The sequence below is a fragment of the Cellulomonas sp. HD19AZ1 genome, assembly GCF_004535805.1.
Lineage (GTDB): Bacteria > Actinomycetota > Actinomycetes > Actinomycetales > Cellulomonadaceae > Cellulomonas > Cellulomonas iranensis.
This window is the reverse complement of sequence record NZ_SPHX01000001.1, coordinates 573701-687982: the sequence shown is the minus strand read 5'-3', so window position 1 is coordinate 687982 and position 114282 is coordinate 573701. Positions and strand designations below refer to the sequence as shown.

At 74.7% G+C, this 114282-nt stretch carries 105 protein-coding genes, 1 tRNA gene and 1 other RNA gene (2 of these 107 only partly in view); 44 read left to right on the top strand and 63 right to left on the bottom strand.

Annotated features, from left to right (window positions below):
* On the top strand, window positions 1-2158 hold the 3' portion of the coding sequence (locus tag E4A51_RS03120; protein WP_134850829.1) for a lanthionine synthetase LanC family protein. Its footprint begins 599 nt before the window's first position; only the last 2158 of its 2757 coding nucleotides appear in the window; its start codon lies off the left edge, out of view; its stop codon occupies window positions 2156-2158.
* A 57-nt stretch (window positions 2159-2215) separates the two neighbouring features.
* Here the strand turns inward: E4A51_RS03120 and E4A51_RS03115 are convergent, their stop codons facing one another.
* The 5 genes from E4A51_RS03115 to E4A51_RS03095 all read right to left on the bottom strand — a co-directional run bounded on the left by E4A51_RS03115 (window position 2216) and on the right by E4A51_RS03095 (window position 9563).
* The gene (locus E4A51_RS03115; protein ID WP_255430524.1) at window positions 2216-2434 is read right to left on the bottom strand and encodes a DUF86 domain-containing protein; all 219 of its coding nucleotides are present in this window, start codon (window positions 2432-2434) and stop codon (window positions 2216-2218) included.
* Between the two features lie 109 nt (window positions 2435-2543).
* On the bottom strand, window positions 2544-2840 hold the full coding sequence (locus E4A51_RS03110) for a nucleotidyltransferase family protein (RefSeq protein ID WP_134850827.1): 297 nt from the start codon (window positions 2838-2840) through the stop codon (window positions 2544-2546).
* A 261-nt stretch (window positions 2841-3101) separates the two neighbouring features.
* Window positions 3102-6668 carry an error-prone DNA polymerase gene (locus tag E4A51_RS03105; RefSeq protein ID WP_240696351.1) on the bottom strand — a complete coding sequence of 1189 codons (3567 nt, stop codon included), beginning with the start codon at window positions 6666-6668 and terminating at the stop codon, window positions 3102-3104.
* A complete protein-coding gene (locus tag E4A51_RS03100) occupies window positions 6661-8481 on the bottom strand; it encodes a DNA polymerase Y family protein (RefSeq protein WP_134850826.1) in 1821 nt (606 codons plus the stop codon). Before E4A51_RS03100 ends, E4A51_RS03105 begins: the two co-directional genes overlap by 8 nt.
* Window positions 8478-9563, bottom strand: a complete 1086-nt coding sequence (locus E4A51_RS03095) for a hypothetical protein (RefSeq protein ID WP_134850825.1) — start codon at window positions 9561-9563, stop codon at window positions 8478-8480. Before E4A51_RS03095 ends, E4A51_RS03100 begins: the two co-directional genes overlap by 4 nt.
* 274 nt (window positions 9564-9837) lie before the next feature.
* Between E4A51_RS03095 and E4A51_RS03090 the strand changes: the two genes are divergently transcribed.
* From E4A51_RS03090 to E4A51_RS03080, 3 genes are all read left to right on the top strand, one after another.
* Window positions 9838-10254: a metalloregulator ArsR/SmtB family transcription factor gene (locus E4A51_RS03090; protein WP_134850824.1), complete on the top strand. Its 417-nt coding sequence runs from the start codon at window positions 9838-9840 to the stop codon at window positions 10252-10254.
* A gap of 3 nt (window positions 10255-10257) precedes the next feature.
* Window positions 10258-11985, top strand: coding sequence for a SulP family inorganic anion transporter (locus tag E4A51_RS03085; RefSeq protein ID WP_370297442.1), 1728 nt, complete (start codon window positions 10258-10260; stop codon window positions 11983-11985).
* A gap of 63 nt (window positions 11986-12048) precedes the next feature.
* Window positions 12049-12606, top strand: coding sequence for a YbaK/EbsC family protein (locus E4A51_RS03080; protein ID WP_070319807.1), 558 nt, complete (start codon window positions 12049-12051; stop codon window positions 12604-12606).
* Between the two features lie 21 nt (window positions 12607-12627).
* Here the strand turns inward: E4A51_RS03080 and E4A51_RS03075 are convergent, their stop codons facing one another.
* The 12 genes from E4A51_RS03075 to E4A51_RS03020 form a co-directional block, all read right to left on the bottom strand.
* Window positions 12628-13467, bottom strand: a complete 840-nt coding sequence (locus tag E4A51_RS03075; protein ID WP_134850823.1) for an RNA methyltransferase — start codon at window positions 13465-13467, stop codon at window positions 12628-12630.
* A gap of 75 nt (window positions 13468-13542) precedes the next feature.
* Complete coding sequence (locus E4A51_RS03070) at window positions 13543-14835, bottom strand: sugar MFS transporter (RefSeq protein WP_134850822.1); 1293 nt, start codon at window positions 14833-14835, stop codon at window positions 13543-13545.
* 107 nt (window positions 14836-14942) lie between these two features.
* Window positions 14943-16265 (bottom strand): endo-1,4-beta-xylanase, encoded by a 1323-nt coding sequence (locus tag E4A51_RS03065; RefSeq protein ID WP_134850821.1) that lies wholly within the window; start codon window positions 16263-16265, stop codon window positions 14943-14945.
* A gap of 52 nt (window positions 16266-16317) precedes the next feature.
* Window positions 16318-17748: a DASS family sodium-coupled anion symporter gene (locus E4A51_RS03060; RefSeq protein ID WP_134850820.1), complete on the bottom strand. Its 1431-nt coding sequence runs from the start codon at window positions 17746-17748 to the stop codon at window positions 16318-16320.
* A gap of 363 nt (window positions 17749-18111) precedes the next feature.
* Entirely contained in the window at window positions 18112-20103 is a 1992-nt protein-coding gene (locus tag E4A51_RS03055; protein WP_134850819.1) for an ABC transporter ATP-binding protein, read from the bottom strand.
* Entirely contained in the window at window positions 20100-21845 is a 1746-nt protein-coding gene (locus E4A51_RS03050) for an ABC transporter ATP-binding protein (RefSeq protein ID WP_134850818.1), read from the bottom strand. Before E4A51_RS03050 ends, E4A51_RS03055 begins: the two co-directional genes overlap by 4 nt.
* A 3-nt stretch (window positions 21846-21848) precedes the next feature.
* The gene (locus E4A51_RS03045) at window positions 21849-22556 is read right to left on the bottom strand and encodes a TetR/AcrR family transcriptional regulator (protein ID WP_134850817.1); all 708 of its coding nucleotides are present in this window, start codon (window positions 22554-22556) and stop codon (window positions 21849-21851) included.
* A gap of 125 nt (window positions 22557-22681) precedes the next feature.
* Entirely contained in the window at window positions 22682-23947 is a 1266-nt protein-coding gene (locus E4A51_RS03040) for an SPFH domain-containing protein (protein WP_070319813.1), read from the bottom strand.
* An 84-nt stretch (window positions 23948-24031) separates the two neighbouring features.
* Window positions 24032-24502, bottom strand: a complete 471-nt coding sequence (locus tag E4A51_RS03035; RefSeq protein ID WP_134850816.1) for an NfeD family protein — start codon at window positions 24500-24502, stop codon at window positions 24032-24034.
* Between the two features lie 75 nt (window positions 24503-24577).
* Window positions 24578-25375 carry an ABC transporter ATP-binding protein gene (locus tag E4A51_RS03030; RefSeq protein ID WP_046530588.1) on the bottom strand — a complete coding sequence of 266 codons (798 nt, stop codon included), beginning with the start codon at window positions 25373-25375 and terminating at the stop codon, window positions 24578-24580.
* A gap of 70 nt (window positions 25376-25445) precedes the next feature.
* Window positions 25446-26471, bottom strand: a complete 1026-nt coding sequence (locus tag E4A51_RS03025) for a GNAT family N-acetyltransferase (protein WP_087508462.1) — start codon at window positions 26469-26471, stop codon at window positions 25446-25448.
* A gap of 69 nt (window positions 26472-26540) precedes the next feature.
* A complete protein-coding gene (locus tag E4A51_RS03020) occupies window positions 26541-28682 on the bottom strand; it encodes a type IIA DNA topoisomerase subunit B (protein WP_046528550.1) in 2142 nt (713 codons plus the stop codon).
* A 174-nt stretch (window positions 28683-28856) separates the two neighbouring features.
* Between E4A51_RS03020 and E4A51_RS03015 the strand changes: the two genes are divergently transcribed.
* Both E4A51_RS03015 and E4A51_RS03010 read left to right on the top strand, forming a co-directional pair.
* On the top strand, window positions 28857-29120 hold the full coding sequence (locus E4A51_RS03015; protein WP_046528551.1) for a hypothetical protein: 264 nt from the start codon (window positions 28857-28859) through the stop codon (window positions 29118-29120).
* 96 nt (window positions 29121-29216) lie between these two features.
* Window positions 29217-29999 carry a response regulator transcription factor gene (locus E4A51_RS03010; RefSeq protein WP_134850815.1) on the top strand — a complete coding sequence of 261 codons (783 nt, stop codon included), beginning with the start codon at window positions 29217-29219 and terminating at the stop codon, window positions 29997-29999.
* Here the strand turns inward: E4A51_RS03010 and E4A51_RS03005 are convergent.
* Together E4A51_RS03005 and E4A51_RS03000 are read right to left on the bottom strand one after the other, a co-directional pair.
* Entirely contained in the window at window positions 29940-30341 is a 402-nt protein-coding gene (locus E4A51_RS03005) for a hypothetical protein (RefSeq protein WP_052748223.1), read from the bottom strand. The two genes, E4A51_RS03010 and E4A51_RS03005, sit on opposite strands and share 60 nt — an antisense overlap.
* A complete protein-coding gene (locus tag E4A51_RS03000; RefSeq protein WP_134850814.1) occupies window positions 30338-31798 on the bottom strand; it encodes a glycosyltransferase family 2 protein in 1461 nt (486 codons plus the stop codon). The genes E4A51_RS03005 and E4A51_RS03000 overlap by 4 nt, the downstream gene beginning before the upstream one ends.
* A 178-nt stretch (window positions 31799-31976) precedes the next feature.
* Between E4A51_RS03000 and E4A51_RS02995 the strand changes: the two genes are divergently transcribed.
* Window positions 31977-32576 (top strand): hypothetical protein, encoded by a 600-nt coding sequence (locus E4A51_RS02995; RefSeq protein ID WP_134850813.1) that lies wholly within the window; start codon window positions 31977-31979, stop codon window positions 32574-32576.
* Window positions 32577-32663: 87 nt separating this feature from the next.
* Here E4A51_RS02995 and E4A51_RS02990 read toward each other — a convergent pair whose 3' ends face one another.
* From E4A51_RS02990 to E4A51_RS02980, 3 genes are all read right to left on the bottom strand, one after another.
* Window positions 32664-34208 carry an RNA polymerase sigma factor gene (locus E4A51_RS02990; protein WP_070319820.1) on the bottom strand — a complete coding sequence of 515 codons (1545 nt, stop codon included), beginning with the start codon at window positions 34206-34208 and terminating at the stop codon, window positions 32664-32666.
* Between the two features lie 231 nt (window positions 34209-34439).
* Window positions 34440-34832 (bottom strand): universal stress protein, encoded by a 393-nt coding sequence (locus tag E4A51_RS02985; protein ID WP_046528556.1) that lies wholly within the window; start codon window positions 34830-34832, stop codon window positions 34440-34442.
* Between the two features lie 132 nt (window positions 34833-34964).
* Complete coding sequence (locus tag E4A51_RS02980) at window positions 34965-36065, bottom strand: DUF4192 domain-containing protein (protein ID WP_134850812.1); 1101 nt, start codon at window positions 36063-36065, stop codon at window positions 34965-34967.
* A 128-nt stretch (window positions 36066-36193) separates the two neighbouring features.
* Here E4A51_RS02980 and E4A51_RS02975 point away from each other — a divergent pair, with 128 nt between their 5' ends.
* Together E4A51_RS02975 and E4A51_RS02970 are read left to right on the top strand one after the other, a co-directional pair.
* Window positions 36194-36697 (top strand): hypothetical protein, encoded by a 504-nt coding sequence (locus tag E4A51_RS02975; RefSeq protein ID WP_206119937.1) that lies wholly within the window; start codon window positions 36194-36196, stop codon window positions 36695-36697.
* A gap of 28 nt (window positions 36698-36725) precedes the next feature.
* Window positions 36726-37844 (top strand): polyprenyl synthetase family protein, encoded by a 1119-nt coding sequence (locus tag E4A51_RS02970; RefSeq protein WP_070320064.1) that lies wholly within the window; start codon window positions 36726-36728, stop codon window positions 37842-37844.
* Between the two features lie 60 nt (window positions 37845-37904).
* Here the strand turns inward: E4A51_RS02970 and E4A51_RS02965 are convergent, their stop codons facing one another.
* A complete protein-coding gene (locus E4A51_RS02965) occupies window positions 37905-38315 on the bottom strand; it encodes an Rv2175c family DNA-binding protein (RefSeq protein ID WP_046528559.1) in 411 nt (136 codons plus the stop codon).
* Between the two features lie 188 nt (window positions 38316-38503).
* Here E4A51_RS02965 and E4A51_RS02960 point away from each other — a divergent pair, with 188 nt between their 5' ends.
* The gene (locus E4A51_RS02960) at window positions 38504-39856 is read left to right on the top strand and encodes a LysM peptidoglycan-binding domain-containing protein (RefSeq protein ID WP_134850811.1); all 1353 of its coding nucleotides are present in this window, start codon (window positions 38504-38506) and stop codon (window positions 39854-39856) included.
* Between the two features lie 50 nt (window positions 39857-39906).
* Window positions 39907-41889: a Stk1 family PASTA domain-containing Ser/Thr kinase gene (gene pknB / locus E4A51_RS02955; protein ID WP_134850810.1), complete on the top strand. Its 1983-nt coding sequence runs from the start codon at window positions 39907-39909 to the stop codon at window positions 41887-41889.
* A 147-nt stretch (window positions 41890-42036) separates the two neighbouring features.
* Here the strand turns inward: pknB and E4A51_RS02950 are convergent, their stop codons facing one another.
* From E4A51_RS02950 to E4A51_RS02940, 3 genes are all read right to left on the bottom strand, one after another.
* Window positions 42037-43389: a class II 3-deoxy-7-phosphoheptulonate synthase gene (locus tag E4A51_RS02950; protein ID WP_070320061.1), complete on the bottom strand. Its 1353-nt coding sequence runs from the start codon at window positions 43387-43389 to the stop codon at window positions 42037-42039.
* Window positions 43389-44606 carry a pyrophosphate--fructose-6-phosphate 1-phosphotransferase gene (locus tag E4A51_RS02945; RefSeq protein ID WP_046528562.1) on the bottom strand — a complete coding sequence of 406 codons (1218 nt, stop codon included), beginning with the start codon at window positions 44604-44606 and terminating at the stop codon, window positions 43389-43391. Before E4A51_RS02945 ends, E4A51_RS02950 begins: the two co-directional genes overlap by 1 nt.
* Window positions 44607-44802: 196 nt before the next feature.
* On the bottom strand, window positions 44803-45600 hold the full coding sequence (locus E4A51_RS02940) for a 1-acyl-sn-glycerol-3-phosphate acyltransferase (RefSeq protein ID WP_046528563.1): 798 nt from the start codon (window positions 45598-45600) through the stop codon (window positions 44803-44805).
* Window positions 45601-45673: 73 nt separating this feature from the next.
* Between E4A51_RS02940 and E4A51_RS02935 the strand changes: the two genes are divergently transcribed.
* Complete coding sequence (locus E4A51_RS02935) at window positions 45674-46267, top strand: hypothetical protein (protein WP_134850809.1); 594 nt, start codon at window positions 45674-45676, stop codon at window positions 46265-46267.
* A 28-nt stretch (window positions 46268-46295) separates the two neighbouring features.
* Here E4A51_RS02935 and E4A51_RS02930 read toward each other — a convergent pair whose 3' ends face one another.
* A complete protein-coding gene (locus E4A51_RS02930) occupies window positions 46296-47243 on the bottom strand; it encodes an ROK family glucokinase (protein WP_046528564.1) in 948 nt (315 codons plus the stop codon).
* A gap of 235 nt (window positions 47244-47478) precedes the next feature.
* Here E4A51_RS02930 and E4A51_RS02925 point away from each other — a divergent pair, with 235 nt between their 5' ends.
* The 3 genes from E4A51_RS02925 (at window position 47479) to E4A51_RS02915 (ending at window position 51594) form a co-directional block, all read left to right on the top strand.
* The gene (locus tag E4A51_RS02925; RefSeq protein WP_134850808.1) at window positions 47479-49287 is read left to right on the top strand and encodes a long-chain fatty acid--CoA ligase; all 1809 of its coding nucleotides are present in this window, start codon (window positions 47479-47481) and stop codon (window positions 49285-49287) included.
* Between the two features lie 193 nt (window positions 49288-49480).
* The gene (locus tag E4A51_RS02920; RefSeq protein ID WP_134850807.1) at window positions 49481-51304 is read left to right on the top strand and encodes a DEDD exonuclease domain-containing protein; all 1824 of its coding nucleotides are present in this window, start codon (window positions 49481-49483) and stop codon (window positions 51302-51304) included.
* A gap of 8 nt (window positions 51305-51312) precedes the next feature.
* Window positions 51313-51594, top strand: a complete 282-nt coding sequence (locus E4A51_RS02915) for an Lrp/AsnC family transcriptional regulator (RefSeq protein ID WP_046528566.1) — start codon at window positions 51313-51315, stop codon at window positions 51592-51594.
* A gap of 59 nt (window positions 51595-51653) precedes the next feature.
* Here E4A51_RS02915 and trpD read toward each other — a convergent pair whose 3' ends face one another.
* Window positions 51654-52703, bottom strand: coding sequence for an anthranilate phosphoribosyltransferase (trpD, locus tag E4A51_RS02910; RefSeq protein WP_046528567.1), 1050 nt, complete (start codon window positions 52701-52703; stop codon window positions 51654-51656).
* Window positions 52700-53116 carry a response regulator gene (locus E4A51_RS02905; protein WP_070320057.1) on the bottom strand — a complete coding sequence of 139 codons (417 nt, stop codon included), beginning with the start codon at window positions 53114-53116 and terminating at the stop codon, window positions 52700-52702. Before E4A51_RS02905 ends, trpD begins: the two co-directional genes overlap by 4 nt.
* A gap of 183 nt (window positions 53117-53299) precedes the next feature.
* Here E4A51_RS02905 and E4A51_RS02900 point away from each other — a divergent pair, with 183 nt between their 5' ends.
* The 5 genes from E4A51_RS02900 (at window position 53300) to E4A51_RS02880 (ending at window position 58363) form a co-directional block, all read left to right on the top strand.
* Window positions 53300-53947 (top strand): heme-copper oxidase subunit III, encoded by a 648-nt coding sequence (locus E4A51_RS02900; protein ID WP_046528569.1) that lies wholly within the window; start codon window positions 53300-53302, stop codon window positions 53945-53947.
* A gap of 72 nt (window positions 53948-54019) precedes the next feature.
* The gene (locus E4A51_RS02895; RefSeq protein WP_070320056.1) at window positions 54020-54805 is read left to right on the top strand and encodes a c-type cytochrome; all 786 of its coding nucleotides are present in this window, start codon (window positions 54020-54022) and stop codon (window positions 54803-54805) included.
* Window positions 54802-55860, top strand: coding sequence for a ubiquinol-cytochrome c reductase iron-sulfur subunit (locus tag E4A51_RS02890; RefSeq protein ID WP_052748227.1), 1059 nt, complete (start codon window positions 54802-54804; stop codon window positions 55858-55860). Before E4A51_RS02895 ends, E4A51_RS02890 begins: the two co-directional genes overlap by 4 nt.
* A complete protein-coding gene (locus E4A51_RS02885) occupies window positions 55857-57611 on the top strand; it encodes a ubiquinol-cytochrome c reductase cytochrome b subunit (protein WP_046528571.1) in 1755 nt (584 codons plus the stop codon). The genes E4A51_RS02890 and E4A51_RS02885 overlap by 4 nt, the downstream gene beginning before the upstream one ends.
* Before the next feature lie 122 nt (window positions 57612-57733).
* Window positions 57734-58363, top strand: a complete 630-nt coding sequence (locus E4A51_RS02880) for a superoxide dismutase (protein ID WP_046528572.1) — start codon at window positions 57734-57736, stop codon at window positions 58361-58363.
* Between the two features lie 79 nt (window positions 58364-58442).
* Here the strand turns inward: E4A51_RS02880 and E4A51_RS18200 are convergent, their stop codons facing one another.
* The 4 genes from E4A51_RS18200 to coxB form a co-directional block, all read right to left on the bottom strand.
* Window positions 58443-59195 (bottom strand): VOC family protein, encoded by a 753-nt coding sequence (locus E4A51_RS18200; RefSeq protein ID WP_206119936.1) that lies wholly within the window; start codon window positions 59193-59195, stop codon window positions 58443-58445.
* A gap of 176 nt (window positions 59196-59371) precedes the next feature.
* Window positions 59372-59770, bottom strand: coding sequence for a cytochrome c oxidase subunit 4 (locus E4A51_RS02870; RefSeq protein WP_046528573.1), 399 nt, complete (start codon window positions 59768-59770; stop codon window positions 59372-59374).
* The gene (gene ctaD / locus E4A51_RS02865) at window positions 59767-61590 is read right to left on the bottom strand and encodes a cytochrome c oxidase subunit I (protein ID WP_046528574.1); all 1824 of its coding nucleotides are present in this window, start codon (window positions 61588-61590) and stop codon (window positions 59767-59769) included. The genes E4A51_RS02870 and ctaD overlap by 4 nt, the downstream gene beginning before the upstream one ends.
* Window positions 61590-62459: a cytochrome c oxidase subunit II gene (gene coxB / locus E4A51_RS02860; protein WP_070320055.1), complete on the bottom strand. Its 870-nt coding sequence runs from the start codon at window positions 62457-62459 to the stop codon at window positions 61590-61592. The genes ctaD and coxB overlap by 1 nt, the downstream gene beginning before the upstream one ends.
* A 207-nt stretch (window positions 62460-62666) precedes the next feature.
* On the opposite strand from coxB, the gene E4A51_RS02855 reads away from it, so the two are divergent.
* The gene (locus E4A51_RS02855) at window positions 62667-63815 is read left to right on the top strand and encodes an aminotransferase class V-fold PLP-dependent enzyme (protein ID WP_370297441.1); all 1149 of its coding nucleotides are present in this window, start codon (window positions 62667-62669) and stop codon (window positions 63813-63815) included.
* 106 nt (window positions 63816-63921) lie between these two features.
* Here the strand turns inward: E4A51_RS02855 and erpA are convergent, their stop codons facing one another.
* The gene (erpA, locus tag E4A51_RS02850; protein WP_046528576.1) at window positions 63922-64272 is read right to left on the bottom strand and encodes an iron-sulfur cluster insertion protein ErpA; all 351 of its coding nucleotides are present in this window, start codon (window positions 64270-64272) and stop codon (window positions 63922-63924) included.
* Window positions 64273-64401: 129 nt separating this feature from the next.
* Window positions 64402-65613: a glycerate kinase gene (locus tag E4A51_RS02845; protein ID WP_307416994.1), complete on the bottom strand. Its 1212-nt coding sequence runs from the start codon at window positions 65611-65613 to the stop codon at window positions 64402-64404.
* A gap of 85 nt (window positions 65614-65698) precedes the next feature.
* Here E4A51_RS02845 and nadA point away from each other — a divergent pair, with 85 nt between their 5' ends.
* The 3 genes from nadA to E4A51_RS02830 all read left to right on the top strand — a co-directional run bounded on the left by nadA (window position 65699) and on the right by E4A51_RS02830 (window position 68124).
* Entirely contained in the window at window positions 65699-66895 is a 1197-nt protein-coding gene (gene nadA, locus E4A51_RS02840; protein ID WP_134850806.1) for a quinolinate synthase NadA, read from the top strand.
* 47 nt (window positions 66896-66942) lie between these two features.
* Entirely contained in the window at window positions 66943-67542 is a 600-nt protein-coding gene (locus tag E4A51_RS02835; protein WP_134850805.1) for a DJ-1/PfpI family protein, read from the top strand.
* A gap of 63 nt (window positions 67543-67605) precedes the next feature.
* Window positions 67606-68124, top strand: a complete 519-nt coding sequence (locus E4A51_RS02830) for a thioesterase family protein (RefSeq protein ID WP_134850902.1) — start codon at window positions 67606-67608, stop codon at window positions 68122-68124.
* 27 nt (window positions 68125-68151) lie between these two features.
* On the opposite strand, the gene E4A51_RS02825 is transcribed toward E4A51_RS02830, so the two are convergent.
* Window positions 68152-69546: a dipeptidase gene (locus E4A51_RS02825; RefSeq protein ID WP_070320888.1), complete on the bottom strand. Its 1395-nt coding sequence runs from the start codon at window positions 69544-69546 to the stop codon at window positions 68152-68154.
* A gap of 32 nt (window positions 69547-69578) precedes the next feature.
* Between E4A51_RS02825 and E4A51_RS02820 the strand changes: the two genes are divergently transcribed.
* Entirely contained in the window at window positions 69579-70181 is a 603-nt protein-coding gene (locus tag E4A51_RS02820) for a DUF3043 domain-containing protein (RefSeq protein WP_134850804.1), read from the top strand.
* 94 nt (window positions 70182-70275) lie between these two features.
* Here the strand turns inward: E4A51_RS02820 and E4A51_RS02815 are convergent, their stop codons facing one another.
* From E4A51_RS02815 to E4A51_RS18845, 3 genes are read right to left on the bottom strand one after another with little or no spacing between them, the layout of a single operon-like run.
* A complete protein-coding gene (locus tag E4A51_RS02815) occupies window positions 70276-71022 on the bottom strand; it encodes a hypothetical protein (protein WP_134850803.1) in 747 nt (248 codons plus the stop codon).
* A 41-nt stretch (window positions 71023-71063) separates the two neighbouring features.
* The gene (locus tag E4A51_RS02810; RefSeq protein ID WP_046528581.1) at window positions 71064-71705 is read right to left on the bottom strand and encodes a YitT family protein; all 642 of its coding nucleotides are present in this window, start codon (window positions 71703-71705) and stop codon (window positions 71064-71066) included.
* Window positions 71702-71836: a hypothetical protein gene (locus tag E4A51_RS18845; protein WP_255430521.1), complete on the bottom strand. Its 135-nt coding sequence runs from the start codon at window positions 71834-71836 to the stop codon at window positions 71702-71704. The genes E4A51_RS02810 and E4A51_RS18845 overlap by 4 nt, the downstream gene beginning before the upstream one ends.
* A gap of 61 nt (window positions 71837-71897) precedes the next feature.
* Here E4A51_RS18845 and E4A51_RS02805 point away from each other — a divergent pair, with 61 nt between their 5' ends.
* Window positions 71898-73346: a PLP-dependent aminotransferase family protein gene (locus tag E4A51_RS02805; protein ID WP_240696350.1), complete on the top strand. Its 1449-nt coding sequence runs from the start codon at window positions 71898-71900 to the stop codon at window positions 73344-73346.
* A gap of 27 nt (window positions 73347-73373) precedes the next feature.
* Here the strand turns inward: E4A51_RS02805 and E4A51_RS02800 are convergent, their stop codons facing one another.
* The 4 genes from E4A51_RS02800 to E4A51_RS02785 are packed head-to-tail and all read right to left on the bottom strand — an operon-like array spanning window position 73374 to window position 75458.
* Window positions 73374-73589, bottom strand: coding sequence for a hypothetical protein (locus tag E4A51_RS02800; RefSeq protein WP_046528582.1), 216 nt, complete (start codon window positions 73587-73589; stop codon window positions 73374-73376).
* Window positions 73586-74638, bottom strand: a complete 1053-nt coding sequence (locus E4A51_RS02795) for a quinone-dependent dihydroorotate dehydrogenase (protein ID WP_134850801.1) — start codon at window positions 74636-74638, stop codon at window positions 73586-73588. Before E4A51_RS02795 ends, E4A51_RS02800 begins: the two co-directional genes overlap by 4 nt.
* 5 nt (window positions 74639-74643) lie before the next feature.
* Complete coding sequence (locus E4A51_RS02790) at window positions 74644-75102, bottom strand: hypothetical protein (protein ID WP_070320774.1); 459 nt, start codon at window positions 75100-75102, stop codon at window positions 74644-74646.
* The gene (locus tag E4A51_RS02785; protein WP_046528583.1) at window positions 75099-75458 is read right to left on the bottom strand and encodes a hypothetical protein; all 360 of its coding nucleotides are present in this window, start codon (window positions 75456-75458) and stop codon (window positions 75099-75101) included. Before E4A51_RS02785 ends, E4A51_RS02790 begins: the two co-directional genes overlap by 4 nt.
* Before the next feature lie 145 nt (window positions 75459-75603).
* Between E4A51_RS02785 and E4A51_RS02780 the strand changes: the two genes are divergently transcribed.
* Window positions 75604-77085, top strand: a complete 1482-nt coding sequence (locus E4A51_RS02780; protein ID WP_046530602.1) for a leucyl aminopeptidase — start codon at window positions 75604-75606, stop codon at window positions 77083-77085.
* Window positions 77086-77131: 46 nt separating this feature from the next.
* Here E4A51_RS02780 and E4A51_RS02775 read toward each other — a convergent pair whose 3' ends face one another.
* Complete coding sequence (locus E4A51_RS02775; RefSeq protein WP_046528584.1) at window positions 77132-77479, bottom strand: hypothetical protein; 348 nt, start codon at window positions 77477-77479, stop codon at window positions 77132-77134.
* A 198-nt stretch (window positions 77480-77677) separates the two neighbouring features.
* Here E4A51_RS02775 and lpdA point away from each other — a divergent pair, with 198 nt between their 5' ends.
* The 3 genes from lpdA to E4A51_RS02760 all read left to right on the top strand — a co-directional run bounded on the left by lpdA (window position 77678) and on the right by E4A51_RS02760 (window position 81939).
* Window positions 77678-79060: a dihydrolipoyl dehydrogenase gene (gene lpdA, locus E4A51_RS02770; RefSeq protein ID WP_070320775.1), complete on the top strand. Its 1383-nt coding sequence runs from the start codon at window positions 77678-77680 to the stop codon at window positions 79058-79060.
* A 27-nt stretch (window positions 79061-79087) separates the two neighbouring features.
* Entirely contained in the window at window positions 79088-80884 is a 1797-nt protein-coding gene (gene sucB / locus E4A51_RS02765) for a 2-oxoglutarate dehydrogenase, E2 component, dihydrolipoamide succinyltransferase (protein WP_134850800.1), read from the top strand.
* Between the two features lie 137 nt (window positions 80885-81021).
* A complete protein-coding gene (locus tag E4A51_RS02760) occupies window positions 81022-81939 on the top strand; it encodes a TIGR01777 family oxidoreductase (RefSeq protein ID WP_134850799.1) in 918 nt (305 codons plus the stop codon).
* Here E4A51_RS02760 and E4A51_RS02755 read toward each other — a convergent pair.
* The 3 genes from E4A51_RS02755 to E4A51_RS02745 all read right to left on the bottom strand — a co-directional run bounded on the left by E4A51_RS02755 (window position 81911) and on the right by E4A51_RS02745 (window position 86764).
* A complete protein-coding gene (locus E4A51_RS02755; protein ID WP_167748801.1) occupies window positions 81911-83314 on the bottom strand; it encodes a hypothetical protein in 1404 nt (467 codons plus the stop codon). The genes E4A51_RS02760 and E4A51_RS02755 overlap by 29 nt on opposite strands.
* 80 nt (window positions 83315-83394) lie before the next feature.
* Window positions 83395-84441 carry a Gfo/Idh/MocA family oxidoreductase gene (locus E4A51_RS02750; RefSeq protein WP_134850797.1) on the bottom strand — a complete coding sequence of 349 codons (1047 nt, stop codon included), beginning with the start codon at window positions 84439-84441 and terminating at the stop codon, window positions 83395-83397.
* A 10-nt stretch (window positions 84442-84451) separates the two neighbouring features.
* Complete coding sequence (locus E4A51_RS02745) at window positions 84452-86764, bottom strand: MMPL family transporter (protein ID WP_240696349.1); 2313 nt, start codon at window positions 86762-86764, stop codon at window positions 84452-84454.
* A 48-nt stretch (window positions 86765-86812) separates the two neighbouring features.
* Between E4A51_RS02745 and E4A51_RS02740 the strand changes: the two genes are divergently transcribed.
* On the top strand, window positions 86813-87310 hold the full coding sequence (locus E4A51_RS02740; RefSeq protein ID WP_134850795.1) for a MarR family winged helix-turn-helix transcriptional regulator: 498 nt from the start codon (window positions 86813-86815) through the stop codon (window positions 87308-87310).
* A gap of 5 nt (window positions 87311-87315) precedes the next feature.
* On the top strand, window positions 87316-87999 hold the full coding sequence (lipB, locus tag E4A51_RS02735; protein ID WP_134850794.1) for a lipoyl(octanoyl) transferase LipB: 684 nt from the start codon (window positions 87316-87318) through the stop codon (window positions 87997-87999).
* Window positions 88000-88023: 24 nt separating this feature from the next.
* Here lipB and E4A51_RS02730 read toward each other — a convergent pair whose 3' ends face one another.
* A complete protein-coding gene (locus E4A51_RS02730; protein ID WP_070318638.1) occupies window positions 88024-88527 on the bottom strand; it encodes a flavodoxin domain-containing protein in 504 nt (167 codons plus the stop codon).
* Window positions 88528-88692: 165 nt separating this feature from the next.
* On the opposite strand from E4A51_RS02730, the gene lipA reads away from it, so the two are divergent.
* Together lipA and E4A51_RS02720 are read left to right on the top strand one after the other, a co-directional pair.
* Window positions 88693-89706, top strand: a complete 1014-nt coding sequence (gene lipA / locus E4A51_RS02725) for a lipoyl synthase (protein ID WP_070318639.1) — start codon at window positions 88693-88695, stop codon at window positions 89704-89706.
* Between the two features lie 29 nt (window positions 89707-89735).
* Window positions 89736-90461: a DUF4191 domain-containing protein gene (locus E4A51_RS02720; protein ID WP_070318640.1), complete on the top strand. Its 726-nt coding sequence runs from the start codon at window positions 89736-89738 to the stop codon at window positions 90459-90461.
* 18 nt (window positions 90462-90479) lie between these two features.
* Here the strand turns inward: E4A51_RS02720 and E4A51_RS02715 are convergent, their stop codons facing one another.
* Entirely contained in the window at window positions 90480-90974 is a 495-nt protein-coding gene (locus E4A51_RS02715; RefSeq protein WP_046528593.1) for an RDD family protein, read from the bottom strand.
* 177 nt (window positions 90975-91151) lie between these two features.
* Here E4A51_RS02715 and glnA point away from each other — a divergent pair, with 177 nt between their 5' ends.
* On the top strand, window positions 91152-92576 hold the full coding sequence (gene glnA, locus E4A51_RS02710) for a type I glutamate--ammonia ligase (protein ID WP_046528594.1): 1425 nt from the start codon (window positions 91152-91154) through the stop codon (window positions 92574-92576).
* Window positions 92577-92686: 110 nt separating this feature from the next.
* On the opposite strand, the gene E4A51_RS02705 is transcribed toward glnA, so the two are convergent.
* From E4A51_RS02705 to E4A51_RS02695, 3 genes are all read right to left on the bottom strand, one after another.
* On the bottom strand, window positions 92687-94291 hold the full coding sequence (locus E4A51_RS02705) for a methyl-accepting chemotaxis protein (RefSeq protein WP_134850793.1): 1605 nt from the start codon (window positions 94289-94291) through the stop codon (window positions 92687-92689).
* Between the two features lie 147 nt (window positions 94292-94438).
* Entirely contained in the window at window positions 94439-97480 is a 3042-nt protein-coding gene (locus tag E4A51_RS02700; protein ID WP_070318642.1) for a bifunctional [glutamine synthetase] adenylyltransferase/[glutamine synthetase]-adenylyl-L-tyrosine phosphorylase, read from the bottom strand.
* A 2-nt stretch (window positions 97481-97482) separates the two neighbouring features.
* Entirely contained in the window at window positions 97483-98820 is a 1338-nt protein-coding gene (locus E4A51_RS02695; RefSeq protein ID WP_046528597.1) for a glutamine synthetase family protein, read from the bottom strand.
* Between the two features lie 163 nt (window positions 98821-98983).
* On the opposite strand from E4A51_RS02695, the gene panB reads away from it, so the two are divergent.
* Complete coding sequence (gene panB, locus E4A51_RS02690) at window positions 98984-99805, top strand: 3-methyl-2-oxobutanoate hydroxymethyltransferase (RefSeq protein WP_070318643.1); 822 nt, start codon at window positions 98984-98986, stop codon at window positions 99803-99805.
* Window positions 99806-99830: 25 nt separating this feature from the next.
* On the opposite strand, the gene E4A51_RS02685 is transcribed toward panB, so the two are convergent.
* On the bottom strand, window positions 99831-100013 hold the full coding sequence (locus tag E4A51_RS02685) for a hypothetical protein (RefSeq protein ID WP_070318644.1): 183 nt from the start codon (window positions 100011-100013) through the stop codon (window positions 99831-99833).
* Between the two features lie 58 nt (window positions 100014-100071).
* Between E4A51_RS02685 and map the strand changes: the two genes are divergently transcribed.
* From map to E4A51_RS02660, 5 genes are all read left to right on the top strand, one after another.
* Complete coding sequence (map, locus tag E4A51_RS02680; protein WP_070318645.1) at window positions 100072-100941, top strand: type I methionyl aminopeptidase; 870 nt, start codon at window positions 100072-100074, stop codon at window positions 100939-100941.
* A complete protein-coding gene (gene ppgK, locus E4A51_RS02675; protein ID WP_134850792.1) occupies window positions 100938-101732 on the top strand; it encodes a polyphosphate--glucose phosphotransferase in 795 nt (264 codons plus the stop codon). The genes map and ppgK overlap by 4 nt, the downstream gene beginning before the upstream one ends.
* A 1-nt stretch (window position 101733) precedes the next feature.
* Entirely contained in the window at window positions 101734-102039 is a 306-nt protein-coding gene (locus tag E4A51_RS02670) for a DUF6191 domain-containing protein (RefSeq protein WP_070318646.1), read from the top strand.
* 74 nt (window positions 102040-102113) lie between these two features.
* Window positions 102114-103205 (top strand): acyl-CoA desaturase, encoded by a 1092-nt coding sequence (locus E4A51_RS02665; protein WP_070318647.1) that lies wholly within the window; start codon window positions 102114-102116, stop codon window positions 103203-103205.
* A gap of 150 nt (window positions 103206-103355) precedes the next feature.
* A complete protein-coding gene (locus tag E4A51_RS02660; protein WP_070318688.1) occupies window positions 103356-104240 on the top strand; it encodes a DUF817 domain-containing protein in 885 nt (294 codons plus the stop codon).
* A gap of 12 nt (window positions 104241-104252) precedes the next feature.
* Here E4A51_RS02660 and E4A51_RS02655 read toward each other — a convergent pair whose 3' ends face one another.
* From E4A51_RS02655 to E4A51_RS02640, 4 genes are all read right to left on the bottom strand, one after another.
* The gene (locus E4A51_RS02655) at window positions 104253-104849 is read right to left on the bottom strand and encodes a PilZ domain-containing protein (protein ID WP_070318648.1); all 597 of its coding nucleotides are present in this window, start codon (window positions 104847-104849) and stop codon (window positions 104253-104255) included.
* A 120-nt stretch (window positions 104850-104969) separates the two neighbouring features.
* Complete coding sequence (locus E4A51_RS02650; protein ID WP_134850791.1) at window positions 104970-105251, bottom strand: hypothetical protein; 282 nt, start codon at window positions 105249-105251, stop codon at window positions 104970-104972.
* A 125-nt stretch (window positions 105252-105376) separates the two neighbouring features.
* An RNA gene (gene rnpB / locus E4A51_RS02645) (RNase P RNA component class A) lies at window positions 105377-105759 on the bottom strand.
* A 24-nt stretch (window positions 105760-105783) separates the two neighbouring features.
* Window positions 105784-106167 carry a tautomerase family protein gene (locus E4A51_RS02640; protein ID WP_134850790.1) on the bottom strand — a complete coding sequence of 128 codons (384 nt, stop codon included), beginning with the start codon at window positions 106165-106167 and terminating at the stop codon, window positions 105784-105786.
* Between the two features lie 52 nt (window positions 106168-106219).
* Between E4A51_RS02640 and E4A51_RS02635 the strand changes: the two genes are divergently transcribed.
* Window positions 106220-107002, top strand: coding sequence for a YaaA family protein (locus tag E4A51_RS02635; RefSeq protein ID WP_134850789.1), 783 nt, complete (start codon window positions 106220-106222; stop codon window positions 107000-107002).
* Window positions 107003-107146: 144 nt separating this feature from the next.
* Here the strand turns inward: E4A51_RS02635 and E4A51_RS02630 are convergent, their stop codons facing one another.
* The 4 genes from E4A51_RS02630 to E4A51_RS02615 form a co-directional block, all read right to left on the bottom strand.
* Window positions 107147-107950: a histidine phosphatase family protein gene (locus E4A51_RS02630; protein WP_240696348.1), complete on the bottom strand. Its 804-nt coding sequence runs from the start codon at window positions 107948-107950 to the stop codon at window positions 107147-107149.
* A gap of 107 nt (window positions 107951-108057) precedes the next feature.
* The gene (locus E4A51_RS02625) at window positions 108058-108795 is read right to left on the bottom strand and encodes a zinc ribbon domain-containing protein (protein ID WP_134850788.1); all 738 of its coding nucleotides are present in this window, start codon (window positions 108793-108795) and stop codon (window positions 108058-108060) included.
* A complete protein-coding gene (locus E4A51_RS02620; protein WP_134850787.1) occupies window positions 108792-109979 on the bottom strand; it encodes a Nif3-like dinuclear metal center hexameric protein in 1188 nt (395 codons plus the stop codon). Before E4A51_RS02620 ends, E4A51_RS02625 begins: the two co-directional genes overlap by 4 nt.
* A complete protein-coding gene (locus tag E4A51_RS02615; RefSeq protein ID WP_062102356.1) occupies window positions 109976-111025 on the bottom strand; it encodes a zinc-dependent alcohol dehydrogenase family protein in 1050 nt (349 codons plus the stop codon). Before E4A51_RS02615 ends, E4A51_RS02620 begins: the two co-directional genes overlap by 4 nt.
* Before the next feature lie 88 nt (window positions 111026-111113).
* Between E4A51_RS02615 and E4A51_RS02610 the strand changes: the two genes are divergently transcribed.
* Window positions 111114-111190 (top strand) — tRNA-Val (locus E4A51_RS02610).
* Between the two features lie 64 nt (window positions 111191-111254).
* Here E4A51_RS02610 and E4A51_RS02605 read toward each other — a convergent pair.
* Together E4A51_RS02605 and E4A51_RS02600 are read right to left on the bottom strand one after the other, a co-directional pair.
* Window positions 111255-111722: a peroxiredoxin gene (locus tag E4A51_RS02605; protein ID WP_134850786.1), complete on the bottom strand. Its 468-nt coding sequence runs from the start codon at window positions 111720-111722 to the stop codon at window positions 111255-111257.
* On the bottom strand, window positions 111719-112141 hold the full coding sequence (locus E4A51_RS02600; protein ID WP_046528613.1) for a DUF3052 domain-containing protein: 423 nt from the start codon (window positions 112139-112141) through the stop codon (window positions 111719-111721). The genes E4A51_RS02605 and E4A51_RS02600 overlap by 4 nt, the downstream gene beginning before the upstream one ends.
* A 298-nt stretch (window positions 112142-112439) precedes the next feature.
* Between E4A51_RS02600 and aceE the strand changes: the two genes are divergently transcribed.
* Window positions 112440-114282 carry the 5' portion of a pyruvate dehydrogenase (acetyl-transferring), homodimeric type gene (aceE, locus tag E4A51_RS02595; RefSeq protein ID WP_046528614.1) on the top strand. The gene runs 905 nt beyond the window's last position, so 1843 of the gene's 2748 nt are visible here — the first part of the coding sequence; it begins with the start codon at window positions 112440-112442; its stop codon lies beyond the right edge, outside the window.

Below are 114282 nucleotides of genomic sequence, written 5' to 3'. Positions count from 1 at the left end.
CGTCGGCGGCCGGTACGCGGTGGTCGGGGAGCTGCGTCGCACCGCGTCGGGCACGCTGCTGCAGGCGTTCGACCTCGCCTCCCCCGTGCCGCGCGCGATGATCCTCAAGCACGGCCGCGCCGGCACGCTCGCCGACCTGCACGGGCGCGACGTGCTGGACCGGCTGCGCCACCAGCGGCGCATGCACGAGCTCACCGCCCCGCTCGGCGTCGCACCACGCTGCGACCCGCTCGTCGCCGTACCGGGCGGCGCCGTGCTGCCGCTGGAGTTCCAGGCCGACGACAGCCTCGAGGCGCTCGTCGCGGCACGCGTCTCCGGGCGGTCGCTGGCGACGTGCGCGCCGGACGCCCGGGCGACGGTGCTGGACGCGTTGTCCGGGGCGGGGCGCTGCCTGGCCACGCTGCACGCGCTGGGCGTCGTGCACCGTGACCTGTCCCCCTCGAACGTGCTGCTCGCGCACGGCCGGGCCGTGCTCTCGGACCTGGAGCTCGCGGCGGTGCTCGGCGACGGCACGCCCGTGCACGGCAAGGGGACGCCGGGGTTCATGGCGCCCGAGCAGCTGCAGGACGCCCCGCCGGACCCCGCGATGGACGTGCACGCGTTCGCCGCGCTGACGCTGTTCGCGCTGCTCGGGGTCGACCCGCGGCGCCTGCCGCGGCCTGAGCAGTCCGACGGCTGGCGCTCGCTGCGTCGGCTCGTCCCGGGCGTGCCGGACGCGGCGTGGGCGGTGCTGCGGCGCGCGATGGACGTGGACCCCGCGCGGCGGCCGCCACTGCACGCCGTGCGCGACGTCGTCGACGACCTGCCGCGCGCGGCGCCACCCGACGCCGGGGCCACGCGGCCGGCGGCGGCGCGACCCGTCGGCGCTCGGCGGGCGGCGGCCGTGGCACCCGTCGACGCGGCACGGGAGCGGAGCGGGGCGCGCACCACGCCGACGGGCGGCGCGCGCCCGTCCGCCGGGCTCGTCGGCGCCGCGCTCGCGACGCTCGCGAGCCCTGCCGTGCTCGACCCCGACGGGCGGTGGATCTCGGCTCCCGTGCGTGCGGGGCAGGCGCCCGCCGCACCGGAGGTCCGTCGGAGCCTCAACCGCGGGGCGGCGGGGCCGCTGCTCGTCTGCGCCGGCCTCGCGGGGGCGACGAGCCTGCCGCGCGACCTCGTCGCGGTGTGCCGCGCCAACGCGACGGCCCTCGCCACGGGCCGCGCGGAGCCCGACGCGGGCATGCCGGGTCTGCACTTCGGCGAGACGGGTGTGCTGCTCGCGCTGCACGCCGCGCGCCGCCGAGGGCTGGCGGCCTTCGACGACGGCGACGTGCGGGACCTGTGGGACGCGGTGCTGGCCGACCCGGTGTGGTGGGACGTCACGCACGGTGCGGCGGGCGTCGCGGTGGGCCTGACCCGCCTCGCACCGCTCGTCGACGACGCCGCCGCGCGGGCGCGCGCGCTGCGGCACCGGGACACGCTCGTCGAGCGGCTCGTCGCGGCGCAGGAGCGCGACGGCTCGTGGGTGACGCCCGACGGCGTGGCCGGCATGTCGGGCGAGACGCTGACGGGGTACGCGCACGGTGTCGCGGGCGTCGCGCACGCGCTCGTGGTGCTCGCGCCGCACGTCGCCGACGCCGACCTCGCGCGGCATGCCGTCGAGGCGGGCACACGGGCCGCGGCCTGGCTGCGCGACGGCGCCGAGCGGGCCGACGACGCACTGACGTGGCCGTACGGCGACCGGCACCCGGAGCACTGGCGGTGGTGGTGCCACGGCGCCCCCGGCATCTCCCGGCTGTTCGTGGCCCTCGCGGCGACGACCGGCGACCCCGAGCACGCCCGCACGGCACGGCGCTGCCTGGCCGGCGTCGACCCGGCGTTCGACCCCGCGAACCTCAGCCTGTGCCACGGCCTCGCCGGCGTCGCCGAGCTGCTGCTCGACGCGGGCGACACCCTCCACGACGACGCGCTGCGCGACCGCGGCCGCACGCTCGCCCGCACCGTCGCCCGCCGGCACCTGCGCGGCCGGCAGGACGTCTACTGGGTCGTCGAGGCCCCCCAGGTCATCGGCGCCGACCTCATGGTCGGGCTCGCCGGGGTCGTGCACCTGCTCGCACGGGCGGGTGGTGTGCGGGGGCTGCCGCCGTGGGACGGGGTGGGGGCGGTGGTCGGGACGTGAAGGGCCATCGGCCGGGGCACGAGGGAGGTGAGTCGTCGACCCTGCGACCGAGACGGCTCAGCTCAGCGAGTCCTGCACGTCGCCCAGCTGGGTCAGCAGGGCCGGGATCACGTCGTGCGCCGTCGAGACCAGCACGTCGATGTCGGCAGACCAGTAGCCATGGACGATCCTGTGGCGCAGACCCGCCGCGCGCCGCCACGGGGCCTCAGGGTGCTGCTCCTGCGTCTCGCGCGACACCTGATTCGCCGCTTCGCCGAGCACCGTGAAGTTCCACAGCAGCGCCTCTCACACGGTGGCGTCACGCTCGACGGAGGCCGTGTCGAGGCCGGAGGTGAGTGCAACGATGCGCGAGGCTGCATCGATCATCTCGGAGACGAACAGCAGGTCAGGCCGCAGAGAGCGCTTGGGCCTCCGTCTCGATGCGCGACCGCAGGAGCGGATGCACCGCTCGGCGGGAGACCAGATCGACCGGCCGCCCGAGGATCGCCGACAGCTCGTCGGCCGCGTCCACGACCTCCCAAGTCACGTGCCGCCCCGGGAGCAGGTCGTAGAGCAGGTCGATGTCAGAGTCCGTGCGCTCCTCGCCGCGTGCTACCGACCCGAAGACCTCCAGCTTGGAGAACCCGTACCGCGCACAGAGTTCGACCAGCGCGCGGTGCTGACGCTCGTCGAGGCGGATCATGGCGACAGGCTAGCGGCCGGCCCACCGCGCCGGGACGCAGCGATCGCGAGAGGGGCACACCGGCATGGGTAACCCCGACTCCGGTGGTGCCAAAGAGATGCGGGCCATTCACCAGCCCTCGGTGGCGCCCACCAGCCAGGTGTCGAACACCGGGCACCGCGGTCGAGCGGCGTCGTCGTCGCGCCGGTCGTCCGTGCTCGTCACGCGCCCGGTCTCGCAGCGCACCGCCATCACGCCCGCCGATCCCGGGCGAAGACGCCGTCACTGGAAGTCCCGCGACCGGCTCCGGACCTTCAACGACAGCGGGCTGAGGTGCTCGGCGACGAGGTTCGTCGCGCCGTCGGCCTTCTCGAGCCGCCCGCGCACGACCATCGCCTTGGCGGTGCGCGCGGTGCGGCGGAACCGTTGCCACAGGCCCGCGGAGCACACGACGTTGAGCAGGCCCGTCTCGTCCTCTAGGGACAGGAACGTCACGCCCTGCGCGGTGCCGGGGCGCTGCCGGTGCGTGACGACCCCCGCGACGGCGATGCGCCGCCCCTCCTCGGTGCGGAACACCTGCTCGACGCGCAGCACGCCCGCCTCGTCGAGCCCGTCGCGCACGAACTGCGTGGGGTACGAGTCGACCGACACGCCCGTGGCCCACACGTCGGCCGTCGCGACCTCGACGTCCGACAGCCCCGGCAGGGTCGGGGCCTTGACGCCGACCGCGACGCCGGGCAGCGTGTCGGGGCCCTCCTGCGCGAGCGCACCCGCCGCCCACAGGCCCGAGCGCCGGTCGACGCCCATGCCCTCGAGCGCACCGGCCGTCGCGAGCGCCTCGAGCTGCGCGGTCGTGAGCTGCACGCGCTGCACCAGGTCGTGCAGGTCGACGAACGGGCCGCGTGCGGTGCGCTCGTCGACCAGCGCCCGCGCGACCGGTTCGCCGATCGTGCGGATCTGCGTGAGCCCCTGCCGCACCGCGAGCGACCGCGGCGCACCGCCCGCAGCGCCCGTGCGGACGCCCGGCTCACGCACCGGCCCCGTGCCGCTGGGCATCGGCACGAGCGGCGGCTCGCCACCCGGCGGCGTGGGCCCGACGCGTTCGACGACCGCGAGCACGTCGGACGCCTGCACGTCGGGGCGCAGCACCTCGACGCCGTGGCGGCGCGCATCGGCGGCGAGGGACTGCGGCGAGTAGAACCCCATGGGCTGCGCCGCGAGCAGACCCGCGTAGAACGCGGCGGGGTGGTGCACCTTGAGCCACGAGCTCGCGTACACGAGGAACGCGAACGAGTACGCGTGCGACTCGGGGAACCCGAAGTCCGCGAACGCCTTGAGCTTGTCGAAGATCTGCTCGCGCACGTCCGGCTCGATGCCGTTGCGCGCCATGCCCGCCATGAGGCGCTCGCGCATCGCCTCCATGCGTTCCATCGACCGCTTCGAGCCCATCGCGCGGCGCAGCTGGTCGGCCTCGGCGGGTGTGAAGTCGGCGACGTCGATGGCCATCTGCATGAGCTGCTCCTGGAACAGCGGCACGCCCAGCGTCTTGCCGAGCGACTTCTCCAGCAGCGGGTGCAGGTACGTGACCTTCTCGCGGCCCTTGGCCCGGTTGATGAACGGGTGCACCGACCCGCCCTGGATGGGCCCGGGCCGGATGAGCGCGACCTCCACGACGATGTCGTAGAACTTCTCGGGCCGCAGGCGCGGCAGCGTGCCCATCTGCGCGCGGGACTCCACCTGGAACACGCCGACCGTGTCGGCCGCCGACAGCAGCGCGTACACCGCGGGGTCCTCGTGCGGCAGGCCGTGCAGGTCGAGCGTCACGCCCTCGTGCTTGCGCACCTCGGTGAACGCGAGCCGCAGCGCCGTGAGCATGCCGAGCCCCAGCAGGTCGAACTTCACGAGCCCCGCGTCGGCGCAGTCCTCCTTGTCCCACTGCAGGACCGTGCGGCCCTCCATGCGCGCCCACTCCACGGGGCACACCTCGATGACCGGCCGGTCGCACATCACCATGCCGCCCGAGTGGATGCCCAGGTGCCGCGGCAGCCGCAGGAACCGTTCGGCCAGGTCGATGACGTGCTCCGGGATGTCCTCGGACTCCGCGGCCGACGGCGGCAGGTGCGTGGGCACGACGTCGTGGTTGTCGGCCGTCGGGCGGCCCGGAACCTCGTGCGACGGGCCGACCGGCCCCGAGCGCGTCAGGTGCCACCACGGGCTCGGCTTCTCCTGCCCGCGCAGGCTCCCCCACCGCTCGATCGACCCGCTCCACGCGTCCTGCTGCCCCACGTCGTACCCGAGGGCGCGCGCGGCGTCCCGCACCGCCGAGCGCGGGCGGTAGGAGATGACGTTGGCGACCTGCGCGGCGTGCGCGCGGCCGTGCGTCGCGTAGACGTGCTGGATGACCTCCTCGCGGCGCGCGGACTCGATGTCGACGTCGATGTCGGGCGGCCCGTCGCGCTCGGGTGCGAGGAACCGCTCGAACAGCAGCCCGTGCGCGACCGCGTCGACCGCGGTGACGCGCAGCACGTAGCAGACCGCCGAGTTCGCGGCCGAGCCGCGCCCCTGCGCGAGGATCCCGTTCCGCCGGCAGAAGTCGACCAGGTCGTAGACGACGAGGAAGTACCCGGGGAACCCGAGGTCCTCGATGACGCGCAGCTCGTGCTCGAGCTGCGCGTACGCACCGGGCACGCGCTCGGCGTCCGGCGGGCCGTACAGCTCGTGCGCGCCGCGCCGCACGAGCTCGCGCAGCCACGACGCCTCGGTGTGCCCGGGCGGCACCGGGTACGGCGGCAGGTTCGGCGCGACGAGCGACAGGTCGAACGCGCACTCCGCCGCGAGGTCCGCCGCGGCGGCCACCGCGCTCGGGTGCCGCCGGTGCAGGTGCAGCATCTCGACGGCCGAGCGCAGGTACCCGGTGGGCCCGCCGGGCAGCCAGCCGTCGAGGTCGTCGAGCGACGAGCGCGCGCGCACGGCCGCGAGCGCCTGCGCGAGGTCCGCGTCGCGCTCGGTCGCGACGTGCGCGTTGCCCGTCGCGACGAGCGGCAGCCCCGCGGTCGCGGCCAGCTCGGCGAGCGCGTCGGCGCGGTCGGTGTCGTACGCGTCGCCGTGCATCGTCGTCTCGACGGCCACGTTGTCGCGCCCGAACAGCGCGACCAGCCGGTCGAGCTCACGGCGCGCGGCGTCGAGCCCGCCCGGGGCGACGCCGAGCACGCCCGACGGGTCGCCGCCCGCGAGCGCGCGCCGCACGGCACCCTTACGGCAGCCCGTGAGCACGAGCCACTGCCCGGCGGCGGCCTCGGCGAGCTCCTCGAGCCGGTACTCGGCGGCGCCCTTGCGCCCGGTGCGCAGGTGCCCCTCGGCGATCGCGCGGGACAGCGCGCGGTACCCGTCGGGGCCGCGCGCGAGCACGAGCAGGTGCGACGCGCGCGGGTCGGGCACGCCCGTGGGGGCGTCGAGCACGGGCGGGCCGGGGGTGGGGCGCTTCTCGCGCGGGTGGCGGCGCGGGTCGGGTGCGGGCAGGTGCAGCTCGGCGCCGAACACCGTGGGCAGCCCCACGGACCGCGCGGCCTGCGCGAACCGCACGACGCCGTACAGCCCGTCGTGGTCGGTGAGCGCGAGCGCGGACAGGCCGAGTCGCGCGGCCTCGGCCGCCATCTCCTCGGGCTGGCTCGCGCCGTCGAGGAAGCTGAACGCCGAGTGCGCGTGCAGCTCGGCGTACCGCGGGGGCCACGCGGCGCGGTCCGGCGCCGCGCGAGTGGGCGCGGTGCCAGCGGGCACAGTGCGGGCGGGCGCGGTGCCGTCGGGCGCGGTGCGGCGGTCGGGCCCGCCGGGCACGGGTCGCTCAGTCATACCCGGCCTCGCAGGTCCAGGCGCCGTCGGCGTGCGTGAGCAGCACGGCTCCCCCGTCGTCGAACGCGACCTGCAGGTGCGCGCGCACGCGCGGCGGTGTGCCGGGGTGGGCCCACCAGCGGTCGGTCAGGAGCCACGGCCCGGCCCAGCCGGTGACCACCCGCGCGCCGTCGGAGGCGCGTGCGTCCGCTCCCCGACCCTCGCGTGCGCCCCGGCCCTCGCGCGAGCCCAGGCCGTCACGCGCACCACCGGGCGCACGACGGCCCGCGGCGGGCTCGTCAGGGCCGGGCGCGAGGACCCGCACGGTCCCGAGCGGCGCGCTGAGCAGGCCGCGGGCGTCGATGCGCACGGGCTCGCCGCGCACGTCGCGGACGTCGACGCGCACGGGGTCGACCAGCACGGTCGCGGGCGCGGGGTCGGGCAGCCGCCCGGGCCACGGCCGGTCGACCGGGCGCGGCGGGTCGCTCTGCTCGCCCCACGGCCGCACGTGCACTTGGTCCCGCACGTCGCGCCCACCCTGCAGGGTCGCGGTGAGCACACCGGCCCCGCCGACGATGCTCTGCGCGCGTTCGAGCGCGCGGTGCGCGCGCAGGTCGCCGCCCGACGGCCCGCCCCACAGCTGCGGGGCCTCGGCCCCGGCGGGGGCCACGTCGAGCGCGGTCAGCGTGAGCCGCACGAGCGCGACGGGAGCGACGTCGTCGAGGTGGTCGACGTCGGCGGGGACGTCCCGCTCGTCCGCGCCGCCACGCCCCGGGGTGCGGCCGGCTGCGCGCTCCTGCTCGCGGACCTCGCGGCGCCGGTCGCGCGCGGTCGCGACGGCCGACGCCGTGAGCCACCCGTCGAGCTGCCAGCGGATCCGGTCGGTGATGCGCGCGGCCGCGAGCGCGCCCCACCCGCCCAGGTCGGTGCGCCACGTGCGGACCAGCTCGGTGCCGTCGTCGGTGCGCGCCGCGACCTGCAGGCGCCCGCACGTGACGGACCGCGCGACGAGGTCGGCGTGCAGCTCCTCGGCGAGCCGGCGCCCCGCGAACGCCGCGGTGTCGACGCGGTCGACGGGCGGGTCGAGGTCGGCGCTCACCTCGAGGTCGGCCTCGGGGCGGCGCCGCGCGGGCGGCCGCTCGTCGAGCCCGCGCGCCAGGGTGTGCGCCCACATGCCGCGGCGGCCGAAGCGCGCGTGCACGTCGGGGGCCGGCAGCGCCGCGAACGCCCCGAGCGTGCGCAGCCCGAGGCGGTGCAACAGGTCGACGAGCGCGGCGACCTCGACGGCCTGCTCGGGCCCGGTCGTGGCGTGCACGAGCTCGGTGACGCCGTGCGCCGCGAGGAACACGGCCGACGCGCCGGGCTCGACGACGGCCCCGCTGCGCGCCGCGAGCACGGCCGCGAGCAGCCCGTCGGCCGTCCCGACGCCGCACTCGTGCCCGGTGGCGCGCGCGACCGCGTCGACGATCCGCTCGGCGAGCGCCTCCTCCGACCCGTGGTACCGCGACGCCCCACCCGCGGGCAGCAGCAGCAGACCGGGCCGCGCGACCTCGACGCCCGCGACGACGGTCTCGGTCGCGGCCGCGACGGGCTCGAACAGCCGCGCGTCGCGCGCGTCGTCGGCGAGCAGCAGCACGAGCTCGGGGCACACGCCTTGCGCCTGGCGGCGGCGCATGCCGCGACGCACGCCGTCGGCGCGCGCGAGCGCGGACACGGCGGTGACGCGTCGGCCGTCGTGCACCGCGGACGGCACGTCGACGGGGACCTCGTCGGCCGTCATCGCCGCGACCACGGGCCAGTCGGGCACCCAGACGACCGTCGTGCGCGTGCTCATCCGACCAGCCGCAGTCCGCCGGCCGCCGGGGTGCGGCGACGCACGGGTCCGGCCGGCACATGCTCGCCGGGCGGGGCGAACGGCAGCACGACGTCGGCGGACGTGGGGACGGCCGCGCTGCCGCGGCCGGTGCGGCGGACCGTGAGCGCGCACGTGCGCAGCCGCCCGTCGCCCACGCCGACGCCCGACCACCGGGCCGCGCCGGCCTCGAGCACGACGTGCGCGCCGGGCCACGCGACGGTCGTCACGAGGGCGGCGCCGCGCTCGCGCGCGCGGGCGGACAGGCGGCGCCGGTCGGCGTCGGCGAGGGGCGCGTCGGGGCCGACGAGCACGACGTCGATGCCGTCGACGAGCGCCGCGAGCACGGTCGCGGCGTCGGGCCCGGGGTCCGGCACGAGCGCGAACCGCGCGAGGTCGACGCCAGCCTGCGCGGCGGCGAGCAGCCCGAGGCGCGGGTGCCCCACGGCGACCGCCCACGCACCCGACGCGCACGCGTGCGCGAGCACGCCGAGCGCGAGCGACGTCGAGCCGAGCACGGTGGTGGTCGCGCCGCGGCGCAGGCCGTCGGGCAGCAGGTCCGCGAGGGGCGGAGGCACGGGCAGCGGCGGACGCTCGCTCGTGAGCAGCGACGTGCGGCGCGTCGGCGCGTCCTCAGCGAGAACGGCGGGCACAGCGGACGCAGCGGGCACGGCGGACGACGGTGCGGACGCGGGCGCGCCGTCGGGCACCGGGCGGACGCCGGCCAGGTGCTCGGCCCGCTCGCGCAGCACGTCGTGCACGTCGCCCCGGGGCTCCGTGGCCGCGGGCGACGCGACGACGCGCGCGGTCGGCGCCGCGGCGCGCCCGGGCAGGTCAGGGGCCGTCTCCCCCGCCGGGTCAGGCGCGGACGCGGGAGCGCCCGGGGCCGTCGAGCGCGCGCCGGTCGAGCGTGCGGCCGCGCGCGCCGCGGGGGACGGTGCCGCGACGGTCCCGCCGACCGCGAGCTCACCGGTCAGCACGCTGCGGGCACCCGTCCGCCGCTCGGCGGCCGCGAGCGCGGCACGCGCGCGTGCCACCCGCTCGAGGGTGCTCGTCCCCGTCACGCTGCTCCCACCCCTCGTCTCGCACCACCATCGACCGGCTCGTCCGTGGGGTCGGACGCGCGCCGCCGGCCCCCTGGCGACGACGGGCGCCCGACCCGCGGATCGAACACGTGTTCGATGATGCCAGTAGACGCTGACACCGTGGAGGTGTCAATCCGACCGCGGGCCGTGACCCCGGCGGCGCCGGGTGAACCCGAGAGAGGTCCCGGAGCACCGCCCGTGGACAGGGGTACGGTTTGACGGATCCATCAACCCGTCATCCCGGAGCATCCCCGTGCCGCTGCACGCCCTCGGCGTCGACCGCCCCCTCGCGGAGGTCAAGGCCGACCTGTTCAAGGCCCTCGCCCACCCCGTGCGCGTCCGCACGCTCGAGCTCCTGGTCGAGCGCGACCGCCAGGTCAGCGAGCTGCTCGCCGAGCTCGGCCTCGAGGCCTCGCACCTGTCCCAGCACCTCGCGGTGCTGCGCCGCGCGGGAGTCGTCACCGCGCGCCGCAGCGGCAACGCCGTGCACTACGCGCTCGCGCTGCCCGCGGTCGCCGACATGCTCGCCGCCGCCCGCGCCGTGCTCGTCGACGCCGCGACCCACCACCGCGACCTGCTCGACGGCGCCGCCGACGACGTCCCGGACGCCGCCGGCGACGCAACGCCCGCCGCGACCCGGCCCGCCCGCGCCCGCACCACGGAGGCCTGAGCCGTGACCGTGCCGACCTCCCCGGCGCCCGCCGCCCGCACGACGCCGCCCACCACCGTCGCGCGCCTGCGCGACCTGCTGCCGCGCCGCACCGACTACGCCGACCTGCCGCGCTCGTGGCGTCAGGACCTGCTCGCGGGGCTCACGGTCGCGATCGTCGCGCTGCCGCTCGCGCTCGGGTTCGGCGTGTCCTCGGGCCTCGGTGCGGCCGCGGGCCTCGTGACCGCCGTCGTCGCCGGGGCCGTCGCGGCCGTGCTCGGCGGCTCGCACCTGCAGGTCAGCGGCCCGACGGGCGCGATGACCGTCGTGCTGCTGCCCGTCGTCGCGCGCCACGGCGCCGAGACGGTCCCGGTCGTCGCGATCATGGCCGGCGGGATCGTCGTGCTCGCGGCCGCGCTCGGCATCGGCCGGCTCGTCGCGTACATCCCGTGGCCCGTCGTCGAGGGCTTCACGTTCGGCATCGGCGTGGTCATCGCGCTGCAGCAGGTGCCGCTCGCGCTCGACACGCCGCGCGCCGAGGGCGAGAACGCCGGCCTCGTGGCGCTGCGCACGCTCGCCGACGTCGACTGGGGCCGGACCGTCGCCCCGCTCGCGCTCGTCGCGCTCGTGATCGCCGTCATGGTCGTGCTGCCGCGTCTGCACCGTGGCGTGCCGGCCTCGCTCGTCGCGGTCGTCGCGGCCACGCTCGTCGCCGAGGTCGGCGGCCTGGACGTCGACCGCATCGGCGCGCTGCCCGGCGGCCTGCCCGCACCGCACCTGCCGGTCGTGGACCTGGAGACCACGAGCGCGCTGTTCTCGTCGGCGCTGGCCGTCGCGGCGCTCGCGGCGCTCGAGTCGCTGCTGTCCGCGCGGGTCGCCGACGGCATGGCCGACGACATCGGGCGCACGCGGCCCAACCGCGAGCTGTTCGGGCAGGGCGTCGCCAACGTCGCGTCGGGCCTGTTCGGCGGCCTGCCCGCGACCGGCGCCATCGCGCGCACCGCCGTCAACGTCCGCTCGGGCGCGCGCACGCGCGTCGCGGCGCTCGTGCACGCGGGCGTCCTCACCGCGATCGTGTACCTCGCGGCACCGCTCGTGGGGCGCGTGCCGCTGTCCGCGCTGGCCGCGGTGCTGCTCGTGACGGCCGCGCGCATGGTCGACCTGGGCACCGCGCGCGCGATCTGCCGGTCGGGCCGGGCGGGCGCGCTCGTGTTCGGCGTGACCCTCGCGGTGACGATCGTGTTCGACCTCGTCATGGCCGTCGAGGTGGGCGTCGCGGTCGCCGCGGTGCTCGCGCTGCGCGCCGTGGCCCGCAGCAGCGGCCTGCACCGCGAGCCCCTGCCGGGCACGTCGGAGGACGAGGTCACGGCCGACACCGAGCGCGCGCTGCTGCACGAGCACATCGCGGTGTACCGGATCGACGGTGCGCTGTTCTTCGCCGACGTGCGGCAGTTCCTCGACGAGCTCGCGCTCGTGACCGACGTGCGCGTCGTGGTGCTGCGCCTGGGCAACGTCCGGGTCCTCGACACGAGCGGCGCCAACGCGCTGGCCGAGATCGTCACCGACCTGCGCCGCCGCGGCGTCGTCGTGCTGCTCAAGGGCCTGCGCCCCGAGCACCGGCGCCTCGCCGAGGGAGTGGGCGTGCTCGCGGCCGTCGGGCCCGAGCAGCACGTGTTCGACGACCTCGACGCCGCGCTCGCGCACGCCCGGACGCACGTGCACCGCCCGCACGACGCGGACCGGGCCGCCTGAGCCGGCCGGGCCGGAACCGAGCGGCCCGACCCGGCGTCAGGCACGCCGGGTAGCCTGCCGCGCATGACCACCGCACTCGGGACCCTCACCTGGGATCGGGCCGTCGACCGCCCCGACCTGCTGGCCGCGAGCACGCACGCCGCGATCAGCGGGTGGGCCGCCGTCGAGCCCGCCGTCGCCGACGCCGTCGTCGTCACGCCGATCGACCCGGACCTCGCCGACACCGCGGCGATGACCGACGCGTACGACCTGCCGCTGGCCGCGTCGGTCAACTGCGTGCTCGTCGCGGGCCGCCGCGAGGGCGTCGAGCGCACGGCCGCATGCCTCGTGCGCGCGACCACGCGCGCCGACGTCAACAACGCCGTCAAGCGACTGCTCGACGTCCGCAAAGCGTCGTTCCTGCCGATGGACCGCGCGACCGCCGAGTCCGGCATGGAGTACGGCGGCATCACGCCGCTGGGCCTGCCGACGGGCTACCGCGTGCTCGCCGACGCGGCCGTCGGCGGCGACGACCTCGTGATCATCGGCAGCGGCGTGCGCCGCTCGAAGGTCGCGCTGCCCGGGTCGCTGCTGCTGCGGGCACCGGGCGTCGAGGTGGTCGACGGGCTCGCGATCGGCTGACGCAGCCGCGAGCCGGCGGTCTCAGACCCGCGTGGCCCAGAACGCGACGGCCGCCGCCGCGGCGACGTTGAGCGAGTCGACCCCGCCCGCCATGGGGATCCGCACGGTCAGGTCCCCGGCCGCGACGGTCGCGGGCTTGAGCCCGTGCCCCTCGGCGCCCAGCACGAGCGCGAGCCGCTCGGGCGGGTCGGCCACGAGCTCGTCGAGCGTGATCGCGTCGTCCGACAGCGCGAGCGACGCCGTCACGAACCCCGCGTCGCGCAGCGTCGCGACGCCCTCGGGCCACGGGTCGATGCGCGTCCACGGCACCTGGAACACCGTGCCCATCGACACGCGCACCGACCGCCGGTACAGCGGGTCGGCGCACCGCGGCGTCACGAGCACGGCGTCGACGCCCAGCGCGGCGGCGGAGCGGAACGCGGCGCCGACGTTCGTGTGGTCGACGACGTCCTCGAGCACCGCGACGCGGCGCGCACCGGCACCGTCGCGCGCACCCGCCAGCACGTCGGCGACCGGGCGCAGCGCGGGCCGGTGCATCGCCGCGAGCGCGCCGCGGTGCACGTGGAAGCCCGTGATCGCCTCGAGCACGGGCTCGTCGGCGACGTAGACGGGGACGGCGTCGTCGCCCGGCAGGTCGGCGAGCACCGCCTCGAGCTCGGGCAGCCAGCGCGGCGCGATGAGCACCGACCGCGGCCGGTGCCCGGCGCGCAGCGCACGTGCGACGACGGTCGAGCTCTCGGCGATGTACAGGCCGTTCGCCGCCTCGACCCGCAGGCGCAGCGCGACGTCGGTGAGGCCGACGTAGTCGGTCAGTCGCGGGTCGTCGCGGTCGGTGACGGGCTGGACGTCGGCACGGGACACGTGGTCATCCTCCCAGGTCGGCGCGGTGCCGATCGTGCGCGTCGCCCGACGCCGCGGGCCCGCGCGGGTCTGCCGTCAGGCCGCGACGTCGCGTCGCACGGCCCGCCCGCCGAGCACCGCGACGACCGCACCGCCGGCCGCGACGACCGGCACGAGCAGGAACGCGGTGTGCGTGCCGAACGCGTCGGCGAGCGCGCCGAGCAGGAACGGCGCGATGCCGATCGCGACGGCGCCCGCGAGCGTCGCGTGCGACTGCGCGCGGTCCCCGCGGCCGGGCGACGCGGCGAGCAGCAGCGAGATCGACAGCGGGTAGTGCGCGCCGTAGCCGAAGCCCGCGACGACCAGCCCCGCGAGCGCGACGGCCGGCACGGTCGCGGTCCACAGCACCGCCCACCCGACGATCGCGATGCCGAACGACGCCGCGAGCAGGTGCGCCGGGTGGATGCGCAGCGACAGCGGCCCGACCACGAACCGCATCGCCGACATGCCCGCGACCAGGCCGGCGGTGGTCGCGGTCGCGATGCCCGCGCCCGCGCCGGTCTGCGTGAGCACGAGGTCGGTGGCCCAGTAGGTCGTGGCGTTCTCGAGCGCGATGGCCGCGACGACCGCGACGAGGAACAGCGCGGCGGCGCCGACGGGCCGCCGCCGGGCCGGGGGCACGACCGCCGGGAGCGTCGCGCCGTCGCCGGGCGCGGTGCCCTCGGGCACGACGTCGGCGACCGCGGGCGTCGTCGAGCCCGCCGGCGAGCCCGTCGCCGCGCCCGCGGCACGGCCGCGACGGCGCAGCCCCGGCAGCGACGCGGAGACCGGCAGCCGCGCGACGAGCGTCGCCGCGACGACCGCGAGCAGGATCGTCACCGCGACGCCGGGCCGCCAGCCCCACCCGGCGGTGACGGCCGCGCCCACCGCGAGCGGCCCGACCAGCCCGACCGACGACCCGACGCCGTTGGCCTCGGTGATCGCGGCGGACGCCGCGGGTCCGGTGTGCTCGGCGAGCCCCACCTGCGTCGCGGCGATCATGACGTTGCCGCCGACGGCGGCGACGACCATCGCGGGCAGCGTCCACGCGAGCGTCGGCCCGAGCAGCAGCCCGGCGACCCCGACGGTGAGCAGCAGCGTCGCCGAGACGATCGCGCCGCGGCGTCCCAGCCCGCGCACGGCGCGCGGGGTCAACGGCGCCGCGAGCAGGCCGCCGACGGCCATCGCGGTGCCGTGCAGCCCGGCCTGCGCGGCGGTGATGTCGAGCTCGTCGGCCAGCAGCGGCACCGACGGGTTGAAGCTGTACAGCATCCAGCCCCACACGGTGAACGGTGCGTACAGGCCGACGGTGAGCCGGTCGCGGACGAGCCGCGGGCGTGCGGGGGGCATACGACGAGCATCGACCGCGCCGTGAGCCCGCTCGACGTCCGACGCGCGTGACGTGCGCCTCACCGCGCGCCGCGGCACCCCGCCCGTCGCACGCCTCCCGCGGCGCGTCACCGCACGGTCACGAGCGTCTCCGCGTCGTCGCCCTCCTCGACCGTGACGTCGTGCCACGCGCCACCTGCCTCGACCGCGTACCGCCCGGGCAGGCCCTGCACCTGCACGCGGCCGTCCGCGTCGGCGGTGACGGTCGTCGGCGCGAGCCACCAGTCGCCGCGCACCAGGCCGCGCAGCGCGTCGTACGCGGGCTTGGGCGTGCCGTCCTCGGTGACCAGGCCGCCCGGCGCGTGCAGCCACATGCCGTGGTCGGACAGCCCCCAGTACGTCACGGCCTGCACGCGCGGGTCGGCGACGAGCGCACGGTAGTGCGCGACGACGTCCTCGGCCTGCCGGTCGAGCCCGTCGGCCGTCGACGGCCACCGCTCGACCCGGTGGTCGTTGAGGTCCACGATGTCGCGCGGCATGAGGTCGCCCGACAGGATCGTGGTCTCCGTGAGGTGGAGGGGCAGGCCGAACCGGCCGAACCGCTCGAGCACGTCGAGCGTCTTGTCCCGCCCCCACGCGCCCTTGTGCATGTGGGACTGCAGCCCGAGCGCGTCGATGCGGACGCCCGCGGCCAGGCACTCCTCGACCAGGTGCTCGTAGTCCGCCGACATGTCGAAGTCGTTGAGCAGCAGCGTCGCCGCGGGGTTCGCGGCACGCGCCTCGTCGAACGCGAGCTGCACCATCGGCACGCGGCCCTGCGTCGCGGCGACGCGCGTGACGGCGTTGGTGTCCTTGTCGAACACCGGCATGATCACGACCTCGTTGATCGCGTCCCACGTGTCGACGAGCCCGGCGAACTCCCCCGCGTCGCGGCGCACGCGCTCGCGCAGCAGCCGCAGCACCTCGTCGTCGGGCAGCGGCTCGAGCCACCGCGGCGCCACCGTGTGCCACACCAGCGGGTGCCCCTTGACGCGCGCGCCGCGCGACACGTAGTGCTCGGCGGCGGCGCGCAGCGCGGCGGTGCGCGTGCGGCCGCGCTCGGGCTCGAACGTGCCCCAGTAGAACGGCAGCGTCGCGGTGTCGAACACGTCGAACCACAGCGCGTCGAGCCGGTCGAGCAGCTCGTCCTCGCCCGGCGCGGGCGGGCGTCCTGACAGGCGGCGCCACGCGCGCTCGGTCTCGTCGAAGCCGATGCAGCCGAACGCGATCGCGTGGCCGCGCTGCTCGACGCGCACGGACGCACCGGCGAGCGGACGCCCGGCGGGGTCCACGAGCCGCACGGTGCGGCGGCGTGCGCGGTGCGCGAGCTCGGGGTCGGCGGTGACGGCGGCCTGCGCGACGGCGGCGGGTGCGACGGGGGTGGGCACGGACGGGGCGGGCACTGCGCTCATGCGACTCCTTCGTACGCGACGGGCGACGGCTCCGGCGCCCGTGCCCAGCCTGTCATGCCCCGATGCGCAGGACCCAGGTGGCGAGCGTCGTGACGGTGAGCGTGACGAGCAGGACGGACGCGACGCTCAGCGGCGCACCGGCGCGCACCATGTCGGGCACGCGCACGTACCCCGAGGAGTACGCGATCGCGTTGGGCGGCGTCGCGGCCGGCATCATGAACGTGCACCCGGCCGCGAGCGCGACCGGCACGGCCAGCAGCAGCGGGCCGTGGCCCAGCGCGACGCCCACGGTGCTCATGATCGGCAGCAGCGTCGCGGCGGTCGCGGTGTTCGACATGAACTCGGTCATCGCGACGGTCAGCACGCACACCACGGCCACGACGACGAACGTCGGCAGCCCGCCGAGCCCGTGGGCACGCTCCCCGATCCACACCGACAGCCCGGACGCGGTGATCTGCGACGCGAGCGCGAGCCCGCCGCCGAACAGCAGCAGGATCCCCCACGGCAGGTCGCGCGTGTCCGACCAGTCGAGCAGCCGCCCGCCGCACGGCTCGCCCGACGGCAGCAGGAACAGCAGCACCGCGACGACGACGGCCACGACCTCGTCCGTCACGGGGGTGCCGCGCCACACGAGCGGCAGCGCGATCCACGACGTCGCGGCGAGCGCGAACACCGCCACGACGCGCCGCTGCGGGTGGCCCATGGGCCCGAGCCGGTCGAGCTCGGCGCGCACCACGGAGTCGTCCTCGCACAGCGGCGCGGGGTCGACGCGGAACACGACGCGCGTGAGCACGAGCCACGCGAGCAGCAGGAACACGACCGACAGCGGCAGCCCGACGGCCATCCACTCGCCGAACCCGATCTCGATGCCGTACGTCTCCGAGAGGTACCCGACGAGCAGCGCGTTGGGCGGGCTCGCGATCACCGTGCCGAACGAGCCGATGGTCGCGGCGTACGCGATGCCGAGCATGAGCGCGGCGGACAGCCTCCGGTCGACCTCGCCGCGCTCGCGGCTCAGCAGCGTCAGCACCGACACCCCGATCGGCAGCATCATCACGGCGGTCGCGGTGTTCGACACCCACATGCTCAGCAGCGCCGTGGCGACCATCATGCCGAGCACGAGCCGGCGCGGCGCGGTGCCGACGAGGCGCACGACGCCGAGCGCGATGCGCAGGTGCACGTCCCAGCGCTGCAGCGCGATCGCGAGCACGAACCCGCCGAGGAACAGGAAGATCACCTTGTTCGCGTACGGCGCGGCGACGTCGGCGACGGGTGCGACGCCCGCGACGGGCAGCACGACGAGCGGCAGCAGCGCGGTGACGGCGAGCGGCAGCGCCTCGGTCATCCACCACACGCCCATGAGCACGAGCGTCGCGGCGGTGACGGCGCCGGCGTGGTCGGGCATGCCCGCGGCCGCGGCCGGCATGTCGGGCACGACGACGGCGACGAGCACCGCGAGCGCAGGCCCGACGACGAGCCCCACGGTGGACCGGCTGGGGCGCCGCAGCCGCTCCGCCCGCGGGAGGGCTCTCCCGCGCCGGCGGTCGTCCGACGGGTGCGGGGGTGCGGCGGCGGTGGCGGAGCTGATGGGTCGACCTCTTCGTCACGGGGGCGGGCGTGTCGTCTCCCCCTCGACGCTAGGCGCGCCGCCGTCTCAGAACGTGGGACTTTCGGGCGTGCCCGGCTCCGCGCGACCCGCCGTCCGGCTGCGGGTTCACCCGCCCGCGCCCGCCCCCTCGTCGCCGACGGAGAGCACGACGGCGCGACGGACGGGTGCGTACACCTGTCCGTCGCGCCGTACGGCTGTCCGTCGCGGGCGGGGCGCACGGCCCCGCTCCGCGGCGGGTCAGTCGACCGGGGCCGTGGCCGCGGCGAACTGGCTCTCGTAGAGCCGCGCGTACGCGCCGCCCGCCGTGAGCAGCTCGTCGTGCGAGCCCTTCTCGACGATCCGGCCGTGCTCCATCACGAGGATCACGTCGGCGTCGCGGATGGTCGACAGCCGGTGCGCGATGACGAACGAGGTGCGCCCGGCGCGCAGCGCGTTCATGGCGTGCTGCACGAGCACCTCGGTGCGGGTGTCGACCGAGCTCGTCGCCTCGTCGAGGATGAGGATCGCCGGGTCCGCGAGGAACGCGCGCGCGATCGTCAGGAGCTGCTTCTCCCCCGCCGAGACCGTGCCGCCCTCGTCGTCGATCACCGTGTCGTAGCCGTCGGGCAGCGTGCGCACGAACCGGTCGACGTGGGTCGCGACGGCGGCCTCGACGATCTGCTCGTGCGTCGCCCCGTCCACGCCGTAGGCGATGTTCTCGGCGATCGTCCCCTCGTACAGCCACGTGTCCTGCAGGACCATGCCCATCTGCGAGCGCAGCGCGTCGCGCGTGAGGTCCCGCGTGTCGACGCCGTCGAGCGTGATCCTCCCGGAGTCGACCTCGTAGAACCGCATGATGAGGTTGACGAGCGTGGTCTTGCCCGCGCCCGTGGGCCCGACGATCGCGACGGTCTGGCCGGGCTCGGCGACGACCGACAGGTCCTCGATGAGCGGGACGTCCGGCTCGTAGCGGAACGACACGTCCTCGAACGCGACGCGCCCGCGCACGGGCTGCGGCAGCGCGGCGGGCGCCGCCGGGTCGGGCGACTGCTCGTCGGCGTCGAGCAGCTCGAACACCCGCTCGGCCGACGCGACGCCCGACTGCAGCAGGTTCGCCATCGACGCGATCTGCGTGATGGGCTGCGTGAACTGCCGGCTGTACTGGATGAAGGCCTGCACGTCGCCGAGCGTCATGGTCCCCGACGCGACGCGCAGACCGCCGACCACCGCGATGACCAGGTAGTTGATGTTCGAGACGAAGCCGAGCGCGGGCTGGATGATGCCCGAGATGAACTGCGCCTTGAACGAGGACTGGTACAGCTGCTCGTTGCGCTCGGCGAACGTCTCGGCGGCCTCGCGCTGCCGCCCGAAGACCGTCACGAGCGCGTGGCCCGTGAACATCTCCTCGATGTGCGCGTTGAGCTTGCCGGTCCACGCCCACTGCTGCACGAACTGCGGCTGCGAGCGCTTCGCGATCGCTGCGGCGATCGCGATCGACAGCGGCACGGTCACGAGCGCGACCACGGCCAGCAGCGGCGAGATCCAGAACATCATGCCGAGCACGCCCAGCACCGTGAGCACCGACGTGATGAGCTGCGAGAGCGTCTGCTGCATGGTCTGCGCGACGTTGTCGATGTCGTTGGTCACACGGGACAGCAGCTCGCCGCGCGGCTGCCGGTCGAAGTAGGACAGCGGCAGCCGCCCCAGCTTCTCCTCGACGTGCGTGCGCATGCGCTTGACGGTGTTCTGCACGGCGCGCGCCGTGAGGCGCCCCTGCAGCCAGCCGAGCAGGAACGCGGCGACGTACACCGCGAGCACGACGAGCAGGATCTCGCCGAGGCGCGTGAAGTCCACGCCCGACCCGACGGTCAGGGTCTGCATGCCGCTGACCATGTCGGCGATCGTGTCCTGCCCCGAGGAGCGCAGCGCCTCGACGGCCTGCGCCTGCGTCGTGCCGGCCGGCAGCACGCCGCCGAGCTGGCGCGACACGATGCCCTCGAACAGCACGTTGGTCGCGTTGCCGAGGAGCTTCGGGCCCGCGACGGCCGCGGCCACCGAGCCGACGCCGAGCACGAGGACGAGGACGAGCCGCACGCGCTCGGGCCGCAGCACCGTCAGCAGTCGGCGCAGCGAGCCGCGGAAGTCGAGCGACTTCTGGCCGGGCATGCCCATGCCGTGGCCCATCGGTCCGCCGCCGCGGGGGCCGCCCGGGGGCGGTCCGGCGGGACGCTTGTCGGTCGTGGCGCTCATGCCGCCTCCTGCGCGTTCAGCTGGGAGTACACGATCTCCTGGTAGGTCGCGTTGGACTCCAGGAGCTCGTCGTGGGTGCCGTCGCCGACCACGCGGCCCTCGTCGAGCACGAGGATCCGGTCGGCGTAGCGGATGGTCGCGACGCGCTGGGCGACCACGAGGACCGTGGCGTCGCGCGTCTCGGGCGCCAGGGCGGCACGCAGCGCGGCGTCCGTGGCGTAGTCGAGGGCCGAGAAAGAGTCGTCGAACAGGTAGATGCTCGGGCGCCGCACGAGCGCACGGGCGATCGCGAGGCGCTGGCGCTGACCGCCCGACAGGTTGGTCCCGCCCTGCGCGACGGGCGCGTCGAGGCCCTCCTCGAGCGCCTCGACGAAGTCGCGCGCCTGCGCGACCTCGAGCGCACGCCACATCTCCTCGTCGCTCGCACCGGGCCGACCGAACTCGAGGTTCGACCGGATGGTGCCGGAGAACAGGTACGGCCGCTGCGGCACGAGGCCGATGCGGTCGCCGAGCGCGATCGGGTCGGCGGTGCGCACGTCCACGCCGTCGACCAGCACCTTGCCGCCCGTGACGTCGTACAGCCGCGGCACGAGGTTGAGCAGCGTCGACTTGCCGGCGCCGGTCGAGCCGATGATCGCGGTGGTCCGCCCGGGCTCGGCCACGAACGACACGTCCTGCAGCACGGCGTGCTCGGCGCCCGGGTAGCGGAACTCGACGTCCCGCAGCTCGAGCAGCCCGGGCCGGGCCTCGGGACCGGTGGGGAACGGCGTCGCCTGCGTGGGCGGCACGACGGTGGTGTCAGTGTCGAGCACCTCGCCGATGCGGTCGGCCGAGACCATGGCGCGCGGCACCATGACGACCATCATCGAGCTCATGAGCACGGCCATGAGCACGAACATGATGTAGCTGAGGAACGCGATGAGCGACCCGATCTGCATCTCGCCGGCGTCCACCCGGTTCGCGCCGAACCACACGACCGACACGCTCGACACGTTCATCACGAGCATGACGACGGGGAACATGAGCGCCATCAGCAGGCCGGTGCTGAGCGAGGCGACGTAGAGCGCGTCGTTCGCGACCTCGAAGCGCGCCTCCTCGTGCCGCTCGCGGACGAACGCGCGGATGACGCGCACGCCCGTGAGCTGCTCACGCATGACGCGGTTGATCGCGTCGATGCGCTTCTGCACGCGCCGGAACCACGGCACCATGCGCGACACGATGAGCCCGACGATGACGGCCAGCACGGGCACGATCACCAGCAGCAGGCCGGACAGGCCCACGTCCTCGCGCAGCGACATGACGACGCCGCCGATGAGCATGAGCGGCGCCATGACGAGGAACACGAACGTCATGAAGACGACCATCTGCACCTGCTGCACGTCGTTGGTCGTGCGGGTGATGAGCGTCGGCGCGCCGAACTTGCCCATCTCCTGCTGCGAGAACGACTGCACCTGCGCGAACAGCCGTGCACGCACGTCACGGCCGAACGCCATGGCGGCGCGCGCGCCGAACCAGACGGCGGCGATCGCGGCGACGACCTGCACGAGGCTGACGCCGAGCATGACGCCGCCGAGGCTCCAGATGGCGTCGGTGTCGCCCTTGGCGACGCCGTCGTCGATGATGTCGGCGTTGAGGCTCGGCAGCCACAGCGTCGCGACGACCTGCACGAGCTGGAGCGCCAGGACGGCGATCACGGCTCCCCGGTACGGGCGCAGGTGCTCCCTGAGCAGTCGGATGAGCATGGGTCAGGACCCTTCCGTGAGGGTGGGGGCGTCCCCGGTGGGGGTGGGGGGCGTGGGGGGTGTCGGGTCGGTGGGCGCGAGCATGCCGTCGAGCAGCAGGTCCACGATGACGCGTGGCTCGAACGAGCGCTCGAGATTTCCGCCGTGCAGCATGCCGACGCGTCCGGCGTGCAGGAGCATGCCGAGCACGAGCGCGTCGACGGCCTGGACGGCGTCGTCGAGCGGCAGCCGCAGACGGTCGGCGTCGGGCTCGAGCAGGCGACGCATCTGGGCGTGCACGGCCTCGAGGCCCTCGCGCTGACGCTCGGCCCAGCGTGCGCCGTGCCCGTGCAGCTGCCCGTCAGGGCCGCGGCCGAGGCGGTGCAGCACGGTCATCCAGACGCGCACCTGCCCGACGCGCTGCTCCATGAGCTCGACGAGGCGCACGAGCCGGTCGCGCAGCGGCATGCCCGCGTCGATCGCGGCGAGCGCGTCGAGGCCGATGGTCGGGTCGGCCGCCGCGAACGCGGCCTCGCGCACGAGCTGCTCCTTGTCGTCGAAGACACGGAACAGGGTGCCCTCGGCGACGCCGGCGGCGTCGGCGAGCTGCCGGGTCGTGACGTCCAGACCACGCTCGAGGATCACGGGCTGCACGGCGTCGAGGATCGCGCGGCGACGCTCCTCGGGCGGCAGCGGGGCGGCACGGCTCGGACGTCCGGCAGCAGCACTCATGAGCGCGACGATAAGTGAGTGAGCACTCACTCAGCAAGTCCTCAGGTCAGCGATCCCCGGACGCGACGACGCCGGCGCCCCCACGAGGGAGCACCGGCGTCGTGGTCGGTCAGCGACCTGCGGCGTCAGGGAGCCGCCGGCGGCTGCTGCGTGCCCTGCTGCGGAGCGTCCTGCACGGGCGGGACGGCCGGCTGCTGCGGCGCCGGCTGCTGCGCGGCGTGCGGCGTCTCGCCGCCGGCCGGGGCCGGACCGGCACCCGGCACCGCACGCTGCGGCGCCACGGGGCCCGTCCCCGGGCGCTGACCGCGCTCGGCCGACGGGTCGAACGGCACACCCGACAGCGTCCCGGCGCTCGTCGCGTCCGCCGTCGCCGCGGCCGACTCGCGCCGCGCCTCCGCGAGCGCCTCGCTCGGGTCCGTCAGCGAGACCGGGGGCAGGTCGCCCTCCGCGATCGGCGACTGCCCCGCCGCGCGCGTCGGGTACTCGCCGTCCGACGGGCCGCCGCCCGCGAAGCCCTTCGACAGCCACCCCAGCGCACCGCTGAGCTCGGCCGGCAGGAACCACATCTTGTTCGACGGGCTCGACGCGATCTTCGGCAGCGTCTGCAGGTACTGGTACGCCAGCAGCTTCGGGTCGGCGTCGCCGCGGTGCACCGCGTCGAACACCTGGAGGATCGCGCGCGCCTCACCCTCGGCCCGCAGGATCGCCGACTGGGCCTCCCCCTCGGCCCGCAGGATCGCCGACTGCTTCTCGCCCTCGGCCGTGAGGATCGCGGACTGCTTGACGCCCTCGGCCGTGAGGATCGCGGCACGACGGTCGCGCTCGGCACGCATCTGCTGCTCCATCGAGCCCTGCACCGACGCGGGCGGGTCGATCGCCTTGAGCTCGACGCGGTTGACGCGGATGCCCCACTTCCCGGTCGCCTCGTCGAGGACGCCGCGCAGCTGGCCGTTGATCTGGTCACGGCTCGTCAGCGTCTGCTCGAGGTCCATCGACCCGATGACGTTGCGCAGCGTCGTCACCGTGAGCTGCTCGATGCCGGTGATGTAGTTGGCGATCTCGTAGACCGCGTCCTTCGGCGACGTCACCTGGAAGTAGATGACCGTGTCGATGCTCACGACCAGGTTGTCCGACGTGATCACGGGCTGCGGCGGGAACGACACGACCTGCTCGCGCAGGTCGACGTTCGCGCGCACGCGGTCCACGAACGGGATCAGCAGGTGCAGACCGGCGTCGAGCGTCTTGTTGTACCGACCGAGCCGCTCGACGATGATCGCGACCGCCTGCGGCACGATCCGCACCGCGCGCACGAGCGCGACGATCACGAAGATCAGGACGAGCACGAGGACGACGATCAACGCGACCTGGCCCACGGGCGGGCTGTCGTTCATGAGACCTCCGCTAGGTTGCGCCGCCCGTACCGGGGCGACCACGGTGACCCGCGGCGCGGGTCGGTTGTCTGTCGGACGCGGGCGTCAGGCGGGCGCCGCGCCCGTGGCCGCGGGGCCGCCGGCGGTCGCCGGCAGCGGGCTCACCACGGCCGTCGCGCCGTCGATGCGCGTCACCGAGACCGCGGCACCCGCCGGGAGCGTGCCGCCGTCGGCGGTCCGCGCGCTCCACACCTCGCCCGCGAGCTTGACCCGACCCGTCGTGCCGTCGACCGTCGAGACGACGACGGCCGGTCGCCCGACCAGCGCGGCCGCGTTGGTCTCGGGCAGGTCGACCCGCCCCTTGAGGTGCCGCAGCAACCACGGCCGCAGCGTCAGCAGGAGCACGACCGCGGTGATGCCCGCGACGAGGATCTGCACCGCGAGCGGCGCACCCAGCGCGTACGCGGCCGCACCGGCCAGCGCCCCGCCGGCGAACATGATGAGGACGAGGTCGAGCGAGAGCATCTCGAGGATGCCCAGCACGAGCCCGCCACCGACCCACCAGAGCCATCCCATGGCCGTCACCTCCGCTGGTCGTCCTGCGACGATCCTATGCGACCGCTTTGCGATCCCGTGGGTCGAAGGCGCAGTTCAGCGTGCAGCGCGGTCGGTCGCGTGCGCCGACCAGCGGCCGTCCTGCCGGTCGAGGCTCAACGGCACGTCGAACGTGCCGGACAGGTTCTCGGCCGTGAGGACCTCGTCGATCGGCCCGGCCGCGAACACCCGGCCGGCGCGCAGCAGCAGCAGGTGCGTGAACCCCTGCGGGATCTCCTCGACGTGGTGCGTCACGAGCACGAGCGCGGGCGAGCGACGGTCCCGCGCGAGCTCGGCCAGCGCACCCACCAGCTCCTCGCGGCCACCGAGGTCGAGGCCGGCCGCGGGCTCGTCGAGCAGCAGCAGCTCCGGGTCGCTCATGAGCGCACGCGCGATCTGCACGCGCTTGCGCTCGCCCTCGGACAGCGTGCCGAACCAGCGGTCGCCGAGGTGCGCCACGCCGAACGCGGCGAGCAGGTCCGCGGCACGCGCCTCGTCGACCTCCTCGTAGGACTCGCGCCACCGACCGGTCACGCCGTACGCCGCCGTCAGCACGACGTCGCGCACGGTCTCGCCCGACGGGATCCGGTCGGCCAGCGCCGCGCTCGCGATGCCGATGCGCGGTCGCAGCTCGAACACGTCCGTCGCGCCCAGCCGCTGGCCCAGCAGCGACGCCGTGCCCGACGTCGGGTGCATACGACCCGAGGCGACCTGCAGCAGCGTCGTCTTGCCGGCGCCGTTGCGCCCCAGCACGACCCACCGCTCGCCGTCCTGGACCCGCCACGACAGCCCCTCGAGGATCGTCGTCGCACCACGCCGGATCGTCACGTCCTGCAGGTCGAGCACGTCGGTCATGGGCACAGACCCTAACCGGACACCGCGCCGACGCGTGACGGACCTGCCGCGGGGGTGTGCAGGACCTACGTCACAGCTCGATCGAGAGCATCGTCGAGGAGTGCGCGACCTCGTAGCCGAGGTCCGCGTACAGCCCGTGCGCGCCCGACGGGTTCGCGGTGTCGACCTCGAGCTCGGCGTACCGCATGCCGTCCGCGGCGTACGCGCGCATCACCGCGGTGAGCAGCGCGACCGCGACCCGGCGGCCGCGCCACGCGCGCCGCACGCCCAGCAGCTCGGTGTACCCCGAGGGGTACCCGGCCGCCGGCCAGTCCTCCTCGTAGCGTCCCGAGACGGCGTACCCCACGACCTCGCCGGCGTCGTCGAGCGCGACGAACGACCACGTCGGCGCGAACATCGCCTTCGAGCGCGCCCACTGCTCGGGCGTGCGGGGCTCGGAGCCCCAGTGGTCGGCGAAGACCTCGTTGTGGGCGACCCGCACGGCGTCGTCGAGCTCGGGCGCCCAGGGGACCACGCGCAGGCCGTCGACGTCCGGGACGTCGGGCAGCGCGACGTCGAGCGGGCGGCGCATGTGCGTGTAGTAGCGGATGGGCGTGAAGCCGGCCGCGCGGTACAGACGCACGGCGTCGGGGGTCGCGTCGTCGACGAACGTCACGATGCGCGCGGGCAGCTCCTTGCCGGACGCCGCGAGCACCTGGCGCGCGCGGGCCTGCGCCCACGCGACGAGCGCGCGGCCGATCCCCCGCCCGCGCCACGCCGGGTCGACCGCGCCCTCGACGAACGCACGCACGACGCGCCGGTCGCCCGGCGAGGTGTCCACGCGGGCCACCGCGCGGGGCGTCCCGGTGTCGTCGAGGCCGAGCAGCGTGTCGCGCGCGACGTCCCGCCAGTCGCCCTCGAGCTCCTGCGCGACCTCGGCGGCGGACGTGCGGTACGGCAGGCCGTCGGCCTCCTGACCGCGGACCATGAGCGCCGTGACGCCGTCGACGTCCGCCGGCGCCATGGCGCGCCACGTCAGACCGAGCTCGGCGGCGGGCAGCGGGACGTCCGTCGGCGGGGCGACCCGGACGGCGATCGGGGCGAGCGTGTCGGTCATGGGTCCAGCGTGACGCCCCCGCCGCCGAGCGACCAACAGGAAACCGGCGCGGACGCGCCTCGCCGCGGGTCAGGCGTCGATGCGCGACGAGTCGAGGACGTGCGCGTTGGCGACGATGAAGTCCTTGCGCGGCGCGACGTCGGAGCCCATCAGCAGCTCGAAGACCTTCTCGACCTGGGCGGCGGCCTGCTCGGCCTCACCGACGCGCACGCGGCGCAGCGTGCGGTGCCGCGGGTCCATGGTGGTCTCGGCGAGCTGGTCGGCGTCCATCTCCCCCAGGCCCTTGTACCGCTGGATGTCGTCCTTGTACCGGCGGCCCGAGCGGTCGAGCTTCTTGAGCGTCGCCGCGAGCTCGGCCTCGGAGTACGTGTAGACGTACTCGTTCTTGCGCGACCCCGCACCGATGACCTCGATGCGGTGCAGCGGCGGCACGGCCGCGTAGACGCGCCCCGCCTCGACGAGGGGCCGCATGTACCGGAAGAACAGCGTCAGCAGCAGCGTGCGGATGTGCGCGCCGTCGACGTCGGCGTCCGTCATCAGCACGATCTTGCCGTAGCGCGCGGCCTCGAGGTCGAACGTGCGCCCCGACCCGGCGCCGACCACCTGGATGATCGACGCGCACTCGGCGTTCTTCAGCATGTCGCCGACCGACGCCTTCTGGACGTTGAGGATCTTGCCGCGGATCGGCAGCAGCGCCTGGAAGTCGGAGCTGCGCGCGAGCTTCGCGGTGCCGAGCGCGCTGTCGCCCTCGACGATGAACAGCTCGCTGCGCTCGACGTCGTCGATGCGGCAGTCGGCGAGCTTCGCGGGCAGCGACGACGACTCGAGCGCGTTCTTGCGCCGCGAGATCTCCTTCTGCTTGCGCGCCGACACCCGCGCGCGCATCTCCCCCACGACCTTGTCGAGCAGCAGCGCCGAGTGCGCCTTGTGCTCGCGCTTCGACGACCCGAAGATCGCGGTCAGCTCCTGCTCGACGACCCGCGCGACGATGCCGCGCACGGGGCCGGTGCCGAGCACCTCCTTGGTCTGCCCCTCGAACTGCGGCTCGGCCAGGCGCACGGTGACGACGGCCGTCATGCCGGCGAGCACGTCCTCCTTCTCGATGCGCTCGCTCGCCGAGTCCTTCGCGGAGATCTTCAGCCGGCGCGCGTTCGCGGCGACCTGCGCGCGCAGCGTCTTGAGCAGCCCGGCCTCGAACCCGGCGACGTGCGTGCCGCCCTTGGGCGTCGCGATGATGTTGACGAACGAGCGCGCCTCGGTCGCGTAGCCCGTGCCCCAGCGCAGCGCGACGTCGACCTCGCAGGTGCGCGCGACCTCCTGGGGCGTCATGTGGCCGCGGTCGTCGAGCACGGGCACGGTCTCGGTGAACGTGCCCTCGCCCGTCAGGTGCCACACGTCCGTGACGGCCGCGTCGGGCGCGAGGTGGTCGACGAAGTCGACGACGCCGCCCGAGTGCAGGAACGTCTCCTCGTGCGGGCCGTCCTGCCCGGGCGTCCCGGGGATGCGGCGCTCGTCCCGCACGGTGATCGCGAGGCCGGGGACCAGGAAGCTGGTCTGCCGCGCGCGCGTCACGAGCTCGTCGTACGAGAACACGGCGGACTTCGGGAAGATCTGCCGGTCCGCCCAGTAGCGCACGCGCGTGCCCGTGCGGCCCTTGGCGACCTTGCCCACGACCGCGAGCTCGGAGCCCGAGACGAACGGCTCGAAGGGCGACTCGGGGCTCGCGCCGTCGCGGTCGTCGAAGACGCCCGGCTCGCCGCGGTGGAACGTCATGCGGTACGTCTTGCCGCCGCGGTCGACCTCGACGTCGAGGCGCGAGGACAGCGCGTTGACCACGGACGCGCCGACGCCGTGCAGACCGCCCGACGCGCCGTACGAGCCGCCGCCGAACTTGCCGCCCGCATGCAGCTTCGTGAACACGACCTCGACGCCGGTCAGGCCCGTCTTGGGCTCGACGTCGACGGGCACGCCACGACCGTTGTCGCGCACCTCGACCGACGAGTCGGCGTGCAGCACGATGTCGATGCGGTCGCCGTGCCCGGCGAGGGCCTCGTCGACCGAGTTGTCGATGATCTCCCACAGGCAGTGCATGAGCCCGCGGCTGTCGGTCGTGCCGATGTACATGCCGGGGCGCTTGCGCACCGCCTCGAGGCCCTCGAGCACCGACAGGTGCCGAGCGGTGTAGCCGGACGGGGAGGAGGTCGTCGTCACGGCGCCGATGGTAGCCGCGGACACGGACACGCCCCGCGGCGCCATGCCGCGGGCACCCCGCACCGGGCGCTGCCGCGTGTCGTGCGTGTGACGGCGCGGTGCGCGCAGATCACGATCACGTGACGCCGTGTCACGATCTTGTACGCAGACAGCGAACCGTCCCCTCCCGGTGGCATGGATCCCGGCGACGGGTGGTTGTATGGAGACGTGACAGGGACGACGATCGATTCCACGACCCCGCTGACGGCTGCCGACCGCTGCGACCGCTGTGGTGCCCAGGCGTACGTCCGCGTCGTGCTCCCCGTCGGCGAGCTGCTGTTCTGCGCGCACCACGCGCGCGAGCACGCACCGAAGTTCGCCGCGGTGGCCACGCACGTCCAGGACGAGACCGACCGCCTCCTCGCCGAGCACGGCGCCGGGGCGGGCGCGGCCCGCTGACGGCAGCCACCCGACCACGAGGGCCCCGGACCGCACGGTCCGGGGCCCTCGTCGTCCCACCCGACGCACCCGCTGTGACGTTGCTAACGTGCCGTCATGGCCGACCAGGGGGCGTCACGCACGGCCGTCGTCGTCGAGGACGACGACGACATCCGGCAGCTGCTCGTCACGGTGCTGCGCCAGGCCGGGTTCACCGTCCACGCGGCGGCTGACGGCGCCACGGCGGTCGAGGCCGTGCGGCGCCACGACCCGCTCGTCACGACCGTCGACGTCAACCTGCCCGACATCGACGGCTACGAGGTCGTGCGTCGCATCCGCGGCTTCAGCGACACGTACGTCGTCATGCTCACGGCGCTGCCCGACGAGATCGACGTGCTCATGGGGCTCGACGCGGGCGCCGACGACTACCAGGTCAAGCCGTTCCGGGCCCGGGAGCTCCGCGCCCGGATCGAGGCGCTGCTGCGCCGGCCCCGCACACGCCGCGCCGACGCCGGGAGCGCTCCCCCGCCGCCGCCCGCGCCGGGCGTCGACACCGGCGCGCCGGACGACCACCGGCGCGTCGAGCACGGCCCGCTCGTGGTCGACCTCGACGCGCACGCCGTCACCGTCGACGGCACCGAGGTCCATCTGACGCGCAGCGAGTTCGACCTGCTCACGACGCTCGCGGAGCGGACCGGTCGCGTCGTGCCCAAGGACGACCTGGTGCGGGCCCTGCGCGGCGAGGAGTACGACGCGGGCGTCTTCGTCAGCGACGCCGAGCGCCGCAGCCTCGAGGTCCACATGGTCAACCTGCGGCGCAAGCTCGGCGACGACGGCGGCTCACCGCGCTGGATCCAGACCGTCCGGGGCGTGGGCTACAAGTTCGTCGCACCGGCGTAGCAGCGCCACCAGGACCCGACCCGTGGCGTCGGCGGCGTCCCGCGCCGCCTCGACCGAACGGGCCGCGTCCTGGTCGCACCCCTGCGCCGCGACGTGCCGCTCGACCGCGTGGCACCGGTCGGCGAGCAGGTGGGCGCCGACCATGGCGCTGCCGACGTGGAGCGACCGCGCCGCGGTGCGGACGGCCACGGCGTCACCGGCGTGGAGCGCGCGCGTGAGCGCCAGGGTCCGCAGAGGCAGCAGCGCGAGGTAGGCCACGACGAGCGCACGGACCGCGTCGGGGCTCTCGGGCAGGTCGTCGGCCAGCTCGCGCCACCGCGCCGAGGTCAGCAACCCGCTCACACCCGGTACCCGTACTGGGGCCGCACGAGGCGGGCCAGCATGAACACGCTCTGCGCGATCGTCACGACGGCCAGCAGCGGCCACCCCACCCACAGCAGGCTCGTGCGGGCGATCATCGGCAGCGACACCCACACCCAGGCGCACGCGGCGAAGCCGGCGACGGCGACGAGCAGCGGGCTGAGGTACGCCCAGCCGGCGCCGCGCTCGGCACGCGCCTGAGCCGCCCAGTTGTCCGTGCGCGAGCGCGTCGCGAACTTGGTCCACGCCCGCACGAAGTGGCCGATCCGGACCCACATGTACAGCTCGGCCGGCACGAGGGTCGCGGCGTAGAGCACGTCGCGCCACGTGCGGTCCTGCATGGACCGCGCGATCCGGACGTTGAGCGCGACGGCCAGCACCGGCGGGATCAGCCACAGCGGGCTGAAGACGAACGCGTGGATGCTGAGCGACGCGGCCAGCAGCAGCAGGAAGAGGAGGCGGGTGCTCGCGTTGACGACCATCCCGAGGTTCTCCAGCCAGCGCAGCCGCAGGTTGGGGTGCAGCGGCTGGCCGCGCGTGTCGCCGCGCTGCCCGGGCCACATGAGGTCGATCGCCCCGTAGTTCCACTTGACCTGCTGGCCGTCGAGCGCACGCAGCGTCGTCATGCCGCCGACCTCGGCGCGCGCGGTGGCGCTGATCTTGGTCGAGTAGCCGACGTTCTTGATCTGCAGGCTGAGCAGCGAGTCCTCGACCTCGGAGTCGCTCACCCACGGCGCGGCCTGGTGGTACTCCGCCATGACCTCGCGCAGCGCGCCGACCCGGAACAGGCTGGCCTGACCGCCGAGGACGGCCATGTTGCGGCCGCGGACCATGTTCTGCATGTTGAACGCCGCGAACTGCGCGCGCTGCCCGGTGAGCAGCAGCGTCGCGAGCGGGTTGCGGACGTTCCGGTTGTCGACCGTGTAGACCGCGGAGATCCCGCCGATGCGCGGGTCCGACAGGATCTCGGCCTCGAGCTCCGCGAGCGCGGTGCGCTCCATGACGGTGTCGCCGTCGACCCCGAGCAGCAGGTCCATGTCCTGCACGAGCTGGAAGCCGTAGTTGAGGGCGCCGACCTTCTTGTCGCGGTTGGTGCCGATGTCGTGCACGTACACCGTGGTCCTCTGCTCGCGTCCGGCGCGTCGCACCACGTGCTCGCCGGCGAGCTTGCCCGCGATCTTGAACGTCCGGTCGGTGGTGTTGTTGACGACCACGTGGATCGCGTCCGGGAGCCGGGTCTGCGCGAGCAGCCCGCGCAGCACGCGCTTGATCGTCCCGGCCTCGTTGTAGGCGGGGATGACGGCGCCGATGCGCGCGGTGGGCCGCGGCGCGGCGGCGACGAGCTCGTCGGCACGGAACGCGTACCGCACGAGGTCCGTGCCGTGCTGCTCGCCCTGCTCGACGTCCTCGGCCGGGCGGGTCAGTGTCGTGGTCGTCATCGTTCGTCCTCCGTCGTCCTTCTCTCTCGACGTCCACGACGATGCCGCGTCCACCTCTGCGCCCTCCTCGGGTCGCGCTAAGGTCGTCCAAGGATCTGCTGAGAGATCGGTGTGCGACGTCCGGGGGGCAACGTTGCGACGTACAGGGATGCGCAGGCGCACCGGCGCTGGTGCGGTCGTGCTGACGACGGTGGTGCTGCTCGTCGCGTGCGGCACCCCGCCCTGGGAGCGGGCGGCGCCGTCCGGGACGGCGAGCGCGACGTCCGACGCCACGTCGACGGGCGACGCCACGCCCGAGGCGTCGTCGCCGTCGGCGGGAGCGGTCGCGACGGGTGACCTCGCGGGCGGCAACACGAGCCGCAGCCTCACCGCCGGCGCGGCGACGCTCGCGGTGGACTACTGGACCGACCTGGCCGCGGCGCAGTGGACCGCGGGTGCCACGAAGCCGGTCTCGCTGTCCGTGACGGCGTCCGAGCCGGGCGGCTCGGAGATCTACCTGCAGCGTCTGCGGGCGGTCCCGACCGCGTTGGACGCCTCGGGTGCGGCGCTCGAGAGCCCGGCGGCGTTCGAGGACGCGTCGTCGATCACGCCGGGCTACCTCATGTCCGACCCGTACTCGTACTCGACGTCGTTCTCGATCGGCGCGGTGGACCCCGCGACCCGGTCGATCCGCCTGGACCTCACCTACGAGGTGCTGCAGCGCGCGCAGCCGGGATCGGGCGACTTCGCGAAGCAGACGGCGCACGACACGCTCACGCTGGGCGTCGCCGGCGGCTGACGCGTCCTCGAGACGCACGACGGCCGCGGCACCCGAGGGTGCGGCGGCCGTCGTGCCGTGCTGCCAGGCCCTGCCGGGGCCCGTGGCTCAGTCGAGGTAGTCGCGCAGAACCTGCGACCGCGACGGGTGCCGCAGCTTCGACATGGTCTTCGACTCGATCTGCCGGATGCGCTCACGCGTGACGCCGTAGACCTTGCCGATCTCGTCGAGCGTCTTCGGCTGGCCGTCGGTGAGGCCGAACCGCATCGACACGACGCCGGCCTCGCGCTCGGAGAGCGTGTCGAGGACCTGGTGCAGCTGCTCCTGCAGGAGCGTGAAGCTCACCGCGTCGGCGGGCACGACGGCCTCGGAGTCCTCGATGAGGTCACCGAACTCGCTGTCGCCGTCCTCGCCCAGCGGGGTGTGCAGCGAGATCGGCTCGCGGCCGTACTTCTGGACCTCGACGACCTTCTCGGGCGTCATGTCGAGCTCCTTGGCGAGCTCCTCGGGCGTGGGCTCGCGGCCCAGGTCCTGGAGCATCTGCCGCTGCACGCGCGCGAGCTTGTTGATGACCTCCACCATGTGCACCGGGATGCGGATGGTGCGGGCCTGGTCGGCCATGGCGCGCGTGATCGCCTGCCGGATCCACCAGGTGGCGTACGTCGAGAACTTGTAGCCCTTGGTGTAGTCGAACTTCTCGACCGCGCGGATCAGACCGAGGTTGCCCTCCTGGATGAGGTCCAGGAAGAGCATCCCGCGGCCCGTGTAGCGCTTGGCGAGGGACACCACGAGACGCAGGTTGGCCTCGAGCAGGTGGTTCTTGGCACGCCGGCCGTCCTGCGCGATCCACTCGAGCTCACGGCGCAGCTTCGGCTCGATGCTGTCGCGGATCTCCGACAGCTTCTCCTCCGCGAACAGGCCGGCCTCGATGCGCTTCGCGAGCTCGACCTCCTGCTCGGCGTTCAGCAGCGCGACCTTGCCGATCTGCTTGAGGTAGTCCTTGACCGGGTCGGCCGTGGCGCCCGCGGTGACGACCTGCTGCGCCGGGGCGTCGTCGTCGTCGGCGTCCGAGTAGACGAACCCGGTGTCCTCCGACTCGTCGCTCTTCGTGGTCGTGGTGGACGCGGCCTTCTTGGCGCCGTCCGCGTCGTCGTCGGTCGACTCGTCGCCGTCGGTGGCCTCGTCCGTCTCCTCGACGTCCGTGGCGTCGACGTCCTCGAGCTCGACCTCGTCGACCTCGACGTCCGCGTCGACCTCGTCCTCGTCGGGCGCCTCCGTGGCCTTCGACGCCTTGGCGGGGGCGGCCTTGGCCTTCGCGGGCGCGGCCTTGGTGGTCTTGGTGGCGGTGCGGGGCGCCTTGGCGGGCGCCGCGCCGTCGCCGAGGGACGCCTTGGCGGCGGGGCGTGACTTCGCGCTCGTGGCCGCGACCGCGCGGCCGGCGTTCCCGAGGTCGGCCACCTCGACGCCCGCCGTGCCGAGCCCGCGGACGACGGCCCGCAGCCGCTTGGGGCCCTCGACACCGGCGGCCTCGCATGCCGCACGCACCGCGGCGGTGTCGACGCTGCCGTTGGTCCGCCCACGCATGACCAACTCCTGCAGCGCAGGGTGCTGGAACTCGCGCGGAAGTGCGGGGTGGGGGGTCTGGGACGTCACGAACGACCTTTCGTCAGCGCGGCAACCGGATCCGGGGGGAGTCCGAAGAACCGGGAGACAGACGGATATTGTACCGACCCGCGGGGCATCGCCGCGCGCGACGACGAGCGCCGCCGCGCGGCGCACGTTCCTCAGGGGTCGCTACGTCACAACGTCGCGACGGCTCGCCGAATTCCCGCCCGCAGGAACCTGTCCGGAGCGTCCCGACCGGCTCGACCGGCCCGACCGACGTCAGCCGGCGGGCTTCACCGTCAGCACCGGGCACGGCGCGTCGAAGAGCACCCGCTGCGCGTTCGACCCGAGGATGAGCTTGCCGACGGGGCTGCGGCGCCGCAGGCCCAGCACCACGAGCTGCGCGTCGACCTCCTCCGCGGTCCCGATGAGGTCGTCGGCGACGTCGCCGCCCTCGAGCTGGCGCACGTCGTGCCGGACACCGAGCGCGTCGAGCTCGTCGCGGACCTGAGCCAGCGCGGCGGCCGTCTCCGCCCGACGCTCCTCGGGCTCGTCCGGACGGACGCTGAGCACCACCACCACCGGAAGGTCCCGGTGACGCGCCTCCTCGACGGCTGCGTCCAGCGCGGCGCGACCCTCCGGCGTCGCCAGGTACCCGACCACGATCCCCATCGACGATCCTCCTCCCGGACCCCAGCGGCCTCGGGCGTGACGCTACCGGAGCGCGGGACGTGCCACGACCGCGCGCACCGCAGCCGCCCCGCGCGACGTCAGCACGCCGTCCGCCCGGGAGGCTGCGCGGCGTCAGCGCGCCGCCCACCCGGGCGCGAGTCCCGCGTCGAGCGCACCCCGCAGCAGGTGGGCCAGCCGGTAGCCGGGGTCGTCGGTGACGGCCCGCTCGACCAGGACGCCCGCTCGCGCGCCGTCGCCGCGCCACCAGGCGAGGAGCGCCAGCAACGTGGTCGCGGGCGCCTGCGCCCGTCGACGCCCGTGGGCGACGACACCCTCGAGCGCACGCTCGGCGGCACGGACCGCGTCGTCCGGCGCGCGGCCCGTCGCGGGGTCGACGAGGCGTCCCACGGCGGCACGGACCGCGTCGTCCTCGTCGCCGCCGTCGCGCGCGACGGCACGCTCGGGGAGGTCACCCGTGCCCGGCAGCAGCGAGACGAGCACCGCGTCCCGGACGCGGCGGTCGACGAGACCCGCCTCGACACGCCCGAGCAGCGCGGGCGGCAGGTCCGGCGCCGCGCCTGGTTCGGCGAGCCGCCGCCAGGCCACGACCTGCTCGAGGCGCCACCGCGCGAGCGCCTCGGGGCCCGCCGCGGCCGCCTGCGCGCGTGCCGCCGCCCGACGACGGCGAGCGCGCGCGGCGGCGCGGCGCGCGGGCTCGGCCGCGGCGGCGACACGCCCCAGGTCGGAGCGCCGTGCCGCGACGACGGAGCCCGCGACGACCATCTCGGCGCCGGCGCGCGTCGAGCGCAGGTCGCCCAGGGGGTGGCCGCCGTCGGGGCAGCACGTGGCCCCGCAGTCGAGGCAGCGGAAGGTGCCCCCGCCGACCACCAGGACGTCCACGCCGCCGAACGGCACGTCGAAGGCCTCCGCCGCGTGCGCCGCCGCGTGCTCGGCGGGGTCGTCGCCCTCCCCCGGACCGGGCTCGCGGTACACGACCAGCACGACCCGCCGGGCACCGTCGCGGTCGAGGTGCGTCGCGAGCGACCGCGCGACCTGCGGCCCGTGCCGCGCGTCGGCGAGGTCGGCGAGGTCGACCCGCGCCACGACGCCGAGCCGGCCGCGGGCCCGCAGGCTCACCACGACCGCGCTCGCGTGGGGCTCGAACCCGAGCAGGTGGGGCACGAGCGCGAGGAGCTCGCGCGGCTCGGTGAGGCGCAGGACGTCGGTTCGCATGTCCCCACCCCAGCGCCTCGCACGGGGCCGCTGCGGCGGCCCTGGAGCGAGCTGTGGGCGACACGCGGCGCCTGCGCGCTGTGGGTGGCTCGGGCCAGGCCTGCGCGGCCCCCGGCTACCCTGGCGCCGTGCAGCGCCCACCCGTCCTCGCCCTCGCCGCGCTGCTGTGCGCGGGGCTCGTCGCCTGCACCCCGACCCCGGCGCCGGCGCCGTCGACGAGCCCGACCGCGAGCGCGTCCCCGTCGCCCGACGAGACGCTGCTCGCGACCGACACGGACCACGCGAGCGCCGTGGGCACGCTCGCGCCCGACTTCCCCCGCGAGCTCGTGCCCGTCCCCGAGGGCGCCGAGGTCCTCGTCTCGGCCGCGGAGCCCACGGCCGACGGCCTGCTGCGGATCAGCCTGAACCTCCGCACCGAGCAGGACGCCGCGGCGCTGCTCGACGCCGTCCGGGGCCCGCTCGTCGCGGCGGGGTTCACCGAGTCGGCCCCGCCCGTGCCCGAGGCGGGGCTCGCCGCCCAGGCGACCTTCTCGCGCGCCGACGGCGACGAGCTGCTCGTCGTGGGCGTCCTCGACCGGGACGGCACGCGCACCATGACGCTCGGCGGCACCGTCGCCCGACCTGCCCCCTAGGCCCCGGCCCGCCCCCTAGGGTGGTGCCGTGCCCCCGGAGACGCTCGCCCTCGTGGACCGTGAGAACCTGCGCGCCGGCGTCGACGCCGCGCTCGCACGGCACGTGACCCGCCTGAGCGGCACGGTGTCCGCGGTGAGCCCCGACGCCGCTCCCCTGGTCGACGCGGTCCAGCGCATGCTCGCGGGCGGCAAGCGTCTGCGCGCCGCCTTCTGCTACTGGTCCTGGCGCGCGCACGGCGGCCAGCCCGGCGGCGACGCCGAGCGGGCCGTCCTGCGCGCCGGTGCCGCGCTCGAGCTGTTCCAGGCGGCGGCGCTCTTCCACGACGACGTCATGGACGACTCGTCGACGCGCCGCGGCCTGCCGACCGCCCACCTCGTGTTCGCCGAGCGGCACGCGTCGCAGGGGTACCGCGGGGCGGCCCGCCGCTTCGGCGACGGGGCCGCGATCCTGCTCGGCGACCTGGCGCTCGTGGCCAGCGAGGAGGAGATGGCGGCCGCCCTGGCGACGGTCGAGCCGGGGGCGGCGCGCGCCGCCCGCGAGGTCTTCGACCTCATGCGCACCGAGGTCACCGTCGGTCAGTACCTCGACCTCCTGGCGCAGGCGATGCCGTGGGGCGACCCGTCCGCCGACGAGCGGCGCGCGCGCGACGTCGTGCGTGCCAAGTCCGCGCGCTACAGCGTCGAGCACCCGCTCACGCTCGGCGCGGCGCTCGCGGGAGCCGACGAGACGGCGCTGGCGGGCTGCCGCGAGGTGGGCCTGCCCCTGGGCGAGGCGTTCCAGCTGCGGGACGACCTGCTCGGGGTGCTCGGCGACCCCGGCACGACCGGCAAGCCGGCCGGGGACGACCTGCGCGAGGGCAAGCGCACCGTGCTCGTCGCGCGGGCCCTCGCGCGCGCGGACGCGACCGGGGACCGGGCCGCGGTCGACGCGCTCACCCGCGGCGTCGGCGACCCGTCGCTCGACGAGCAGGGCGTCGCGCGGCTCACCGAGGTCCTCGTGGGCACCGGTGCGGTGGCCGAGGTCGAGCAGCTGATCGCGGACCTGACGGGCCGGGCGTTCGCCGCGATCGACGCCCGCGGGTGGCCGGAGCCGGCACGCGAGGCGCTCACGGCGCTGGCCCGCGCGGCCGTCGAGCGCTCCGCCTGACGGCGCCGCGGCGCGGCGCGGCCGGACGGTGACGACGGCCGGGGCGGGCCCCGCGTCGCGCTAGAGCAGCGCCTGCGCGACGCGCCGCACCTCGGTCTTGCGCCCCGCACGCAGGGCCGCGATCGGGCTCGTCCCGAGCGCCTCCTCGTGCCGGAAGAGCCACACCACGGCGTCCTCGTCGCTGAAGCCGTCGTCGGCGAGCACCGTCAGGGTGCCCTGGAGCGCGGCGAGGACGGTCCAGGGGCGGTCCTCGGAGGGCCGGTCCGGGGCCGCAGGGTTCGCGAGGTGCCCCGGGACCAGGAAGTCGGCAGGCACGCTCAGCACGCGCGGCGTGCCGCGGCGCACGCCCACGAGCTTGCGCTCCTGGATCAGACGCCGGACCTTGCCCGGGTCGACGCCGAGCCTCTCGGCGACGTCGGGGACGGTCAGCCAGCTGTCGACGAGCTGGTCGGGATCGGTGGTCGAACTCACCCGGTCAGCCTACGGGTCACGCGCAGATCGGCCGCCATCGGGCCCCCGGGGTTTCGCCGGGGCGCGTTGTCGTCTAGCGTCGACTTACGTCACACCTGTCACACCAGCACCATGCGTCACGGACGAGCACGGTCGCGACGGGGCGACGCACGTTCACCACCGCTCGACCGACCGCCTCTGGGGGGGCCATGTCCGCATCTACTCCGCGCACCGTCGTGCGCGCCGCGACCGGCACGGGCGCCACGCTCGCGCTCGCGACCGTCGCGCTCGCCGCCACCGGGACCGCCGGCCACGCCGCCGACTACACCGTGCGCGAGGGCGACACCCTCACCGCGATCGCCAAGCGGTCCGGCACCACGGCGGCACGCATCGCGGCCGACAACGCGCTGGCCGACCCGTCCCGCATCCGCGCCGGCCAGGTCCTGCGTCTCGCCGGCCCCGCGACCGCACCGGCGGCCCCCGCGACCGCACCTACGGCGACGTCGTACACGGTCCGCGACGGGGACACGGTCTCCAGCATCGCGCAGCGCCACGGCACCACCGTCGCCGCCGTCGTCGCCGCCAACGGCCTCGACTCGCGCGCGTTCATCCGCGCCGGCCAGACCCTCACCGTCCCGGGAGCATCGGCCGCCGCCGCGCCCGCCCCGGCCTCGTCGCCCGGCACCGCGGCCGCCGGCTACACGGTCGTCGCGGGCGACACGGTCTCCAGCATCGCGCAGCGCCACGGCACCACCGTCGCCGCCGTCGTCGCCGCCAACGGCCTCGACTCCCGCGCGTTCATCCGCGCCGGCCAGACCCTCACGCTCCCGGGCGCCTCGCCGGCGTCGGCCCCCGCCGCGACCCCCGCGGCCGCGACGGGCGCCTCCTACACGGTGCGCACGGGCGACACCGTCGCCGCGATCGCCAAGCGCCACGGCACGACGGTCGCCGCCGTCGTCGCCGCCAACGGCCTCGACTCGCGCGCGTTCATCCGCGCCGGCCAGACCCTGACGATCCCCGGCGCCGCGACCGCCCCGGCGGCCGCCGCCACGAGCACCACCTCGAGCGGCACGCAGCTCGTCGGCAACACCTTCGCCGGGCGCACGTACGCGCCGCAGGTCGTCGGCGCGGCCAACGAGAACAAGGCCGCGCTGCTCGCTGCGGGCGTGCCGTCGCGCTCCGCGATGCAGGCGAAGGTCATCGCGACCGCGCGCGCGATGGGCGTCGACCCCGCGCTCGCGCAGGCCATCGCGTTCCAGGAGTCGGGCTTCGACCAGACGGCCGTCTCGCCCGCCAACGCGATCGGCACGATGCAGGTCATCCCGTCGTCCGGCGAGTGGGCGTCGCAGCTCGTCGGCCGCCAGCTCAACCTGCTCGACCCCGACGACAACGTGACCGCCGGCGTGGCGATCCTGCGCTCGCTCGTGCGCACGCACGACGACCTGCCCCACGCGATCGCGTCGTACTACCAGGGCTCGGGCTCGGTGAAGCGCAACGGGATGTTCTCCGACACGCGTCGCTACGTCGCGAACGTCCAGACGCTCATGACCCGCTACTCCTGACCGGCCCGGGTTCCCCGTTTCCGGTGACGACCGACCGTAGACTGCCGCGCGTGGGAGCCACCGTCACCGATCCGCTCGTCGGCCGCCTGGTCGACGGGCGGTACGAGATCGTCTCGCGCATCGCGCGTGGCGGGATGGCGACCGTGTACCTCGCGGTCGACCGCCGCCTCGACCGCGAGGTCGCGCTGAAGGTCATGCACGCGCACCTCGCCGAGGGCGCGTCGGGCGGGGCGTTCGTGGCACGGTTCCGGCGTGAGGCGCGCAGCGCCGCGCGCCTCACGCACCCGGGCATCGTCGGCGTCTACGACCAGGGCGTCGACGGCGAGACGAGCTACCTGACGATGGAGTACGTCGACGGCTCGACGCTGCGTCGCCGGGTCGCGGAGCAGGGCGCGCTGACCGTCGGCGAGGCGCTGCGGGTCACCGAGTGCGTGCTCGACGCGCTCGCCGCCGCGCACCGCGGCGGGCTGGTGCACCGCGACGTCAAGCCCGAGAACGTCCTCATCGCGTCCGACGAGCGCGTGCGCGTCGCCGACTTCGGCCTCGCGCGCGCCGTCACCGAGGTGACCTCCACGACGACGGGCACCGTGCTCGGGACGGTCGCGTACCTCGCCCCGGAGCTCGTCCAGCACGGTGCGAGCGACGCGCGCACCGACGTGTACGCCGTCGGCGTCATGCTGTTCGAGATGCTCGCCGGCCGGCAGCCGTTCACGGGCGAGACGCCCATCCAGGTCGCCTTCCAGCACGTCAACTCCGAGGTGCCGGCACCGTCGACGCTCGTGCCCTGGCTGCCCTCGGAGGTCGACGAGCTCGTCGCGGCGCTCGCCGCGCACGACCCCGCGGACCGGCCCACCGACGCGGGCGCCGCCCTGCAGCTCGTGCGACGCACCCGCGCTGCGCTCGACGACGACACGCTCGAGCGCCGGGCGGACGTGCGGCCCAGCGTCGCCCTGCCGCTGGCGACCGACCCGGGAGAGGACGACACCGACGGACCCGAGCGCGAGGCCGCCGACGACGCCACCGTGGCGGTGCCCGTCGGCAACCACGAGCGCGGCCGCACCGTCGCGCTGCCCATCGGCCTCGGCGTGCTCGACGCGCCCGCCCCAGCGGCGCCGGCCGCGCGCCGTCGCCGCTGGCCGCTGCTCGCCGCCGTCGTCGGCCTGCTCGTGCTGCTCGGCGGTGGCACCTGGTGGTACCTCGAGGTCGGCCCCGGCGCGTACACGCAGGTGCCGCCCGTCGTCGGCGCGACCGCGGACGACGCGGTCGCCGAGCTGGACGCCGCGGGCCTCGAGCACGCGCGGTCCGACGCCTTCGACCCCGAGGTCCCCGCCGGCGCGGTCGTCTCGACCGACCCCGGCCCCGGCGACCGGGTCCGCAAGGACGGCGTCGTGGCCTTCACGGTGTCGCGTGGTCCAGACCTGGTCGCCGTGCCGGACGGGGTGGTCGGCGCCATGCAGTCCGACGCGCAGGCCGCGCTCGAGGCCGCCGACCTCGTCGTCGAGTACGGCCCGGCGGTGCACGACGACGACGCGCCGAAGGGCGCCGTGCTCAGCGCCGCCCTGCCGGACGGCGCGCCCGCCGAGCCGGGCGCCCAGGTCGAGCGCGGCGCGACGGTGGTCCTCGTGCTGTCGGACGGGCCCGCCCCGGTCTCGGTCACGTCGGTCGTCAACATCACCGTCGAGCAGGCGCAGGAGCAGCTGGCGCCCGACGCCCTGACGGTCGAGGTCGCCGAGGAGGTCTTCCACGACTCCGTCCCGGCGGGCCGGATCGTCGAGCAGTCCCCCGCGCCCGGTGCGACGGCGCACCGGGGGGACGTCGTGACGGTGAAGGTCTCCAAGGGGCCAGCGCCCGTCGAGGTGCCCAACGTGGTCCAGGTCGACTACGACACCGCGAAGAAGCAGCTCGAAGCCCTCGGGTTCAAGGTGGAGCGCAAGAACTCCTGGGGCGGGCTCATCGGCCGCGTCGTCGCCCAGAGCGTCGACGGCGGCCAGTCCGCACCCAAGGGGAGCACGATCACGCTCACGGTCGTCTGACGGCAGGTCATGGGCCCGCGTCGGGGCCCGGGGCCGCACGAGCTCTCGACGCCTCCGACCGATGCAGAGGCACCTCGTCTCGCCGCGGACCGTCAAGGGCCCCGTCACCGGACCGCGGAACGGGTCGGTGACGGGGCCCCGGCGAGGTCAGGCGCGGCGCAGCAGCTCCACGACCTGGAACGCCATCTCGAGCGACTGCTGGTGGTTCAGGCGCGGGTCGACCAGCGTCTCGTACCGGCGGGCCAGACCCTCGTCGTCGATCTCCTCGGTCCCGCCGAGCACCTCGGTCACGTCGTCACCGGTGAGCTCGACGTGCAGACCGCCCGGCACGGTGCCCAGCGCACGGTGCACCTCGAAGAAGCCGGCGACCTCGTCCATCACGTCACCGAACCGACGGGTCTTGTAGCCCGTCGCGGACGTGATGCCGTTGCCGTGCATCGGGTCGCAGACCCACGTCACGGGGCGACCGTCGGCGGCGACCTTCTCGACGAGCGCGGGCAGCAGGTCACGGACCTTGCCCGCACCCATGCGGGTGACGAACGTCAGACGTCCCGGCTCCCCCGTCGGGTTGAGCTTGTCGATGAGCGCGATCGCGTCGTCACCCGTCGACGTGGGCCCGAGCTTCACGCCCAGCGGGTTCTGCACGCGTGAGAAGAAGTCGACGTGCGCCGCGTCGAGCTGTCGCGTCCGCTCGCCGATCCACACGAAGTGCGCCGAGCAGTCGTACGGCAGACCGGTGCGCGAGTCGATGCGCGTGAGCGGACGCTCGTAGTCGAGCAGCAGCCCCTCGTGGGCCGAGAAGAAGTCGACCGTGCGCAGCGCCTCGAAGTCGGCCCCGCACGCTGCCATGAAGCGGATGGCGCGGTCGATCTCGGCGGCGATCTCCTCGTACCGCGAGTAGGCCGGGTTGGCCGTGAAGCCCCGGTTCCACTCGTGCACGCGCAGCAGGGACGCGAAGCCCCCCGTCGTGAACGCCCGGATGAGGTTCAGCGTCGAGGCGGACGTGTGGTACGCCTCGAGCAGCCGCTGCGGGTCCGGCGTGCGCGCCTCGGGCGTGAAGTCGAACCCGTTGATGATGTCGCCGCGGAACGCGGGCAGCGTGACGCCGTCGCGCTCCTCGACGTCCGACGACCGGGGCTTGGCGTACTGCCCCGCCATGCGGCCCATCTTCACGACCGGCAGGCTCGCGCCGTAGGTCAGGACGACCGCCATCTGGAGGATCGTCTTGATCTTGTTGCGGATGTTGTCGGCCGTCGCCTCGGCGAAGGTCTCGGCGCAGTCACCGCCCTGCAGCACGAACGCCTCGCCCCGCTGGGCGGCCGCGAGCTGCGCGCGCAGCGCGTCCGCCTCGCCGGCGAACACGAGCGGGGGCAGGGTCGCGAGCCGGTCCCGGACGCGACGCACCTGCGCCGCGTCCGGCCACTGCGGCTGCTGACCCGCGGGCAGCTGCTCCCACGCGTCGAGCCCCGCGACGACCTGCGGGTCCGGCTCGACGCTCATCAGTGGTTCGCCCGCACGAGCGGCTGGCCGATGTCGGCGAGGAGCTCGCCGAACCAGCCCTGCGTGACGTCGAACGCCTTGCCACCGGCGATGCGCGGGAACTCGATCGCGCGCAGGCGGTCGCCGTTCTCCTCGTCGTGGCCGATGACGCCGGACTCGCCGCGCAGCGCGCACTCGACGGCCAGGTCGGTCATCGACTTGATGAGGCGCAGGTCCTCGGCGTTCGCGGCAGCGGCGCGCGAGTAGTAGCCCGACTTCTGGACCATGACCTTCTCGGCGCCGAGCTTCTCCGCGAACTGCTTCGCGAACCACTGGCCCGGGTTGATCGTGTCGAGCTTGACGTGGCCGAACGGGTCGCGCTGCACGGTCTCGCCGGCGGCCTCGAGCTGCTCGACGATCTCGTGCATGCCGGCACCCTCCGACAGGAAGATGTTGACGTTGCCCTGCTCGTCCATGATCGTGCGCAGGCGCGCGGCCTCGGCGTCGATGTCGAGCGCGAGCTCGGGCAGGAAGACCGCGTGCACGTCCCAGCGCTCGCGCGACAGGCCGATGCCCGGGACCCACTCCTGCTGGTCGAGCCACTTGCGGTACTCGGACGCCGCAGCGGCCGTGAGCCAGCCGCAGTGCCGGCCCATGACCTCGTGCACGATGAGCATGCGCGGGCCCGAGCGGTGCTCGCCGATGATGTTCGCGGCGAAGCCGGCGGCCTCCTCGGCCGCGGTCCACGCGCCGAGCGACTGCCGGATCGGCACGACGTCGTTGTCGATCGTCTTGGGCAGGCCGACGACCGTGAGCTCGTAGTCGTTCTCGTGCAGGTACGCGGCCAGGTCGGCGGCCGTCGTGTTGGTGTCGTCGCCGCCGATGGTGTGCAGCACGTCGACGCCGTCGGCCTTGAGGCGCTCGGCGGCGACCTTCAGCGGGTCCTCGCCCTCGGCGACCAGGCCGCGCTTGACGCAGTCCGCGGCGTTGGTGAGCTTGACGCGCGAGTTGCCGATCGGCGAGCCGCCGAACCGGTGCAGGACGCCGGCCTTGGCGCGGACCTCGGGCGTGATCGTGACGCTCTCGCCCAGCAGCAGGCCGTGGTAGCCGTGCTGGTAGGCGATGATCTCGACGTCGGGGGCGATCTCCGTGTAGCGCTCGATGAGCCCGCCGACGGCGGACGACAGGCAGGGAGCGAAACCGCCGGCGGTCAGGAGGGCGACGCGACGGACCGACATGGGAAACACCTCTCGTTGGTCGAGCACTGACGGGCACGGGCGCACGGCGTGCACCCGGCCGGCGCCCAGCGTGGGGCCCGTGGAGCAGGCACGGCCGGGACCGAGGTCCTCCGGACGGGCCGCGCGGGCGTGCGGGACGGCACGGGCGCACCGCGGGACGGCACGCGCACGGACCCGGCGCGCGTCCGGGTCCGGGTCATCCTACTGACGTCGGCGCCTCGTCCTCCGGCGGGACCGGAACCTGGACAGCGGGTGCGGGACGGCCGCCCGGCGCAGCCGGCAGACGCTCGGCCTCGGAGCCCGCGGCCGGGTGCCCGGTCGCGATGCGGGCCTTCTGCGTCGCGGCGTACACGTCGACGTACTCCTGGCCCGACAGGCTCATGATCGCGTACATGATCTCGTCGGTGACCGACCGCAGGATGAAGCGGTCGTTCTCCATGCCCCGGTACCGCGAGAAGTCGAGCGGCTCGCCGATGACGATGCCGATGCGCATGACCTTCGGGATGCGTCGTCCCATCGGCTGCGCGACGTCGGTGCCGACCATCGCGACCGGCACGACGGGCGCGCCGGACTCGAGCGCGAGGCGCGCGACGCCGGTCTTGCCGCGGTACAGCCGGCCGTCGGGGCTGCGCGTGCCCTCGGGGTAGATGCCGAACAGCCCGCCCTCCGAGAGACGGCGCAGCCCCGTGCGCAGCGCGGCCTCGCCGGCCTTGCCGCCGCCACGGTCCACGGGGATCGTGCCGACCCCGCGCATGAACCCCGCGGTCATGCGTCCCTTGAGACCGCGACCCGTGAAGTACTCCTGCTTGCCGATGAACACGATCTCCCGGTCGAGCGCGAGCGGCAGGAAGAACGAGTCGATGACGGCCAGGTGGTTGCTCGCCAGGATCGCACCGCCCTCGGCGGGCACGTGCTCGGCGCCGCGCACCCAGGGGCGGTACACCAGCCGCAGCAGCGGCCCGACGAACACCCGCTTCATCAACCAGTAGAACAACGTGTCTCCTCGCTCGCCGTCCGGCGCCGACCGCGGAAGGCCGGAACGTCGGGTCCGACTCTAGAGTGCTCCCATGGACGCACGTCCCGACGACGACGCCGGCGCCGACGACGCGGCCGCCGCGCAGCCCGCTGCGGACGGCGTCACCGGTCCCGGCGACGACCGCTCCCCCGCACCGCCGGACCCGGCCGCCGCACCGCCGCAGCCCACGGACGACGAGGTGTGGGCGTCCCTCGTCGCGCGGCTGAGCGACGTCGACATGCCCGACGAGCCGCGGGGCGCGCGCGTCGTGCGGTCGGCGGCGCGCGACGAGCCGCGCGACGACCCGGACGCCGACGGCGCGCCCGCCCTGCCGCCCGAGCTCAGCGGCCGGGACTGGGACGGGACGTCGCAGTACGACGCGGCCGAGGCCGACGTCGACGACCTCGAGCACTTCGTCCCGCAGGACCCGGGACCGGTGCTCGGGGGCGATCCGCTGCTCACGCTGGCCTGGACGGCCGCCGCGGGCGTGCCGCTGTTCCTGCTCGTCGTGGTCGTGGCGTGGCGCGACGCGCCGCCGCTGCTCGTGCGCACGGCGGTCGGGCTGTTCGTCGCGGCCGTGGCCGTGCTGGTGTGGCGCATGCCGCACCGCCGCGACCCGTCGGACGACGACGGCGCCGTCGTCTGACCCGGTCGCGGGCGGTGCGGCCGCCCGCTCAGACCCGTGCCAGGTCCGCCGCGCCGACCATGCCGGCGTCGTTGCCCATGTCCGCGAGCACGATCGACGCCTCGGGGCGGTGCCCGCGGGCCGAGAGCTGCTCGGCGAACGCGTTGCGCGCGGGCGCGAGCACCAGGTCCCCGGCCGCGCTGACACCGCCGCCGATGACGAACATCTGCGGGTCGAGCAGGGCCGCGACGCTCGCGGCACCCTCGCCGACCCAGCGTCCGACCTCGCGCAGCAGCTCCACCGCGAGCTCGTCGCCCTCCTGGGCCGCGCGCGTCACGAGCGGACCGGTGATCTTGTCCGCGCGGCCGCCCGCGCGCTCGAGCAGACCCGCCGCACGGTCGGGCTGCGTGATCGCGACCGCCTGCGCGTCGCGCACCAGCGCCGAGCCGGACACGTACTGCTCCCAGCAGCCCTCGTGCCCGCAGCCGCAGTAGTGCCCGCCGGGCACGACGCGCATGTGACCGATCTCGGCCGCCACGCCCCACGCGCCGCGCACGAGGCGCCCGCCGATGACGATCGCCCCGCCCAGGCCCGTGCCGAGCGTCAGCGTGACCATGTCGTCGACGTCACGCGCGACGCCGAAGCGGAACTCGGCCCAGCCGGCCGCGTTCGCGTCGTTCTCCACGACGATGCGCACGTCGGGGTCGCCGATGAGCGCCGCGACCTTGTCGCGCAGCGGGTACTCGCGCCACGCGATGTTCGGCGCGAAGAGCACGCCCGAGCGGTCGGCCGCGACGAAGCCGGCGGCGGCGAGGCCGACGTCCTTGACCTCGTACGACGCGGACAGCTCGCGGTACACGTCCGCGATCGCGGCGTCGATGCTCGCGACGTCGTCCGGGTCGGTGTCGCGCCGGGTCTGGGCCAGGATCGTGCCCTCCTCGTCGACCACGCCCGCCGCGATCTTCGTCCCGCCGATGTCGACCCCGATGGCGTGCATGTCCCTGGTCCGCTCCTGCTTCTCACCCGTGCGCGTCGCTCGCGCAGCGCCCCCACGCTACTGGCACCCGGAGGGTGGCGGGAGCGCGCCCACACCGACCGGCCCCCGCCGGCCCGGGCCGGAGGGCCGGGGCGGGTGCGCCGGCGCGCGACACCACCCGCACGGGGGCCGGTGACGAGGGACGGACGTCCCGTATCCTCGTGGCACACTTCGCCCCCCTGCCACTGGAGTCAGCATGGACGAGTCCCACAGCCCTCTCCTCGTCGAGGTCGACGCCTCCGAGAACCTCAACGACCTGCTGGCGGCCCGGGTGAGCTCCACGCCCGACAGGGTGGTCGTCGAGCGCTGGGCCGACGGCACGTGGAGCCCGCTGACGGCCCGCGAGTTCGACGCCGAGATCGTCGCGGCCGCCAAGGGGCTCGTGGCGCGCGGCGTCCGTCCGGGCGACCGCGTCGGCATCATGTCCCGCACGCGCTACGAGTGGTCGCTGCTCGACTGGGCCACCTGGGCCGTCGGTGCCGTGCCGGTGCCGCTGTACGAGACGTCGTCGGCCGAGCAGGTCGCCTGGATCCTCACCGACTCCGACGTGAGCCTGCTGGTCGTCGAGACGCCCGCGCACGCCGCCGTCGTCGCCGAGGTCGCCGACCAGGCCCCGTCGCTGCGCGAGGTGCTCGTGCTCGACGACGGCGCGGTGCGCGAGCTCGTCGCCGGGGGCCGCGAGGTGGACGACGCCGAGGTCGCCCGTCGTCGCTCGCTCGCCGTGCGCGACGACGTCGCCACGATCATCTACACGTCCGGCACGACCGGCCGCCCCAAGGGCGTCGAGCTCACGCACGGCAACTTCTCGGTGCTGACGACCAACGCGGTCGAGAAGCTCAACGTCGTCGTCCAGTCGCCGAACGCGCGCACGCTGCTGTTCATGCCGCTCGCGCACGTGTTCGCGCGGTTCGTGCACGTCCTGACGATCCCCGCGGGGGCCGTGCTGGGGCACTGGCCCGACACCAAGACGCTCGTGGAGGGCATCGGCTCGTTCCGCCCGACCTTCATCCTGTCGGTCCCGCGCGTCTTCGAGAAGGTCTACAACTCGGCCGAGCAGAAGGCCGCGGCGGGCGGCAAGGGCGGCATCTTCCAGCGCGCCGCGAAGACGTCGATCGTCTACTCGCGCGCGCTCGACACGCCGCGCGGACCCAGCCCGTGGCTGCGGCTGCAGCACAAGGTCGCCGACGTCCTCGTGCTCTCCAAGCTCCGCAAGGTGCTCGGCGGCCAGGTCGAGTGGGCCATCTCGGGCGGCGCACCGCTCGGCGAGCGGCTGGGCCACTTCTACCGTGGTGCGGGGATCCGGGTGCTCGAGGGCTACGGCCTCACCGAGACGACCGCGCCGGCGACCGTCAACCTCCCCGAGCGCACGAAGATCGGCACGGTCGGGCCCGCGCTGCCGGGCACGGCGCTGCGCATCGCCGCCGACGGCGAGGTCGAGATCAACGGCATCCAGGTGTTCCGCGGGTACCACGACAACGCGCAGGCCACCGCCGAGGCCATGACCGACGGCTGGTTCCGCACGGGCGACCTCGGCACGATCGACGACGAGGGCTTCCTGCGGATCACGGGCCGCAAGAAGGAGATCATCGTCACGGCCGGCGGCAAGAACGTCGCACCCAACGTGCTCGAGGACCGGCTGCGCGGGCACCCGCTCGTCAGCCAGGTCGTCGTGGTCGGCGACCAGCGACCCTTCATCGGCGCCCTCATCACGCTCGACCCCGAGGGCGTGCCCGGCTGGCTGACGGCGCACGGCAAGCCGGCCATGTCGCTCGAGGAGGCGGCGAAGGACCCGGACGTCCTCGCGTCGCTCGACCGCGCGGTCGAGCGGACCAACAAGGCGGTCTCGCGGGCCGAGTCGATCCGCAAGTACCGCATCCTCGACCGCGACCTCACGATCGCCGACGGCTACCTGACGCCCAAGCTGAGCGTCCGTCGCACGGAGGTCCTCAAGGACTTCGCGGCGGACGTCGACGCGCTCTACGCGGAGGAGCACCAGGAGCACTGACCCGCGCGGCCCCGGCCCCGGCGCTCACCCGGCCCCGGCCCCGGCGCTCACCCGGCCCCGGCCCCGGCGCTCACCCGGCGCCGGGGCCGGCGTGCGTCCGCGCCGCGCCTCCGCGCCGTGCGCCCGCGTCCCGCGTCCCGTGCGCAGCGCGCCGCGCGGCGGCGTGTCGGACCCGGTCGGTACCGTCCCGGGCATGTCCACGACCCGACGGCTGCGTCCCGGCGTTCCCGTCGCGTCGGCCCCGCCGCCCGGCGCGCGGCCCGTGCAGCCCGGGCTCGACGAGCTCGGGACACCGCTGCAGGACGTGACGTTCGTCGTCGTCGACCTCGAGACGACGGGCGGTCGCGCCGGCGAGGACGCCATCACCGAGATCGGTGCCGTGAAGGTCCGCGGCGGCGAGGTCCTGGGCGAGTTCCAGACGCTCGTCGACCCGGGCGGACCCGTGCCCCCGTACATCCAGGTGCTCACGGGCATCACGACGTCCATGCTCGTCGGCGCCCCGACGATCGCCGAGGTGCTGCCGAGCTTCCTCGAGTTCGCACGCGACAGCGTGCTCGTGGCCCACAACGCCCCGTTCGACGTCGGCTTCCTGCGCGCCGCCGCCGCGCGGCTGGAGCGCCCGTGGCCCGGGTTCCAGGTCGTCGACACCGTGCGGCTCGCACGGCGGGTCGTCCCGCGCGACGAGGCGCCGAACCACAAGCTCGGCACGCTCGCGGCGCTGTTCGGCGCCCAGGTCACGCCCAACCACCGGGCGCTGTCGGACGCGCGCGCGACCGTCGACGTGCTGCACGCGCTGCTCGGGCGTCTGGCGCCGTGGGGCATCACGCACCTCGAGGACCTCGCGACGGCGACCGACCCCGTGCCGGGCGACGTCCGCCGCCGACGCACGCTGGCCGACGGCCTGCCCGACGCCCCCGGCGTGTACCTGTTCCGCGGCCCGGGCGACGAGGTGCTCTACGTGGGCGTCTCGACGACGTCGCTGCGGCGCCGCGTGCGCAGCTACTTCACGTCGGCCGAGAAGCGCGGCCGCATGACGGAGATGGTGCGGATCGCCGAACGCGTCGACCCGGTGGTCTGCGCGACGCCGCTCGAGGCGCGCGTGCGCGAGCTGCGCCTCATCGCCGAGCACGCGCCGCGGTACAACCGGCGCTCGCGAGCCCCCGAGCGCATGCCGTGGGTCCGCCTCACGGACGAGCCGTTCCCGCGTCTGTCGGTCGTGCGCGACGTCCGGGCAGGCACCGCGCACATCGGGCCGTTCGCGTCGCGCGCGGTCGCCCAGCAGGCCGTGGACGCGCTGAACGCGACGTTCCCGGTGCGGCAGTGCACCGGGCGGCTCCCGGGCGTTCCCGCGCCCGGCGCGAGCGCGTGCGTCCTGGCCGAGGTCGGACGGTGCGGCGCGCCGTGCGTCGGGGGCCAGGACGCCGCGGCCTACCGGCCCGTCGCCGACGCCGTGCGGTCGGCGATGTCGGGCGACCCGCACGACGTCGTGCGCACGCACGCGGCCCGCATCCGCACGCTCGTGGTGCAGGAGCGGTTCGAGGAGGCAGCCGGCGTGCGGGACCGGCTCACGGCGTACGTCCGGGGCGCCGCCCGTGCGCAGCGGCACGCGACCGCGGCACGCTGCCGCGAGCTCGTCGCGGCGCGCCGCACCGACGACGGCGGATGGGAGCTCGTCCTGGTCCGCCACGGGCGTCTCGCGGGCACCGCTGTCGTCGACCGCGCGACCGACCCGCGACCGGCCGTCGCGAGCCTGCGCGCGGGCGGCGAGCACGTCTCGGCGCCCGTCGCCCCGGCGACGGCCGCGCATCCCGAGGAGACCGACCTGCTGCTCGCGTGGCTCGAGCAGCCCGGCGTGCGGCTCGTCGAGCTCGACGGCGAGTGGTCCTCCCCCGTGCGCTCGGCGCAGGCCGTGCGGGACGCCGCCGCGGCCGTCGCGGTCGCGCTCGTCGCACCCCCCGCACCGCTCGTCGACGACACCCCGCCGGCGTCGGCGCCGGAGCGGCGGCACACGGCATGATGGCTGCCATGCTGACCGCCATCGTCCTCATCGACTGCGACGCCGCACGCATCCCCGAGGTCGCCGCCGCGACCGCCGAGATCGAGGGCGTGAGCGAGGTCTACTCCGTGACCGGCGAGGTCGACCTCATCGCGATGGTGCGGGTCCGGGAGCACGACAGCCTCGCCGACGTCATCGCGGACAAGGTGAGCAAGGTCGAGGGCGTCGTGCGCACGCAGACGTACATCGCGTTCCGCGCCTACTCGCGGCACGACCTCGAGGAGGCGTTCGCCCTCGGCCTGGAGGACTGAGCGCCTGGAGGACTGAGGCCGGGGCACCTCCCGGCGTCCCGGGAGGTGCGGCGAACGGCTCAGGACGCCGCGGCCGCCCGCCACCGGGCGAGGACGTCGGCGGTCGCGCCGTCGTCGAGCGCCCGCTCGGCCAGCCCGGCGCCGGCGACGAGCCGCTCGACGAGCGACCCCTGCGCGGTGCCCGGGAGCGTGCCGTCCGCGACGAGCGCGGCGGCGGCGTTGAGGACCACGGTGTCCCGCACGGGGCCGTGCTCACCGGCCACGAGCGCGCGCACGACGTCGGCGTTCTGCGCGGCGGCGCCGCCGCGCAGCTGCTCGACCGTCACGGGCGGCACGCCGACGGCCGCCCACTCGACGACCTCCTCGCGCACGTCGCCGTCGCGCACCTCCCAGAACCGTGTGGCGCCGGTGGCGGCGACCTCGTCGAGCCCGTCGTGCTCGCCGCGGAAGACGAGCGCGGAGCGACCGCGCGCCGCCAGGACGCCGGCGATGAGGCCGGCCATGCGCGCGTCGGCGACGCCGATCGCGCTCGACTGGGGCTGCGCGGGGTTGGTCAGCGGACCCAGGAAGTTGAAGGCGGTCGCGATCCCGAGGTCGCGACGCGTCGCGCCGGCGTGCCGCATCGAGGGGTGGAACGCCCCTGCGAAGCAGAACGTGATCCGCACCTCCGACGCGAGCCGGGCGACCCGGTCGAGCGGCAGGTCGAGCCGGATCCCGAGGGCCTCGAGCACGTCGGCCGACCCCGTCGACGAGGACGCGGCACGGTTGCCGTGCTTGACCACCGTGAGGCCCGCGCCGGCCACGACGAGCGCGGCCATCGTCGAGATGTTCACGGTGTGCAGGCGGTCACCGCCCGTGCCGACGATGTCGACCGAGCGCCCCGGGACCTCGAAGCGGTGCGCGTGCTCGAGCATCTGGTCGGCCAGGCCCGCGAGCTCGGCGACGGTCTCGCCCTTGGCGCGCAGCGCCACGAGGAACCCCGCGACCTGCGAGGGCGTCGCCTCGCCGCTCATGATGCGGTCCATCGCCCACGCGGCCTGCGCGGAGTCGAGGTCCTCGCCCCGCACGAGCGCGGTGAGCAGGTCGGGCCAGGTCGTCCCGAGCGTCATCGACCGGACGCGCCCGCGTGCACGAGGTCCGCGATCGCGTCGTGCAGCACGACCGGGTCGAACGGGCGGCTCACCACCGCGTCCGCGTTCGACCACGACGCGAGCCACGCGTCCTGCGGGCGCCCCGTCAGCACGACCACGGGCGGGCACGCGTAGACCTCGTCCTTGAGCTGGCGGCACAGCCCGAGGCCGCCGACCTTGTCGGCCTCGCCGTCGAGCACCAGCACGTCGAGCCCGCCGGCCTCGGTCGCCGCGATCGCGGCGTCGGCCGTGGCGACCTCGGTCCACTCGATGTCGGGCTCGCCGCGTCCGAGGCGACGCCCGACCGCGAGCCTGACCTGCTCACGTGCGTCGACGTCGTCGCTGTACAGCAGGATGCGCGGCCCGCGGGCCGCGGGGTCGGCGGTGCTCATGGTGCCCCTCACTCGTCGTCGACGTGCCAGGGGCATCTTGGCACGTCGACGACCTCGTCCGCCGCTCCCGCCGCCGGACGGGTCGCGGGAGCGCACCCGCAGGTCACGAGAAAGTGACGATGTGACATATCCCCGCGACCGAACGTGGGTCGAACGACCCATGCGCGGCGCTCGTCAGCCATAATGACGAGCGTGTCGACCGCAACGGCTGCCTCGCGCCCAGTCCCCCACGTGACCGTCAACCGGCCCAACCCGGTGACGGTCGGCACGATCGTGTGGCTCGCCAGCGAGCTCATGTTCTTCGCCGGCCTCTTCGCCATGTACTTCACGGTGCGTGCGGCGGTCCCCGAGGAGTGGGCCGTCCAGACGGAGAAGCTCAACCTCACGTTCGCGTTCGCCAACACGACGATCCTGGTGCTGTCGTCGGTGACGTGCCAGATGGGCGTGTGGGCCGCCGAGCGGCTGCAGCCGGTCCGCAGCGGGTCGATCGTGCAGTTCTGGCGCTGGGGCATGAACGAGTGGATGACCCTGACGTACGTCATGGGCGCGGTCTTCATCGGCGGCCAGATCTTCGAGTACGCCGAGCTCGTCGAGCACGGCCTGACGATCTCGTCGTCGCCGTACGGCTCGGTGTTCTACCTGGCGACCGGCTTCCACGGCCTCCACGTGGTCGGCGGCCTCATCGCCTTCCTCTTCCTGCTCGGCCGCTCGTTCGCCGCCAAGCGGTTCGGCCACCACGAGGAGACGACCGCGATCGTCACCTCGATCTACTGGCACTTCGTCGACGTCGTGTGGATCGCGCTCTTCGCCATCATCTACCTCGTCCGATGACGCCGGCGGCCGCTCGGCGGCCGCCACCCCGCCCCCTTCCGTACCCCCGACACGCGAGACGAGGACCGATCCGTGAAGGCACTCGCAGCCCGCAGACACGACCGGCGTGCGCCGGTCGTGCTGCTCCTGCTGGCGCTGCTGCTCACCGGCGCGCTGTACGCCGTCCTGGCACCGACCGCCGCCGACGCCGCCCCCGCGGCGCCGACGGCGGACCAGGTCGAGACCGGTGAGAAGCTGTTCCAGGCCAACTGCGCGACCTGCCACGGGCCCGACGCCACCGGCACCGACGCCGTGCCGTCGCTGGTCGGCGTGGGCGCCGCGGCCGTCGACTTCCAGGTCGGCACGGGCCGCATGCCCATGCAGATGAACGGCCCGCAGGCGCAGGCGAAGCCCGCGCAGTTCGACGAGGAGCAGATCGCCGCCCTCGCCGCGTACGTCGCGTCGCTGGGCCCCGGGCCCGCGGTGCCCTCGGAGAAGCAGGTCGACCCCGCCCTCGGCGACCCCGCCAACGGCATGGCCCTGTTCCGCACCAACTGCGCGATGTGCCACAACGCCGTCGGCGCCGGCGGTGCGCTGTCGCAGGGCAAGTTCGCGCCGAACCTGTGGGAGACGTCGCCGACGCACCTCTACGAGGCCATGGCGACCGGCCCGCAGAACATGCCCGTCTTCAACGACGCGACGCTCACGCCGGACGAGAAGCGCGACATCATCGCGTACCTCGACCTGCAGGGCGACGAGGCACCCGGCGGCATCGGCCTCGGGAGCCTCGGCCCCGTCAGCGAGGGCCTGTGGGCCTGGGTCGTCGGCATGGGTCTGCTCATCGGAGCAGCAGTCTGGATCGGAGCGAGGTCCTCGTGAGCACCACCCACGACCACGGCCACGACGAGCTCGAGCCCCGCGACACCGCGGGCTCCGACCTCGCGCTGCGCCAGGGCGACGACGCGGTCGACAAGTTCGAGAACCCGGGCTTCGGCCCGCACCGCCCACGCCGCTCGGACGTCGAGCCCGAGGCGAACAAGCGTGCCGAGCGCCAGGTCGTCGCGCTCTTCACGATCTCGATCCTCGGCACGATCGGCTTCGTCGCCGCGTACTTCGCGCTGCCCCCGGGCGAGACCATCGCCTCGATGCGCGTCTCCAACCTCGCGCTCGGGCTCGGGCTCGCGTTCGCGCTCCTCGGCATCGGGCTCGCGGCCGTCCACTGGGCGAAGTCGCTCATGAACGACCACGAGAAGGCCGAGGACCGCCACGCGCAGCGCAGCTCGGACCAGACCCGCGCCGAGGCCGTCGCCGCCCTCAAGGAGGGCGCGCAGGACTCCGCGATCGGACGGCGCGGCGTGCTCAAGGGCGCGCTCGTGTCCTCGCTCGCGCTGTTCCCGCTGACGATCGCCCTGCCGCTGATCGGCGAGGTCGGCGAGGACTGGAACGTCTCGAAGTTCAAGCGCACCATGTGGGCACGGAACAAGAAGCTCACGATCGACCCGACGGGTCGACCCATCAAGGCCTCGGACGTGACGATCGGCTCGGTCGTCCACGTGATCCCCGAGGGCCTGCACGAGACCGAGGCCCCGCTCGACGAGAAGGCCAAGGCCGTCGTCCTGCTGGTGCGGCTCGACCCGCGCGACATCAAGTCCGAGCAGGGCGAGGGCTGGTCGTACGACGGGATCGTCGCGTTCTCCAAGATCTGCACGCACGTCGGCTGCCCCGTGGCGCTCTACGAGCAGCACACGCACCACCTGCTGTGCCCGTGCCACCAGAGCACGTTCGACGTGGCCGACGGCGCCAAGGTCGTCTTCGGTCCCGCCAAGCGGCCGCTGCCCCAGCTGCCGATCACCGTCGACGACGAGGGCTACCTGGTGGCGCAGAGCGACTTCCACGAGCCCATCGGACCGAGCTTCTGGGAGCGGCTGCGATGAGCACCACCACCAGCGCACCGACCGGCGCCGGCAAGGCCGCCGCGAAGACCGCCGACTACCTCGACCAGCGCACCGGCATCGGGACCGCGGTCAAGGAGTTCGCGCGCAAGATCTTCCCCGACCACTGGTCGTTCCTGCTCGGGGAGATCGCGCTCTACAGCTTCGTCACGCTGCTCATCTCGGGCGTGTTCCTCACGATGTTCTTCGTGCCGAGCATGACCGAGGTGCACTACGACGGCCCGTGGCCGGCGATGCAGGGCGTCGAGATGTCCGAGGCGTACGCCTCGACGCTGCGACTGTCGTTCGAGGTCACCGGCGGTCTGCTCATGCGGCAGATCCACCACTGGGCCGCGCTCATCTTCATGGCGGCGATCGTCACGCACATGATGCGCGTGTTCTTCACGGGCGCGTTCCGCAAGCCCCGCGAGCTCAACTGGGTCGTCGGCTTCGTGCTGCTGATCCTGGGCCTCGCCGCCGGGTTCTCGGGCTACTCGCTCCCCGACGACGTGCTCTCGGGCAACGGCCTGCGCATCACCGACGGCGTCGTGCGGTCCATCCCGATCCTGGGCAGCTACCTGTCGTACTTCATCTTCGGCGGAGAGTTCCCGGGGCACGACATCATCCCGCGCCTGTTCACCGTGCACATCCTGCTCGTGCCCGGTCTGATCCTCGCGCTCATCGGCCTGCACCTGTTCTTCGTCGTGCTCCACAAGCACACGCAGTACCCGGGCTCGGGCCGCACCAACGCGAACGTCGTGGGCTACCCGCTGTTCCCCGTGTACGTCGCGAAGGCCGGCGGCTACTTCTTCATCGTCTTCGGCGTCATCGCGCTCATGGGCGCGACCATGTCGATCAACCCGGTGTGGAACTACGGGCCGTACGACCCGTCCCCCGTGTCAGCGGGCGCACAACCCGACTGGTACATGCTCTTCCTCGAGGGGTCGCTGCGACTCATGCCGGGGCAGACGGAGTACGTGCTGTTCGGGCCCGACGGGTGGACCCTGTCGCTGAACGTCCTCATCCCGGCGGTCGTGGTGCCGGGCGTGCTGTTCACGCTGCTCGCCCTGTACCCGTTCGTCGAGTCGTTCGCGACCGGTGACAAGCGCGAGCACCACGTGCTCGACCGCCCCCGCAACCGGCCCTTCCGGACCGCGTTCGGCGTCTCGCTCCTCACGGCGTTCTTCATCCTGGTGCTCGCGGGGTCGAACGACCTCATCGCGACGCACTTCCACATGTCGATCAACGACATCACGTGGGTGTTCCGGTTCCTGCTGTTCCTCGGGCCGTGGGCGGCGTTCGCCGTCACCAAGCGGATCTGCCTGGGCCTGCAGCGCAAGGACCGCGAGCTGGTGCTGCACGGGCACGAGACCGGTCAGATCGTGCGGTTCGCGTCGGGCGAGTACATCGAGGTGCACAAGCCCCTCGACGCGCACGAGCGGTGGCTCCGCGTGCAGCACGACGCGATCCGCCCCGTCGAGATCGAGCCGGCCGAGGACTCGCGCGGCGTACGCCGCAAGGGCTACCGGCTGGACCGCATGCGTCAGCGCCTGTCGCAGGTCTTCTACGAGGACCGCGTCGAGCCCGTGACGCCCGCGCAGCTGGCCGCGTCGCACTCGCACGGCGAGCACGACGCGCTCGGCTCCGACCAGGAGAAGGCGCCCGCACAGCTGCTCGGCGAGTCCGCCCCCACGGGTGGCGGCCGCCGGCTGCGCTCGGAGGATGAGACGACCGCCGACGGGCGGAACAGCTGATCCTGGACGAGAGTTGACCTGAGCGACGACCGTTCGCGGTGTCCGGCCGACGTGGCCGGGCACCGCGACGGCGTTTCCGGGCGGGTGCGAGCACCCGCCACCCGACGCAGGAGAGGTAAGAGATGGCTGACTACACGCTCCCGGATCTGCCGTACGACTACGCGGCGCTCGAGCCGCACATCTCCGGCAGGATCATGGAGCTGCACCACGACAAGCACCACGCCGCGTACGTGACCGGCGCCAACACGGCGCTCGAGAAGCTCGCCGCGGCCCGTGAGTCGGGCGACTTCGCGGCGGTGAACCTGCACGAGAAGAACCTCGCGTTCAACCTCGGTGGGCACGTCAACCACTCGGTGTTCTGGCAGAACCTCTCCCCGGACGGTGGCGACAAGCCGACCGGCGAGCTCGCCGCCGCGATCGACGAGTTCTTCGGGTCGTTCGACGCGTTCCAGAAGCACTTCGCCGCGAACGCGGTCGGCATCCAGGGCTCCGGCTGGTCCATCCTCGGGTGGGACTCGGTGGGCCAGAAGCTCGCGATCTTCCAGCTGTACGACCAGCAGGGCAACATCCCCCTCGGCCTGACGCCGATCGTGGTCCTCGACATGTGGGAGCACGCGTTCTACCTCGACTACGTCAACGTCAAGGCGGACTACGTCAAGGCGTGGTGGAACATCGTGAGCTGGGCCGACGCCGAGAAGCGCTTCACGGCAGCCCGCTCGCAGACGTCCGGGCTGATCGTGCCCTCGCTCTGACGCGCTGACCGTCCCGACGGCCGCTCACCGGCGTGGTGGGCGGCCGTCGTGCTGTCCCGGCGCGGCGGGGTCGGGACAGTCAGGCCTCGGCCAGCGGCCGCACGCCGACGATCCAGCCGGGATCCAGCGGCCCCGCGCACCGCCATCGTCCCGCGGTCGCGCCCGCACGCTCTGCCGTTCTCTGCTCCCCGCACCGCGTCGCGAGGCCGGCGTCGATCTCGACCGCGACGAGCGCCGTCGTCGCACCCGTGGCGGAACGCTCCCCCGCGGCGACCCGCTCCGCCACGGCGAGGAGGTCGTCCGCGTCGCAGACCGGGATCGTCTCCCCCGGGTCCGACGCGCCGGCTCTCGCCGGCCGCTCGTCGTGCGCGTCGACGTCGACGCGGGCGAGCAGCGCCTCGAGCGCGGCGGCGGGCATGACGTGCCAGACGCGCGCCGGGACCGGCGCCGCCGCCAGCGCCGAGCGCTGCGACGCGCCCCACCCGCCCGCCTGGTCGACGACGAGGCACAGCTCGTTGCCCTCCGGGTCGCGCAGCACGACGTAGCCGTCGCCCCGCGCGTCGAGCTCGCGGTGACCCGTCGGCACGGCACCGAGGGCGCGGGCACGCGCGAGGGCCCACCGGACGTCCTGCGCCTCGACGTCGAGGTGCAGCCGGTTCTTGTGCGACTGCTTGCCCTCCGGGACCCGCTGGAAGGCGAGGCGGACGCCGTCGGTCTCGAGCACCGCCCACCCGTCGTGCACGAGCGCCCACGGGGCGTCCAGCAGCGCGCCCCAGAACGCCGCGAGGTGTGACGGGTCCTGGCAGTCGACGACGAGCTCCTGGATGCGCACGGGGCGAGGCTAGCGAGACCGTCCGACATCGCCCCGTCCGACATCGCACCGTCCGACATCGCACCGCACGCCGCGACGACCCCGCTGCGCCCGTGTGGGCGTGCGTGGGAGCAGACGCAGGAGGGGCGCACCACCGGTCCGGTGGTGCGCCCCTCCTGGCGGTCGAACGCTGCGCGTCAGTGCGCGTGCTGCCCGCGCGAGAACTCGAAGAGCCAGCCCACGAGCCCGATCGCGGCGAGCGCGACGGCGGGCACCATCAGCCACCAGCCGACGGCGAGCGCGAGGAACGCGATCGAGGCCGCGAGGCCGACGACGAGGGGCCACCAGCTCCACGGGCTGAACGTGCCCTGGTTGCCGGCACCCTGCTCGATCTCGCCGAGCTCGTCGTCCTCGGGCCGCTGGCCGATGCGACGCGCCAGGAGCGCGAAGTAGCCGCCGATCATGCCGACCAGGCCGCCGGTCAGCGGGATGCTGACGGTCCCGACCGGCTCGCCGCCGCTCCAGAACCCGTAGATGAGCCCGACGGGGACGAAGAACAGGATCCCGTACAGGAAGAGCTGGGCCTCGATCTTCATCGGTCGTCCTCCTCACGGCGCCGGTCGACGTCCTCCTGGTCGTGCTCGAGCACCGTCGTGGACGACTGGTGCTCCTCGCCCGAGCCGTTCGCGATCCGCTCCTCGGCGAGCTCGCGCTCACCCGTGCGCTGCGGCGCCCAGTCGAGCGGGCCCGGGTCGTCGGGCTCGACGTGGTCGAGCGCGGCGACCTCGGGGTGGTGCAGGTCGAACGCGGGACGCTCCGAGCGGATGCGGGGCAGCGACGTGAAGTTGTGCCGCGGCGGCGGGCAGCTCGTCGCCCACTCGAGCGAGCCGCCGTAGCCCCACGGGTCGTCGACCGTGACCTTGGGCGCGTGGCGCCACGTCACGTAGACGTTCCAGAGGAAGGGCAGCGTCGAGGCCGCGAGGATCACCGAGCCGACGGTGGAGAGCTGGTTCATCCACGTGAAGCCGTCCGCCGGCGAGTAGTCCGCGTAGCGGCGCGGCATGCCGATGACGCCCAGCCAGTGCTGCACGAGGAACGTCATGTGGAAGCCCACGAACAGGACCCAGAAGTGGATCTTGCCCAGGCGCTCGTCGAGCATGCGACCGGTGAACTTGGGCCACCAGAAGTAGAAGCCCGCGAACATCGCGAACACGACCGTGCCGAACACCACGTAGTGGAAGTGGGCGACGACGAAGTACGTGTCGGACAGGTGGAAGTCGAGCGCCGGGCTGGACAGGATGACGCCCGTCAGGCCACCGAAGAGGAAGGTCACGAGGAAGCCGATGGTCCACAGCATCGGCGTCTCGAACGTGAGCTTGCCGCGCCACATCGTGCCGATCCAGTTGAAGAACTTCACACCGGTCGGCACCGCGATGAGCATCGTCATGAACGAGAAGAACGGCAGCAGCACCGCACCCGTGACGTACATGTGGTGCGCCCACACGGTGACGGACAGGGCCGCGATCGCGACCGTCGCGTACACCAGTCCCTTGTAGCCGAAGATCGGCTTGCGGCTGAACACCGGCAGGATCTCGGTGACGATGCCGAAGAACGGCAGCGCGATGATGTAGACCTCGGGGTGCCCGAAGAACCAGAACAGGTGCTGCCAGAGCAGCGCACCGCCGTTGTCGGGGTTGAACACCTGGGCGCCGAGGCGCCGGTCGGCGCCGAGCGCGAACAGCGCGGCGGCCAGCGGCGGGAACGCCATGAGGACCAGCAGCGACGTCACCAGGATGTTCCAGGTGAAGATCGGCATCCGGAACATCGTCATGCCGGGCGCACGCATCGTGACGACCGTGGTGATGAAGTTGACGGCACCCAGGATCGTGCCGAAGCCGGTGAGCGCGAGCCCGAAGACCCACAGGTCGCCGCCGAGCCCCGGCGAGTACATCTGGTTGGACAACGGCGCGTAGGCGAACCACCCGAACGACGCGGCACCCTGCGGCGTGAGGAAACCCGCCGCCGCGATGAGGCCGCCGAACAGGTACAGCCAGTACGCGAACATGTTGAGACGCGGGAACGCGACGTCGGGCGCACCGATCTGCAGCGGCAGGATGATGTTGGCGAAGCCCGCGAACAACGGCGTCGCGAACAGCAGCAGCATGATCGTGCCGTGCATCGTGAACGCCTGGTTGTACTGCTCCTTGGACTGGAACAGGTCCATGCCGGGCGCGAACAGCTCGGCGCGGATGAGCAGCGCCAGGATCCCGCCGATCGCGAACCACACGAACGACGTGATCAGGTACATGTACCCGATCGTCTTGTGGTCGGTGGAGGTGATCCACTTCACGACCGTCCGGCCGAGCGTCTGGCGACGCGGCGCCAGCCCCGGGATGACCTCGGTGTGGGCAGCCATCAGTCCTCGCCCTTCGCCACGTCGTTCAGGTCCTGCTGCCGGCTGTACTCGAGGCCGAGCGCTCCGGTCTGGCCGCGGTCGCGCAGCTCCTCCATGTGGGCGTCGTACTCCTCCTGCGAGACCACGGCGACGTTGAACAGCATCGACGAGTGCTCCTCGCCGCACAGCTCGGCGCACTTGCCGGCGTAGAAGCCCTCACGCGTCGGCGTGACCTGGAACGTGTTGGTCCGGCCCGGGATCATGTCGAGCTTGTAGAGGAACTCGGGGATCCAGAACGAGTGGATGACGTCGCGCGAGTCCAGCGTGAACTCCACGCGCTCGTTGACCGGCAGGTACAGCGTGACCTGGTCGCCGAGCACCGACGCGTCGGAACCGATGTCCTGCGCGTGCTGACCCGTCTCGTAGACGTCCTCGTCGAGGTAGTTGAAGTCCCAGCTCCACTGCTTGCCGATGACCTGGATGTTCACGTCCGGCTCGGCCGACGTGTCCGTCAGCGCGGTCGTGTCCCGGTTGGTGTAGTAGAAGAGCACCCCGACCATGATGATCGGCAGCAGGATGTACATGACCTCGAGCGGCACGTGGTAGCGCAGCTGGACCGGCAGCGTGTCGTCGTCCTTGCGCTTGCGGTACACCGCGACGCACCACAGGATCAGGCCCCACGTGATGGCGCCGACGATGAGGGCGGCGATCCACGACCCGACCCAGAGCGAGACGACACGACCGGTGTGGTCGGTGACCTCCTGGTCGGAGTGGCCGGGGAGCCAGCCTCGCTGGACCGCTTCGGAGCAGCCGCTGAGCACGAGCACGGCGGCCGTGGCCACCACGGCGGCGACGGTGCGCCGGGTGCGGCGGGGGGAAACCGGGTGCACGGGGGACCTTCCACTCGACGTCCCGCCGGGTGCCGCCCGCAGAGGGCGCACGCGGTCTGGGACCTTCGTCCTCGACCCGAGCAGCCTAGCGCGCCGTGGCGCCGCTCACGTGCCGTGTCGCGCGTTTGACGACGTGGTGTCAGCACCGTCACACCGCGTGCACGCCACGTGGAGGTCCTGCGCGCGCCCCGCGGCTACCGTGCACGCGTGGCCACTCCCCCCGCCCCGCCGGTCCGCGCGGTGCTCGACGTCGCCGGGCACGCACCGCTGCGCGCCGCCGCCCGCACCGCGTTCGTCGAGGCGCTCGACCAGGGCTGGGCCGACCCGCGACGGCTGCACGCCGAGGGCCGTCGCGCACGGCTGCTGCTCGACGGCGCGCGCGAGGCGCTGGCCGCGGGGCTCGGCGCACGCACCGAGGAGGTCGACCTCGTCGCGTCGCACACGCTCGCGCTGCACAACGCGGTGCGCTCCGTCGCACGGGGCCGGCGGCGCGCGGGCGCCGACGTCGTCGTCGGCGCCGTCGAGCGCGCCGCCGTGCACCACGCCGCCGACTTCGTGACGTCCGGCGCCGGCGGCGCGGTCCGGACCGTCGACGTCGACGTGCACGGGCGCGTCGACGCCGACGCGTTCGTCGCGGCCGCCGCGGGGCCGGTCGCGCTCGCGGCGCTCCAGCACGCCAACGGCGAGGTCGGCACGCTCCAGCCCGTGACCGCCGTCCACGAGCGGCTGCGCACCGCGGGCGTCCCGCTGCTGGTCGACGTCGGCGCGAGCGCGGGCCACGTCCCCGTGGGCGCGGCCGGGGACGTGCTGGTCGCCGACGCGGGCGACTGGGGCGGACCACCCCTCGGGGTCGTCGTGACGCGGCGCGGCGTGCGCCGCAGCCCGGACTGGCCGGACGACGACGACCGGTGGTCGCCCGGCGGCGTCGTCGTGCCGGCCGCGCTCGCCGCCGCCGTCGCGCTCCAGGAGGCGCAGGCCGGTGCGGCGGCCGCGGACGCGCACCGGCGCGCGCTCGTGGACCTCGTGCGCCGCCGCGTCGCCGCCGAGGTCCCGGACGTCCAGGTCGTCGGCGACCCCGTGGACCGGCTGCCGCACGTCGTGACGTTCTCGTGCCTGTACGTCGACGGCGAGGCGATCGTCGACCGGCTCGACCGCGCGGGCTTCGGCGTCGGCTCGGGCTCGGCCTGCACGTCGAGCACGCTGGAGCCCAGCCACGTGCTGGTCGCGATGGGCGTGCTCACGCAGGGCAACGTGCGGCTCGCGCTCCCCCACGACGTCGACGCCGCGGCCGTGCGCCGGTTCTGCGACGTCCTGCCGCGCGCCGTGGCCGACGTGCGGGCCGCGCTGGGCGCGTGACGGGCCCGGCGCACCGAGGGCGGCCGACGCCGCGGGGACGAGACGCCCGGGTACGCCGCGAGCCCGCACCCTCACGGGTACGGGCTCGCGGGTCGAGCGCTGCGGGTCAGCCGAACGAGCCGCCGCACGCGCAGGAGCTGCCCGCGTTGGGGTTGTCGATCGTGAAGCCCTGCTTCTCGATCGTGTCCGCGAAGTCGATCGTCGCGCCCTCGAGGTACGGGACGCTCATGCGGTCCACGACGACCTCGACGCCGTCGTAGTCGCGCGTCGCGTCCCCGTCGAGCAGGCGCTCGTCGAAGTACAGCTGGTAGATCAGGCCCGAGCAGCCGCCGGGCTGCACCGCGACGCGCAGGCGCAGGTCGTCGCGCCCCTCCTGCTCGAGCAGGCTGCGCACCTTGTCGGCCGCCACGTCGGTGAGCTGGACGCCGTGCGTCGCGGTCTGCGTGGTCTCGCTCATGTCACTCCCGGGTTCGCCAGAACGGTCCTCGTCGTCGCCAACACCGATGACCGGGCCGTTGTTCCCGACCAGCGTACGCCCCGTCGAGCTCGCGACGAGGGCCCCGCGAGGACGGCCCGCCGGGCCCGCTCAGGACCCGTGCGCGGGCGACCAGGTGCGCGCCACCCGCGCCGCGCGGGCGCGCAGCGACCCGACCGGGTCCGCGAGCGCGGCAGGGACGTCGCGCGGGTCGTCGGCGACCGCGTAGGCGGCCGTCACGCCCGCGGCCGACAGCTCGCGCCGCCCGACCTGCACCTCGCCCGACACGACGACCGTCGGGACCGCGAGCGGCAGCGCGCGCGCCGCGACCTCGGCGACGACCTTGCCGTGCAGGGACTGCCAGTCGGTGCGTCCCTCGCCCGTGACCACCAGGTCGTGGCGGGCGATGCGCCCGGGCAGGTCGACCGCGTCGGCGACGAGCGAGGCGCCCGGCAGCAGCCGCGCGCCGAGCAGCGCGAGCGCGAAGCCGACGCCGCCGGCGGCACCCGCGCCGGGCAGGCCGGTGAGCCGGGCGGCGCGCACGTCGGGGCCGCCGCCGAGCAGGTCGGCCCCCGGGCCCGTGCGCACCGGACCCAGCGCGGTGGTCGCGGCGTGCGCGAACGCGCCGAGGGCGCGCTCGAGCGCCTGCGCCTGCTCCGGCGTCGCGCCCTTCTGCTGCGAGAAACCCGCCGACGCGCCCTGCAGGCCGAGCAGCGGCACGTCGACGTCGACGGCCGCGAGCAGGTCGACGTCCCGCAGCGCGGCGCGCAGGTCGGGCAGCCACGCGAGGTCGTCGGCGGTGACCTCGCCCAGACCGCCGCCGCCCGCGGCGAGCAGCGCGGCGACGCGCTCGGCCACCGCGCCGGGCGGCAGCAGCGCGGTCGCGAGCCCGAGCAGCAGACCCGCGCCCGCGTCGTTGGTCGCCGAGCCCCCCAGGCCCACGACCACGCGGCGCGCGCCGCGCAGCGCCGCGGCGACGAGCTCCCCCGCGCCGCGGCTCGTCGTGCGCGTGGGGTCGCGGCGGTCGTCGGGCACGAGGTCGAGGCCGAGCGCGTGCGCGGACTCGACGTGCACGGTCGTCCCGACGCGCAGCAGCGCGGCCGGCACCGGGGCGCCGAGCGGTGACGTGACGGTGACCGGCTCGACGTCGCCGCCCAGGCTCGCGTGCAGCGTCGCGACGAACCCGGGGCCGCCGTCGGCGAGCGGGCAGACGTCCACGACGTCGTGCGGCGCCCCCGCGCGCCAGCCGTCGCGCAGCGCGTCGGCGGCCTGCGCCGGGGTCAGTCGGGTGCCGAAGCCGTCGGGAGCCATGAGGACGCGCACGCGACGATCGTGGCACGCCGGTGCGGCCGTCCCGGCACGCGCGACGTGCACGGGCGGCCGGCGGGCGCTGTGGGATCATGCCGCCGTGACGACGACCACAGGCACGTTCACCGAGCCCGCACCGTCCGCGCTGCTGCTGCTGGGCCGCGGGGTGGACCTGGCGTCCGAGCGCGGCGTCGAGTGCGTCGGCGCTCTCCCGGCCCCGGGCGACCCGGCGCTGGTCGAACGCGCCCGCGCGGCGCGCGTCGCGCTGGGCGACCGGGCGTTCGTGCTGGGCCACCACTACCAGCGCGACGAGGTCATCGCGTTCGCGGACGTCACGGGCGACTCGTTCAAACTCGCGCGCGAGGCGGCCGCGCGACCCGACGCGGAGTTCGTCGTCTTCTGCGGCGTGCACTTCATGGCCGAGTCGGCCGACATCCTCACGTCGGACGCGCAGCAGGTCGTGCTGCCCGACCTGGCCGCGGGGTGCTCGATGGCCGACATGGCCGCGATCGACCAGGTCGAGGACGCGTGGGACGTGCTCGTCGACGCGGGCGTCGCCGAGGACACCGTCCCCGTGACCTACATGAACTCGACGGCGGCCATCAAGGCGTTCACCGGCCGGCACGGCGGCACGGTCTGCACGTCGTCCAACGCGCACGTCGCGCTGCGGTGGGCGTTCGACCGCGTCGGCGGCGTCGACGGGCACGGCAAGGTCCTGTTCATGCCGGACCAGCACCTGGGCCGCAACACCGCGGTGCAGGCGCTCGGGCTGTCGCTCGACGACTGCGTCGTGTTCGACCCCCGCAGGCCGGGCGGCGGGCTCACGGCGCAGCAGCTGCGTGACGCGCGCATGATCCTGTGGCGCGGGCACTGCTCGGTGCACGGCCGGTTCTCGGCGCGCAACGTCGCCGACGTCCGTGCGGCGGTGCCGGACGTGACCGTGCTCGTGCACCCCGAGTGCAAGCACGAGGTCGTCACGGCGGCCGACATGGTCGGTTCGACCGAGTACATCATCAAGGCTCTCGACGCGGCCGAGCCCGGGTCGTCGTGGGCGATCGGCACCGAGCTCAACCTGGTGCGGCGCCTGGCGCAGCAGCACCCGGAGCTCACGGTGCACTACCTCGACTCGACGGTGTGCTTCTGCTCGACCATGAACCGCATCGACCTGCCGCACCTCGTGTGGGCGCTCGAGGAGCTCGTCGCCGGGCGGGTGCCGAACCGCATCGTCGTCGACCCGGACGACGCGCACTGGGCGCGCGTCGCGCTCGACCAGATGCTCGCGCTGCCCGGCCACTGACCCACCACGCAGCACGCCCGAGACACCCGACCGACCAGGAGGACGCCGTGACCGCACCCCGACCGCCGCGCGTCGGCATCCTGCTGTTCGACGGCGTGGAGGAGCTCGACGCCGTCGGGCCGTGGGAGGTGCTCGCGCAGTGGGCGAGGCACGGTGCGCTCGGCGCCGAGGTGGTGACGTTCTCGCTCGACGGCGCCCCCGTGCGCTGCGCGAAGGGCATGGAGATCACGCCCACCACCCGCGCGTCCGACGTCGGCCCGCTCGACGCCCTGGTGCACCCCGGCGGCCCGGACGCGCGGCGGCTCATGACGGACGACGCGCACCTCGCGTGGCTGCGGTCCGCCGCGGCGGCGACACCGCTCGTGGCGAGCGTGTGCACGGGTGCGCTCGTGCTCGCCGCCGCGGGCCTGCTGACCGGGCGGCCCGCGACGACGCACCACGGCGCGCTCGGCGAGCTCGCCGCCACCGACCCGACCGTCGACGTGCGCAGCGGCGTGCGGTTCGTCGACGACGGCGACGTCGTGACGTCGGCGGGCGTCACGGCCGGCATCGACCTCGCGCTGCACCTCGTCGCCCGGCTCGACTCCCCCGCCGCCGCGGACGGCGTCCGGTGGGGCATCGAGCACGTCGTCCCCGCACCCGCCTGAGGGATCCTCGGCCGGCCGCACGACCGACGCGCGCCGGTCGGTAGGGTCCTGCGCGTGTCACGGATGATCCAGCTGCTGCTCGCCACGACCCGCCCCCGCCGCGCGGTGCCGGGCATGGACCTGCTCGACGACTCGGTGACGCACCTGCGGGTGCGCCCCGGCGACCTCGACCTGTACCGGCACGTCAACAACGGCGTGTACCTGCAGTACATGGACGTCGCGCGGTCGAACCTCCTCGCCGACCTGGGCGCGTTCGGGCGCCTGGCCCGGCGCGGCTGGTACCCCGTGGTCGCGGCGTCGACGGTGAAGTACCGCCGCTCGCTGACGCTCGGGCAGCGGTTCACCGTGACGACGCGGGTCATGGGCTGGGACGAGCGCGTCGTCTACCTCGAGCAGGTCATGGGCCGCGGTGAGCAGCACGTCGCGCGCGGCTGGGTCGCCGGGCGGTTCCTGTCACGTGCGGGCGACCGGATCGCGCCCGTCGACGTCGTCGAGCTGATCGACGGCGCGCCGCGCGAGGGCCCCGCGCTGCCCCCCGACGTCGCGGCCTGGGCCCGCGCGGTGGACGTCGCCCACCGCTGAGCCCGGGCCGCGACGCGGCGCCGTCGGTCAGCCGCGCGGCGCCAGGACCTCGAGCAGCAGCGCCTCGGCGAGCACGACCCGCTCGAGCTCGCCGAGGTGCACCGACTCGTCGGCGCCGTGCGCGCGCGAGTCGGGGTCCTCGACGCCCGTGACGAGGATCGCGGCGTCCGGGTAGACGTCCAGCAGGTCGCTGATGAACGGGATCGAGCCGCCGATGCCGATGTCGACGGGCGGCGTGCCCCACGACGCGCCCATCGCCCAACGCGCGGCGCGCATGCCCGCGGAGTCGCGCGGCGCCTGGAACGGACGACCCTCCTCGCCGTCGCGGAACGACACGCGCGCACCGAACGGCGCGTGCGCGAGCAGGTGCTCCTGCAGCGCGGCCGTCGCGGCGGCCGGGTCCTGGCCGGGAGCCACGCGCACCGACAGCTTCACCGACGCGCGCGGCGTGACGACGTTGTACGCACCGGCGACGGGCGGCGCGTCGAAGCCGATGACGGCGATCGCGGGCCGCGTCCACAGGCGTGCCGTGAGGGGGCCCGTGCCGGCGAGCCGGACGCCGGGCAGCACGCTCGCGTCGGCGCGCAGGTCGTCCTCGTCGTAGTCGACCTCGGGGTCGTCGGCGTGCACGAGCCCCGCGACGGCGACGTCGCCCGCGTCGTCGTGCAGCGTGGCGACCAGGCGCGACATCAGCGTGACGGCGTCCAGCACGGGACCTCCGAACATGCCGGAGTGCACCGCGTGGTCGAGCACCTCGAGGTCGACCACGAGGTCGACGAGGCCGCGCAGCGACGTCGTCAGCCCCGGGACGCCGACCTTCCAGTTCGACGAGTCCGCGACCACGATCACGTCGGCCGCCAGGAGCTCGCGGTGCGCGTGCAGGAAGTCGACGAACGTCGGCGACCCGACCTCCTCCTCGCCCTCGACGAACACCGTCACCCCGACGCCCAGCTCGTCGCCGAGCGCGCGCAGCGCGCCCACGTGCGCGACGACGCCCGCCTTGTCGTCGGCGGCGCCGCGGCCGAACAGCCGGTCGCCGCGCTGCGTCGGCTCGAACGGCGGCGTCGACCAGTGCGCCTCGTCGCCGGGGGGCTGCACGTCGTGGTGCGCGTAGAGCAGGACCGTCGGGGCACCGGCGGGGGCGGGGCGGCGCGCGACGACGGCGGGGGCGCCCGCGGTGCCGTCCGCGCCCGTCACGCGCAGCACGTCGACCTGCGGCATGCCCGCGTCGCGCAGCAGCTGCGCGACCGCGGCGGCCGAGGCCTCGACGTGCGCACGGTCGAACGCCTCGTTCGACACGCTGGGGATGCGCACGAGCGCCTCGAGGTCGGCGCGCACGTCGGCGAACTGGGACGCGACGCGCGCCCGCAGGGCGGCGACGCGCTCGTCGGAGGGGGTGGGGACGGCGTCGGTGGTGGTCACGCCCCACGACGCTACTCGACTACCCTGGCGTCGTGTTCGGACGCAAGCAGGACCCCCCGCCGACCGTCGACGCCCCCGTCGTCGAGGAGCCGCCGAAGCCCGGGACCACGGGAAAGGGCCGGCCGACGCCGTCGCGCAAGGAGGCCGAGGCGCGCAACAAGCGCCCCCTCGTGCCCGCCGACCGGCGCGCCGCCGCGAAGGACGCGCGCGCGAAGCAGCGCGTGCAGCGCGAGCTCGAGTACCAGGCGATGCGCACGGGCGACGAGCGGCACATGCCGCTGCGCGACAAGGGCCCGGTGCGCCGGTACGTGCGCGACTACGTCGACGCGCGCTGGAACCTGGGAGAGCTGTTCCTGCCGATCGCGGCGGTGATGCTGGTCATCCAGTTCGCGACGGCACGGACGGCGTCGGTCGTGGCGTTCGCGTCGCTCCTGCTGCTGTACGTCTACATCATGGCCTCGCTCGCCGACGCCTGGCTCATGTGGCGGGGACTCAGGAAGCGGCTCGTGGCGAAGTTCGGGGAGTCGGGCCTGCCGCCGCGCGGGCTGGCGATGTACGCGGTGCTGCGCGCGTTCCAGGTGCGCCCGTCGCGCCTGCCGAAGCCGCAGGTCAAGCACGGGCAGCGCCCGTCCTGACGTCGCCGCGCGGGTCCGGAGGACGCGGCACCCGCACGGCCCCGGCGCCCCCACGCCGCGCCGGCGTCTGCACCGCCCGGTGGCGGGCGGCGCCTCAGGCCCCGCAGGCGCGCACGACCTGCAGCAGCACGAACCCGACGACGAGGAACGGCAGGACCCGCCGGTAGGTGCCGCCGGGCGCCTGCTGCTGGGGCCGCGGACGCTGCGGCGTCGACGTGGCCGGGCCGCTGACGGGCACCCACCGGCTGTCGGGCGTGAGCACGTGGCCGTTGACGACCTCGCCGACTCGGTAGGTGCGGCGCGGGGCGCCGCCCCCGGAGGTCGTCCGGGACTGGGCGGAGGCCTGCTGCTGCGCCGCACGCTGAACCGCGGCACGCTCGGCCGCGGCACGGTCCGCGGCGGCCTGCTGCTCGGCGGCGCGCTGCTGCGCCGACGCCCGCTCGGCAGCCGCGCGACGCTCGGCCGCGGCCCGTTCGCTCGCCGCCCGCTGCTCGGCGGCCCGACGTGCGGCGCGCTCGGCCGCCGTGGCGTCGCCCCCGGGGGACGCGGCGGGACGTGACGTGCGGCCCCGGGTCCCGGTGGCGGCACGGTCGCGCACACGGTCGGCGAGCGGCACCCACTCCCCCTCGGGCGTCAGCACGTGCTCGTCGACGACGTCGCCGGCGACGTACGGCGCGACCGGCGTGCGTCGCAGCGGGACCCACCGCAGGTCGGCCGTCAGCATGTGCCCGTCGACGACGTCCCCCAGCCGGTACGGGGACCCCGCCGTGGGCGACACGCGGACCCACTCGCCCGACGCCGTGAGCTCGAAGCCGTCCACCACCGTGCCGACCGTGTGCATGTGCCTGGGTCCTCCTCGCCGCGTGCGCTGCCTGCGGCAGGCTACCGCCGCGCGGGCACGGTCAGGCGCGGCAGCAGCACGTGCACGAGCGGGCCGATGGCCAGCGCGTACGCGAGCGTCCCGAGCCCGACGGTGCCGCCGAGCGCCCAGCCGGCGGCGACCACGACGACCTCGATGCCGCCGCGGACGAGGCGCACGGGCGCGCCGGTGCGCGCCACGAGCCCGGTCATCAGGCCGTCGCGCGGGCCCGGTCCCAGGCGTGCGCCGACGTAGAGCGCCGTCGCGAGGCCGTTGAGCGCGATGCCGAGCACCAGCAGCAGGACACGCGCCGCGAGCGGCAGCGGGTCGGGCAGCAGGGCCGCGAGCGCGAGGAACGGGTCGACGAGCACACCGATGACGAGCACGTTGGCGACCGTCCCGGGACCGGGGCGCTGCCGCAGCGGCACCCAGCACGCGAGCACGACGAGCGACACCACGACCGTCACGGTGCCGAACGTCCAGCCGGTGACGCGCGTGAGGCCCTGCGAGAGCACGTCCCACGGCATGGCGCCGAGGTGGGCGCGCAGCAGGAGCGTGATGGACGCGGCGTAGAGCACGAGCCCGACGAGGAGCTGCGCCGTGCGCCGCCCGACCGCGTCGCGCCGCGCACCGGCGACGGTCGCGGCGTCGGCGGGCGCGCTCACGCGAGGCTCCCGGGCTCGACGTCGGTGCGGGGCGGCGGACGGTGGCCGAGGCCGTCGGCCCGGACCGTGCGCACCAGCGCGACGGCCCCACCGACCGCGGCCGCGGCGAGGAGAACGAGGAACACCCACATGGCCCCAGGATCGACGACTCTTGGCATTGCCTGCCATGGCCACTTCGCGCATAGTGGCCTCGTGGCGATCACCATCGACCGACGGATCAACGGCCAGCGCCTGCGCGTGCTGCTCGGCGCGTGGCACCGCCCCGGCCCCGCCTACCAGGCGCTGGCCGACGCGCTGCGCGCCCTGACCCGTTCGGGCGCGCTCCCGCTCGGTACACGCCTGCCCGGCGAGCGCGAGACCGCCGACGCGCTCGGCGTCTCCCGCACCACGGCGACCGCCGCCTACGACCTGCTGCGCGACGAGGGGTTCCTCGTGAGCCGGCGCGGCTCGGGCACGGTCACGACCCTGCCCCCCGGCAGCGGCGACCGCGCGCCGTCGAGCCTCGGCACGGTCGACGGCACGCTCGTCGACCTCACGGCCGCCGCCCCCGCCGCACCGCCGCGGCTCGCGACGGCGTGCGCCGCCGCCCTCGACCAGCTGCCCCGGCACCTCGCCGGCGCCGGCTACGCCCCCCTGGGCCTGCCGGCGCTGCGCGCCGCGGTCGCCGAGCGCTACACGCGCCGCGGCGTGCCGACGACCCCCGCCCAGGTGCTCGTGACGACGGGCGCGCAGCAGGCGATCCACCTGCTCACGGGCGCGCTCGCGGGCACGGGCGACCGGGTCGTCGTCGAGCACCCGACGTACCCGCACGCCGTCGACGCGGTGCGGGCCGCCGGTGCCCGCCCCGTACCGGTGCCCGTGACGCCGGCCGGCACCGACCTCGACCTGCTCGAGGCGACCGTCCGGCAGACCGCACCACGGCTGGCGTACCTCGTGCCGGACCATCACAACCCGACGGGCACGTCGCTCACGACCGAGGGCCGTGCGCGCGTCCGCGAGCTCGCACGCCGCACGCGCACCGTCGTGGTGGGCGACGAGACCCTCACGGACCTCACGATCGACGGAACGCAGCCGTCACCGTTCGCGGGCGACGGCCTCGCCGACCGCTACGTCGTGAGCGTCGGCTCCGCGTCGAAGTCGTTCTGGGGCGGTCTGCGCGTCGGCTGGGTGCGCGCCCACCCCGACCTCGTGGGCGCGCTCGCGCAGCGCCGCGCGCACGTCGACATCGCGACCTCGGTGCTCGACCAGCTCGTCACGACCGAGCTCCTCGCGTGCGCCGACGAGGTCCTCGTGCAGCGCCGCGCCGTGCTGCGCGAGCAGCGCGACGCCCTGCTCGCGACGCTCGCGCACGACCTGCCCCAGTGGCACGTGCCGGTGCCGGCCGGCGGGCTGTCCACGTGGGTCGACCTGGGCCGGCCCGTCGCGACGGCGCTGTCGGCGCTCGCGCACGGCCACGGCGTGCGGATCGCGCCCGGGACGGCGTTCGGCGTGGACGGCACGTTCGACGACCACCTGCGCGTGCCGTTCTCGCAGCCCGTCGAGGCGCTGCGGCGCGCCGTGGACGGGCTGACGGCGGCGTGGTCGGTGCTCGCGGGCACGCGGTCCGACCGCGTGGGGGTCGCCCAGCCCGCGCTGGTCTGAGCGGCCGGCGCGCCGCCGGCGACGGCCTCAGACCGTCGGCAGCTCGATCTCGGGCGGCAGGTCGCGCCCGTCGTGCTGGAGCACGGCGTGCCGCACCCCCTGGCCCGCGAGCGCGCGCCAGTGCTCGCCGAGCCACTGCTCGGCGTCGAACCGCACGAGGAACACCGGGCTGCCGGGCCGGTCGACGGCCTCGCCGTCGTCGCCCACGAGCCGCCACTGCCACCGGGGCCGCACGACCGTCACCGGACCTCCCGTGCCGTGGCGTCCGACGCGAGCGCACGCGCGACGCGCGCCGCGTAGAACGGCCCCTCGTAGATGAACGCCGTGTACGCCTGCACGAGCGTCGCGCCGACGGCGAGGTACTCGCGCGCGTCGGCCGCGCCGCTGACGCCGCCCACGCCCACGAGCACCGCGTCGGGGCCGAGGCGCGTCCGCAGGCGTGCGACGACGTCGAGGCCGCGCGCGAGCACGGGCGGCCCCGACAGGCCACCGGGTCCGAGGTCGTGCGCGATCGTCGTGTTGACGGCGACCACGCCGTCGAGCCCGAGCTCGGCCACCAGGTCGGCGACGGCGTCGACGTCGTCGTCGCTCAGGTCGGGCGCGATCTTGACGAGCACGGGCACCGCGGGCCGCGCGGCGCGCGTCGTCGCCTCGTCGGCGGCGACCCGCACGGCCTCCAGGACGGGCCGCAGCGCGTCGACCGCCTGCAGGTCGCGCAGGCCCGGCGTGTTCGGCGACGACACGTTCACGACGAGGTAGTCGGCGTACGGCGCGAGCCGCTCCGCGCTCGTCGCGTAGTCGGCGGCGGCGTCCTCGACGGGCGTCACCTTGGTCTTGCCGATGTTGACGCCGACGACCAGAGCCCGGCCGTACGGCGTCGCGCGCAGCCGCCTCAGCCTCTCGGCGACGGCCGCGGACCCCTGGTTGTTGAAGCCCATGCGGTTGCGCAGCGCGCGCTGCGGCAGGACGCGCCACAACCGGGGCTTGTCGTTGCCGGGCTGCGGGTGCGCGGTGACCGTGCCGACCTCGACGAACGCGAAGCCGAGCATCGCGAGCCCCTCGACCGCACGGGCGTCCTTGTCGAACCCCGCCGCGAGCCCGAACCGGCCGGGGAACGTGCGTCCCCACACCCGCACCGCACCGGCGCCGCCGCGCGGCACGCGCAGCACGCGCGAGACGACGTCGCGCAGCACGGGCACGCGGCCGACCGCGCCGATCAGCGCGAACGCCACCTCGTGCGCCCGCTCGGGGTCCATACGGCGGAAGACGAGGTCGAACAGCAGCCGGTACACGCGGGTCACCCTACGGCGGGCGGCCCGGCGGACGCCGGGACGTCCGTGCGGCCCGTGCGGCCCGTGCGGCGCAGCCACCACAGCCCGACGAACGGCAGCACGAGCGGCACGTACCCGTACCCGGCGCCGAAGCGCGACCAGACGGTCTCGTCGGGGAAGTCGCCGACGTCGACGATCGACAGCAGCCCCACGACCAGCACGCCGACGAGCTCGAACGCGACGGTCGCCCACGCGAGCCGGCGGCGGTCGGCCGCGAGCGCGAGCGTCGCGACGACGTAGACGACGCCCGCGACGAGCGACAGCACGTACGCCACCGGTGCCTCGTCGAGCTTGGTGGTCACCTGGTAGAGGCCGCGCGCGGTCGCGGCGAGCGCGAGCACGCCGTACACGGCGACGAGCAGCCGGCCGGCGCCGGACCCCGTGGGGCGGTGCGCCGGTGCGGCGGGTGCGGGCGGTCGGGTCATGCGGTCCCCCAGATCTGCAGCAGCCGGAGCTCGAGGAAGGCGACGGTGAGCGCGGCGACGAGCAGCACGACCGAGCTCCAGCGGGTGCGCTCGGCGAACGCCCACGCGGCCGCGACGGGCAGGATCACGAGCTGGGTGACGACGTAGCCCCACAGCAGCACGCCGTCGACGTCCTGCGAGCCGGTGGCCTGGACGACCCCGAGCACGACCGCCTGGAGCACGAGGACGCCCTCGACCACGGCGGCGCCCCAGAGCTGGCGCAGGACGACCGCGCGGTCGGCGACGACGAACCACGTCGCCCAGCCGGCCAGCGCGAGGCAGAGCACCGCCACGACGACGGCGAGGGGGATCACCACGGGGCGACAACCTACCGGGCGGGGACCCGCCCGGCCCCGTGACGTCCGTCGCCGCGGCGTGGTGACGGCCGGGTCGCGCGCCTCGGCGACGCACGGTCGCCGCCGGTCCCCCGGCGGGCCCGCGCGGCGCGGCTACCATCGACGCGTGATCTCGCTGACCTCCACCGACCCCGCCCGGCTCGACGTCGAGGCGGTCGTCGTCGCCGTCCGCCCGCAGGGCACGTCCGTCATCCCCGTCGACGCCGACTGGCTGCCCGCGGAGCTCGCGCGGCAGATCACGCAGGACGGGACGCGCCTGGGCGTCACCGGTGCGGCCGACGAGGTGCGCCGGCTGCCGGGGACGGGGCTGACGGCCGCGACGCTCGTGCTCACCGGCCTGGGCGACGCGACCGTGGACGCCGCGACCCCCGAGGGCGCCGAGGCGCTGCGCCGCGCGGCCGGAGCCGCGACCCGTGAGCTCGCGGGTCTCGCGTCGGTGGCGCTCGCGCTGCCGACGCCCGACGCCGCCGCGGTCGGGGCAGTCGCCGAGGGTGCGCTGCTGGGCGCGTACGGCTTCGCCCGCTACCACGAGCAGGACGCGCCGGTCGCGCGCGTCGAGGTCGTCACGCCCCGCGTGCGGGACAAGGCCGCCAAGGCCGCGCTCGCGCGCGCCGAGGTGCTCGCCGCCGCAGTCCACGCGACGCGCGACCTCGTGAACACGGCACCCAACGACCTGTACCCCGCGGCGTTCGCCGACGCCGCCAAGGCCGCCGTCAAGGCATCCGGCGCCAAGGGCCTCAAGGTCACGGTGCTCGACGAGAAGGCGCTCCTCGCGGGCGGGTACGGCGGGATCATGGGCGTCGGCCAGGGCTCGGCGCGCCCGCCGCGCCTGGTGAAGGTCGCCTACGCGCCGTCGCGCGCGACGGGCCACGTCGCGCTCGTCGGCAAGGGCATCACGTTCGACTCGGGCGGCATCTCGATCAAGCCGGCGGCCGGCATGGAGGCCATGAAGTCCGACATGGCGGGTGCGGCAGCCGTGCTGCACACGGTCGTCGCGGCCGCGCAGCTCGGGCTCCCCGTGGCCGTCACCGGCTGGCTGTGCCTGGCCGAGAACATGCCGTCGGGCACCGCGCAGCGCCCGTCGGACGTCATCACGATCCGCGGCGGCAAGACGGTCGAGGTGCTCAACACCGACGCCGAGGGCCGGCTCGTCATGGCCGACGGCCTGGTCGCGGCCGTCGAGGAGAAGCCCGACCTGGTCGTCGACATCGCGACCCTCACCGGCGCGCAGATGGTCGCGCTGGGCCACCGCGTCTCGGCGGTCATGGGCACCGACGCGGCGCGCGCCGAGCTGGTCGACGCGGCGCACGGCGCGGGCGAGCAGTTCTGGCCGATGCCGCTGCCGGCGGACCTGCGCGCGGGCCTGAAGTCGAAGGTCGCGGACCTGGCGAACATCGGCGACCGGTTCGGCGGCATGCTGACCGCCGGCATCTTCCTGCAGGAGTTCGTCGGGTCGACGCCGTGGGCGCACCTCGACGTGGCCGGGCCCGCGTTCAACGAGCGGTCGGCGTTCGGCTACACGCCCGTCGGCGGCACGGGTGTCGGCGTCCGGACGCTGCTGCGGCTGCTGGAGCAGCGCGCGTCCTGACGGACGTCGCCGCAGACCCGCGTCGGCGGCGCGGCGGCCGGGCGCGTCAGGCGCGCTCGGCCGCGCGACGCCGGCGCTCGACGCGCTGGCGCGCGTTCCAGTCCCGCACGCGCTGCGGGTAGCCCGTGCGCTGCACGTCGTACACGGGGATCTGCAGCTCGCGCGCGAGCGCGGCCGCGGCCCGGTCGTCGGGGACCTTGCGTCGCGTCCACTCGCCGTCGGTCGCGACGAGCATGAGCGTCGTGGGCGTGACGTTGGTGCGCGGCTCGACGTACGCCTCGACACCGACGCGCGTGGTCACGAAGTCCCGCAGGTAGGCGAGCGTCTCGGCGCGCGCCTCGCGTCCCGCGGGCGCGTCCGTGGGCTGAGGTCGACGACGGGAGAACAGACCCATCCCGCGAGCGTACCGACGAGACCTGGACGTCCGCTGGACGTCCGCGGGGCCCCGGAGCGGCGCGGCACACGCCTCGCGCAGGACATGGGACGACTGTCGCGGGACTCACACCGCCGGACGTGCTAGTCGGTTCGTCGCGACGGGGACGGGATGACAAGATGGGGCGGCAGCCCATCCCGACCTGCGAGGAGTGCGCACGTGGCCGACAACGGCACCGCTTTCGACATCGTCGTCCTGGGCGGAGGTAGCGGCGGCTACGCGGCCGCGCTGCGCGCCGCCGAGCTCGGCAAGACCGTGGCCCTCGTCGAGGCCGACAAGGTGGGCGGCACGTGCCTCCACCGCGGGTGCATCCCGACCAAGGCCCTGCTGCACGCGGCCGAGCTCGCCGACAACGCCCGCGAGGGTGCGCACTTCGGCGTGCACACGACGCTCGAGCGCGTCGACATGGGCGGCGTGAACCAGTACAAGGACAACGTGATCGGCCGCCTCTACAAGGGGCTCCAGGGGCTCATCAAGTCCCGCAAGATCGAGGTCGTCGAGGGCTGGGGCAAGCTCACCGGCCCGCACACGGTCCAGGTCGGCGACCGCACGCTCACGGGTGAGCACATCGTGCTCGGCACCGGGTCGTACGCCCGCTCGCTGCCCGGGCTGGAGATCGGCGGCCGGGTCATCACGTCCGACCAGGCGCTCACGCTCGACTGGATCCCGCGCTCGGCGATCATCCTCGGCGGCGGCGTCATCGGCTCCGAGTTCGCGAGCGTCTGGAAGTCGTTCGGCACGGACGTCACGATCGTCGAGGCGCTCCCCCACCTCGTGCCCAACGAGGACGAGGCGATCTCCAAGGCCTTCGAGCGCGCGTTCCGCAAGCGCGGCATCGGCTTCAACCTGGGCGTCCGGTTCCAGGGCGTCACGCAGGACGACAACGGCGTGCACGTCACGCTCGAGGACGGCAAGACGTTCGACGCCGACGTCCTGCTCGTCGCGGTCGGCCGCGGCCCCAGCACGTCGGGCCTGGGCTACGAGGAGCAGGGCCTCACGCTCGACCGCGGCTTCGTCATCACGAACGAGCGCCTGCACACGGGCGTCGCCAACATCTACGCCGTCGGCGACATCGTCCCCGGCCTGCAGCTCGCGCACCGCGGGTTCCAGCAGGGCATCTTCGTCGCCGAGGAGATCGCGGGCCTCAACCCCCCGACGATCGACGAGTCCGGCATCCCGCGCGTGACGTACTCCGACCCCGAGGTCGGGTCGGTCGGCGTCACGGAGAAGCGCGCCAAGGAGCTGTACGGCGACGAGAACGTCGAGGTCCTCGAGTACAACCTCGGCGGCAACGGCAAGAGCCAGATCCTCGCGACGCAGGGCTTCATCAAGCTCGTCCGCAAGAAGGACGGGCCGGTCGTCGGCGTGCACATGATCGGTGCGCGCGTCGGCGAGCTCATCGGCGAGGGCCAGCTCATCGTCAACTGGGAGGCGTACCCCGAGGACGTGGCCCAGCTGGTCCACGCCCACCCCACGCAGAACGAGGCGCTCGGCGAGGCCTTCCTGGCGCTCGCCGGCAAGCCGCTGCACGCCCACAACTGACCTGGATCGAAGGAGACACGAGCGGTCATGTCCGAGAACGTGCAGCTTCCCGCGCTCGGTGAGTCGGTCACCGAGGGCACCGTCACCCGTTGGCTCAAGCAGGTCGGCGACCGTGTCGAGGTCGACGAGCCCCTGCTCGAGATCTCGACCGACAAGGTCGACACCGAGATCCCCTCGCCCGTCGCGGGCGTGCTCGAGAAGATCCTCGTCGAGGAGGACGAGACGGTCGAGGTCGGCGCGACCCTGGCCGTGATCGGCTCGGGCGAGGGCGGCGACTCCGCCGGGGACGCCCCCGAGCAGGAGCCCGCGCAGGCCGAGGCGCCCGCGCAGCAGGCGCCCGCCGAGGAGCCGGCGGCCGAGCAGTCGGCCCAGCAGGCCCCCGAGCAGCACGAGGACGCCCCGGCCCCGGCCGAGGCCTCGGCGCCGTCGGGCGACGGCCAGGAGGTGACGCTGCCCGCGCTGGGCGAGTCCGTCACCGAGGGCACCGTCACGCGCTGGCTCAAGGCCGTGGGCGACCAGGTCGAGGTCGACGAGCCGCTGCTCGAGATCTCGACCGACAAGGTCGACACCGAGATCCCCTCGCCCGTCGCGGGCACGCTCCAGGAGATCAAGGTCGGCGAGGACGAGACCGTCGAGGTCGGCGCCGTGCTGGCGATCGTCGGCTCGGGTGCCGCGGCGCCCGCCGCGCAGGCCCCGGCCGCGCCCGAGAAGCCCGCCGAGAAGCCCGCCGCGCAGCAGGAGCCCGCACCGCAGGCCTCCTCGCAGCCCGCCGGGTACGAGGCACCCGCGCCCGAGACCGAGTCGGCGCAGTCCGCCGGCACGACGCCGGCCGCGCAGGAGGCCGCCCGGCAGCAGCCGACGGCTCCGGCGGCGCCCGCCGCGCCGGCCGCCGCCGGGTCGTACCTCACGCCGCTGGTCCGCAAGCTCGCGGCCGAGAAGGGCGTCGACGTCAGCACGCTGACCGGCACCGGCGTGGGCGGGCGCATCCGCAAGGAGGACGTGCTCGAGGCCGCCGCCAAGGCCGAGGAGGCCCGCAAGGCCGCCGAGGCGCCGCCCGCCGCCGCCCCCGCGGCGTCGAAGCCGGCGGCACCCCCGGCCGTGTCGCCGCTGCGCGGCACGACCGAGAAGGCGAGCCGGCTGCGTCAGATCATCGCCGAGCGCATGGTCGAGGCCCTGCACACGCAGGCGCAGCTCACCACCGTGGTCGAGGTCGACGTCACGAAGATCGCGAAGCTCCGGGCGCGCGCCAAGGACGACTTCAAGGCGCGCGAGGGCGTCAACCTCACGTTCCTGCCGTTCTTCGTCCAGGCCGCCGTCGAGGCCCTCAAGACGTACCCGAAGATCAACGGGGTGCTCGAGGACAAGACGATCACGTACCACGGCCAGGAGAACGTCGGCATCGCGGTCGACACCGAGCGCGGCCTGCTCGTGCCGGTCATCCGCGACGCGGGCGACCTCAACCTCGCCGGCATCGCCCGCAAGATCAACGACCTCGCGGGTCGCACCCGGTCCAACAAGGTCACGCCGGACGAGCTGTCGGGTGCGACCTTCACGGTCACCAACACCGGCTCGGGCGGCGCGATCATCGACACGCCGATCGTCCCCGGCGGCACGTCGGCGATCCTCGGCACGGGCACGATCGTCAAGCGCCCCGTGGTCGTCAAGGGCCCCGACGGCGAGGAGGTCATCGCCATCCGGTCGATGTGCTACCTGTGCCTGTCGTACGACCACCGGCTGGTCGACGGCGCGGACGCGTCGCGCTACCTCATGGCGGTCAAGAACCGCCTCGAGGAGGGCGCGTTCGAGTCCGAGGTCGGTCTCTGACACGACGCACCACCCGCGAGGGCCGTCCACCGTCGGGTGGACGGCCCTCGCCGCGTCCGGGACCCCGCAGGCGCTCGCCCGCCCGGCCGCTCCACGGTCGCCGCGCCGCACGCCCCGCGCGTCACTAGGGTGGCGGCATGCGCGTGCTGGTCGCCGGGTCGTCCGGCCTCGTGGGGACGGCCCTGGTCCGCCATCTGACGGAGGCCGGGCACGACGTCGTGCGGCTCGTGCGGCGAGCGCCGCGCGGACCCGCCGAGGCCGGCTGGGATCCGGACGCCGGACGCGTCGACGTCGCCGCGGTGCGCGCCGCGGACGCCGTGGTCGACCTCGCGGGCGTCAACGTCGCCTCGCGGCCCCTCACGGCGGCACGCAAGCGCGCCGTCGTGGACTCGCGCGTGCGGACCGCCGGGCTGCTGTCGCGCACGCTCGCCGGGCTCGCGGGCGACGACGCGACGCCGGCACCCCGCGTGCTGCTGCAGGCCTCGGGCATCGGCGCGTACGGCGACCGCGGCGACACGGTGCTTACCGAGACCGAGCCGCTCGGCGACACGTTCTTCGCGGGCGTCGTCCGCCGCTGGGAGGCCGCGACGGCCCCCGCGCAGGACACCGACGTGCGCGTCGCGCTGCTGCGCACCGGCATCGTCCTGAGCCCGCACGGTGGCGCGGCCGCACCGCTGCTGCTCCCCCTGCGCGCGGGTGTCGCGACACGGCTGGGCTCGGGGCGGCAGTTCTGGAGCTGGATCAGCCTGCTGGACGAGGTGCGCGCGATCGAGCACCTGCTCACCGCCGACGTGCACGGACCGGCGAACCTCGTGGCCTCGGCGGACCGGCACGCGGAGCTGCTCGCTGCGCTGCGCCGTGCCTGGGGTGCGCACCTCACCGTCCCGGTGCCCGCTGCGGCGCTCCGGCTCGCGCTGCGGGACTTCTCCTCCGAGGTGCTCGGCTCGGTGCGCGCGGACCCGGCAGCCCTGCGCGCGAGCGGCTTCGTGGCCCGGCACACGACGCCGCACGACGTCGCCCGCTGGCTCAGGACGGCGCGCCGCCCGGCCCCCTGACGTCGAGCACGCGCCACCGGCCGTCCGCCCACCGGAGCACCAGCTCCACGGTGCGCGACGGGACGGCGGGCACGTCGGCGCGCTCGCCCCGGGGCGTCACGCGCACGTGCGGGCCGAGGCCGGACGTCACGTCGACGGTCGCGTCCCCGTCGGGCGTGCGTCCCGTGGCGGCGACGGCCGCCACGTCGGCGACCAGTCCCTCGCTGCGGGCGCCCGCGAGCGCCGCGACGACCGCGGCGTCCGCGGCGGCCGCCGGCGAGCCGGGCACGGACAGGTCGGCGAGCGCGGCCGCGTCGGCCGCCGCGAGCGCGTCGGCCCGCAGCCGCGTCAGCGCGGCGGCCGCGGCCGCGGGGTCCTCGGGGTCCCGCACAGCCTCGACGCCGCGGTCGTCCTTCGCCGTCGTGGCGCGGGTGCCGTCGGCGACGCCCGACGACCGCGGCGGGACCGTGGCGGCGGCGGGGGCGGCGTCGTCACCCGTGACGGCGTGCACGCCCCAGGCGCCGCCGCCCAGCAGCGCCACGACCACCGCCACGACCGCGCCGACCGTTCCCGGGCGACGCCGGCGCACCGGTCGGGCGCGCCGCGACCGCCGCGCGGGCACCGGGCCCCCCGCGGCCTCGCGCGGCGCGGACGTGCGGCCGTGCGCGAGCGCGACCTGCGCACCGGCGAGCACGTCCGGGTCGGGCACGAGGACGGGCTCGGCGTCCGCGCACGCGAAGGCGGCGTCGACGACGTCGCCCGCCGCGGCGTTCGTGCGCAGCAGGCGCTCGAGCGCGTCGCGCAGCCGCAGCGTGCCGTCGAGACCCGCGGCGAGGTGCGCGTCGAGGGGCGCCATGAGCCCCAGCAGCGTCGCGAGGAGCCGGTGCACGTCACCGGTCGGGCTGCCGTCGCCGCGCAGCGCGCCGCGCAGGTCGACCAGGACGGGCATGCCGCCCGGCCGCACGACCACCCGGTCGGCGCCGACCGCCCCGTGCGCGAGGCCGGCGGCGTGCAGCGCCCCGAGCGCCTGCGCGACCGGCACCGCGAGCGTCACGACCTCGCCGTCCGCGAGCGGCGGGCGCGCCGCCCGGACGGCGGCGACGGTCGGGCCCGGCACGTGCTCGCAGACCACCGCGACGCGACCCGGTGCGAGCGGCTCGACCGCGTGGACGCGCGGGAGGTGCGGGTGGTCGAGCGCCAGGAGCGCCGCGGCGCGCGTCGCGAGGGTCGCGTCCGCGGGTGCGTCGAGGACCTGGACCTCGAGCCAGCGCTCGTCCGCGTCGTCGAGGGGCCGCGCGACCCACCAGGACCCGTCGGTGCCGACCGGGGACGCGGGCCGTGCACCGAGCGCGTGCAGCAGCCGGAGGACGTCGTCAGGGGGCGGGACCGTGGGCACGGCCGTCATCCAACACGCGGTGCCCGGCGGCGCGTGCGCGTCGTCCACAGGCCCCGGCACGGCGGCGGGCGCGCCGCGGGTCAGCCCAGGAGCTGCGGCACCCCGGTCTCGGCGGCGACGCGCGCGGCGTCGAGCACGCGCGCGGTGGCCACGGCGTCGGCGGGGTCGACGGGCACGGGGCCGTCGGCGCGCAGCCACGCCTGGATCGCGCGGTACACGTCCTCGTGTCCGCCGGGCGCGCGAGGCACGGGGGTGCGCTCGGCGCCGCGCACCAGCCAGCCCTCGTGCGCCGGCTCGTCGGGGCCGCGCTGCGCGTCGAGCGCGTCGTCGAGCACGGCGAACGGCGTCGGCTCGCCCTCGAAGCTCGTCACGAGGTACGCCCCGCGCTCCCCCAGCACACGGGTGCGCGGCCCGGGCGCGCCGACGAGCCCGCCGGCCCACAGGTGGGACACGACGTGGTGGCCGTCGGCGTCCGCCGCGTGCTCGAGCGCGAGGAACACGTCGTCGAGCGCGGGCGTCGTCAGCGCGCGCAGCTCGGCGTGCACGCGGCGCACGGGGCCGAACAGCTGCACCGCCGAGTCGACGAGGTGCGCGCCGAGGTCGAGCAGCAGGCCGCCCGCGACCGCGTCCTGCTCCTTCCAGCGCCGCTGCGGCTCGGGGCGGTACCTCTCCCAGCGCCGTTCGAACCGGTGCACGCGCCCGAGCTCGCCGGCGTCGAGCAGCGCGCGCAGCGTGAGCTGCTCGGGGTCCCAGCGACGGTTCTGGAACACCGTGAGACGACCGCCGCGCTCCTGCGCGAGCCGCACGAGCGCCGCGGCCTGCACGCGCGTGGTGGCCAGCGGCTTGTCGACCAGCACCGCGACGTCCGCGTCGAGCGCGGCGCGGACGTGCGCCGCGTGGTCGCCCGTCGGGCTCGCGACGACGACGAGGTCCAGCTCGTCGCGCAGCGCGAGGAGCGCCTCGACGTCGGGCACGACGTGCGCGCCGGGCCAGTCGGCCACGACCTGCTCGCCGCGGTGCCGCGTCACCACGGCGACGACGCGCTGGCCCGTCGCGCGGGCAAGGCGCGCGTGGATGCCGCGCCCCGCGCCGCCGTACCCGACCAGTCCGATGCGCAGCGGCTCCATGCCCGCCACTCTACGAGCGGTGCGCGGGCTCCTCGTCCGCCGCGGTCCGCGCCGTCGCCGCGTGGACGCCGTGCTCGGGACGTCGTGCGAGCGCCGACGGCCACCAGGTGCGCGCCCCGAGGTCGTGCACGAGCCCCGGCACCAGCAGGCTGCGCACGACGAACGTGTCGAGCAGCACGCCGAACGCGACGATGAACGCGAGCTGCGCCATGAACAGCAGCGGGATCACCGACAGCGCCGCGAACGTCGTGGCGAGCACGAGGCCGGCGGACGTGATGACGCCGCCCGTGACCGCGAGGCCGCGCACCACGCCGGCGCGGGTTCCGACCGCGGCGGACTCCTCCCGGACGCGCGTCATGAGGAAGATCGAGTAGTCGACGCCGAGCGCGACGAGGAACACGAACCCGTAGAGCGGGACGACGGGGTCCGCGTCGGGCAGGTCGAGCACGTGGTCGAACACGAGCGCCGAGACCCCGATCGCGGCCGCGAACGACAGCACGTTGGCCCCCATGAGCAGCAGCCCGGCGGCCACCGAGCGCAGCAGCAGCATGAGGATCAGCAGGATCACCGTGAGGACGACCGGGACGATGACCCGCAGGTCGCGCGCACCGGCGACCTGGGTGTCGAGCGTCTCGGCGGCGGGGCCGCCGACGAGCGCGTCAGGGGCGACCGTGACGACCGCGTCGCGCAGGTCGGCGACGGTGTCGACCGCCTCCTGGCTGTCGGACGGCGCCTCGGTGGCCACGTCGACGCGGACCCGGCCGTCGACGACGACGGGGTCGGCCGGGGCGGCACCGGGGCCGCCGGGGGCGGCGCCGGCGGGTGCGCCGGTGGAGCCCGTGTAGGGCGTGGCGGACGCGACGCCGTCGACGTCCTGCGCCGCGGCGACGACGGCGTCGAGCTCGTCCTGCGCGACGATCACGACCGCGGGCTGCACGGCTCCCGCGGGGAAGTGCTCGGCGAGCACCTCCTCGCCCGCGACCGAGTCGACGGGGGTGAGGAACACGTCGGTCTGGCTCGTGCCGGACGCGCGGAACGTCGGGACGAACGCGGCCGCGACCAGCAGCACGGCGGCGCTGACGAGCCACACGGGACGAGCGCGGCGCGCGACGAACCGCGCCCAGCGCGCCCACAGGCCGGTGCCTTTGGAGGGGTCGGCGGCGGCGGGCGGCACCGTGGCCGCGTGCTCGCCGTGCGTGGCGGCGGTGGTCGTCGCCGCGGCGGGCCGGGGCGCGCGGGGCCAGAACAGCGCGCGCGAACGACGACCTGCGACGAGGAGCATCGCGGGCAGGAACGTGAGCGCGGCGAGCAGGGCGGCGCCGATGCCGATCGCGGCCACGGGGCCGAGGCTGCGGTTGGACGCGAGGTCGGACAGCAGGAGGCACAGCAGCCCCGCGACGACGGTCCCCGCGCTGGCGGCGACGGGCTCGAGCGTCTGGCGCCACGCGACGCGCATCGCGTCCGCCGGGTGCTCGGCGTGCCGCAGCTCCTCGCGGTAGCGCGCGACGAGCAGGAGCGAGTAGTCGACGGCGGCGCCGACGACGAGGATCGAGAGGATGCCCTGCGCCTGGCCGTTGAGGACGAGCACGCCCGCGTCGGCGAGCTCGTAGACCACCAGCCCGGCGAGCGCGAGTGCGAACACGGCCGTGAGGATGACGACGAACGGCAGGAACGGGGACCGGTAGACGACCACGAGGATGAGCAGGACCGCGCCGAGCGCGACGAGCAGGAGCAGGCCGTCGATGCCGGCGAACGCGGTGCCGAGGTCGGAGACGAAGCCGGCGGGTCCCGTGACCCACGCGTGCAGGCCGACGTCGCCGGCGGTGGTGGGGGTCGCGCCGAGGTCGTCCACGAGCGCGGTCCGCAGGTCGCCGATGAGCAGGTTCGTGAGGGACTCGTCGTCGACGAGCTGCTCGGCGGCCTGTCCGTCGAGCGGGACGGGCACGAGGATCGCTGCGCCGTCCTGCGACGGCACCGGCACCACGGGTCCGGTGAGGTGGTCGGCCCACGTGCCGCCGTCGACGGGCAGGGTCGGCACCTGCTCGGCGAACCGCGCCACGGCCTGGAGCTGGGCGTCGGTGACGTCCGAGCCGTCCGCCGGGGCGAGCACGACGAGCGCGGGTAGGGTCTGCGTGTCGACGAAGTCACGTGCGGCCTCGGCCGCGCGGGTGGACTGCGCCGACGACGGCAGGAACGCTGCCGCGTCGTTCGTCTGGACCTGGGAGAGGCGTCCTTGGGCCATGCCGCCCACGGAACCGAGACCGAGCCAGACGACGAGCACGGCGGCGACGGCGACCGCGCGCGCCACGGGATTCCTCAGCATGCTGAGCATCATGACGCCGCGGCGACGCCTCGGCAACCTGGAGGACGAGTGAGCACGCAGCAGCCGCGGGGCCGGCCCGACCACTGGCCGGTCGGACGCCTGCTGTCGACGGCCGCCCGCCGCGTCGAGCGCGCGTGGGACGCGCACCTCGCGTCCTGGGACCTCAACCACGCGAGCCTGCCCGTCCTCGTGCACGTCTCGATGGCGCCCATGTCCCAGCGCGAGCTCGCCGACGCGTGCGGCGTCACCGAGCAGACCATGAGCCGCGTCGTCGCCCGGCTCGAGCGCACGGGCTACGTCACGCGGCGCCGCCACGACGACGACCGCCGTCGGCACGTCATCGCGATCACGCCCGACGGCGCCCGCGCGCTCGCCGCGTGCGCCGACCCGGGCCCCGCCCAGGAGACCGTGCTCGGGCACCTGGCGCCCGAGCGTCGCGCGCTGCTCGACGAGCTGCTGCGTGAGGTCGTGCGCCCCGAGGACCTCGACCCCGAGGCCGTCGCGGCCGCCGCCCGGCCGGGGACCGCCGACGAGGGCTTAGCCTGACCTCCATGCGCGTCGAACCGCTCGACCTCGGCACCCGCCTGCAGCCGTACGTGCCGACCTGGGACCTGCAGCGCGAGGTGCACGCGGCCGTCGCCGCGGGCGAGCGCGAGGACACCCTGCTGCTCGTCGAGCACGAGCCCGTGTACACCGCGGGCAAGCGCACGGCCCGCTCGGACCGCCCCGTCGACGGCACGCCCGTCGTCGACGTCGACCGCGGGGGTCGCATCACGTGGCACGGCCCCGGGCAGCTGGTCGGCTACCCGATCGTGCGGCTCGCCGAGCCCGTCGACGTCGTGGCCTACGTCCGCGCGCTCGAGGACGCGCTCATGCGCACGTGCGCCGACGTGGGCGTCGCGACGGTGCGCGTCGAGGGGCGCAGCGGCGTGTGGTTCCCGGCCGACCCCGCGGACGCCTCCCCCGCACCCCGCCGCGAGCGCAAGGTCGCCGCGATCGGCGTGCGCGTGGCCCGCGGCGTCACGATGCACGGGTTCGCGCTGAACTGCACGGCGTCGCTCGACTGGTACTCGCGCATCGTGCCGTGCGGGATCGACGACGCCGACGTCACGACCCTGAGCGCCGAGGCCGGGCGCGAGGTCACGATCGCCGAGGTCACGCCGCTCGTCGTCGCCCACCTGCGCGACGCGCTCGCGCCGCTGCTGGCCGCGGGCGCGGCGGTCGCCGCGGGCTGAGACGGCGGTTCCGACCCCGGGCCGCTACGCCTCCTGGCCCACGGTCCGCAGCTCGCGCGCGACGCCCTCCGCCCACGTGCGCACGACGTCGAGGTCCCGGAAGTCCCCCGCGTCCGCGCGCGTGAGCGCGACGAGCGCGCGCTCGGAGATGTTCAGGCCGTCGCGGTCCAGCCGGCCGGCGAACGTCGCGACGTCGCGCACCCCGACGGTCTCGGCGATCCGCGTGACGTCGTCCGGCACCGTCGCCGGCACCGGCGGGTCGCCGACGGGTCCCGACCAGAAGAGCCACACCGGGCGCTGCCGCAGCTGGCCGCCCTGCCGGTCCACGAGGTCGCGCAGGCCGAGCGCGAGCCGCCCGACGTACACCGCCGAGCCGAGCACGACCGCGTCGTACGGCTCGACGTGCTCGACCTCGTCCGGCTCGACCTCGTCGACGTCGTGCCCGGCCGACCTCAGGACCTCGGCGACCACGTCGCCCATCTCGCGCGTCGCGCCGTGCCGCGACGCGACCGTCACCAGGACGTGCACCGTGCCACCTCCTCGCCCGGTCGCTCGGCGACCACGGACCCCCCGCGGGTCGCGGACCGGTATCTGCCCAGCGTCCCTCCCGGTCGTCGCGCCCGCCCGGGACGGAGGTCCCCGTCACACCCGGACGACGGGCCGGGCGCCGACCGCGCGGGTTACTCTGGCCGCGTGACGATCGCACCCGAGGGACGCCGCATGCTCCGGGTGGAGGCCCGCAACGCCGCCACGCCGATCGAGAAGAAGCCCGAGTGGATCCGCACGCGCGCGACCACCGGCCCCGAGTACAGCGAGCTCAAGGGCCTCGTGCGCCGCGAGGGCCTGCACACGGTCTGCGAGGAGGCGGGCTGCCCCAACATCTTCGAGTGCTGGGAGGACCGCGAGGCGACGTTCCTCATCGGCGGCGACCAGTGCACGCGCCGGTGCGACTTCTGCCAGATCGACACCGGCAAGCCGGCCGACTTCGACGCCGACGAGCCGCGGCGCGTCGCCGAGTCGGTGCAGGCCATGGGGCTGAAGTACTCGACCGTCACGGGCGTCGCGCGCGACGACCTGGCCGACGGCGGTGCGTGGCTCTACGCCGAGACCGTGCGGCAGATCCACGCGCTCAACCCGGGGACCGGCGTCGAGCTGCTGATCCCCGACTTCAACGCGGTGCCTGAGCTGCTCGACGTCGTCAACGAGTCGCGCCCCGAGGTGCTCGCGCACAACCTCGAGACCGTGCCGCGCATCTTCAAGCAGATCCGCCCAGGCTTCCGCTACGAGCGGTCGCTGTCGGTCATCACGCGCGCCCGCGAGGCCGGGCTCGTGACCAAGTCGAATCTCATCCTCGGCATGGGCGAGACGACGCAGGAGGCCGCGGACGCGCTGCGCGACCTGCACGAGGCCGGCTGCGACCTCGTCACCATCACGCAGTACCTGCGCCCCTCGGTGCGCCACCACCCCGTCGACCGCTGGGTGCGGCCCGAGGAGTTCGTCGAGCTGTCGGCCGAGGCCGAGCGCCTCGGCTTCCTCGGCGTCATGTCCGGGCCGCTCGTGCGCTCGTCGTACCGCGCCGGACGGCTCTGGGGCCAGGCGATGCGCCGCCGCGGGCTGCCGATCCCTGACGCGCTCGCGCACCTCGGCGAGCCGACGACGTCGCGCCAGGAGGCGTCGTCGCTGCTGGCCCGCGCGACCGTCGGCTGACCGGCCGCACCCCGGTAGACTCCCGACCCATGGCACGCGAGCGCTCCACGTCCCCCGACGCCCCCGCCAAGGGCGGCAAGGTCAAGAAGACCCGGTGGTACCACCAGGTCTGGCAGGCGTACCAGGTCACGCGGCAGACCGACCCGGCGGTGACGTGGATCATCCTCGCCGTCTTCGCCGGGGTGCTCGCGCTCGGCGTGCTCATCGGGGCCCTGACGGGCCACGTCGTGTACCTGCTGGTCATCAGCGTGCCGTTCGCGCTGCTGGGAGCGATGTTCGTGCTCGCGCGCCGCGCCGAGACCGCCGCCTACGCGCGGATCGACGGGCAGCCGGGCGCGTCGATGGCCGCGCTCAGCACGCTGCGTCGCGGCTGGACGTTCACGCAGGAGCCCGTCGCGGCCGACCCCCGCACGCAGGACCTCGTGTTCCGCGGCGTCGGACGCCCGGGCGTCGTGCTGATCGGCGAGGGCCCCGCGCACCGCATCGGCCGGCTGCTCGAGTCGGAGCGCAAGCGCACGGCGCGCGTCGTCTCGGGCGCGCCGATCCACCTGATCCAGGTCGGTGACGGCGAGGGCCAGGTGCCGCTGCGCAAGCTCCCCCGCACGGTCACGAAGCTCAAGGGCAACCTCACCAAGGCCGAGGTCGGCGAGGTGCTGCGCCGCGTGACGTCGCTCGGCGCGGTCAAGCTCCCGGTGCCCAAGGGCATCGACCCGATGCGTGCGCGCCCCGACCGCAAGGGCATGCGCGGCCGCTGACGTGCGAGGCGTCCGCCGTCAGCGACGGACGAGCACCGTGCCGGCGGCACGGTCGTGCAGGCCGCGCCCGTCGCCGTCCCAGACGACCGCGGGGATCACGAGGCACACGAGCAGCGTCCGCACGGCCGCGGCGACGATCCCGGGCGGGCCGTCGACGGGCGCCGGCGGCGTGCGCAGCGACGTCTGCGCGAGCCTGCGGACCTGCAGCCCGAGCAGCCGGTGCCCGAGCGTGTGGCCGAGCGTCGCGACGAGCACGAGGTTCTCGACCGCGAACACCGCGAGCGTCGCGAGCTCGTGCCCGCGGAACAGGAAGAGCCCGTCGTCCCGCACGGGCAGCAGCACGGCCGACACCGCGAGGCACGCGACCCAGTCGATCGCGAGCGCCACCAGGCGCCGGCCGGGCCGCGCCAACGAGCCGCTGCCCGACGCGGGGAGCCCGAGCCTGCTGCCGCGGTCCCCGTCGGAGCCGGGTCCGCCCTCGAGCCACGAGCCCACCGAGTCACGCGTCGCCATGCCACCAGCGTACGTGCGCCCTGCACGTCGCCCGCCCGGTGCACGGGACGCGAGATCGTTACACGGGGGCCCAGCGCGTAACCTGCCGGAAACAACGGGGCCACGGCGGGGAAACCCCCCGCTCCTAGCCTCGTCAGCGCCCGGGTCGACCGGGCACCACCGACCGAGGAGCAGCGGATGTTCACGAAGCCAGAGGAAGTCCTGGCGTTCATCAAGAGCGAGGACGTCAAGTTCGTCGACGTGCGGTTCTGCGACCTGCCGGGTGTGATGCAGCACTTCAACGTGCCGGCCGCCTCGCTCGACGCGGACTTCTTCACGGACGGCCAGATGTTCGACGGCTCGTCGATCCGCGGCTTCCAGGCCATCCACGAGTCCGACATGAAGCTCGTGCCCGACGTCACGACCGCATACGTCGACCCCTTCCGCGTCGAGAAGACGCTGAACATCAACTTCCACATCGTCGACCCGTACACCGACGAGCCCTACAGCCGCGACCCCCGCCAGGTCGCCGCGAAGGCCGAGGCGTACCTCAAGTCGACCGGCATCGCGGACACCGCGTTCTTCGCGCCCGAGGCCGAGTTCTACATCTTCGACGACATCCGCTTCGAGACGAAGCAGAACGCGTCGTACTACTACATCGACTCGATCGAGGCCGCGTGGAACACGGGCCGCGAGGAGGAGGGTGGCAACCTGGGGCACAAGACGCCCTACAAGGGGGGCTACTTCCCCGTCCCGCCGGTCGACCACTTCGCCGACCTGCGCGACCAGATCTCGCTGCAGCTCGACGCCCTCGGCCTGCAGGTCGAGCGCGCGCACCACGAGGTCGGCACCGCCGGCCAGGCGGAGATCAACTACCGCTTCGACACGCTGTCCAAGTCGGCCGACAAGGTGCAGCTGTTCAAGTACGTCGTGAAGAACGTCGCTCACGAGAACGGCCGCACGGCGACCTTCATGCCGAAGCCGCTGTTCGGCGACAACGGCTCGGGCATGCACGTGCACCAGTCCCTGTGGAAGGACGGCGAGCCGCTGTTCTTCGACGAGAAGGGCTACGGCGGCCTGTCGGACATCGCCCGCTGGTACATCGGCGGCCTGCTCAAGCACGCGCCGTCGCTGCTCGCGTTCACCAACCCCACGGTGAACTCGTACCACCGCCTGGTGCCGGGCTTCGAGGCGCCGGTCAACCTGGTCTACTCGGCCCGCAACCGCTCGGCGTGCATCCGCATCCCCGTCACGGGCTCGAACCCCAAGGCCAAGCGCGTCGAGTTCCGCGTGCCGGACCCGTCGTCGAACCCGTACCTCGCATTCGCGGCCATGCTCATGGCCGGCCTGGACGGCATCCAGAACCGCATCGAGCCGCCGGAGCCGGTCGACAAGGACCTCTACGAGCTGCCCCCCGAGGAGCACGCGCTCATCCAGCAGGTCCCGGGCTCGCTCGCCGAGGTGCTCGACAACCTCGAGGCCGACCACGACTGGCTGACCGCCGGCAACGTGTTCACGCCGGACCTCATCCGCACGTGGATCGACTACAAGCGCTCGGCCGAGGTCGACCCGATCCGGCTGCGCCCGCACCCGCACGAGTTCGAGCTGTACTACGACGTCTGATCGTCAGGTGTCACGGCTGCTCCCGTGAGCGCCTGACCTGCAGGAAAGCACCCCCGTCGCCCTCGAGGCGACGGGGGTGCTCCGCTGTGCGCACCCGGTCCCGGTGGCGCTCAGTACCGGAAGTGCGACACCCGGGCGCGCAGGTCCTCCGACGTGCGGGCCATCTCGCCGATCGCGGCACCCATCTGGTTGAGGGTCTCCGACGACGAGCTCGCGGCGGTGGCGACGCCCGTGATGTTCGAGGCGATCTCCCCCGACCCCGCGGCCGCCTCGCCGACCGACCGCGACATCTCGGTGGTCGTGGCGGTCTGCTCCTCGACCGCCGACGCGATCGTCAGCTGGTAGTCGTTGATCGACGCGATGATCTCGGCGATCTCGCCGATCGCACCGACGGCGCCGGACGTGTCGGTCTGGATGGCCTCGACGCGCCGCACGATGTCCTCGGTGGCCTTCGCCGTCTCCTGCGCGAGCTCCTTGACCTCACCGGCCACGACCGCGAAGCCCTTGCCGGCCTCGCCCGCGCGGGCCGCCTCGATGGTCGCGTTGAGCGCCAGCAGGTTCGTCTGCTCCGCGATCGACGTGATCACCTTGACGACGTTGCCGATCTCCTGCGACGACGTCCCCAGGCGCGAGACCTGCTCGTTGGTCGCCGCCGCGGCGTCGGTGGCCTGGCTCGCGACCTTGGCGGCCTGCGACGCGTTCTGCGCGATCTCGCGGATCGAGGCACCCATCTGCTCGGCGCCCGCCGCGACCGACTGCACGTTGCGCGACACCTGCTCGGCCGCGGCCGCCACGACGCCCGCCTGAGCCGACGTCTCGTCCGATCCCGCGACGACCTGGGTCGACGCGGCGGCGAGCTCCTCGGCCGCCGACGCGACGGTGTGCGCGGACTCCGCGACGCCGGACACGACCTCGCGCAGGCTCGTCTGCGCGAGGTCCAGCGAGCGCGCCATGTCACCGAGCTCGTCGGTGCTGCGCACGTGCGCCGTGTGCGTGAGGTCGCCGTCCGCCATGGCCTCGAGCGCCGTGCGCACCTCCCCGGCGTCCAGGGCGAGCCGCCGCGCGACCCGCAGACCGACCACCACGACGACGGTCAGGCCGAGCAGCAGCACGCCCACCACGGTCGCCAGCGTGCGGTTGACGTTGGCGCCCGACGCGGTCGCGTCCGCGTCGGCGGCCGCAGCGACGGCCGCGTTCTCGGCGGCGATCGCGTCCGCACCGATCGTCGTCTGCGGCAGGATCGCCGCCCGGTAGAACGCCGCGGCCCCCGCGACGTCCCCGCCGTCGGCCATCGGGAACAGCTCGTCCTTCGCGAGGCCGACCATCTCGGTCCAGGCGCCCTCGAACGCCGCGAACGCGTCGGCGTCGGCGGCCTGGTCCTCGTACGCCGCGAGCTGCTCGGCGATCGTCGCGACGTAGCCGTCGAGCTGGTCGCGCAGGTCGCCGCGGACCTGCTCGGAGGCCGCCGGGTACTCGACCATGCGGGCCCGTCCGGCCTGGAACGCGCGCGCGAGGTCGCTGACCTGGCTCAGCTGGGCGACGTTCGCGCTGGTCCGCTCGACGTCGGCGCGCAGCTGCGTCAGACCCAGCGCGGCGGACACCACGACGACGACGCCGACGAGGCCCGCGGCCGCGAGCAGTCCGAGGACCTTCCCCGCGATGGACAGACGCCGACCGCGGCGACGGGTGTGCGGGGCGACGGAAGGGTACGACATGGGTCTCCTGACGGTGGGCCGCGACGGCGCGCGACAGCGACCGCACACGGAGGGGGTTCACCTCTCCATCGGTTGCCCCGGGCGAAGGGTGAGCGCTCGTGGGCCGCGACCTGCACGGACGCCGCCCCGCGTCGGGACCGGCCCGCGTCAGCCGTAGAAGACGCGCTCGACGACGGCCCGCGCGCGCCGCGCGCCGCGCAGGTACGTGTCCTCGAGCTCGGCGCCCGAGCCCGGGGGCATCCCCAGGACGCGGGACACGCCGGCGAGCGCGACCCGGTCGTGCGGCAGGACGTCGGCGTGCGCGCCCTCGGCGCGGCCCGTCCACAGCACGTTCGCGTCCCGGATGCGCGACGCGAGCTCCCACGCCTCGCGCAGCACGGTCGCGTCGTCGGCGTCGAGCAGCCCGGCCTCGGTGGCGGCGGCGAGCGCGTCGAGCGTCGACGTCGTGCGCAGCGCGGGCACGGCGTGCGCGTGCAGCAGCTGCAGGAGCTGCGCCGTCCACTCGACGTCGCTGATGCCGCCGCGGCCGAGCTTGAGGTGGCGGGTCGGGTCGAGGCCGCGCGGCAGCCGTTCGGCCTCGACGCGCGCCTTGATGCGACGCACCTCGCGGACCGCGGCGGGGTCGAGCCCGCCCTCGGGGTAGCGCAGCGGGTCGACGAGCGCGACGAACCGCTCCCCCAGCCCGGTGTCCCCGGCGACCGGTCGGGCCCGCAGCAGCGCCTGGCTCTCCCAGGTCGCGGACCAGCGCGCGTAGTACTCGGCGTACGCGTCGAACGAGCGCGCGAGCGGTCCGTTGCGACCCTCGGGGCGCAGGTCCGCGTCCACGCTCAGCGTGGGCTCCGGCCCGACCGACCCCAGCAGCTGCCGCAGCTGCGACGCGACCGCGACCGCGAACTGCTGCGCGGCCTGCGGGTCGGCGCCCGGCACCGGGTCGTGCACGAACAGCACGTCGGCGTCGGACGAGTACCCCATCTCACGGCCGCCCATGCGCCCCATCGCGACGACGAGCAGACGCGTCGGGCTCGCGTCGACCCCCGCGGCGGCGCGCGCCTCCGCCTCGGCGACACGCAGCGTGCCCGCGAGGACGGCGTCGGCCGCGTTCGTGAGGCTGTGCGACGCGCGCACGCCCGTCGTGCCGCCGAGCACGTCGGCGACGGCGGTCCGGGCGAGCTCGCGACGGCGCAGCGCGCGCAACGCCGTCACGGCGGGCACCGGTTCGCTCGCCCGCCGCAGCACGGCGTCGGCCTCCGCGACGAGCCGCTCGGCGGACCGCGGCGCGAGCTCGGCGTCGTCGTCGAGCCACGTCACGGAGTTCGGCGAGCGCGACAGCGCGTCGGCCGCGTACCGCGAGGTCGACAGGACCTGCGCGAGACGCTGCCCCGCGGTGCCGGAGTCGCGCAGGAGCTTGAGGTACCAGTGCGTCGAGCCGAGCTGCTCGGACAGCCGCCGGAACGCGAGCAGACCGGCGTCGGGGTCGGCGCCCTCGGCGAACCAGCCGAGCATGACCGGCAGCAGCTGCCGCTGGATCGCCGCCCGCCGCGAGACGCCCTCCGAGAGCGCGGCGATGTGCCGGACCGCACCCGCCGGGTCGCGGTAGCCGATGGCCGCGAGGCGCGCGCGCTGCGCCTCGGGCGCCAGGCTCGCCTCCTCGGTCGACAGCCGCGCCGTCGCCGGCAGCAGGGGTCGGTAGAACAGCTCCTCGTGCAGGCGCCGCACCTCGCGGCGCGTCGTGCGCCACCGCTCCAGCAGCCCCTCGGGGCCCTCGATGCGCATCCGCATGGTCCGGGAGAGCCGCCGCAGGTCGGGCTCCGACGTCGGCACCAGGTGCGTGCGCTGCAGGCGGTGCAGCTGGATCCGGTGCTCCATCATGCGCATCCAGCGGTAGCAGACCGCGAGCTGAGCGGCGTGCTCACGCCCCACGTAGCCGCCGGCCGCGAGCGCCGCGAGCGCCGTGAGCGTCGACGGGCTGCGGATCGACTCGTCGGCGCGCCCGTGCACGAGCTGCAGCAGCTGCACCGTGAACTCGACGTCGCGCAGGCCCCCCGCACCGAGCTTGAGCTGCCGGTCCGCCTCCGCGCGCGGGATGTGCGCCTCGACGCGGCGCCGCATGGCCTGCGCGTCCTCGACGAAGTTGTCGCGCTGCACCGCCGCCCACACGAACGGGTTGACCGTGTCGACGTACGCGCGGCCCAGGTCGGCGTCCCCGGCGAGCGGCCGCGCCTTGAGCAGGGCCTGGAACTCCCACGTCCTGGCCCACCGCTCGTAGTACGCGCGGTGGCTCGCGAGCGTCCGCACGAGCGGGCCGTCCTTGCCCTCGGGGCGCAGCGCGGCGTCCACCGGCCACAGCGCGGGCTCGCCCGCGGGCGCCGAGCACGCGCGCGCGAGGCCCGCCGCGAGCCGCGCGCCGGCCACGAGCGCCTCGTCCTCGGGCGTGCCGTCGACCGGCTCGGCGACGTACACGACGTCGACGTCCGACACGTAGTTGAGCTCGCGCCCGCCGGCCTTGCCCATGCCGATGACCGCGAGCCGCACGCCGCACCCCTCGTCGTCGAGGTCGGCGCGCGCGAGCGCGAGCGCCGCCTCGAGGGCCGCGGCCGCGAGGTCCGCGAGCGCGGCCGCGACACCCGGCAGCCGGGTCAGGGGGTCCTCGGCGGTGAGGTCGGTCGCGGCGATGCGCAGCAGCCGCGTGCGGTAGGCGCGCCGCATCGCGTCGACGCCCGGCGTGCCGGCCAGCCCGGCGACGGGCACGTCCGCGGCGGGGTCGGCGTCCACGGCGCGCAGCAGCTCGGCGCGCACGTGGGCGGCGGCGACGCCCGTGCCCGGCGTCGGGTCGGCGACCGCGAGCAGGTTCACGGGGTGCGCCGCGAGCGCGTTCCCGAGCGCCGACGACGCACCCGTGACGGCCAGCAGGCGGGCGCGCGCGGGGCCGTCGTCGGCGAGCACGTCGTGCAGCAGCGCCGTGAGGCGGTCGTCGCGCTGGACCGCGCCCGCGAGCTTGGCGACCGCGAGCAGCGCCTCGTCGGGGTCCCCGACCTCCGCGAGCGCCGCGACCACGTGCTCGACGACCTCGGCGTCGACGGCCGCGAGCGCGGGGTCGCCCAGGAGCCGTTCGCCCCGGGGCACGTCGGCCACGCCGACGCGCGTCAGCCGCGTCGGGAGCGACGAGCCGCGGCCCGGCGTCGTGGCCACGGTCAGACGAGCGGCAGGAACCGCTGCAGCTCGTACGGCGTGACCTGCGCGCGGTACTCGGCCCACTCCTGGCGCTTGTTGCGCAGGAAGTAGTCGAAGACGTGCTCGCCGAGGGTCTCGGCGACCAGCTCCGAGCGCTCCATGACGGCGATCGCCGCCTCGAGCGACGTCGGCAGCGGCTCGATGCCGAGCGCCTTGCGCTCGGCGTCGGTGAGCTCCCACACGTCGTCGTCGGCGCCCTCGGGCAGCTCGTAGCCCTCCTCGATGCCCTTGAGCCCGGCCGCGAGCAGCACCGCGAACGCGAGGTACGGGTTCGTCGCCGAGTCCACCGCGCGGTACTCGACGCGGCTCGAGTTGCCCTTGCCGGGCTTGTACATCGGCACGCGCACGAGCGCCGAGCGGTTGTTGTGGCCCCAGCAGATGAACGAGGGCGCCTCGGCGCCGCCCCACAGCCGCTTGTAGGAGTTGACGAACTGGTTGGTCACGGCCGTGATCTCGGCCGCGTGCGTGAGCATGCCCGCGATGAACGAGCGCGCGACCTTCGACAGCTCGAGCGGCGCACCCGGCTCGTGGAACGCGTTGCGGTCGCCCTCGAACAGCGACACGTGCGTGTGCATGCCCGACCCCGGCTGGTCGGCCAGCGGCTTGGGCATGAACGACGCGAACACGCCCTGCTCGAGCGCGACCTCCTTGACGACCGTGCGGAACGTCATGATGTTGTCGGCGGTGGTGAGCGCGTCGGCGTACCGCAGGTCGATCTCGTTCTGACCCGGACCGGCCTCGTGGTGCGAGAACTCGACCGAGATGCCCATGGACTCGAGCATCGTGATCGCGGCGCGGCGGAAGTCGTGCGCGGTGCCGCGCGGCACGTGGTCGAAGTAGCCGCCCTGGTCGACCGGGACGAGCGGCCGCGACGGGTCCGCGGGCGCGTCGAACAGGTAGAACTCGACCTCGGGGTGCGTGTAGAACGTGAACCCGCGGTCGCTCGCGCGGTTCAGCGCACGCTTGAGGACGTAGCGCGAGTCCGCGAGCGACGGCTCGCCGTCGGGCGTCAGCAGGTCGCAGAACATGCGCGCGGTGCCGTGCCGCTCGCCGCGCCACGGCAGGATCTGGAACGTCGACGGGTCGGGCTTGGCGATCATGTCGGCCTCGTACACGCGCGTGAGGCCCTCGATCGAGCTGCCGTCGAAGCCGATGCCCTCGCTGAACGCCTGCTCGAGCTCGGCAGGCGCGACGGCGACCGACTTGAGCATGCCCAGCACGTCCGTGAACCACAGACGGATGAAGCGGATGTCCCGCTCCTCGACGGTCCGGAGGACGAACTCCTGCTGCCTGTCCATGCGTACATCCTGCCTGATGACCCGACCCCGCAGGGCGTGCGTCCACCGCGCGGCGCGTCCGGGCCCGACCGGGGCTCCGCGCACGTGCCGGGACGCGTGCCGACGGCGGCGCGGGTGCCCGTCCCCGGGCGTCCCGCGAGGTGCCCCGGGCTAGGCTCGCGCCATGTCGACGAGCGACGCCCCGACCCCCCGCCGAGTCCGCGTGCACCACCTGCAGGCCGCGAAGGAGCGCGGCGAGCGCCTGACGATGCTGACCGCGTACGACGCGGTCACCGCGCGCCTGTTCGACGAGGCCGGCATCGACATGCTGCTCGTCGGCGACTCCATCGGGAACACGATGCACGGCTACGCGACCACGCTGCCCGTCACGCTCGACGAGATCGTCGTCGCCGCCCGCGCCGTCGCGGGCGCCGCGCGGCGCGCGTTCGTCGTCGCCGACCTGCCGTTCGGCACGTACGAGGCCGGACCGGAGCAGGCCCTCGCGAGCGCGGTGCGGGTCATGAAGGAGACCGGCGTCTCGGCCGTGAAGATCGAGGGCGGGCAGCGCTCGGTCCCGCAGATCCGCGCGCTCACCGCGGCGGGCGTCCCGGTCGTGGCTCACCTCGGCTACACGCCGCAGTCCGAGAACGCGCTGGGCGGCCCGCGCGTGCAGGGCCGCGGCCAGGCGGCCGAGCAGATCAGCGACGACGCGGTCGCCGTCACCGAGGCCGGTGCCGTCGCGGTCGTGCTCGAGATGGTGCCCGCGCCGGTCGCGGCACGCATCACCGAGGTCGTGCGGATCCCGACGATCGGGATCGGCGCCGGCGCGGAGTGCGACGGGCAGGTGCTGGTGTGGGTCGACATGGCCGGCATGGGCGACTGGTCCCCGCGCTTCGCCAAGCGGTTCGGCGAGGTCGGGCAGGCGCTCACCGCGGCGGCCCGGGCCTTCGCCGACGAGGTGCGCGGGGGCGCGTTCCCCGCCGCGGAGCACTCCTTCGACGCGTGAGCCGGCGGGGCGGCCGCGGGCGCCGTCAGGCGTTCTCCTCGGCTTCCCGGCGGTCCTCCTCGTCCCACGCCTTCGAGCGCTCGCGCGCGGTCTCGAGCGCGTGCGCGGCCTCCTCGCGCGTGGCGTACGGGCCCATGCGGTGCGACCAGTCGCTGCGCGGACCCTCCTCGACCTCGTGCGTCCGGGTGTTGAAGTAGAACTCGGCCACCAGGGCACCTCCCGTCCCGGCGGGCCGGGCGGCACCGCCGCTACGTAGACTGCCAGTCATGCCGCCGGTCCACTCGCGCACCGCCCTCACCCCCGGCCGCGTCGGCCCCCGACGCACGGTCCCGGCGCACGTCGCGCGTCCCGAGTACGTCGACAAGCCGATGCCGACACCCTGGCGGGGCTCGGACGTGCTGGACGCCGACACCGTCGAGCGTGTGCGCGTCGCGGCTCGGCTCGCGGCGCAGGCGCTGCAGGAGGTCGGCCGGCACGTGGCCCCCGGGGTCACGACCGACGAGCTCGACGCGATCGGCCACGAGTTCCTCGTCGACCACGGTGCCTACCCCTCGACGCTCGGCTACCGCGGCTTCCCGAAGTCGCTGTGCACGTCGCTCAACGAGGTGATCTGCCACGGCATCCCCGACTCGACCGTGATCGAGGACGGCGACATCGTCAACGTCGACGTCACGGCGTACGTGGGCGGCGTGCACGGCGACACCAACGCGACGTTCCTCGCGGGCGACGTCGACGAGGACTCGCGCCTGCTCGTCGAGCGCACGCGCGAGGCGCTCGAGCGCGGCATCAAGGCCGTCCGCCCGGGCCGGGAGATCAACGTCATCGGCCGCGTCATCGAGAAGTACGCCGCGCGGTTCGGGTACGGCGTGGTGCGCGAGTTCACGGGCCACGGCGTGGGCCCCGCGTTCCACACGGGCCTCGTCGTGCCGCACTACGACGCCGCACCCGCGTACGACACCGTGATCCAGCCCGGGATGGTGTTCACGATCGAGCCCATGCTCGACCTGGGCACCGCGGACTGGGAGATGTGGGACGACGGCTGGACCGTCGTCACGGCCGACCGCAGCCGGTCGGCGCAGTTCGAGCACACCCTGCTGGTCACCGACACCGGGGCGGAGGTCCTGACGCTGCCATGAGCAAGGACGAGCACACGGGCAAGAAGCACGCGCACGACGACGAGGTGACGACGGCCTTCGGCGTCGACATCGGCGGGTCGGGCATCAAGGGCGCGCCGGTCGACCTGGGCACGGGCGAGTTCGCCGCCGACCGGGTGCGCATCCCGACGCCGCAGCCCGCGACGCCGCAGGCCGTCGCCGAGACCGTCGCCGAGGTCGTCGACGCGTTCTCGCTCGGCACGCACGTGCCCATCGGCGTGACGTTCCCGGCCGTCATCCGGCACGGCGTCGCGCAGTCCGCCGCGAACGTCGACGACTCCTGGATCGGCACCGACGTCGAGAAGACGATCGGCGCCGCCACGGGGCGGCGCGTCGTGGCCGTGAACGACGCCGACGCCGCCGGGTACGCCGAGGTCGTCCACGGCGCCGCCAAGGACGTCCCGGGCGTCGTGCTGGTCGTCACGCTCGGCACGGGCATCGGCTCGGCGCTCGTCGTCGACGGCGTGCTCGTGCCCAACACCGAGCTCGGGCACCTCGAGATCGACGGCCACGACGCCGAGTCGCGCGCGTCCGACGCGGCGCGCGACCGCGAGGACCTCACGTTCGAGCAGTGGGCGACGCGGCTGCAGCGCTACTTCACCGTGGTCGAGAACCTGTTCTGGCCCGACCTCATCGTCGTGGGCGGCGGCGTCAGCAAGAAGCACGACCAGTTCCTGCCGCTGCTCGACCTGCGCACGCCGATCGTGCCCGCGGGGCTGCGCAACGCGGCCGGCATCGTCGGGGCCGCGCACCTGGCCGCGAGGCGTCGCTGACGTGCCCGGCTGGGTCGTGGTCGTCGCGGCCGTGGTCGTCGCGCTCGTGGCGCTCGACCGGGCCGTGGCGCACGGGTGGTTCGACCGCTGGCGGGTGAGCGTCCGCTCGGGGCGGGACGCCGACGGCGGCGGCGTCACTGGCGGCGGCGGGATGATGGGCGACTTCGTCGAGATCTTCCAGCCGAGCGTCACGCACCTCGTGGCCGAGCAGGAGCGGCAACGGCTCGACGTCGTGCGCGAGGGCGACGCGGCACCTCCACGAGATCGACCCGCCCCGGACGGAGACACGCAACCTACGGTCCCGTAGGGTGGGCGGCATCCGGAAGACGAGCACCTGCTCACTCCACGGCTGGGAAGTCGACGTCGAGCCCTGGAGGTCATGTGGCTCCTGCACCCGTACCCACCGCTCCCACCCGCCCGCGACAGGCGGCCGCCACCGGCAGCTACCACGAGCTCCTGGCGGAGGTGCGTGAGGCCGGTCTGCTCGAGCGGACGCTCGGGTTCTACGCCTGGCTCGTCGCCGGCCTCACCGTCGCGCTCGCCGGCCTCGTGACCGCGTTCGTGCTGATCGGCCACTCGTGGTGGCAGCTCGCGGTCGCCGCCGGCCTGGGGATCGTGCTGACGCAGTTCGCGTTCGTCGCGCACGAGGCGTCGCACCGCCAGGTCATGCTGACGGGCCCCGCCAACGACCGGCTGGGGCGGATCCTCGCCAACGGCGTCGTCGGCATCAGCCACTCGTGGTGGATGACGAAGCACACGCGGCACCACGCCAACCCCAACCGGATCGGCAAGGACCCGGACATCGAGCGGGACACGATCTCGTTCCTCGAGCAGGACGCCGCGCAGCAGAGCGGGTTCATGGGCGCCCTGACGCGCCGCCAGGGCTGGCTGTTCTTCCCGCTGCTGACGCTCGAGGGCGTCAACCTGCACGTGCTCGCGGTCCGCAGCCTCCTCGCGTCGCCGTCGACGCGTGCGCGCAACCTCGAGCTGCTGACGATCGCCCTGCGGCTGAGCGTCTACGTCGCGCTGGTCGTGTGGGCGCTGCCGCTGGGCATGGCCGCCGCGTTCCTCGCCGTGCAGCTCGCGGTCTTCGGCGTGTACATGGGCGCGTCGTTCGCGCCGAACCACAAGGGCATGGCGGTCATCCCCGCCGAGAGCCGGCTCGACTTCCTCTCCAAGCAGGTCCTCACGTCGCGCAACATCCGCGGCGGCGCCTGGGTGACGACGCTCATGGGCGGCCTGGACGCGCAGATCGAGCACCACCTCTTCCCGAGCATGGCGCGCCCCCACCTCGCGCGGGCCCGTCGCATCGTGCGGGAGCACTGCGCACGCGTCGGCATGCCGTACACCGAGACGTCGCTCGCGCGCTCCTACCTCCTGGTCGTGCAGTACCTCAACCGCGTGGGCCTCGCCGCGCGCGACCCGTTCGACTGCCCCATGGTGCAGCGGTTCCGCCCGCGCAGCTCACGCTGACGACACCAGGCTGACGCCCGACGACGCGCGTCACAGGATCTGCACAGGTCCCGCCGCCGACCCGACGCCCGCCCGCACCCGCGGGCGGGCGTCGCGCGCTGAGATGGTCACGTGCTGCGCGACCTGCGACTCCACCTCCCGCGGCCCGGCGTGCGCGAGCTCACGGTCGTCGAGGAGCGCATCGACGCGTGGGCGCGCGGCCGCCTCCAGCGCCTGCGGGGCCGACGCGCGCGGACGTGGCTCGTCGAGCTGACGGTCTTCACGCTCAAGCAGGGCTGGGCGTGCCTGTTCGGCGCCCTGCTGCTGGCGCTTCTTCTCGCGGCGCGGTTCTGGTACCCCGACGGCGCGTGGCTCGCGCGGAACGACGCCCTGACGCTGGCGGCCCTCGGCCTGCAGGTCGGCATGCTCGCGACCCGGCTCGAGACGGTGCGCGAGATGCGCGTCGTGCTGCTGTTCCACGTCGTCGGCACCGTCATGGAGGTCTTCAAGACCGACGTCGGGTCGTGGTCCTACGCGACCGAGGGCGTGCTGCGCGTCGGCGCGGTGCCGCTGTTCTCGGGGTTCATGTACGGCGCGGTCGGCTCGTACCTCGTGCGCGTGTTCCGCATCTTCGAGCTGCGGTTCGACCGCTACCCGCGGCGCTGGGTGACGGCCGTCGTGGCGGCGGCGATCTACGCGAACTTCTTCACGCACCACTGGGTGGCCGACGCCCGCTGGGTGCTGGTCGGCGCGGTCGTGGTCGTCTTCGGCCCGTGCGTCATGCACTTCCGCGTGCACGCCGCGCGTCTGCGCATGCCGCTGCTGCTGGCGTTCACGCTCGTGGCGTCGTTCATCTGGCTCGCCGAGAACGTCGCGACGTTCGCCGGCGCGTGGCTCTACCCGTCGCAGGAGGCCGGGTGGCACCCGGTCGGCGGGGCGAAGCTCGGGTCCTGGTTCCTGCTGATGATCATCTCGGTCGTGCTCGTCACGTGGGTGCACCCGCCGCAGCGGCCCGACGCCCCGGCGACGCCCGGCGACGCGACGGGGGGCCACTGACGGGTGCCGGGCTCAGTGCCGCGCGGCGCGCTCGCGCGCCCACGCGCGGTGCAGGCTCAGCACCAGCCGGAAGAGCCGCTCGCGCGTGCGCTCGTCGAGCTCGAGGAGATCGCAGCCGTACCGCCACTCGTGCTGCCCCTCCTCGACGCGCAGCACGCGGGCGACGAGGTCGACCGACTCGTCGCCGACGGGCATGGGGAAGCGCACGACGTCACCCCGGTGGAGCAGGCGCCGCGTCACGAACCGCACGCCCGACGCGCTGACGTCCACGACCGTGACCGGCAGGGCCTGCGTGCCGCCGGCGGTCTCCAGCTTGCCCAGCGCGCTCACACGGTAGAACGCGCGCGCCGCGGACCTGCGCTGGTTCGGCTCGCCGCGCTCGAGCACGACGACACGCACCTCACCGTCCGTCATGCCGCCCAGCAGCCCGACGTACGGGCAGCGGCCGCGCACCGGGTCGAGCACCGTGACCGTCGCCGCGTCGCCGATCTCGCGCCCCTCGGGGAGCTCGTCCACCTCGAGCACGAGCAGGTCGCCCTCGAAGGTCCGGACGTGGCCCTCGACCTCGCCGGTCTTCGTCCCGAGACGGCACAGGGCCAGCTCGTGCACGTGACACCTCCTCGGGTTCGCGCAGGACGCGCCGCAGCGCGCCCACGATCAGGACATCCGCCCAGTTGTACTGGGCGGCCCCTTCGCCGCCAACCGCCGGCCGGGTGGTCACGGACAAGATCACCCGGCGCGGGGGTCGCTCCCCCGGGTGGGGCGTACGTCCTCGTCCGCGTCCGCCGACGAGGAGGGCCCGTCGCCGCCGTCACGCCGACGCCGGTGCGTCTGGCGGAACTGCTCGGCGATCTGCTGGGCCTGCGCGCTCACCAACCAGCGGTAGGAGTCGTGCAGGCGAGCGGTACGTGCAGGGTCGAGCCCACGGTCGCAGGCCGACAGCCAGGCACGCTTCGCGGCGAGGATGTCCGCGTCGGTCACGTCCACACGAGGGTCGGTCTCGTCTGCCATATGTCCAGAATGAGCGCCTATGCCCGCAATGTGCGCGTCGTCCGGCAGCATTCACCCGCTGCACCAGGCTCCCGGGTGACGCTTTTCACCCGGTGCTGGGCCATGCAGGTCAAGCGCCCGAAGGGCGGATGAGTCAGCCGGTACGCCGGGTTCTGTCCCCCCGTCCGGTTGCCCGGGCGGGGGTGGCGACCATCCATCTACGACGTACGTTGCCGCACGCCTCCAGCGGCCTACCCGGGAGCTCGGGCGGGCAACCCTCGAACGCTCCCTGTCTGGCCTTGCTCCGGGTGGGGTTTGCCGAGCCGCACCGGTCACCCGGTGCGCTGGTGGTCTCTTGCACCACCGTTTCACCCTTACCCCGCCGGCCGAGGCCGACGTGGCGGTCTGTTCTCTGTGGCACTGTCCCGCGGGTCACCCCGGGTGGGCGTTACCCACCACCCTGCCCTGCGGAGCCCGGACGTTCCTCGGCGGGACCCGAGGGTCCCGACGCGGCCGCCTGGCTGACTCATCCGCGGCGGTCAGCCTACCCGTGTCAGACGTCGACGCGGTACGGCAGCGCGAGCTCGTCGCCGCTGCGCCCGCGGATGCCCCAGTGCGTGGGCGGGCTCTCGAGGACCACGACCTCGAGGTCGTCGGCGTCGAGCCCGAGCGCGGGGGCGACGTCGTCGAAGAACGCCGCGATCAGCGCGCGCACGGCCGCCGGGCTGCGCGCGCCGAAGCAGACCACCTCGACCACGAGGCAGGCGTCCGAGCGCGGCGCGACGAGGTCGTCGTCGTCCAGCAGGGAGAAGCGGTGGAACCGCTTGTCGGCGGGCAGCCCCCACGCGCCGGTGAGCGCGGCGTGCACGGCGTCGGACACCTCGGCACGCCGCGCGGCCCACACCGAGCGCCGCCCGTGGATCTTGACCTGCGCCACGTCACACCCCTGCGTCGTCGGACTCCCGGCGCGCACACCGTACCCTCGTGCGGTGCTCGTCCTGCTCCCGCCGTCCGAGGGCAAGACGCCCGCCCCCTCCGACGCCGCCCCGGTCGACCTGTCGACGCTCGCGCACCCCGCGCTGACGCCGGTCCGCGAGCGCGTGCTCGACGCGCTCACCGCGGTCAGCGCCCGGCCCGACGCGTGCACCGTGCTGGGCGTCTCCCCCGGCCTCGCCGCCGAGGTGGCGCGCAACACGACGATCCGCACCGCCCCGGCCGCACGCGCGTCCCGGGTCTACACGGGCGTGCTGTACGGCGCGGCGGCCCTGGACACCCTGAGCCCGGCGGCACGGGCACGCGCCGTCGCGAGCGTGCGCGTCGTCTCGGCGCTGTGGGGCGTGCTCACGGTGGACGACGCCGTGCCCGCCTACCGGCTGTCGATGGGGACTGACCTCCCAGGCGTCGGCCCGCTCGCCGCCGCGTGGCGCGGGCCGCTGGGCGACGCGCTGGACGTCGAGGCCGACGGCGACCTCGTCGTGGACTGCCGCTCGGCGGCCTACCGGGCCGCGTGGACGCCGCCGGCGGGCGCCCGCTGGGTCGACGTGCGCGTGCTGCGGGAGGTCGACGGCCGCCGGTCGGTCGTGTCGCACCACGCCAAGCACACGCGTGGCGTGCTGACGCGTCACCTCGTGACCCGGCGCGGCCGCGCACCGCGCGACGCCGAGGAGCTCGCGCACGCCGCCAGCGCGCTCGTGGGCGACGCGCTGCACGCGGTCGAGCTCGGGCCCGCGCCGCGACGCGGTGCGCGCACCCTCAGCCTCGTCGTGCTCTGACACCCGCGCGGGCCGCGTCGACGCGGCCCGCTCGCCGGTGCGACGTCCTGGGGCTGCGCGGCTCGGCGTACGCCCGCCACGTGCCTGCCGACCCCTGTGCGGCGTTCCGGCGGCCAGGCCGCCGGAACGCCGCACACGAGCGCCTCAGCCGCGCGCCCAGCCCTCGCTCGGCGCCCCCGCGACCGCGATCTCGTCACGCCGGTCGGCGAACAGCCGCACGATGCTCACGGACGCGGGAGCCACGCGCAGCTGGCTCCAGGTGCCCGGATCCGACCCGAGGGTGACGCCGAGCGCCGCGCGGATCGCGACCGCGTGCGACACGACCACGACCGTGCGGTCCCCGCCGCCGGCGCGCAGCGCGTCGAGCCCGCGCCGCAGCCGCTCGCCCACGTCGGCGATGGACTCGCCGCCGGGCGGCCGCACGCGGCCCGACGTGTGCCACGGCTCGAGCTCGCCGGGCCACCGCTCCTCGATCTGCTCGGCCGTGAGCCCCTGCCACGCGCCGAAGTCGGCCTCCTGGAAGGCCGCGTCGGTGCGCACCGGCAGCCCGAGCCGCTCGGCGATCACCGCGGCCGTCTCCTGCGTGCGCACCATCGGGGACGCGACGACCTCGCCCGGGAAGGGGATGTCCCCCCACAGGTCGCGTCCGACGCGCTCGACGAGCGCCGCGGCGGACCGGGCCTGCGCACGGCCGTGCTCGTCGAGCGGCGGACCGGGCTCCGACGAGCCCGAGTACCCGCGGGACACCGTCATCGTCGTCTGGCCGTGCCGCACCAGCACGACCGTCGTCGGCTGCTCGTCGTCGAAGCGCGGCGACGCGCCGGACGGCCGGGACGCCCGGCGCCGCGGCGTGGCCGAGGCGCCCGACGCGGTCGGGTCCGCCGGGTCGACCGCGAGCGGGTCGGAGGTCGGGTCGGGCGAGGCGTCGGCCGGCTGCGTCGGGATCACCCCCGCAGTCTCTGCCGTGCGCGGTCGGGCGTCCAACCGGGGTCGGCGCGCCACCGCCCCCGCCCGGGCGCGGCCTCCCGCACCGGCGGGCCCGCGGTCCGCGGGCGTCAGCCCTCGGCGCCCCGCACGAGGATCCGGCCGCACTCCTCGCAGCGCACGATCGCGTCCGCCGGGCGCGCGCGGATCGCCTCGAGGTCGAGCGGGTTGAGCTCGAGGCGGCAGCCCTCGCAGCGGCTGCCGCGCAGGGCCGCGGCCCCGCTGCCGCCGAGCTGGCCGCGCAGCCGCTCGTAGAGCGCCACGAGCCCGGCGTCGAGCCCGTCCGCGGTGCGGTCGCGCTGCGCACGCACGCGGTCGGCCTCGGCGTCGACCTGCGCCCAGCCGGCGTCGCGCTCGGCGACGACCTCGTCGCGCGCGGACACGAGCGCGGCGTGCGCCTGCTCGAGCTCGGCGAGCGCCGCCTCGTGGGCGTCGAGCCGCTCCATGACCTCGAGCTCGACGTCCTCGAGGTGCGACTGCCGGGCCGCGAGGCTCGCGAGCTCGCTCGTGAGCGCCTGCGCGTCCTTCGCCGACACCTGCCCCGCGTCGAGGCGCTGCTGGTCGCGCGTGGCGCGGTTGCGCACCTGGGCGACGTCGGCCTCGGCCTTCGCGAGCTCGGCGCGCAGGTCGGAGGCCGCCGTGCGCGACGTGACGAGCGCGGTGTCGAGGTCCGCGAGCTGGGCGTCGAGCTCGACGATCCGGGCGAGCGCCGGGAGCGACCGCCGCTGGTGCGCGAGCTGCGCGAGTCGGGTGTCGAGCTCCTGGACGTCGAGGAGTCGTCGCTGGTCGGCTGCGGGGGCGGTGCTCACGGAGATCCTTCCGGCTGGGACGTCTGCCGCACGTGTCCCGTCCACGGGTCGGTGCGGCGCGTGCTGACGCGGGTCTCCACCGTAGTGCCCCCGGCTGCCAGGTCGGCGCGCAGGTCCACCGCGGCGCGCGGCAGCCACACCCACTCGGACGCCGCGTGCGCGAGGTCGACCAGCGCGGGCCGCGGCGGGCCCCCCGCCGACTCGAACGCGGCGCGTTCCTGCTGCTCGGACGCGGGGTGGTGACGCAGGTCCGCCGTGACGTACGCGTCGACGTCGGCGGCGCGCACGGCGTCGAACAGCGAGTCGCCCGACCCGCCGAGCACGGCGACGCGCCGCACGGGCATGTCCGGGTCGCCCGCCCAGCGCACGCCCTGCGCCGTGGCGGGCACGGCCGCGGCGACGTCGGCGGCGAACCGCACGAGCGGCACGGGCTCCGGGAGCGTCCCGACGCGCCCGAGCCCCGTGTCACCGGGCAGCGCCGCGAGCTCGAGGACGTCGAACGCGGGCTCCTCGTACGGGTGCGCCGCGCGCATGGCGGCGACGACGCGCGCCCGCAGGCCGCGGGGCGCGACCATCTCGACGCGCACCTCGGGCAGCGTCTCGCGGTGCCCGACCTCGCCGACCGCGGGTGCCGCACCCGCGAGCGGCGTGAACGTCCCTTGCCCGGTGGTGGTCCAGGCGCACCGCTCGTAGGCGCCCACGTGCCCGGCGCCGGCGGCGGCCATCGCGTCGACGAGCGCGTCGGCGACGTCGACCGGCGCCATCACCACGTGCTTGTCGAGCGCGGGCGCGTCGGCGGCCACGAGCGGCACGGTGCCGACGAGGCCGAGGACGTCGGCGAGCGACTCGGCGACACCGCCGTGCGCCGAGTCCGCGTTGGTGTGCGCCGTGTACAGGCCGCACCCCGCGCGGACCAGGCGGTGCACGAGCGCACCCTTGTACGTCGTGGCGGCGACCGAGTGCACGGGTCGCAGCAGCAGCGGGTGGTGGGTCACGAGCAGGTCGGCGCCCCACTCCTCGGCCTCGTCGACGACCGCCGCGACGGGGTCGACGGCGAACAGCACGCGCCGCACGGGCGCGGCGGGGTCGCCGACCGCGAGGCCGACGCGGTCCCACTGCTCGGCGGTGCGGGGCGGGTACCGGGTCTCCAGGGCGCGGACGACGTCCGCGAGCGTCGCGGTCACGGCAGCACGAGCGCCTTGGTGCACGTGCGCTCGTCCATCGCGCGGTACGCGTCCGCGACGTCGTCGAGCGCGAACGTCCCGTCGAACACCAGGCCCGGCTCGATGGTCCCGGCCCACACGTCGGGCAGCAGCCCCTCGATGTAGCCGCGCACGGGCGCGACGCCGCCGACCACGCCCTTGTTCGTGCCGAACATCAGCCCGACCGGCAGCTCGGGACCGCCCGCGGGGACGCCGACGAACCCGACGCGGCCACCGGGCCGCACGGTCGCGAGCGCCTGCGCCATCGACTCCTTGGTGCCGACGCACTCGAGCACGCCGTCAGGCCCGACGCCGCCGAGCAGGTCGAGCACGGCGGCCGCGCCCTCGTCGCCACGCTCGGCGACGACGTCGGTCGCGCCGAACCGGCGCGCGAGCGCCTGCCGGGCCGGGTTGCGCGACATCGCGACGATCCGCTCGGCACCGAGCCGGCGCGCCGCGATGACGCCGCACAGCCCGACCGCGCCGTCGCCGACGACCGCCACGGTCGACCCGGCGCGCACGCCCGCCGACAGCGCGGCGTGGTGCCCGGTCCCGAGCACGTCCGTGAGCGTGAGGACGTGCGGCAGCAGCGCGTCGTCCGGGTGCTCGGGCGTGACGACGAGCGTGCCGTCGGCCAGGGGCACGCGCACGTACTCGCCCTGCGCGCCGTCGGACGGCACGCCGTCGTGGTCGGGCGAGCCCCACCACGCGACCTGCTCGCACGAGGTGTGGACGCCGTTGCGGCAGTGCACGCACGTGTTGTCGCAGATCGAGAACGGCGCGACGACGAAGTCGCCGACGCGCACGCGACGCACGTCGGACCCGACCTCCTCGACCACGCCGACGAACTCGTGCCCGATCCGGTGAGGGCCGTCGGTGGGCCGCACGCCGCGGTAGCCCCACAGGTCGGAGCCGCACACGCACGTCGCCACGACGCGCACGACCGCATCGGTGGGTCGCTGGATCTCGGGGTCCGGCACCTGCTCGACGCGCACGTCGCGGGGGCCGTGGATCACTGTCGCTCGCACACCGGAAGCCTACGGCGCGGGCCACCCGCGGCGCCCGGCGACGGCGGCGTCGGCGCTGCCCGCACGCCGGTAGGCTGACCGACCGCAGGGGCCTGTAGCTCAGTTGGTCAGAGCGCCGCGCTTACACCGCGGAGGTCGTCGGTTCGAGACCGGCCGGGCCCACCAGCACGCGTCACCGGGCCCGGGACCCGAGCGTCGCGCGCGCCGCGTGATCGACGCCGCACGGGCGTCAGAGCGTCGCGAGGGCCTCGCGGTAGGCCTCGAGGGGTCGCGCACGGCCACGCGGGTGCACCAGGCTCCAGCGCAGCACGCCGTCGGCGTCGACGAGGAACGAGCCGCGCAGCGCGTGCCCGGTCGACTCGTCGAGCACGCCGAAGGCACGCGCTGCCGCGCCGTGCGGCCAGAAGTCCGACAGCAGGTCGAACGGGTAGCCCTCACGCTCCGCCCAGGCGCGCAGCGTGAACATCGCGTCGCACGACACCGCGACGAGCCGGGCGCCGGCGTCGTCGAACAGGCCGATCTCGTCGCGCAGCTCGCCGAGCTCGCCCGTGCAGGTGCACGAGAACGCGAAGGGGACGAACACGAGCACGAGCGGCTCGCCGCGCAGCTCGGACAGCGCCACGGGCGTGCCGTGCGTGTCGGGCAGCGTGAGGTCGGGGACGGGGTCGCCGACGCGCAGGGCCTGCCCTGCGCTCACTTGCCGCGGCCGCGCGTCGCCAGACGCGTGGCCGACCAGTCGGGGCCGATGGCGAACGTCGTCATCGCGTGCAGGCCGGACGTGGTCGCGGCCTCCTCGATGTCGGAGTGCGACACGTGGCCCGGGCGCCCGGCCTTCGGCGAGAACACCCAGATGGGGCCCGAGTCGTCGAGGACCGTCATCGCGTCGACGAGGTAGTCGGTGAGGTCGCCGTCGTCGTCGCGGAACCAGATGATCGCGCCGTCCGTGACGTCGTCGTAGTCCTCGTCGACGAGCTCGCTGCCGGTGACGGCCTCGAGCGCCGCGCGCACGTCCCCGTCGACGTCGTCGTCGTAGCCGAGCTCCTGGATCGTCTGCCCGGAGCTGAAGCCGAGCCGAGCGACCGCCTGAGACACGGCGTCGTCCGCGGTGGGTGACACGTCGAGCGGTTCCCTTCTCCCGGGGCCGCTCACGTGACGCGGACCCACCTGTTGATGTCGGGACACGTTAGCCCACCGCACGCCCCGAGGCCCTGGGAAGCGGGCAGCGGGAACGCGTGTCACCGACGTCACGCCCTGATCAGGGCCCGCGGGTGTGACTTTCGGGCCTCGACGGACGGAGAATGGTGCGACCACCCGCCATCCCCCTGCCGACACGTGTCAGGGCGTCGGGTGCCGACACGGAGCGTGCCGAGGCGCCGACAGGCGCCGGGCGCGCACGAGACGCGAAGGAGCACCGGTGGCTTCCATCGACGAGACGGGCCCCCTGATCGGCGGTCTGCTCAGCCAGGTCCCGGACATCGACCCGGAGGAGACCGGTGAGTGGCTCGAGTCCCTCGACGGCCTGATCGGGGACAAGGGCGGCCCGCGCGCGCGGTACGTCCTCATGAGCCTGCTGCGGCACGCACGTGAGCGCAACGTCGCGATCCCGGCGTCGCTGAACACCCCGTACGTCAACACCATCGCGGTCCACAACGAGCCGTACTTCCCGGGCGACGAGGTCATCGAGCGCCGCTACCGCTCCTGGATCCGTTGGAACGCCGCCGTCATGGTGACGCGCGCGCAGCGTCCCGGCATCTCGGTCGGCGGCCACATCTCGTCGTACGCGTCGGTCGCGACGCTCACCGAGGTCGGCCTCAACCACTTCTTCCGCGGCAAGGACCACCCCGGCGGCGGCGACCAGGTGTACTTCCAGGGGCACGCCTCCCCCGGCGTGTACGCGCGTGGCCTGCTCGAGGGCCGCCTGACCGAGCACCAGCTCGACGGGTTCCGCCAGGAGCTGTCGCACCCCGGCGGCGGCCTGCCGTCGTACCCGCACCCGCGCCTCGCGCCCGACCTGTGGGAGTTCCCCACGGTGTCGATGGGCCTGGGCCCGTCGTCGGCGATCTACCAGGCGTGGACCAACCGCTACCTGCACAACCGCGGGATCAAGGACACGAGCCAGCAGGACGTCTGGGCGTTCCTCGGCGACGGCGAGATGGACGAGCCCGAGTCGCGCGGCATGCTGCAGCACGCCGCCCAGCAGGGCCTGGACAACCTCACGTTCGTCGTGAACTGCAACCTGCAGCGCCTCGACGGCCCGGTCCGCGGCAACGGCAAGATCATCCAGGAGCTCGAGGCGCAGTTCCGCGGCGCCGGCTGGAACGTCATCAAGGTCATCTGGGGCCGCGAGTGGGACACCCTGCTCAACGCCGACAAGGACCGCGCGCTCGTGCACCTCATGAACACGACGCCCGACGGCGACTTCCAGACGTTCCGCGCCGAGGACGGCGCGTTCATCCGCGAGCACTTCTTCGGGCGCGACCCGCGCACCAAGCAGCTCGTCGAGAAGATGACGGACGACGAGATCTGGGCGCTCAAGCGCGGCGGCCACGACTACCGCAAGCTCTACGCGGCGTACAAGGCCGCACGTGAGCACACCGGCCAGCCGACCGTCATTCTCGCGCACACCATCAAGGGCTACGGCCTGGGCTCGGGCTTCGCCGGGCGCAACGCCACGCACCAGATGAAGAAGCTCAAGATCGACGAGCTCAAGACGCTGCGCGACTCGCTGCACATCCCGATCACGGACGAGCAGCTCGAGGCCGACCCGTACCTGCCCCCGTACTACAACCCGGGGCCGGAGGACGAGGCGATCCAGTACATGCTCGAGCGTCGCCGTCAGCTCGGCGGCTTCGTGCCCGAGCGCCGCAGCACGCACACCAAGCTCACGCTGCCGGGCGACAAGGTCTACGAGACGCTCGCCAAGGGCTCGGGCACGCAGGAGGTCGCCACGACCATGGCGCTCGTGCGCCTGTTCAAGGACCTCGTGAAGGACAAGGAGTTCGGCCACCGCCTGGTGCCGATCATCCCCGACGAGGCGCGCACGTTCGGCCTGGACTCGATCTTCCCGAGCGCGAAGATCTTCAACACCAACGGCCAGAACTACATGGCCGTGGACCGCGAGCTCATGCTGAGCTACAAGGAGTCCGAGGCCGGGCAGATCATGCACACCGGCATCAACGAGGCCGGGTCCGCGTCCGCGTTCCAGGCGGTCGGCACGTCGTACGCCACGCACGGCGAGCCGCTGATCCCGTTCTACT

What these genes read in the sequence shown, in the direction of transcription:
- E4A51_RS03070 (WP_134850822.1), bottom strand. Translation starts at nt 14,835, where the DNA reads ATGCCCCCCGCACGCCCGCGGCTCGTCCGCGACCGGCTCACCGTCGGC.
- E4A51_RS02775 (WP_046528584.1), bottom strand. Translation starts at nt 77,479, where the DNA reads ATGGGTCTGTTCTCCCGTCGTCGACCTCAGCCCACGGACGCGCCCGCG.
- ppgK (WP_134850792.1), top strand. Translation starts at nt 100,938, where the DNA reads ATGAGCAAGGACGAGCACACGGGCAAGAAGCACGCGCACGACGACGAG.
- E4A51_RS03100 (WP_134850826.1), bottom strand. Translation starts at nt 8,481, where the DNA reads ATGAGCACGCGCACGACGGTCGTCTGGGTGCCCGACTGGCCCGTGGTC.
- E4A51_RS02705 (WP_134850793.1), bottom strand. Translation starts at nt 94,291, where the DNA reads ATGTCGTACCCTTCCGTCGCCCCGCACACCCGTCGCCGCGGTCGGCGT.
- E4A51_RS02985 (WP_046528556.1), bottom strand. Translation starts at nt 34,832, where the DNA reads ATGGGGATCGTGGTCGGGTACCTGGCGACGCCGGAGGGTCGCGCCGCG.
- E4A51_RS02750 (WP_134850797.1), bottom strand. Translation starts at nt 84,441, where the DNA reads ATGGAGCCGCTGCGCATCGGACTGGTCGGGTACGGCGGCGCGGGGCGC.
- E4A51_RS02960 (WP_134850811.1), top strand. Translation starts at nt 38,504, where the DNA reads ATGTCCGCATCTACTCCGCGCACCGTCGTGCGCGCCGCGACCGGCACG.
- E4A51_RS03035 (WP_134850816.1), bottom strand. Translation starts at nt 24,502, where the DNA reads ATGGGATGGCTCTGGTGGGTCGGTGGCGGGCTCGTGCTGGGCATCCTC.
- E4A51_RS02695 (WP_046528597.1), bottom strand. Translation starts at nt 98,820, where the DNA reads ATGGACAGGCAGCAGGAGTTCGTCCTCCGGACCGTCGAGGAGCGGGAC.
- lipB (WP_134850794.1), top strand. Translation starts at nt 87,316, where the DNA reads ATGCGCGTCGAACCGCTCGACCTCGGCACCCGCCTGCAGCCGTACGTG.
- E4A51_RS02950 (WP_070320061.1), bottom strand. Translation starts at nt 43,389, where the DNA reads ATGAGCGTCGAGCCGGACCCGCAGGTCGTCGCGGGGCTCGACGCGTGG.
- E4A51_RS02790 (WP_070320774.1), bottom strand. Translation starts at nt 75,102, where the DNA reads ATGACCCGACCGCCCGCACCCGCCGCACCGGCGCACCGCCCCACGGGG.
- E4A51_RS03030 (WP_046530588.1), bottom strand. Translation starts at nt 25,375, where the DNA reads ATGACCGACGTGCTCGACCTGCAGGACGTGACGATCCGGCGTGGTGCG.
- E4A51_RS03040 (WP_070319813.1), bottom strand. Translation starts at nt 23,947, where the DNA reads ATGAACGACAGCCCGCCCGTGGGCCAGGTCGCGTTGATCGTCGTCCTC.
- E4A51_RS02720 (WP_070318640.1), top strand. Translation starts at nt 89,736, where the DNA reads ATGGCACGCGAGCGCTCCACGTCCCCCGACGCCCCCGCCAAGGGCGGC.
- E4A51_RS02930 (WP_046528564.1), bottom strand. Translation starts at nt 47,243, where the DNA reads ATGCACGCCATCGGGGTCGACATCGGCGGGACGAAGATCGCGGCGGGC.
- E4A51_RS02935 (WP_134850809.1), top strand. Translation starts at nt 45,674, where the DNA reads ATGGACGCACGTCCCGACGACGACGCCGGCGCCGACGACGCGGCCGCC.
- E4A51_RS02650 (WP_134850791.1), bottom strand. Translation starts at nt 105,251, where the DNA reads ATGGCAGACGAGACCGACCCTCGTGTGGACGTGACCGACGCGGACATC.
- E4A51_RS02920 (WP_134850807.1), top strand. Translation starts at nt 49,481, where the DNA reads ATGTCCACGACCCGACGGCTGCGTCCCGGCGTTCCCGTCGCGTCGGCC.
- E4A51_RS02830 (WP_134850902.1), top strand. Translation starts at nt 67,606, where the DNA reads ATGATCCAGCTGCTGCTCGCCACGACCCGCCCCCGCCGCGCGGTGCCG.
- E4A51_RS03050 (WP_134850818.1), bottom strand. Translation starts at nt 21,845, where the DNA reads ATGCTCATCCGACTGCTCAGGGAGCACCTGCGCCCGTACCGGGGAGCC.
- E4A51_RS03055 (WP_134850819.1), bottom strand. Translation starts at nt 20,103, where the DNA reads ATGAGCGCCACGACCGACAAGCGTCCCGCCGGACCGCCCCCGGGCGGC.
- E4A51_RS02880 (WP_046528572.1), top strand. Translation starts at nt 57,734, where the DNA reads ATGGCTGACTACACGCTCCCGGATCTGCCGTACGACTACGCGGCGCTC.
- E4A51_RS03110 (WP_134850827.1), bottom strand. Translation starts at nt 2,840, where the DNA reads ATGATCCGCCTCGACGAGCGTCAGCACCGCGCGCTGGTCGAACTCTGT.
- E4A51_RS03080 (WP_070319807.1), top strand. Translation starts at nt 12,049, where the DNA reads ATGACCACCGCACTCGGGACCCTCACCTGGGATCGGGCCGTCGACCGC.
- glnA (WP_046528594.1), top strand. Translation starts at nt 91,152, where the DNA reads ATGTTCACGAAGCCAGAGGAAGTCCTGGCGTTCATCAAGAGCGAGGAC.
- E4A51_RS02870 (WP_046528573.1), bottom strand. Translation starts at nt 59,770, where the DNA reads ATGAAGATCGAGGCCCAGCTCTTCCTGTACGGGATCCTGTTCTTCGTC.
- map (WP_070318645.1), top strand. Translation starts at nt 100,072, where the DNA reads ATGCCGCCGGTCCACTCGCGCACCGCCCTCACCCCCGGCCGCGTCGGC.
- E4A51_RS03045 (WP_134850817.1), bottom strand. Translation starts at nt 22,556, where the DNA reads ATGAGTGCTGCTGCCGGACGTCCGAGCCGTGCCGCCCCGCTGCCGCCC.
- ctaD (WP_046528574.1), bottom strand. Translation starts at nt 61,590, where the DNA reads ATGGCTGCCCACACCGAGGTCATCCCGGGGCTGGCGCCGCGTCGCCAG.
- trpD (WP_046528567.1), bottom strand. Translation starts at nt 52,703, where the DNA reads ATGACGCTCGGGACGACCTGGCCCGACCTGCTCACCGCGCTCGTGCGG.
- E4A51_RS02900 (WP_046528569.1), top strand. Translation starts at nt 53,300, where the DNA reads ATGACGAGCGTGTCGACCGCAACGGCTGCCTCGCGCCCAGTCCCCCAC.
- E4A51_RS02980 (WP_134850812.1), bottom strand. Translation starts at nt 36,065, where the DNA reads ATGCGAACCGACGTCCTGCGCCTCACCGAGCCGCGCGAGCTCCTCGCG.
- E4A51_RS02905 (WP_070320057.1), bottom strand. Translation starts at nt 53,116, where the DNA reads ATGAGCACCGCCGACCCCGCGGCCCGCGGGCCGCGCATCCTGCTGTAC.
- E4A51_RS03105 (WP_240696351.1), bottom strand. Translation starts at nt 6,668, where the DNA reads ATGACTGAGCGACCCGTGCCCGGCGGGCCCGACCGCCGCACCGCGCCC.
- E4A51_RS18845 (WP_255430521.1), bottom strand. Translation starts at nt 71,836, where the DNA reads ATGTGGGTGTTCCTCGTTCTCCTCGCCGCGGCCGCGGTCGGTGGGGCC.
- E4A51_RS02945 (WP_046528562.1), bottom strand. Translation starts at nt 44,606, where the DNA reads ATGTCGGTCCGTCGCGTCGCCCTCCTGACCGCCGGCGGTTTCGCTCCC.
- E4A51_RS02745 (WP_240696349.1), bottom strand. Translation starts at nt 86,764, where the DNA reads ATGCTGAGGAATCCCGTGGCGCGCGCGGTCGCCGTCGCCGCCGTGCTC.
- E4A51_RS02925 (WP_134850808.1), top strand. Translation starts at nt 47,479, where the DNA reads ATGGACGAGTCCCACAGCCCTCTCCTCGTCGAGGTCGACGCCTCCGAG.
- E4A51_RS03010 (WP_134850815.1), top strand. Translation starts at nt 29,217, where the DNA reads ATGGCCGACCAGGGGGCGTCACGCACGGCCGTCGTCGTCGAGGACGAC.
- E4A51_RS02915 (WP_046528566.1), top strand. Translation starts at nt 51,313, where the DNA reads ATGCTGACCGCCATCGTCCTCATCGACTGCGACGCCGCACGCATCCCC.
- E4A51_RS03065 (WP_134850821.1), bottom strand. Translation starts at nt 16,265, where the DNA reads ATGAGCGCAGTGCCCGCCCCGTCCGTGCCCACCCCCGTCGCACCCGCC.
- E4A51_RS03000 (WP_134850814.1), bottom strand. Translation starts at nt 31,798, where the DNA reads ATGACGACCACGACACTGACCCGCCCGGCCGAGGACGTCGAGCAGGGC.
- sucB (WP_134850800.1), top strand. Translation starts at nt 79,088, where the DNA reads ATGTCCGAGAACGTGCAGCTTCCCGCGCTCGGTGAGTCGGTCACCGAG.
- E4A51_RS02760 (WP_134850799.1), top strand. Translation starts at nt 81,022, where the DNA reads ATGCGCGTGCTGGTCGCCGGGTCGTCCGGCCTCGTGGGGACGGCCCTG.
- E4A51_RS02715 (WP_046528593.1), bottom strand. Translation starts at nt 90,974, where the DNA reads ATGGCGACGCGTGACTCGGTGGGCTCGTGGCTCGAGGGCGGACCCGGC.
- E4A51_RS02885 (WP_046528571.1), top strand. Translation starts at nt 55,857, where the DNA reads ATGAGCACCACCACCAGCGCACCGACCGGCGCCGGCAAGGCCGCCGCG.
- E4A51_RS02815 (WP_134850803.1), bottom strand. Translation starts at nt 71,022, where the DNA reads ATGCACACGGTCGGCACGGTGGTGGACGGCTTCGAGCTCACGGCGTCG.
- E4A51_RS03025 (WP_087508462.1), bottom strand. Translation starts at nt 26,471, where the DNA reads ATGACCGACACGCTCGCCCCGATCGCCGTCCGGGTCGCCCCGCCGACG.
- panB (WP_070318643.1), top strand. Translation starts at nt 98,984, where the DNA reads ATGTCGACGAGCGACGCCCCGACCCCCCGCCGAGTCCGCGTGCACCAC.
- E4A51_RS03015 (WP_046528551.1), top strand. Translation starts at nt 28,857, where the DNA reads ATGGATCCCGGCGACGGGTGGTTGTATGGAGACGTGACAGGGACGACG.
- erpA (WP_046528576.1), bottom strand. Translation starts at nt 64,272, where the DNA reads ATGAGCGAGACCACGCAGACCGCGACGCACGGCGTCCAGCTCACCGAC.